108 protein-coding genes, 1 tRNA gene, 2 rRNA genes and 1 pseudogene (2 of these 112 running past the window's edge) are annotated in these 115,343 nt (G+C 43.5%); 54 read left to right on the forward strand and 58 right to left on the reverse strand.

The annotated features are described in order from the left end of the window. The 14 genes from BK026_RS14685 to rpmH form a co-directional block, all read right to left on the reverse strand. Positions 1–240 carry the 5' portion of an ATP synthase subunit I gene (locus BK026_RS14685; protein WP_083575175.1) on the reverse strand. 147 nt of this gene lie to the left of the window's left edge, so only the first 240 of its 387 coding nucleotides appear in the window; it begins with the start codon at positions 238–240; its stop codon lies beyond the left edge, outside the window. Between the two features lie 206 nt (positions 241–446). Then, on the reverse strand, positions 447–1,325 hold the full coding sequence (locus BK026_RS14690; protein ID WP_015000147.1) for a ParB/RepB/Spo0J family partition protein: 879 nt from the start codon (positions 1,323–1,325) through the stop codon (positions 447–449). A gap of 45 nt (positions 1,326–1,370) precedes the next feature. Then, positions 1,371–2,165: a ParA family protein gene (locus BK026_RS14695; protein ID WP_071816520.1), complete on the reverse strand. Its 795-nt coding sequence runs from the start codon at positions 2,163–2,165 to the stop codon at positions 1,371–1,373. 35 nt (positions 2,166–2,200) lie between these two features. Further along, on the reverse strand, positions 2,201–2,836 hold the full coding sequence (gene rsmG / locus BK026_RS14700; RefSeq protein WP_071816521.1) for a 16S rRNA (guanine(527)-N(7))-methyltransferase RsmG: 636 nt from the start codon (positions 2,834–2,836) through the stop codon (positions 2,201–2,203). Positions 2,837–3,169: 333 nt separating this feature from the next. Beyond that, on the reverse strand, positions 3,170–5,071 hold the full coding sequence (gene mnmG / locus BK026_RS14705; RefSeq protein WP_071816522.1) for a tRNA uridine-5-carboxymethylaminomethyl(34) synthesis enzyme MnmG: 1,902 nt from the start codon (positions 5,069–5,071) through the stop codon (positions 3,170–3,172). An 896-nt stretch (positions 5,072–5,967) separates the two neighbouring features. Then, the gene (locus BK026_RS14710; protein ID WP_071816523.1) at positions 5,968–6,795 is read right to left on the reverse strand and encodes an ATP-binding protein; all 828 of its coding nucleotides are present in this window, start codon (positions 6,793–6,795) and stop codon (positions 5,968–5,970) included. Positions 6,796–6,801: 6 nt separating this feature from the next. Beyond that, on the reverse strand, positions 6,802–7,470 hold the full coding sequence (locus tag BK026_RS14715; RefSeq protein WP_071816524.1) for a DnaT-like ssDNA-binding domain-containing protein: 669 nt from the start codon (positions 7,468–7,470) through the stop codon (positions 6,802–6,804). A 27-nt stretch (positions 7,471–7,497) separates the two neighbouring features. Then, positions 7,498–7,935 (reverse strand): FMN-binding protein MioC, encoded by a 438-nt coding sequence (gene mioC / locus BK026_RS14720; protein WP_071816525.1) that lies wholly within the window; start codon positions 7,933–7,935, stop codon positions 7,498–7,500. 97 nt (positions 7,936–8,032) lie between these two features. Continuing rightward, the gene (gene mnmE, locus BK026_RS14725) at positions 8,033–9,421 is read right to left on the reverse strand and encodes a tRNA uridine-5-carboxymethylaminomethyl(34) synthesis GTPase MnmE (protein ID WP_071816526.1); all 1,389 of its coding nucleotides are present in this window, start codon (positions 9,419–9,421) and stop codon (positions 8,033–8,035) included. A 2-nt stretch (positions 9,422–9,423) separates the two neighbouring features. Then, complete coding sequence (locus BK026_RS14730) at positions 9,424–9,906, reverse strand: YajQ family cyclic di-GMP-binding protein (protein ID WP_039228889.1); 483 nt, start codon at positions 9,904–9,906, stop codon at positions 9,424–9,426. Positions 9,907–9,970: 64 nt separating this feature from the next. Continuing rightward, entirely contained in the window at positions 9,971–11,629 is a 1,659-nt protein-coding gene (gene yidC, locus BK026_RS14735; RefSeq protein WP_071816527.1) for a membrane protein insertase YidC, read from the reverse strand. Between the two features lie 10 nt (positions 11,630–11,639). Then, positions 11,640–11,888 carry a membrane protein insertion efficiency factor YidD gene (gene yidD, locus BK026_RS14740; RefSeq protein WP_083575176.1) on the reverse strand — a complete coding sequence of 83 codons (249 nt, stop codon included), beginning with the start codon at positions 11,886–11,888 and terminating at the stop codon, positions 11,640–11,642. Beyond that, positions 11,873–12,232 carry a ribonuclease P protein component gene (gene rnpA, locus BK026_RS14745; RefSeq protein WP_071817692.1) on the reverse strand — a complete coding sequence of 120 codons (360 nt, stop codon included), beginning with the start codon at positions 12,230–12,232 and terminating at the stop codon, positions 11,873–11,875. Before rnpA ends, yidD begins: the two co-directional genes overlap by 16 nt. 15 nt (positions 12,233–12,247) lie before the next feature. Further along, the gene (gene rpmH, locus BK026_RS14750; RefSeq protein ID WP_014290886.1) at positions 12,248–12,382 is read right to left on the reverse strand and encodes a 50S ribosomal protein L34; all 135 of its coding nucleotides are present in this window, start codon (positions 12,380–12,382) and stop codon (positions 12,248–12,250) included. Positions 12,383–13,004: 622 nt separating this feature from the next. On the opposite strand from rpmH, the gene dnaA reads away from it, so the two are divergent. The 4 genes from dnaA to gyrB all read left to right on the forward strand — a co-directional run bounded on the left by dnaA (position 13,005) and on the right by gyrB (position 19,437). Further along, on the forward strand, positions 13,005–14,660 hold the full coding sequence (gene dnaA / locus BK026_RS14755; RefSeq protein ID WP_071816529.1) for a chromosomal replication initiator protein DnaA: 1,656 nt from the start codon (positions 13,005–13,007) through the stop codon (positions 14,658–14,660). Between the two features lie 32 nt (positions 14,661–14,692). Then, positions 14,693–15,793, forward strand: coding sequence for a DNA polymerase III subunit beta (gene dnaN / locus BK026_RS14760; RefSeq protein WP_071816530.1), 1,101 nt, complete (start codon positions 14,693–14,695; stop codon positions 15,791–15,793). Positions 15,794–15,919: 126 nt separating this feature from the next. Then, positions 15,920–17,008, forward strand: a complete 1,089-nt coding sequence (gene recF, locus BK026_RS14765) for a DNA replication/repair protein RecF (RefSeq protein WP_071816531.1) — start codon at positions 15,920–15,922, stop codon at positions 17,006–17,008. Between the two features lie 8 nt (positions 17,009–17,016). Continuing rightward, positions 17,017–19,437, forward strand: coding sequence for a DNA topoisomerase (ATP-hydrolyzing) subunit B (gyrB, locus tag BK026_RS14770; RefSeq protein WP_071816532.1), 2,421 nt, complete (start codon positions 17,017–17,019; stop codon positions 19,435–19,437). A gap of 174 nt (positions 19,438–19,611) precedes the next feature. Here gyrB and BK026_RS14775 read toward each other — a convergent pair whose 3' ends face one another. From BK026_RS14775 to glyQ, 3 genes are all read right to left on the reverse strand, one after another. Next, complete coding sequence (locus BK026_RS14775) at positions 19,612–20,055, reverse strand: hypothetical protein (RefSeq protein WP_071817693.1); 444 nt, start codon at positions 20,053–20,055, stop codon at positions 19,612–19,614. 84 nt (positions 20,056–20,139) lie between these two features. Then, entirely contained in the window at positions 20,140–22,218 is a 2,079-nt protein-coding gene (glyS, locus tag BK026_RS14780; protein WP_071816533.1) for a glycine--tRNA ligase subunit beta, read from the reverse strand. Positions 22,219–22,220: 2 nt separating this feature from the next. Further along, a complete protein-coding gene (glyQ, locus tag BK026_RS14785) occupies positions 22,221–23,126 on the reverse strand; it encodes a glycine--tRNA ligase subunit alpha (RefSeq protein ID WP_071816534.1) in 906 nt (301 codons plus the stop codon). Positions 23,127–23,272: 146 nt separating this feature from the next. Between glyQ and BK026_RS14790 the strand changes: the two genes are divergently transcribed. Continuing rightward, positions 23,273–23,881, forward strand: coding sequence for a DNA-3-methyladenine glycosylase I (locus tag BK026_RS14790; RefSeq protein ID WP_071816535.1), 609 nt, complete (start codon positions 23,273–23,275; stop codon positions 23,879–23,881). A gap of 107 nt (positions 23,882–23,988) precedes the next feature. Here BK026_RS14790 and BK026_RS14795 read toward each other — a convergent pair whose 3' ends face one another. The 4 genes from BK026_RS14795 to BK026_RS14810 all read right to left on the reverse strand — a co-directional run bounded on the left by BK026_RS14795 (position 23,989) and on the right by BK026_RS14810 (position 26,727). After that, positions 23,989–24,450 carry a DUF2489 domain-containing protein gene (locus tag BK026_RS14795; protein ID WP_071816536.1) on the reverse strand — a complete coding sequence of 154 codons (462 nt, stop codon included), beginning with the start codon at positions 24,448–24,450 and terminating at the stop codon, positions 23,989–23,991. 19 nt (positions 24,451–24,469) lie between these two features. Further along, positions 24,470–24,973, reverse strand: coding sequence for a Der GTPase-activating protein YihI (gene yihI, locus BK026_RS14800; RefSeq protein ID WP_071816537.1), 504 nt, complete (start codon positions 24,971–24,973; stop codon positions 24,470–24,472). A gap of 127 nt (positions 24,974–25,100) precedes the next feature. After that, the gene (locus tag BK026_RS14805; RefSeq protein WP_083575177.1) at positions 25,101–25,802 is read right to left on the reverse strand and encodes a class I SAM-dependent methyltransferase; all 702 of its coding nucleotides are present in this window, start codon (positions 25,800–25,802) and stop codon (positions 25,101–25,103) included. A 301-nt stretch (positions 25,803–26,103) separates the two neighbouring features. Then, a complete protein-coding gene (locus tag BK026_RS14810; protein WP_071816538.1) occupies positions 26,104–26,727 on the reverse strand; it encodes a cytochrome c in 624 nt (207 codons plus the stop codon). 174 nt (positions 26,728–26,901) lie between these two features. Here BK026_RS14810 and yihA point away from each other — a divergent pair, with 174 nt between their 5' ends. Beyond that, entirely contained in the window at positions 26,902–27,528 is a 627-nt protein-coding gene (gene yihA, locus BK026_RS14815) for a ribosome biogenesis GTP-binding protein YihA/YsxC (RefSeq protein ID WP_071816539.1), read from the forward strand. Between the two features lie 411 nt (positions 27,529–27,939). Here yihA and polA read toward each other — a convergent pair whose 3' ends face one another. Next, a complete protein-coding gene (polA, locus tag BK026_RS14820; RefSeq protein WP_071817695.1) occupies positions 27,940–30,732 on the reverse strand; it encodes a DNA polymerase I in 2,793 nt (930 codons plus the stop codon). 420 nt (positions 30,733–31,152) lie between these two features. On the opposite strand from polA, the gene elbB reads away from it, so the two are divergent. Next, the gene (elbB, locus tag BK026_RS14825; protein WP_071816540.1) at positions 31,153–31,806 is read left to right on the forward strand and encodes an isoprenoid biosynthesis glyoxalase ElbB; all 654 of its coding nucleotides are present in this window, start codon (positions 31,153–31,155) and stop codon (positions 31,804–31,806) included. A gap of 135 nt (positions 31,807–31,941) precedes the next feature. After that, positions 31,942–33,393, forward strand: a complete 1,452-nt coding sequence (locus tag BK026_RS14830) for a TrkH family potassium uptake protein (RefSeq protein ID WP_071816541.1) — start codon at positions 31,942–31,944, stop codon at positions 33,391–33,393. Between the two features lie 66 nt (positions 33,394–33,459). Here the strand turns inward: BK026_RS14830 and BK026_RS14835 are convergent, their stop codons facing one another. The 6 genes from BK026_RS14835 to def form a co-directional block, all read right to left on the reverse strand. Further along, positions 33,460–34,206: a complement resistance protein TraT gene (locus tag BK026_RS14835; protein WP_071816542.1), complete on the reverse strand. Its 747-nt coding sequence runs from the start codon at positions 34,204–34,206 to the stop codon at positions 33,460–33,462. 36 nt (positions 34,207–34,242) lie between these two features. Continuing rightward, the gene (locus BK026_RS19965; protein WP_071817696.1) at positions 34,243–34,470 is read right to left on the reverse strand and encodes a hypothetical protein; all 228 of its coding nucleotides are present in this window, start codon (positions 34,468–34,470) and stop codon (positions 34,243–34,245) included. 309 nt (positions 34,471–34,779) lie between these two features. Next, positions 34,780–36,159: a Trk system potassium transporter TrkA gene (trkA, locus tag BK026_RS14845; RefSeq protein WP_071816543.1), complete on the reverse strand. Its 1,380-nt coding sequence runs from the start codon at positions 36,157–36,159 to the stop codon at positions 34,780–34,782. Between the two features lie 41 nt (positions 36,160–36,200). Then, the gene (gene rsmB / locus BK026_RS14850; RefSeq protein WP_071816544.1) at positions 36,201–37,517 is read right to left on the reverse strand and encodes a 16S rRNA (cytosine(967)-C(5))-methyltransferase RsmB; all 1,317 of its coding nucleotides are present in this window, start codon (positions 37,515–37,517) and stop codon (positions 36,201–36,203) included. Further along, the gene (gene fmt, locus BK026_RS14855; protein ID WP_071816545.1) at positions 37,514–38,470 is read right to left on the reverse strand and encodes a methionyl-tRNA formyltransferase; all 957 of its coding nucleotides are present in this window, start codon (positions 38,468–38,470) and stop codon (positions 37,514–37,516) included. Before fmt ends, rsmB begins: the two co-directional genes overlap by 4 nt. Before the next feature lie 8 nt (positions 38,471–38,478). Then, positions 38,479–38,988 (reverse strand): peptide deformylase, encoded by a 510-nt coding sequence (def, locus tag BK026_RS14860; RefSeq protein WP_071816546.1) that lies wholly within the window; start codon positions 38,986–38,988, stop codon positions 38,479–38,481. Between the two features lie 205 nt (positions 38,989–39,193). Between def and BK026_RS14865 the strand changes: the two genes are divergently transcribed. The 7 genes from BK026_RS14865 to BK026_RS14895 all read left to right on the forward strand — a co-directional run bounded on the left by BK026_RS14865 (position 39,194) and on the right by BK026_RS14895 (position 45,009). Further along, positions 39,194–40,276, forward strand: a complete 1,083-nt coding sequence (locus BK026_RS14865) for a LysM peptidoglycan-binding domain-containing protein (protein WP_256253834.1) — start codon at positions 39,194–39,196, stop codon at positions 40,274–40,276. Positions 40,277–40,314: 38 nt separating this feature from the next. Continuing rightward, entirely contained in the window at positions 40,315–41,445 is a 1,131-nt protein-coding gene (dprA, locus tag BK026_RS14870) for a DNA-processing protein DprA (RefSeq protein ID WP_083575097.1), read from the forward strand. A gap of 1 nt (position 41,446) precedes the next feature. Continuing rightward, on the forward strand, positions 41,447–41,923 hold the full coding sequence (locus BK026_RS14875) for a DUF494 family protein (RefSeq protein ID WP_071816548.1): 477 nt from the start codon (positions 41,447–41,449) through the stop codon (positions 41,921–41,923). A 95-nt stretch (positions 41,924–42,018) separates the two neighbouring features. After that, complete coding sequence (locus BK026_RS14880) at positions 42,019–42,561, forward strand: type I DNA topoisomerase (RefSeq protein ID WP_071816549.1); 543 nt, start codon at positions 42,019–42,021, stop codon at positions 42,559–42,561. Between the two features lie 19 nt (positions 42,562–42,580). Then, positions 42,581–43,186 carry an L-threonylcarbamoyladenylate synthase gene (locus BK026_RS14885; RefSeq protein ID WP_071816550.1) on the forward strand — a complete coding sequence of 202 codons (606 nt, stop codon included), beginning with the start codon at positions 42,581–42,583 and terminating at the stop codon, positions 43,184–43,186. Continuing rightward, the gene (hemF, locus tag BK026_RS14890) at positions 43,183–44,115 is read left to right on the forward strand and encodes an oxygen-dependent coproporphyrinogen oxidase (RefSeq protein WP_071816551.1); all 933 of its coding nucleotides are present in this window, start codon (positions 43,183–43,185) and stop codon (positions 44,113–44,115) included. Before BK026_RS14885 ends, hemF begins: the two co-directional genes overlap by 4 nt. Positions 44,116–44,328: 213 nt before the next feature. Continuing rightward, complete coding sequence (locus BK026_RS14895; protein WP_071816552.1) at positions 44,329–45,009, forward strand: OmpW family protein; 681 nt, start codon at positions 44,329–44,331, stop codon at positions 45,007–45,009. A gap of 112 nt (positions 45,010–45,121) precedes the next feature. Here BK026_RS14895 and BK026_RS14900 read toward each other — a convergent pair whose 3' ends face one another. After that, complete coding sequence (locus BK026_RS14900; RefSeq protein ID WP_071816553.1) at positions 45,122–45,550, reverse strand: group II truncated hemoglobin; 429 nt, start codon at positions 45,548–45,550, stop codon at positions 45,122–45,124. Between BK026_RS14900 and aroE the strand changes: the two genes are divergently transcribed. Then, complete coding sequence (aroE, locus tag BK026_RS14905) at positions 45,549–46,373, forward strand: shikimate dehydrogenase (protein WP_071816554.1); 825 nt, start codon at positions 45,549–45,551, stop codon at positions 46,371–46,373. The two genes, BK026_RS14900 and aroE, sit on opposite strands and share 2 nt — an antisense overlap. 85 nt (positions 46,374–46,458) lie before the next feature. On the opposite strand, the gene BK026_RS14910 is transcribed toward aroE, so the two are convergent. Next, positions 46,459–46,992 carry a gamma carbonic anhydrase family protein gene (locus BK026_RS14910; protein ID WP_071816555.1) on the reverse strand — a complete coding sequence of 178 codons (534 nt, stop codon included), beginning with the start codon at positions 46,990–46,992 and terminating at the stop codon, positions 46,459–46,461. Between the two features lie 539 nt (positions 46,993–47,531). On the opposite strand from BK026_RS14910, the gene BK026_RS14920 reads away from it, so the two are divergent. From BK026_RS14920 to BK026_RS14935, 4 genes are all read left to right on the forward strand, one after another. Beyond that, positions 47,532–50,407 (forward strand): 23S ribosomal RNA (locus BK026_RS14920). 123 nt (positions 50,408–50,530) lie between these two features. After that, positions 50,531–50,646, forward strand: a 5S ribosomal RNA gene (gene rrf, locus BK026_RS14925). Positions 50,647–50,907: 261 nt separating this feature from the next. Then, entirely contained in the window at positions 50,908–51,438 is a 531-nt protein-coding gene (locus BK026_RS14930; protein ID WP_071816557.1) for a hypothetical protein, read from the forward strand. A 428-nt stretch (positions 51,439–51,866) separates the two neighbouring features. After that, positions 51,867–52,436: a PH domain-containing protein gene (locus BK026_RS14935; protein WP_071816558.1), complete on the forward strand. Its 570-nt coding sequence runs from the start codon at positions 51,867–51,869 to the stop codon at positions 52,434–52,436. Between the two features lie 56 nt (positions 52,437–52,492). Here BK026_RS14935 and BK026_RS14940 read toward each other — a convergent pair whose 3' ends face one another. The 8 genes from BK026_RS14940 to BK026_RS14975 all read right to left on the reverse strand — a co-directional run bounded on the left by BK026_RS14940 (position 52,493) and on the right by BK026_RS14975 (position 62,081). Next, complete coding sequence (locus BK026_RS14940) at positions 52,493–53,023, reverse strand: acyloxyacyl hydrolase (RefSeq protein ID WP_071816559.1); 531 nt, start codon at positions 53,021–53,023, stop codon at positions 52,493–52,495. Positions 53,024–53,157: 134 nt separating this feature from the next. Beyond that, positions 53,158–53,973, reverse strand: a complete 816-nt coding sequence (locus tag BK026_RS14945) for a transporter substrate-binding domain-containing protein (protein ID WP_256253835.1) — start codon at positions 53,971–53,973, stop codon at positions 53,158–53,160. Between the two features lie 97 nt (positions 53,974–54,070). Next, the gene (locus tag BK026_RS14950; protein ID WP_071816561.1) at positions 54,071–57,142 is read right to left on the reverse strand and encodes an error-prone DNA polymerase; all 3,072 of its coding nucleotides are present in this window, start codon (positions 57,140–57,142) and stop codon (positions 54,071–54,073) included. Continuing rightward, a complete protein-coding gene (locus tag BK026_RS14955) occupies positions 57,142–58,557 on the reverse strand; it encodes a DNA polymerase Y family protein (protein WP_071816562.1) in 1,416 nt (471 codons plus the stop codon). Before BK026_RS14955 ends, BK026_RS14950 begins: the two co-directional genes overlap by 1 nt. A gap of 2 nt (positions 58,558–58,559) precedes the next feature. Then, positions 58,560–59,258: a translesion DNA synthesis-associated protein ImuA gene (gene imuA / locus BK026_RS14960; RefSeq protein WP_071816563.1), complete on the reverse strand. Its 699-nt coding sequence runs from the start codon at positions 59,256–59,258 to the stop codon at positions 58,560–58,562. Between the two features lie 190 nt (positions 59,259–59,448). Continuing rightward, entirely contained in the window at positions 59,449–59,955 is a 507-nt protein-coding gene (locus BK026_RS14965) for a hypothetical protein (RefSeq protein WP_071816564.1), read from the reverse strand. After that, on the reverse strand, positions 59,952–61,709 hold the full coding sequence (locus BK026_RS14970) for a DUF885 family protein (protein WP_071816565.1): 1,758 nt from the start codon (positions 61,707–61,709) through the stop codon (positions 59,952–59,954). The genes BK026_RS14965 and BK026_RS14970 overlap by 4 nt, the downstream gene beginning before the upstream one ends. Before the next feature lie 36 nt (positions 61,710–61,745). Next, positions 61,746–62,081: a DUF1820 family protein gene (locus tag BK026_RS14975; protein ID WP_071816566.1), complete on the reverse strand. Its 336-nt coding sequence runs from the start codon at positions 62,079–62,081 to the stop codon at positions 61,746–61,748. 242 nt (positions 62,082–62,323) lie between these two features. On the opposite strand from BK026_RS14975, the gene BK026_RS14980 reads away from it, so the two are divergent. Continuing rightward, positions 62,324–63,961, forward strand: a complete 1,638-nt coding sequence (locus BK026_RS14980; protein WP_071816567.1) for a M28 family metallopeptidase — start codon at positions 62,324–62,326, stop codon at positions 63,959–63,961. A gap of 44 nt (positions 63,962–64,005) precedes the next feature. Here the strand turns inward: BK026_RS14980 and BK026_RS19860 are convergent, their stop codons facing one another. Beyond that, on the reverse strand, positions 64,006–64,845 hold the full coding sequence (locus BK026_RS19860; RefSeq protein WP_256253838.1) for an adenylyltransferase/cytidyltransferase family protein: 840 nt from the start codon (positions 64,843–64,845) through the stop codon (positions 64,006–64,008). 106 nt (positions 64,846–64,951) lie between these two features. On the opposite strand from BK026_RS19860, the gene BK026_RS14990 reads away from it, so the two are divergent. Further along, a complete protein-coding gene (locus BK026_RS14990; RefSeq protein ID WP_071816568.1) occupies positions 64,952–66,016 on the forward strand; it encodes a CDP-glycerol glycerophosphotransferase family protein in 1,065 nt (354 codons plus the stop codon). An 80-nt stretch (positions 66,017–66,096) separates the two neighbouring features. On the opposite strand, the gene slmA is transcribed toward BK026_RS14990, so the two are convergent. Together slmA and coaBC are read right to left on the reverse strand one after the other, a co-directional pair. Continuing rightward, positions 66,097–66,684, reverse strand: a complete 588-nt coding sequence (slmA, locus tag BK026_RS14995) for a nucleoid occlusion factor SlmA (RefSeq protein ID WP_071816569.1) — start codon at positions 66,682–66,684, stop codon at positions 66,097–66,099. Between the two features lie 108 nt (positions 66,685–66,792). Beyond that, positions 66,793–68,019: a bifunctional phosphopantothenoylcysteine decarboxylase/phosphopantothenate--cysteine ligase CoaBC gene (gene coaBC, locus BK026_RS15000; protein ID WP_071816570.1), complete on the reverse strand. Its 1,227-nt coding sequence runs from the start codon at positions 68,017–68,019 to the stop codon at positions 66,793–66,795. A 182-nt stretch (positions 68,020–68,201) separates the two neighbouring features. Here coaBC and radC point away from each other — a divergent pair, with 182 nt between their 5' ends. The 5 genes from radC (at position 68,202) to BK026_RS15025 (ending at position 72,994) form a co-directional block, all read left to right on the forward strand. Then, positions 68,202–68,879 carry a DNA repair protein RadC gene (gene radC / locus BK026_RS15005; RefSeq protein WP_071816571.1) on the forward strand — a complete coding sequence of 226 codons (678 nt, stop codon included), beginning with the start codon at positions 68,202–68,204 and terminating at the stop codon, positions 68,877–68,879. A gap of 94 nt (positions 68,880–68,973) precedes the next feature. Continuing rightward, positions 68,974–69,366, forward strand: coding sequence for a hypothetical protein (locus BK026_RS15010; protein ID WP_071816572.1), 393 nt, complete (start codon positions 68,974–68,976; stop codon positions 69,364–69,366). A 91-nt stretch (positions 69,367–69,457) separates the two neighbouring features. Continuing rightward, positions 69,458–70,144, forward strand: coding sequence for a YjbF family lipoprotein (locus tag BK026_RS15015; protein ID WP_071816573.1), 687 nt, complete (start codon positions 69,458–69,460; stop codon positions 70,142–70,144). Between the two features lies 1 nt (position 70,145). Next, positions 70,146–70,895: a capsule biosynthesis GfcC family protein gene (locus tag BK026_RS15020; RefSeq protein WP_071816574.1), complete on the forward strand. Its 750-nt coding sequence runs from the start codon at positions 70,146–70,148 to the stop codon at positions 70,893–70,895. Then, positions 70,892–72,994 carry a YjbH domain-containing protein gene (locus BK026_RS15025; RefSeq protein ID WP_071816575.1) on the forward strand — a complete coding sequence of 701 codons (2,103 nt, stop codon included), beginning with the start codon at positions 70,892–70,894 and terminating at the stop codon, positions 72,992–72,994. The genes BK026_RS15020 and BK026_RS15025 overlap by 4 nt, the downstream gene beginning before the upstream one ends. A gap of 121 nt (positions 72,995–73,115) precedes the next feature. On the opposite strand, the gene BK026_RS15030 is transcribed toward BK026_RS15025, so the two are convergent. Then, positions 73,116–74,141: a CDP-glycerol glycerophosphotransferase family protein gene (locus BK026_RS15030; RefSeq protein WP_071816576.1), complete on the reverse strand. Its 1,026-nt coding sequence runs from the start codon at positions 74,139–74,141 to the stop codon at positions 73,116–73,118. Next, positions 74,138–74,536 (reverse strand): adenylyltransferase/cytidyltransferase family protein, encoded by a 399-nt coding sequence (locus BK026_RS15035; RefSeq protein ID WP_071817699.1) that lies wholly within the window; start codon positions 74,534–74,536, stop codon positions 74,138–74,140. The genes BK026_RS15030 and BK026_RS15035 overlap by 4 nt, the downstream gene beginning before the upstream one ends. 519 nt (positions 74,537–75,055) lie before the next feature. On the opposite strand from BK026_RS15035, the gene rpmB reads away from it, so the two are divergent. From rpmB to mutM, 4 genes are all read left to right on the forward strand, one after another. Further along, on the forward strand, positions 75,056–75,292 hold the full coding sequence (rpmB, locus tag BK026_RS15040) for a 50S ribosomal protein L28 (protein ID WP_044055442.1): 237 nt from the start codon (positions 75,056–75,058) through the stop codon (positions 75,290–75,292). Between the two features lie 11 nt (positions 75,293–75,303). Further along, positions 75,304–75,459 (forward strand): 50S ribosomal protein L33, encoded by a 156-nt coding sequence (gene rpmG, locus BK026_RS15045; RefSeq protein WP_012516577.1) that lies wholly within the window; start codon positions 75,304–75,306, stop codon positions 75,457–75,459. A 222-nt stretch (positions 75,460–75,681) separates the two neighbouring features. Continuing rightward, entirely contained in the window at positions 75,682–76,167 is a 486-nt protein-coding gene (locus tag BK026_RS15050) for a hypothetical protein (RefSeq protein WP_071816577.1), read from the forward strand. Then, on the forward strand, positions 76,168–76,977 hold the full coding sequence (mutM, locus tag BK026_RS15055; protein ID WP_071816578.1) for a bifunctional DNA-formamidopyrimidine glycosylase/DNA-(apurinic or apyrimidinic site) lyase: 810 nt from the start codon (positions 76,168–76,170) through the stop codon (positions 76,975–76,977). Positions 76,978–77,008: 31 nt separating this feature from the next. Here the strand turns inward: mutM and coaD are convergent, their stop codons facing one another. Together coaD and BK026_RS15065 are read right to left on the reverse strand one after the other, a co-directional pair. Next, complete coding sequence (coaD, locus tag BK026_RS15060) at positions 77,009–77,497, reverse strand: pantetheine-phosphate adenylyltransferase (RefSeq protein WP_071816579.1); 489 nt, start codon at positions 77,495–77,497, stop codon at positions 77,009–77,011. Between the two features lie 76 nt (positions 77,498–77,573). Continuing rightward, the gene (locus BK026_RS15065) at positions 77,574–78,296 is read right to left on the reverse strand and encodes a 3-deoxy-D-manno-octulosonic acid kinase (protein ID WP_071816580.1); all 723 of its coding nucleotides are present in this window, start codon (positions 78,294–78,296) and stop codon (positions 77,574–77,576) included. 72 nt (positions 78,297–78,368) lie between these two features. On the opposite strand from BK026_RS15065, the gene BK026_RS15070 reads away from it, so the two are divergent. The 8 genes from BK026_RS15070 to glpG all read left to right on the forward strand — a co-directional run bounded on the left by BK026_RS15070 (position 78,369) and on the right by glpG (position 87,202). Next, positions 78,369–79,403, forward strand: a complete 1,035-nt coding sequence (locus BK026_RS15070; protein WP_256253839.1) for a glycosyltransferase family 9 protein — start codon at positions 78,369–78,371, stop codon at positions 79,401–79,403. 80 nt (positions 79,404–79,483) lie between these two features. Then, on the forward strand, positions 79,484–79,954 hold the full coding sequence (locus tag BK026_RS15075) for a hypothetical protein (RefSeq protein WP_071816582.1): 471 nt from the start codon (positions 79,484–79,486) through the stop codon (positions 79,952–79,954). Beyond that, positions 79,954–81,123 (forward strand): hypothetical protein, encoded by a 1,170-nt coding sequence (locus BK026_RS15080; RefSeq protein WP_071817700.1) that lies wholly within the window; start codon positions 79,954–79,956, stop codon positions 81,121–81,123. Before BK026_RS15075 ends, BK026_RS15080 begins: the two co-directional genes overlap by 1 nt. 9 nt (positions 81,124–81,132) lie before the next feature. After that, a complete protein-coding gene (locus tag BK026_RS15085; RefSeq protein WP_071816583.1) occupies positions 81,133–83,607 on the forward strand; it encodes an EAL domain-containing protein in 2,475 nt (824 codons plus the stop codon). Between the two features lie 184 nt (positions 83,608–83,791). Next, on the forward strand, positions 83,792–84,988 hold the full coding sequence (locus BK026_RS15090) for a glycine C-acetyltransferase (RefSeq protein ID WP_071816584.1): 1,197 nt from the start codon (positions 83,792–83,794) through the stop codon (positions 84,986–84,988). Beyond that, positions 84,985–86,010 (forward strand): L-threonine 3-dehydrogenase, encoded by a 1,026-nt coding sequence (gene tdh / locus BK026_RS15095; RefSeq protein WP_071816585.1) that lies wholly within the window; start codon positions 84,985–84,987, stop codon positions 86,008–86,010. Before BK026_RS15090 ends, tdh begins: the two co-directional genes overlap by 4 nt. Beyond that, positions 86,010–86,321: a thiosulfate sulfurtransferase GlpE gene (glpE, locus tag BK026_RS15100; RefSeq protein ID WP_071816586.1), complete on the forward strand. Its 312-nt coding sequence runs from the start codon at positions 86,010–86,012 to the stop codon at positions 86,319–86,321. The genes tdh and glpE overlap by 1 nt, the downstream gene beginning before the upstream one ends. Positions 86,322–86,323: 2 nt before the next feature. Continuing rightward, entirely contained in the window at positions 86,324–87,202 is an 879-nt protein-coding gene (gene glpG / locus BK026_RS15105) for a rhomboid family intramembrane serine protease GlpG (RefSeq protein WP_071816587.1), read from the forward strand. 12 nt (positions 87,203–87,214) lie between these two features. Here the strand turns inward: glpG and BK026_RS15110 are convergent, their stop codons facing one another. Beyond that, positions 87,215–87,631, reverse strand: coding sequence for a flagellar basal body-associated protein FliL (locus tag BK026_RS15110; RefSeq protein WP_071816588.1), 417 nt, complete (start codon positions 87,629–87,631; stop codon positions 87,215–87,217). A gap of 155 nt (positions 87,632–87,786) precedes the next feature. On the opposite strand from BK026_RS15110, the gene BK026_RS15115 reads away from it, so the two are divergent. The 4 genes from BK026_RS15115 to BK026_RS15130 all read left to right on the forward strand — a co-directional run bounded on the left by BK026_RS15115 (position 87,787) and on the right by BK026_RS15130 (position 90,123). Next, positions 87,787–88,341 carry a chorismate lyase gene (locus BK026_RS15115; RefSeq protein WP_083575179.1) on the forward strand — a complete coding sequence of 185 codons (555 nt, stop codon included), beginning with the start codon at positions 87,787–87,789 and terminating at the stop codon, positions 88,339–88,341. A gap of 75 nt (positions 88,342–88,416) precedes the next feature. Continuing rightward, complete coding sequence (gene ubiA, locus BK026_RS15120; RefSeq protein WP_071816590.1) at positions 88,417–89,277, forward strand: 4-hydroxybenzoate octaprenyltransferase; 861 nt, start codon at positions 88,417–88,419, stop codon at positions 89,275–89,277. Between the two features lie 164 nt (positions 89,278–89,441). Continuing rightward, positions 89,442–89,816, forward strand: a complete 375-nt coding sequence (locus tag BK026_RS15125; RefSeq protein WP_071816591.1) for a type II toxin-antitoxin system RelE/ParE family toxin — start codon at positions 89,442–89,444, stop codon at positions 89,814–89,816. 1 nt (position 89,817) lies between these two features. Next, complete coding sequence (locus BK026_RS15130; RefSeq protein WP_071816592.1) at positions 89,818–90,123, forward strand: DNA-binding transcriptional regulator; 306 nt, start codon at positions 89,818–89,820, stop codon at positions 90,121–90,123. 113 nt (positions 90,124–90,236) lie between these two features. On the opposite strand, the gene BK026_RS15135 is transcribed toward BK026_RS15130, so the two are convergent. Further along, positions 90,237–90,488 carry an accessory factor UbiK family protein gene (locus BK026_RS15135; protein WP_014975278.1) on the reverse strand — a complete coding sequence of 84 codons (252 nt, stop codon included), beginning with the start codon at positions 90,486–90,488 and terminating at the stop codon, positions 90,237–90,239. 112 nt (positions 90,489–90,600) lie between these two features. On the opposite strand from BK026_RS15135, the gene rep reads away from it, so the two are divergent. Next, the gene (rep, locus tag BK026_RS15140; RefSeq protein ID WP_071816593.1) at positions 90,601–92,616 is read left to right on the forward strand and encodes a DNA helicase Rep; all 2,016 of its coding nucleotides are present in this window, start codon (positions 90,601–90,603) and stop codon (positions 92,614–92,616) included. A gap of 53 nt (positions 92,617–92,669) precedes the next feature. Here the strand turns inward: rep and BK026_RS15145 are convergent. Then, a pseudogene (locus tag BK026_RS15145) lies at positions 92,670–95,208 on the reverse strand (putative bifunctional diguanylate cyclase/phosphodiesterase). A 101-nt stretch (positions 95,209–95,309) separates the two neighbouring features. Beyond that, on the reverse strand, positions 95,310–95,717 hold the full coding sequence (locus BK026_RS15150; protein ID WP_071816594.1) for a cytochrome c5 family protein: 408 nt from the start codon (positions 95,715–95,717) through the stop codon (positions 95,310–95,312). 255 nt (positions 95,718–95,972) lie between these two features. Between BK026_RS15150 and BK026_RS15155 the strand changes: the two genes are divergently transcribed. After that, positions 95,973–96,049: transfer RNA gene (locus BK026_RS15155), tRNA-Arg, on the forward strand. 79 nt (positions 96,050–96,128) lie between these two features. Here the strand turns inward: BK026_RS15155 and BK026_RS15160 are convergent. From BK026_RS15160 to BK026_RS15170, 3 genes are all read right to left on the reverse strand, one after another. Further along, positions 96,129–98,054, reverse strand: a complete 1,926-nt coding sequence (locus BK026_RS15160; RefSeq protein WP_071816595.1) for a DUF262 domain-containing protein — start codon at positions 98,052–98,054, stop codon at positions 96,129–96,131. Continuing rightward, positions 98,051–99,376, reverse strand: a complete 1,326-nt coding sequence (locus BK026_RS15165; RefSeq protein ID WP_071816596.1) for a DUF262 domain-containing protein — start codon at positions 99,374–99,376, stop codon at positions 98,051–98,053. The genes BK026_RS15160 and BK026_RS15165 overlap by 4 nt, the downstream gene beginning before the upstream one ends. Positions 99,377–99,520: 144 nt before the next feature. Then, a complete protein-coding gene (locus tag BK026_RS15170; RefSeq protein WP_071816597.1) occupies positions 99,521–99,811 on the reverse strand; it encodes a helix-turn-helix domain-containing protein in 291 nt (96 codons plus the stop codon). Between the two features lie 291 nt (positions 99,812–100,102). On the opposite strand from BK026_RS15170, the gene nhaC reads away from it, so the two are divergent. After that, complete coding sequence (gene nhaC, locus BK026_RS15175) at positions 100,103–101,509, forward strand: Na+/H+ antiporter NhaC (protein ID WP_071816598.1); 1,407 nt, start codon at positions 100,103–100,105, stop codon at positions 101,507–101,509. Next, positions 101,506–102,186, forward strand: coding sequence for a hypothetical protein (locus tag BK026_RS15180; protein WP_071816599.1), 681 nt, complete (start codon positions 101,506–101,508; stop codon positions 102,184–102,186). The genes nhaC and BK026_RS15180 overlap by 4 nt, the downstream gene beginning before the upstream one ends. A gap of 265 nt (positions 102,187–102,451) precedes the next feature. Here the strand turns inward: BK026_RS15180 and BK026_RS15185 are convergent, their stop codons facing one another. From BK026_RS15185 to BK026_RS15195, 3 genes are all read right to left on the reverse strand, one after another. Next, positions 102,452–102,871, reverse strand: coding sequence for a YeeE/YedE family protein (locus BK026_RS15185; protein WP_071816600.1), 420 nt, complete (start codon positions 102,869–102,871; stop codon positions 102,452–102,454). A gap of 20 nt (positions 102,872–102,891) precedes the next feature. Further along, positions 102,892–103,320: a YeeE/YedE family protein gene (locus BK026_RS15190; RefSeq protein WP_071816601.1), complete on the reverse strand. Its 429-nt coding sequence runs from the start codon at positions 103,318–103,320 to the stop codon at positions 102,892–102,894. A gap of 87 nt (positions 103,321–103,407) precedes the next feature. Next, positions 103,408–103,860 (reverse strand): Rrf2 family transcriptional regulator, encoded by a 453-nt coding sequence (locus BK026_RS15195; protein ID WP_071816602.1) that lies wholly within the window; start codon positions 103,858–103,860, stop codon positions 103,408–103,410. 130 nt (positions 103,861–103,990) lie between these two features. Between BK026_RS15195 and BK026_RS15200 the strand changes: the two genes are divergently transcribed. The 5 genes from BK026_RS15200 (at position 103,991) to BK026_RS15220 (ending at position 108,766) form a co-directional block, all read left to right on the forward strand. Further along, complete coding sequence (locus tag BK026_RS15200; RefSeq protein WP_071816603.1) at positions 103,991–104,791, forward strand: sulfite exporter TauE/SafE family protein; 801 nt, start codon at positions 103,991–103,993, stop codon at positions 104,789–104,791. 8 nt (positions 104,792–104,799) lie between these two features. After that, the gene (locus tag BK026_RS15205; protein ID WP_071816604.1) at positions 104,800–105,654 is read left to right on the forward strand and encodes an MBL fold metallo-hydrolase; all 855 of its coding nucleotides are present in this window, start codon (positions 104,800–104,802) and stop codon (positions 105,652–105,654) included. Positions 105,655–105,665: 11 nt separating this feature from the next. Continuing rightward, positions 105,666–106,094, forward strand: coding sequence for a TIGR01244 family sulfur transferase (locus BK026_RS15210; protein ID WP_083575098.1), 429 nt, complete (start codon positions 105,666–105,668; stop codon positions 106,092–106,094). A 110-nt stretch (positions 106,095–106,204) separates the two neighbouring features. After that, positions 106,205–107,962, forward strand: coding sequence for a BCCT family transporter (locus BK026_RS15215; RefSeq protein WP_071816605.1), 1,758 nt, complete (start codon positions 106,205–106,207; stop codon positions 107,960–107,962). A 174-nt stretch (positions 107,963–108,136) separates the two neighbouring features. Further along, positions 108,137–108,766, forward strand: a complete 630-nt coding sequence (locus tag BK026_RS15220) for a hypothetical protein (protein ID WP_071817701.1) — start codon at positions 108,137–108,139, stop codon at positions 108,764–108,766. A 67-nt stretch (positions 108,767–108,833) separates the two neighbouring features. Here the strand turns inward: BK026_RS15220 and BK026_RS15225 are convergent, their stop codons facing one another. Continuing rightward, positions 108,834–109,082 (reverse strand): DUF2960 family protein, encoded by a 249-nt coding sequence (locus tag BK026_RS15225; protein WP_071817702.1) that lies wholly within the window; start codon positions 109,080–109,082, stop codon positions 108,834–108,836. Between the two features lie 358 nt (positions 109,083–109,440). On the opposite strand from BK026_RS15225, the gene BK026_RS15230 reads away from it, so the two are divergent. Together BK026_RS15230 and BK026_RS19530 are read left to right on the forward strand one after the other, a co-directional pair. Further along, the gene (locus tag BK026_RS15230; protein WP_071816606.1) at positions 109,441–110,574 is read left to right on the forward strand and encodes a hypothetical protein; all 1,134 of its coding nucleotides are present in this window, start codon (positions 109,441–109,443) and stop codon (positions 110,572–110,574) included. A 267-nt stretch (positions 110,575–110,841) separates the two neighbouring features. Further along, complete coding sequence (locus BK026_RS19530) at positions 110,842–111,117, forward strand: hypothetical protein (protein WP_143142134.1); 276 nt, start codon at positions 110,842–110,844, stop codon at positions 111,115–111,117. A 128-nt stretch (positions 111,118–111,245) separates the two neighbouring features. On the opposite strand, the gene BK026_RS15240 is transcribed toward BK026_RS19530, so the two are convergent. Together BK026_RS15240 and BK026_RS15245 are read right to left on the reverse strand one after the other, a co-directional pair. Then, positions 111,246–112,124 (reverse strand): nuclease-related domain-containing protein, encoded by an 879-nt coding sequence (locus BK026_RS15240; protein ID WP_071816608.1) that lies wholly within the window; start codon positions 112,122–112,124, stop codon positions 111,246–111,248. 87 nt (positions 112,125–112,211) lie between these two features. Next, positions 112,212–115,343: the 3' portion of a DUF3427 domain-containing protein gene (locus tag BK026_RS15245; RefSeq protein ID WP_071816609.1), read on the reverse strand. Its footprint extends 162 nt past the window's final position; only the last 3,132 of its 3,294 coding nucleotides appear in the window; its start codon lies off the right edge, out of view — the gene reads right to left on this strand; its stop codon occupies positions 112,212–112,214.

The following is a 115,343-nucleotide window of genomic DNA, read 5'->3' on the forward strand; positions in this document are numbered from 1 at the left end:
ACCTTGGCTAAAGCTTCGTGCAACAAGCTCGTTTTTACTGGCACCTGCGTAACGAAACGCGAAAGCCGTAAAAACGCTATTGGGCAGAATACTGATTAGAGCACCTGCCGCTGCCGACATGGCAGAATGACTGCCCGCTGCAGCGAAAGCGATTACAGTAACGACTAGAGCAGTAATAACCTGAAAAAGTAGCCCTTTTTTAGCGAGGTCTACACCTCGTTTTGCTAGCCTATTCGTCACTTTTTCTCGCAGCTTGTTCACGTCTTACAAAAAGCGTCAGAAGTATACTGTTTTACCGATAATTTTCAACAGTACAACGCATTTTGAAAGTTATTATGAAAATATTCTATTGCTATAACCGGAAAGGAGAGTGTCCGATGTTTGCTACGGACGACGCATCAATTGCGGGTAGGCAAAGAAATTATCTCTATTATTATTATTTCAACCTATTGAATTTTAGAGATAATTCCGTCTAATTGTTCAAGGTCACTAAAGCTAATCGTCAGCTTGCCTTTACCTTTCGCATTATGGTCAATGCTCACAGGAGTACCCAAATTTTCTGAAAGTCGTGTCATAAGGTTTTGCACATCGGGATCAACTTTCTTCTCAGGCTTAGGTTTAGCTGGCTCCAAAAGCTTTTTAACAAGCTTTTCTGTATCACGCACGGTAAGACCTTTGCCCGATACTACTTGCGCAGTTTCCGACTGGGTTTCACCTTCTAGCGCTAACAGTGCTCTGGCATGGCCCATTTCAATGTCGCCATGCTCGACTAACAACTTCACATCGTCGTTCAAATTGTTCAGGCGAAGTAAATTTGTCACCGTGGTGCGTGATTTGCCCACCGCTTCCGCCACTTCTTGATGAGTAAGCGCGAACTCGTTCATTAAACGGTCGAGAGCTTGCGCCTCTTCCATAGCATTTAAATCTTCACGCTGGATATTTTCGATGAGCGCAATGGCCACTGCCGCTTCATCGGGCACGTTTTTAACCAAGCAAGGCACTTCATCTAGCTGTGCCAACTGTGAAGCACGCCAGCGACGTTCACCGGCAATGATTTCATAGCGATGCTCATCAACTTTTCTTACCACAATAGGCTGAATAATACCTTGTGCACGAATGGATGACGCTAATTCTTCTAATGCTTCAGGCGACATATCTTTACGAGGCTGATACTTGCCCGGCACTAAGTATTCAATAGGGAGTTTGCTTAACTCACCGTTGGTTGAATTTACCTCGGCGGCATCTTGTTCTTTTTGAGCAGATGATTGGCTGGTTGCGAGTAGCGCATCTAAACCGCGGCCAAGGCCTCTTTTACGTGCTGACATAGTGTCCTCTATGGCATGTGCTGATAGTCTTCAGCTTATTGTCGTTTAACTTGCTTTTGCCTGCGCAGGCGTTATTTTGTCCCTACGACGCAGTATTTCACCCGCCAGTGCCAAGTAGGCTTTAGCGCCTGTCGATGACTTATCATAGTACATCGCTGGCGTACCGAAGCTTGGCGCTTCAGCTAGACGAACATTGCGCGGAATAACCGTGCGATAAACCTGTTCACCAAAATGGCGCTTCAACTGTTCTGAAACGTCGTTAGCAAGGCGATTGCGCGGGTCGTACATAGTACGCAATACGCCTTCAATCTTCAATTCTGGATTCACTACGGATGCCAATTTTTGAATGGTATCCATAAGCGCTGTAAGACCTTCTAGCGCGTAGTATTCGCACTGCATAGGCACCATTACCGAATCAGCAGCTGCTAAGGCGTTGACGGTTAACTGGTTGAGTGAAGGCGGGCAGTCGATAAATACAAAATCGTAGTAATCCATAACGGGCTTCAGCGCGTTGCGAAGCCTTACTTCACGGGCAAACATTTCCATCAGCTTAATTTCTGCCGCGGTTACGTCACCGTTCGCCGCGATGAGGTCATACTTGCCACTTGTCGCTTTAACGATAACGTCGTTAATTGGCTTTTCTTCAATCAACAATTCAAATGCCGTGGACTCAACATCGTATTTATCGACGCCGCTTCCCATGGTCGCATTACCTTGTGGATCAAGATCAATCAGCAACACTTTGCGTTTAGTTGCTGCCATTGACGCTGCCACGTTAACTGCGGTGGTTGTCTTTCCAACACCACCTTTTTGATTCGCGATTGCGATTACCTTAGCCACGTTAGATCCTGTTCTCGTCTATTTCTATTTTTTGGCTATTTCTTTTTTAGCCAAACCAGATGTCGTTCGCCTACCAAATTTGGCACAGTGAGGTTTTCCGTTTTGCTCACATGAAAGTGATCACTCACTTCGTCTATCTCATCTTGTGGAAACTGACCTTTAAGCGCCAAAAACTGACCTTCTGAATCTACCAGATGCTGACACCAGTGCAACATATCTTTTAGCGATGCGAACGCTCGGCTTAACACAATATCGTATGGCGTATCGCCATTGTGCTCCTCAACGCGGCTTTGTACAGGGGTTACGTTAGTTAATCCAAGGGTATGCACACATTGGGTCATAAATCGTACACGCTTGCCTAAAGAGTCAAGCAGTGTAAAAGATTTATCCGGAAATGTGATAGCTAATGGCATACCAGGAAGGCCAGGGCCCGTACCAACATCAATGATATTGTCACCATCAAGAAAGGGCACAATGGCCAGCGAGTCTAGAATGTGTTTCACCATCATTTGTTTAGGGTCGCGCACAGAAGTCAGGTTATACGCCTTATTCCATTTGTCCATAAGCAGCACATAATCAACTAACTGCTGCTGTTGCTTATCAGTTAAGTCTAGTGAAAGGGCATCGAGTCCAGACACCAAAATGGTGTGCAATTCTTGCTGTATCGTCATCGAAAAATCTGTCTGTTCGCGTTAATGTTTTTGCTTTACACAATCCTCACCATAAACACACGCAGCAAATCGTTATTTGCCGCTCATTTACAGCCGTTTCTTAATGCAGTTCTTCATGCTAGATAAAAATGCGCTTGAAGAAAGCACCTGAATTAATCAACGCAGCAATTTACCAACGCTGCGCAACGAATGTAATTTGGTGTAATAGGACGGTGTGAAAAGCGCCGAGTTTTTCTAGTTTTCGCACAATTTAGGCAATTATGATTATCATAATACGCGAATAAATAAGAAAAACTAAGCGCTGCGCGTAATGTGTTGAGTTAAGCGCGTGTTTTACGCACTAATTTTCTCTTGCTTGCGCAACATGCCGTGTTTTTTAAGGTAAACCAGCAGTAATGAAATGGCCGCCGGGGTAATGCCCGAAATACGCGATGCTTTACCGATAGTTTCCGGTCTGGCTTCAGTTAACTTGGCTACAACCTCGTTCGACAAGCCAGAAATTTTGCTGAAATCCATATCAACCGGCAACAATGTGTTTTCGTGTCGCTGCGTTTTCGCGATCTCATCCATTTGTCGGGCAATGTAGCCAGCGTACTTAATTTGAATTTCCACTTGCTCCGCGGCGATCGGATCTTCAAGACCTGGGCCAACACTTTCAATTTCCATTAACTGGCTGTAGGTCATTTCAGGTCGGCGGATCAGCTCTTCAAGAGAATGTTCACGACTCACCGGATTTTTAAGCATGGTATTGAGTTCTGGCGTTGCCGCGTGATCAGGGTGGATCCACTGACCGCGTAAACGCTGTAGTTCACTTTCTACCGCTTCCATCTTGTCGTTAAACTTCGCCCAGCGCGCATCATCAACAAGACCAATCTCTCGGCCCATTGCAGTTAGACGGCTATCGGCATTGTCTTCGCGAAGCAGAAGTCTGTATTCAGCACGGCTAGTGAACATGCGGTACGGTTCTTTCGTACCCATGGTGGCTAAGTCGTCGATAAGCACGCCCATGTATGCCTGATCACGGCGTAAAATCATCGGGTCTTTTTCTTGAACTTGTAGCGCTGCGTTTGCGCCTGCTACTAACCCTTGCGCACCCGCTTCTTCATAGCCAGTGGTACCGTTAATTTGGCCAGCAAAGAACAAACCTCGAATAAACTTGGTTTCCAGCGTTTGTTTCAGATCGCGTGGATCAAAGAAATCATATTCAATCGCATAACCCGGGCGAACAATGTGCGCATTTTCAAAACCTTTGATCGAGCGGACAAGGTTCATCTGTACGTCAAATGGTAAACTGGTTGAAATACCATTTGGATAAACTTCAATGCTGTTTAAACCCTCTGGCTCAACAAAAATTTGGTGCGATGTCTTGTCTGCAAAACGGGTGATCTTATCTTCGATACTTGGGCAATAGCGCGGTCCAATACCTTCGATAACACCGGTAAACATAGGTGAGCGATCTAACCCACCGCGAATGATGTCGTGGGTTTTTTCGTTAGTGTGGGTGATATAACACGGGATCTGTGTCGGGTGCATACTTCTATCACCCATGAACGAGAATACCGGCGTAGGATTGTCACCAGGCTGAGGCTGCATTACAGAAAAATCTAACGATCGTGCATCAAGTCTTGCCGGTGTCCCGGTCTTTAAACGGTCAACACGAAACGGAAGGGCACGTAGTCTATCTGCAAGTGCGATAGACGGTGGATCGCCCGCACGACCGCCACGATAATTTTCAAGGCCAATGTGTATGGTGCCGCCAAGGAAAGTTCCTACTGTCAGAACTACTGACTTGGCTTTAAACTTTAAGCCCATTTGCGTAACAACGCCGCACACTTGATCGTTTTCAACAATCAGATCATCAACGCTTTGTTGAAACAAGGTTAGGTTTTCTTGATTTTCAACAATGTCGCGAATGGCATTTTTGTAAAGCGTACGGTCTGCTTGCGCACGCGTTGCACGCACCGCCGGGCCTTTAGAAGAGTTTAAAGTTCTAAACTGAATACCGCCTTTGTCGATAGCCAGTGCCATTGCACCACCTAACGCATCAATTTCTTTTACAAGGTGACCTTTACCGATCCCGCCAATTGCAGGGTTACACGACATTTGGCCTATCGTTTCAATATTGTGAGTAAGTAAAAGCGTATTTGCACCCATGCGCGCAGCTGCAAGTGCCGCTTCTGTTCCTGCATGTCCACCACCTACAACGATGACATCAAATGCTTCAGCATAAAACATGGTTAAACCTCACTATTAACTTACGATAAGCCGATTAAAAACTAATTTTTCTCACGCAGAGACTGCTGAAAAAAGGGCGCGTATTTTATCTGACTTATTGGATAAAGAAAATGATTAAATTTTCCTCAAAACCTGTTTTTGAAAAGGTGTGATCGGATTATAAGATCTAAAGATCTCTTTTAGATCTGTTTATTTTTACTTTTATTAGGATCATCAAGATCTGTGGGTAACCGATCAAAGCACATAAAGATCATCAAGTTACGCGATCAATAACATTGGGAAACCCCGATCCATAACCCTATCTCAAACTTGTGTATAAATGGCCTTTTTATCCACACCCCGAATCGTTTGAAAAGTTATTCTTTTTTCGATCAAAGCTTATGCACAGTGGTTTGTAGGATCCTATCCACAGGGGTGATCAAGATGTGATCCAACTGGGGATAAAATGTTTGCTATTTATGTATCGTGATCAAAAGATCGTGTAGTTACGTGCGTTATAGCGTGATCACATTGTGGAGGAGATCTTTTCCAAAAGCTGTGATTAGATCGTTTGATCGCAATTTTCAACACTATTAAAAAACTTCACTTTTTATGTGCAACAAAACTTTTTTTTTCAAATTCCCTCATTTTTTTAAACCGAGAAAATAGCGACTGAACAAAATACCGTCATTTTTGCCACTAAGAAGTGAGGCTGTAAAAAGAGTTTAAGGCGTAAATGAGAGTGTGCGTTGAGAGTATCAATGCATTGAACCAGTATCGTTTTAGCATAAAACGCGAGAGCAGCAAACGTATTAATCTACCGACTTGTAGTACAACGAGCGAGGATAGTGGGGATTAAGGAACGGAAACCTAGTAGAGAAAGAGCAATATAACAGGACAGAGGGAACCAGGTGCTATTAGCGCACCTGGTTGGGTTGATAGCGCGGCTGTGCAACAGAGCCCTGCATGTCTTCTTGTTCAATGGTTAAGCCTTCGCGGCGGCTTGGGCCTTGAAACCTAACCTTATAGGTGTCGTACTCTTTAATCGACTCAAAACAATAGGGACCAAGGGCATTTTCGAGTTCGGCTAAATTGTGATTGGTGATCAAAATACAGTTTTTCTTGTTTACTAAGCGTTGTCTTAGCAGGTTACCGAACCAGCTCTGGGCATTCTTCTTTAACACGCTTTCGTTTACACATACTTCATCGAGAATGAGTAGATCAACATCTAGCAATTCCTGATGGATCTCTCTGAAGCGCTGTCCAGCATTGTCTGAAGCGCCAAAATCAAACGAGAAATTGCGCATTTCAAGCAGTGTAGACAGTTGACGATAAAGCACTGAAATTTCGTATTGCTCTATAAGCTGATGGGCTATAGCACCGGCAATATGTGATTTACCGCGCCCGTAATCACCGTAAAACAGCATCATATGCGAGCCGCTTTGACGCCACGCAGGATCGTCATGGGCCGCAATGAAAGACTGAGCAATAGATACGGCTTCAATCACATCGTCACTGTCTTCAACTAAGTTGGCGAAGGTCCATTTAGGATTGAGATCAGAACGGCCATGAATGGCCTCTACACGGGCTTTTTTACTGCGCTGCTGTAGTTGTGATACTTCTTCGTTCGCTTTCGCCTCGTACTGCTTGCGCAGCGTTTTATAGTCGATGTACTCACCATTCGGATCGACGTCTTTGTTGAGCGCTCTCGCTAAATTAGCAATTTTGTCGGTTATACGATCCATAACGAATTAACTCTTCTTAGTTGCGGCATACTTTTCCACCAGCTTTCTCGCATTATCATCTGCTTCTATGCCGGCTGCAACTTTCACTTGTTGCGTTCCCACCACCTTTGTTGGGGCGTAGCCTGAAGCGAGACGCTTGCGCTTGATATTGTTGGCAAATTTTTGTGTCCATTGAAACTCACTAAACACTGAACTTGGCCGTCCCAACCAATAGGCAATGAATTCTCCTACCTCATTGTCATCAAACGTTTTATCGATAATACCAAGTAGCGAAGCCATTTCTTCAAACAATGCCTTATTGGGCGTCCAGTTAGGGGTCATGGCGCTATGACGGGCGTGCAGTTGTTCGAAGTCTGACTGTGGCTCGCTTAGAAGCGGAAGAAGTAGGGTTTTCCCGTTTATAGTGTGCTCAAGATCAAGTTCAAGAGGCAGAGCAACCAAACCTACTTGTTCAAGCTGCTTCACCAAGCTATTGATTTGACGACCGCGCTGATAAGGTTCGTCTTTGCTGTCGCCGTTTAGCAAGTTCAATAATTGTTTATAATCAATAGGCGCTGACGATGTTGTTGCTGAATTCGCACCTGTTCGAAGCCCAAGTAAATAAAGCACCCGGCAATCGTTAGATAGGGGAGATTGCAATGCCGCCAGTTCAGCTTGGGTAAGGTTGCTGTTCATCGCATTGGTTCCACGTGAAAGCACTGGTTAAGCATTGGCCAACTTTTCGTCAAACCATTCCACGGCTGCATCTTCAGGAATAGGGTGTTCAAGAACATCAATGTATAGCGCATCGGTAATTAACGTGCCACCTGCGTTTTTAATATGCTTTTCCATTTCTTTTGCGCCGAAGCAAAAGGTGTCGTAACTGGTGTCACCTAGCCCAATAACATAGGCCTTTACGGCGCTTAAATCTGCGCGCTCTAGCTGTTTTGCGAACGGCTGGATGTTGTCAGGTAATTCGCCTGCACCATGGGTAGACGTACACACTATCCACGTTGACTCTGTTTTTATCTCGTCTAGGTTAGGTTCAGCGTGAATAGTGTGGGTGTGCCCGCTCGCATCAAGTTTTTCCGCAATGGCATCTGCCACGTATTCTGCGGCGCCTAACATGGTGCCAACGATGATTTCAAAATGCTTGCTCATTATTGGGTTGCTTCTCTATTTACGATTGTCGTCTTAACGTAAGTGCGGCTTATTTGTTGCGTTATTCACCATCTTACTTGTAACTTTATTGGTTGCGCTATTTGCCGATACAGAACGATGAAAAAATCTTACCAAGTAGATCGTCTGACGTGAATTCACCGGTTATCTCACATAGTGCCTGATGCGCCAAGCGCAATTCTTCAGCGAGTAATTCACCTGCCATGGCGTCATGCAGCTGTTGTTCGCCGGTGCTTACATAACTGTAGGCTTGGTCGAGTGCGTCTATGTGTCTTCTGCGCGCGATAAATTGACCTTCCGTTGTAGTGTCAAAGCCCATGGTTTTTGCCAGATGTGCTTTTAGCGTGTCGACGCCACTACCTTCTTTGGCTGATAGATTAATGACTGAGATATCACCTTGCTCGGTGGCAACCGTGCTTTGTCCAATATCTAAGGTACTAAGGTCGGCCTTGTTACGAACTACGGTAACGGGGATGCCTTGTGGCAATCGGGCCATAAATTCTGGCCATATTTCATAAGGGTCGATAACAGCGGTTGCGGTAGAGTCCACAACAAATAACACGTGGTCAGCTTCATTGATAGCTTGCCACGCGCGCTCAATACCAATTTGTTCTACTTTATCTGGGCTTTCTCGAAGCCCTGCTGTGTCGATAATGTGCACCGGCATACCATCAATGTGTATATGCTCTTTAAGCACGTCTCGCGTGGTACCAGCGATATCAGTAACAATGGCGCTATCTCGTCCTGCTAGGGCGTTTAATAAGCTCGATTTACCGGCGTTAGGTCTCCCCGCAATCACCACCTGCATACCTTCGCGCAACAAGGTGCCTTGTTTAGCCTGTTCGCGTACTTTGGTTAAGCTTTGCATGATTGCGCTTAAGTCACCTGATACTTTCCCATCAGATAAGAAATCAATTTCTTCTTCAGGAAAATCGATGGCCGCTTCTACGTACATACGCAGGTGCACGATTTGGTCAGATAGCGTTTGAATTTGTGTAGAAAACTCACCCTGTAGCGAGCGCAACGCACTTTTGGCTGCCTGTTTAGAACTAGCGTCAATTAAGTCGGCAATCGCCTCTGCTTGAGCAAGGTCTAACTTATCATTTAAAAAGGCTTGTTCACTGAATTCACCAGGATTGGCAAGCCGAGCATGGCCTGTTGCAAGCACGGCATCAATCAGCATGTCCATGACAACTTGACCGCCATGGCCCTGCAGTTCAAGTACATCTTCACCGGTAAATGAGTTAGGCCCTTTAAAAAACAGTGCTATGCCCTGGTCTATTACGCTGTTGTTGGCATCAACAAACGGCGTATAGGTCGCAAGACGTGGTGTTAGTGCGCTTGGTACTAACGCCTCTGCGATGGCTTTAGCCTTAGGACCTGAAACACGTACAATACCTACGCCGCCACGACCGGGCGCAGTCGCTTGTGCGGTAATAGTGTCGGTAGAAAGGGTGAGTGATTCCATAATTAGTCGCGGAAGTTCTTAAATTGGAAAGGTTGGCCTAAGTTCGACTCTTTAACCAGCGAAATCACTTGCTGCAAATCATCACGCTTTTTACCTGTTACGCGAAGTTCTTCGCCTTGAATAGCCGTTTGCACTTTGATTTTGGCGTCTTTCACCAGCTTCACAATCTTCTTCGCCATCGGCTGCTCAATACCTTCTTTAAAGGTAATAGTTTGACGGTAAGTTTTACCGTGGGCATCGTAGGGTTTAACATCCATAGATGAAGTGTCGACGTTACGTTTAGACATCGCCGTTCGAAACATGCTTTCCATTTGCTGAAGTTGGAATTCAGCTTCAGCTTTCATGACCACGGTTTTATCTTTGTACTCAAAGCTCGCGTCAATACCGCGAAAGTCGAAACGCGTTGATAGCTCACGGCTTGCGTTTTCAGTGGCGTTGCGTACTTCTTCCATGTTGATTTCAGAAACAATATCAAATGATGGCACAGGTTATTCCTCTTAAGACAAAACAGCCCGCGTAGGCGGGCTGTATAATTCATTGATCAGCGTGTTATTTACTGCTGATGCCCCGCTTCTCCATTGAAGCATAAATCATTTTGGCTTGAACCAAGGTAATCACGTTACTTACTAGCCAGTATAGTACCAGACCTGCAGGGAACCACAGGAAGAATACACTCATTGCTACCGGCATCCATTGCATGATTTTCTGCTGCATTGGATCAGTAATGGTGGTTGGCTGAAGTTTTTGCAATAGGTACATACTAGCGCCAGTTAGAATTGGCAGCACAAAGTATGGGTCTTTTGTAGACAGGTCAGTGATCCAAAGCACAAAGTCTGCGTGGCGTAATTCAACACTTTCCATTAGCACCCAATAAAGCGCGAGGAAGATTGGCATTTGCAGAAGAAGAGGTAAGCAACCACCCATTGGGTTTACCTTCTCTTTGCGGTAAAGCTCCATCATAGCCTGAGACATTTTTTGCCTGTCATCGCCAAAACGGTCTTTTAGCTGCTGCATCTTAGGTGCTAAGTTGCGCATACGTGCCATTGACTCGTATTGCTTCTTAGTTAGCCAGTACATTGCGCCTTTCACTACAATAGTAATTAGGATAATTGCTACACCCCAGTTATTAACCAGGCTATGAAGGAATGTAAGAAGGGCGAACAGCGGCTGTGAAATCCAGAAAAGAATACCGTAATCAACGGTTAGGTCTAATCCGCGCGCAATCTTCGCTAGGCTTTCTTGATCTTTAGGACCCATATAAAGGGTAGACGCAAGGGTTTTGGTTTCACCAGGCGCTACGCTTTCAGACGGAGACAATACACCAATTACCGCATACTGATTTTTCAGGTTACGAGAATAAAGCGTGTTAGTTTGCTCTTGTGAAGGTACCCATGCTGATACAAAGTAATGTTCAAGCATGCCAACCCAACCCGCTTTTGTGGTTTCGCGAAGGTTGTCATCTTCAATCTCGTCAAACGAGTATTTCTGGTAGCGGTCATCTTCTGTTGAATATGCAGCACCACGGTACGTTGGCATAAACATGTTGCTGTCGTCTTCAAACTCCATCACTTGTTTAAGCTGTGCATACGGCTGAACCGTTGCTGCGCTGCCGGTACCATTTTCCACGCTATAGCTCACGTTTACGTCGTACTGGCCTTTTGTGAAAGTGAAAGTTTTAGTAATCGACAAGCCTTGGTTGTTTTTCCACGTAAGAGGAATAACAAGAGTGTCGCCAGTCATTTCATAAAATTCGCTTTGCGCATTATACACCGGGCGGCCACTGCTGCTGGCATCTGGACCTTGAGCGCCGATAAGGCCACTTTGCGCCACATAAAGACCGTTGCCAGAGCGAAGTAGGCTATACGGGATGTCAGAACCTTGTTCTACTGGAAACTTAAGTAAGTCTGCTGATACTACATCGCCGCCTAGCAAATCTATGCGTAAATCTAGCGTATCGGTTTTTACTTCAATAATGCGATTTGAGCTTTGCGCTGCTGCAATAGGTTGTGCAGCAGGAACGCTATCACTACTTGGTACATCTTCGCTGCCATTCTCACTAAATGACGGTACGCCTTGTGATGACTCTTGCGTTTGTTGTTGCTCAACAGGTACAACTGGCTGTGGCCCATAATCTTTTTGCCATGATTGCCAAAGCAAAAAGCTAACTAGCGCAAGGCCAATTATCAGAAAACTACGTTGCGATTCCATAGAGGTCTCTTTATTTTGAGTGTTTATCTTGTTGTTTTTCCGGCACTGGATCATATCCGCCGGCATGCAAAGGGTGGCATTTTAATATGCGTTTAATAGATAACCAACCGCCTTTTACTAATCCGTGCGTTTTTAATGCGTCTATAGCATACCAAGAACAAGAAGGATGGAAACGACATCGTTGCCCTAACATAGGGGAAATGAACCATTGATAAAATTTTATCATGGCCAAAGGCACTACAATTAAGAGTTGCCGCAACGCTTGTTTAATTTTTTCCATAGCTTGTCCAATGTAGTGAAAACTTCTTGGTTGCTAAGGTTGTCAGCGCCAGACTTGCCAATAACGATAATATCGACATTGGGTAAGTTGTGCTGTTTATGCCTAAAACTTTCTCTGACTAATCGCTTCAAACGATTTCTATCGTGAGCTTTACGGATACGTTTTTTCGCAAGCGTAATGCCTAAACGAGGAGTTGAAAGTGTATTTTTTCTGGCTAGAACGGTAAAAGAGGGAGATACAGCTGGAGTTGCGTTATCAAACACATAGGTAAAGTGGGAGGGAGTTAACAGACGTAACTCCCTAGAAAAATTATTCTCGCCCACTTTGGCGTCTTTCAATTAAGCTGAAAGACGAGCGCGGCCTTTTGCACGGCGAGCTGCTAGTACTTTACGACCATTTTTAGTCGCCATACGAGCACGAAAACCGTGAGAACGCTTGCGCTTTAGATTGCTCGGTTGAAATGTTCTTTTCATGACCAAAGTCTCACTTATATTTAGTTAAACATAGGCGTTTTTGGTAACACATTATGCTGTTGCCAGAACAATGTGGTGTTTTCACCAGAAAAGCCCATCGAAAAAGGACGCTGAATTCTAGAGATCTCGGGGCGTGCTGTCAATGCATATTCTCGTTTTTCGGATGAATAAGTGAACAATTTTTGCTTTTTCTTATCGATAGCTTAATCGATAACGTAGTCTTCGTACAAATCGTCTGTGAATAACGCGTAAAATTTGATTAGGTTATCCACAGTTTTATGTGTACAACGCAAGAAAAGGTTTAAATTGCAAGGTGATCTGACGGTTTTTTTATACGAAATTAGAACGTTTACTTCTTCCAATAGGAAGATTTGATCTAAGTATAAAGGTTAATTAATTCAAGGGTTTATGTTTTTGATCGAAAAGATCGATCGGGATCGGCATTTACATTATGTTGATAACGTAAGATAATCCACAGCGAATAAAATGAAAATTAAAATTTCTCGCGGCTACCTTACACTTCCAACGCTATTTTCCTCTAATGGCGCTTTCCAGTGCTTGTTTTTCTGTGCTTGGCTTTGATGTAGTGGTTTTTGCGAGTAACGGGAGCTAACAACGTACCATGTCCTTGTGGAACCAGTGTCTTGAAAGATTGCGTCAGGAATTACCAACGCAGCAGTTTAGTATGTGGATTAGACCGCTTGTTTGTGAAGAGCAGACAGGTGTCGTTGCGTTATATGCCCCTAATCGCTTTGTTTTAGATTGGGTAAGAGATAAATACCTCAATAATATCACTGCACTTTTAAAAGAATTTGCTGGTAATGATGCCCCTCAATTGCGTTTAGAAGTAATGAGTCGCCACAGCGTCAACCGTCCTCAAGTATCAGCGGGAAGTTCGTCGGTCTCAGTATCTAGTTCGGACAATAGCGGCGGATATAATAATAGTGCACCTTCAGCAAATGCGCCGCAGCAGAGGAATAGTGTGAATTTAGGTGCTTCGCAAACTTCTAATAGCACTGGACAAACACAACCACCTTCCTATCAGTCGCCATTGTCTCAAAGTAGTAATATGAGTAATCGCGATCAAGACAACTATCAAAGTCAGCATGGGCGAGCGGTGTCGTATAATCAGCATAGCGATCAGTACGATCATGCTCCACAAAACTACGATCGCAACAGGCTTAATTATAATGGTGATCAGGCACCGCGATCTTCGACGCCGCCAAAAGTAATACCGATCCCAGAAGCGATGAAGCATAAAAGCAATATTAATCCAACATATCAGTTTGATAATTTTGTTGAGGGTAAATCTAACCAACTAGCACGTGCTGCTGCAACTCAAGTTGCAAATAACCCAGGTGGTTCTTATAACCCGTTGTTTATTTATGGTGGAACAGGCTTAGGTAAAACTCACTTGTTGCATGCGGTGGGTAACGGGATTGTCGCTAACAATGGTGACGCTAAAATTGTATATATGCATTCAGAGCGTTTTGTTCAAGATATGGTTAAGGCATTACAAAATAATGCCATAGAAGATTTTAAGCGCTTCTATCGCAGTGTTGATGCGTTGCTTATCGATGATATTCAATTCTTTGCGAATAAAGAGCGTTCACAAGAGGAGTTCTTCCACACGTTTAATGCGCTTTTGGAAGGTAACCAACAAATCATTCTTACCTCTGATAGATACCCGAAAGAAATTGATGGGGTAGAGGACCGATTGAAATCGCGCTTTGGTTGGGGCTTAACCATAGCTATAGAACCGCCTGAGCTTGAAACTCGCGTTGCTATTTTAATGCGCAAGGCGGCAGAAAACCGGATTCATTTACCTAACGAAGTCGCGTTTTTCATTGCTAAGCGTTTGCGTTCAAATGTTCGTGAGTTAGAAGGTGCGCTTAACCGTGTAATTGCCAACGCAAATTTTACCGGGCGCCCAATCACCATCGATTTCGTTCGCGAAGCGCTTCGAGATTTGTTGGCGTTGCAAGAAAAGTTGGTAACGGTTGATAATATTCAGAAAACTGTTGCAGATTATTATAAGATAAAAGTAGCTGATATTTTGTCTAAGCGACGCAGTCGTAGTGTTGCACGTCCTCGTCAAGTGGCTATGGCCCTTGCAAAAGAGCTCACGAATCATAGCCTTCCAGAATTAGGGAACGCGTTTGGTGGGCGAGACCATACTACAGTTTTGCACGCATGTAGAAAAATAGAGCAGCTAAGAGAAGAAAGTCATGATATAAAAGAGGACTATAAGAACCTCATTAGGACTTTGTCTTCCTAACACTACGACCTTAGAGGCGAGATAGCACTGCGATGAAATTTACTATAAGCCGCGAACAATTTTTACAGCCCCTACAGTTGGTATCTGGTGCTGTAGAGCGCAGACACACACTGCCAATTCTTTCCAATGTTCTCATTAAAGTAAGTGAGGACGCACTTTGGCTTACTGGTACAGATTTAGAGGTAGAACTAATTTCTAGTGTGAAATTAGAGGGTGAATTCACGGAAGGTGAAATTACTGTTCCTGCTAAAAAACTGTTTGATATTATTCGCGGTATTTCTGAAGGAACAGATATTCATTTCTCGTTAGATGGCAGCAAGGCACTTATTCGTGCCGGTCGAGGCCGTTATACGCTTTCTACTTTATCTGCCAACGACTACCCAAATCTTGAAGATTGGGAAGGCGAAGTTGAATTTGAATTATCGTGCAGTGATCTAAAACGTCTTATCGATGCAACGAGCTTCTCAATGGCTCAACAAGACGTACGTTATTACTTAAATGGCATGTCGCTTGAAACAGAAGAGAATGTTATTCGTACTGTAGCGACTGACGGCCACCGCCTAGCGCTTTGCCGCTTAAATTACGAGACAGCATTGCCATCTCGACAGGTGATCATTCCACGTAAAGGCGTGTTAGAAATTTCTCGTCTTATTAGTGAAGACGACAAGTCTCTTAAAGTGCAAATTGGCGCAAACCATCTTCGTATTTTCTCAAACGACTTTATTTTTACTTCAAAGTTAGTTGATGGAAGATTCCCTGACTATCGCCGTGTGTTACCTCAAAATGGCGACAAGGAAATAATTGCGAGTAAAGCTGTGCTCAAAGAAGCGTTTTCACGTGCGGCTATTTTATCTAATGAAAAATTTAGAGGCGTACGATTAAACTTGTCTTCCGGTGAGCTTAAGATTACGGCTAACAACCCAGAGCAAGAAGAAGCGGAAGAAATCGTTGATGTTCAATACCAAGGCGACGATTTAGAAATAGGCTTTAACGTTGCCTATCTCATTGACGTGTTGAACGCGCTTGGATCTGATGGAGTTAAAGTGAGTTTGTCAGATTCAAACGCTAGTGCGCTTATCGAAGATGATGCCAATGATGCGGCGTTGTACGTAATCATGCCGATGCGACTGTAGTCACTACTACATTCTTTGTCTGCTACGTTTTCGTATAATATTCATTATTTTGTTATTTAATTTATCAATTCAAGAAGCGACGGGTGTTGACACTCTTCGCTTCTTTTCGTTCATCAGCGTGACCTTATGAAACTGGACCGCGTCCAGATTACACAGTTTCGTAATCTTACATCCGTATCACTTTCTCCTTCACCATCTTTAACCGTTATCAAAGGCGTGAATGGGAGTGGAAAATCTTCCTTAATTGAAGCACTTTATTACCTTGGTTTTGGCCGCTCTTTTAGAACAAACAAACATAGCTCGGTTATTCAAAATGAGAAGGATAGCTTCAGTGTCTTTGCATCATGCAAAACTGAAGAAGGGGACGAATTAAAGCTAGGCTTCCAACGAAGTCGAAACGAGACATTTACGTGCAGTATTAATGGCGAACATTCCAACAAGTTATCAGATTTGGTTAGTCTGGTTCCGCTTCAGCTTTTCACTCCGCAGAGTACAGACCTTATAATTGGTTCGCCTTCAGAGCGTCGACGTTTTTGTGATTGGGGGTTGTTTCACGTGGAACATCAGTTTCAATCGCTTGCTAACCAATATGGTAAGTTTTTAAAACATAGAAATGCCTTACTGAAACAGCAGGCAAATTTAAGTGCACCGCAAAACCAATACTGGGAATCTCAATTTGCTGAACTTGGAGAGTCTCTCACAGCTTCCCGACAAGAATACGTAGATAACCTTACTCCAATCTTCAAGCAATATGCGCAAGAATTTCTTCCTAACTTCGATGTGGAATTAAGTTACTATAAAGGGTGGGAAAAAGATGTCGGTTTATCAGAAAGCCTAGTTAAAAAACGTGAGTATGATGGTAAAATAGGACATACCTCTTCTGGGCCCCATAAAGCCGATTTACGGCTTAAAGTGAATGGTGTAAACGCCCAGGAGCTTTTATCGAGAGGGCAGCTTAGAATGGCTGTGGCAGCGCTTCAAATGTCACAAACTAAGCTATTTAATTCGGTAACGCAGCGCAAAAGTATTTTTTTACTTGATGACGTAGGTGCTGAATTAGATGCCGATAAAAGAGAACAATTTATTGATGGGTTGCTTAAAATGGATACGCAGGTTTTCGTTACTGCAATAGAGTCCACGCAACTCGCTTTTATACAAAAATACAACGAAAAGAAAATGTTTCACGTGGAACATGGAAGCGTGAAAGAGGAGTAAAAGCTAGTATGTCAGCAGAGAACAACTACGACTCGTCCAGTATTAAAGTACTTAAAGGATTAGATGCAGTAAGAAAGCGCCCTGGTATGTATATCGGTGATACTGATGATGGTACCGGATTGCACCACATGGTTTTTGAGGTGGTCGATAACTCTATCGATGAAGCACTTGCTGGACATTGTTCTGAGATTACTGTGCTCATTCACAGCGATGGCTCAGTATCTGTGTCTGACGATGGACGTGGTATACCAACTGAATTGCACCCAGAAGAGGGCGTATCTGCCGCTGAAGTTATCATGACGGTTCTTCATGCGGGCGGTAAATTCGACGATAACTCCTATAAAGTATCGGGTGGTTTGCACGGTGTAGGTGTATCAGTAGTAAACGCACTTTCAAGCCGACTAAAGCTTCGTATTCGTCGTGGTGGTAAAGCGCATGAACAAGAATATCATCATGGTGTTCCACAATCGCCGCTAGCGGTAACAGGCGATACCGACAAAACGGGAACTATGATCCGTTTCTGGCCAAGTTCAGATACCTTTACAGATACGCTTTATCACTACGACATTCTTGCCAAACGTCTTCGAGAGCTATCATTCCTAAACTCTGGTGTGTCCATCCGCTTGAAAGACGAACGCGATGGAAAAGAAGATCACTTCATGTACGAAGGTGGTATTCAAGCTTTTGTCGAATATTTGAATGAAAAGAAAACACCTGTTCACCAAAAAGTGTTTCATTTCAGCAGTGAACAAGAAGACGGTATTGCTGTAGAAGTCGCGATGCAATGGAACGATAGTTTCCAAGAGAACGTGTTCTGTTTCACCAACAACATTCCACAGCGCGATGGTGGTACACACTTGGCCGGCTTCCGTGGAGCGTTGACGCGTACATTAAATAACTACATGGAAAAAGAAGGTCTGAACAAAAAGGCTAAAACAAACGCCAGTGGTGACGATGCGCGTGAAGGTCTGACCGCAGTTATTTCCGTTAAAGTACCAGATCCAAAATTCAGCTCACAGACGAAAGATAAGCTGGTATCTTCCGAGGTTCGTCCAGCAGTTGAGTCGGCAATGAACGAAAAGCTAGCAGAGTTTTTATTAGAAAACCCTGCAGAAAGTAAAATCATTGCGAGTAAAATTATTGATGCTGCTCGTGCTCGTGAAGCTGCACGAAAGGCCCGTGAAATGACACGCCGTAAAGGTGCGCTCGATTTGGCTGGCCTACCAGGTAAGCTAGCTGACTGTCAGGAAAAAGATCCTGCACTTAGCGAACTATACATAGTGGAGGGTGACTCTGCGGGCGGTTCAGCTAAGCAGGGTCGTAACCGTAAAAACCAGGCTATTTTGCCGCTTAAAGGTAAAATCCTAAACGTTGAGAAAGCACGTTTCGACAAAATGCTTTCTTCTCAAGAAGTGGCGACGCTAATTACAGCACTAGGCTGTGGTATCGGTCGTGACGAGTATGACCCTGAAAAACTACGCTATCACAGCATAATCATCATGACCGATGCTGACGTAGATGGTTCTCACATTCGTACACTTCTACTCACATTTTTCTATCGTCAAATGCCTGAGATCATTGAGCGTGGATATGTATATATTGCACAGCCACCGCTATACAAAGTGAAGAAGGGTAAACAAGAACAGTATCTTAAAGATGACGATGCGCTAACTAACTACCTAACATCAATTGCCATTGACGGTGCGTCTTTGCACACCAGCGATGAAGATCCAGGTATTAGTGGTGTAGGCCTAGAAAACCTTGTTAAGCAGTACCAATCGGTAGAGAAGATGATTGCACGTATGAAACGTCTGATGCCTGCATCTATCCTTTACAGAATGCTTTACACGCCTACGCTAAACCTTGAAGATCTTAAAGATGAAGCTGCACTAGAGCACGTGGCAAAACACTTCGTAGAGCAGCTTACAGAGCGCGAAAACGACGGTGCTACATATCGTTATGAAATTCGCACTGATGCCGAACTTAGTGAGTATTACATTACAATTATCATGCGTATGCATGGTATCGACTATGAGTACATTATCGATCACGAATTCATTGAGTCGACTGAGTATCAGCGCCTTAAAGAGCTGAACCTGGCCATTAACGACATGATGGGTAAAGACGCCTATATTCAGCGCGGAGAACGCAAACAGCCAGTTGAGTCTTTTAAAGAAGCACTAGAGTGGCTAATGAATGAAGCAAAACGTGGTCAATACATTCAGCGCTATAAAGGGCTAGGTGAGATGAACCCTGAGCAACTCTGGGAAACTACCATGGACCCAGAAAGCCGCCGTATGCTTCAAGTTACCATTGAAGATGCTATTGGCTGTGACCAGTTGTTCACCACTTTGATGGGTGATCAAGTTGAGCCTCGTCGAGAGTTTATTGAAGCCAACGCGCTTAAAGTTGAAAACTTAGACGTGTAGAGTTTCTATCTATTTGAAAAAAGCGACCTATTGGTCGCTTTTTTTGTGCCTGAGGTAAGGCTAATTGTTGAAGTACACTAGAGAACTTTGTATTGCCATTTAATGTTTAGGCTTGGATATATCCAATGTAACAAACTAGGTGAATAGCGCTACTACACAGCACTAAACCCAAGTCTAAACCTTTGAAACCACAAGCGTGACTTCACCAGCGCTTGCTGCGGCCGCAGTGAATCGATAAGTCCCTGTAGTTGAGGGCGTAAATTGTAAGTTCTCTGAGCCCTGTTCACAGACTAAATAAACGGTTGAGCCGAGCATTACAGGTTGACCTTTGTATTTACCGCCACAGCTTTGCGAGGGCGTCCATTTTGCGTCCGATAGCCTAAAATCATAAGGTTGTCCATCGGCTATAAGCTCAACGTCCACTGTCCATCCTGAACTTGATGGTTTGAACTTGTAACTTGGGTCAGCTTCCCACCAGTTAAATACACCTCTGAGGAACATGTTTTCAAATTGAATGCTAGGCACGTCCGGTGCAATTTCTGGAATTTTAAAGCTTCCACTGCTTGAGCATGCCGATAGGGCTATACACAAAGAAGCAATAGTTAATAACTTTTTCACAGCGTCTCCATTAATAAAAAAGCCCAACATTTAGGCTGGGCTCTTTGTTTTTCACGGTATCAAACCGCATTAACTTTTACTAGCCTACGACTTCGCGAGAATAGATATATCTGCGGTAGTAAGGAAAAGTTGCCTTAAAAGCGAAAGTAAAGCAAGTCGGTTATTCTTAACCGCTTCGTCATCAGCCATTACCATTACGTTATCGAAGAAGTTATCGATTACGTTACGTAAGGTTGCAAGCGCGGTAAGAATACGCGTGTAGTCCTGTGAAGGGACGGCAACATCCACTTCTTTCTGAGCTGCTTTTAGCTCGATATAGAGCGCTTTTTCAGCTTCTTCAGTTAACAGTGACTCATCAATATTAACAGTGTCTGTTACTTCAACGTTCTGCTTAGCAAGGATGTTTGCAACACGCTTGTTAGCGGCAGCTAGCGCTTCGGCTTCTTCCAATGCTCTGAACTTATCTACCGCATGAACACGGGCTAAGTAATCTGCTGGTTTTGTAGGGCGACGAGCAGCAACGGCCTGAATAACGTCAATGGCAATAGCTTGATCTTGCAGGAGCGCAGTAAATCGACCCAATACAAAATCAACAACTTGAGATTGCGTTTCAGCATTCGTTAACTTATCGCTATACACATCGATAGCTTTTCTTACTAGCGTTTCAAGATCTAGCGGCAGTGACAGCTCAGTGACAATACGTAATACACCGATAGCTGCTCGACGAAGCGCAAATGGGTCTTTATCACCCTTAGGTAACTGGCCAATACCAAAAATACCTACAAGAGTATCGAGTTTGTCAGCTAGCGCAACCGACGCGCTAACGCCAGAACTAGGAAGTGCATCACCAGCAAAACGCGGCATGTATTGTTCATACAGTGCTTCTGCAACAGGTGCATCTTCACCGTCGTTAAGCGCATAGTATTTACCCATAACACCCTGAACGTCTGGGAACTCCATAACCATGTTCGACATTAAGTCAGTTTTAGCGAGAAGACCTGCTCGTGCAGCTTGGGTTTCATTTGCATCTATTTGCGACGCGATAAAGGCCGATAGGGCAGATATGCGCTCAGACTTTTCTTTTAGCGTACCTAGCTGTTTTTGGAACAGCACGGTTTCTAAACTTTCAAGGCGGCTTTCTAATGTCGACTTTTTATCGCTGTTAAAGAAGAACTCAGCGTCGGCAAGACGAGGGCGAATAACCTTTTCATTTCCAGAAATGACTTGAGAGGCATCGCGGCTTTCGATATTCGTTACAAATAAGAACGTGTTTGAAAGTGCACCGTCGCTATCTAGTAGCGGCACATATTTCTGGTCGTCTTTCATGGTATAGATAAGTGCTTCTTTTGGTACTGCTAAGAAAGCCTCATCAAACCCAGCTTGAAGTACAACCGGCCATTCTACTAGTGACGCGATTTCTTCAAGTAAATCTTCATTATAGTCAGGCTTAAGCGACAAGTTTTGCGCTGCGTCTTCAAGTTGTTGACGCACTTTATCCTTACGCGCCTCAAAATCTGCAAGCACATATTGTTGCTCCAGGGCAGAGGCGTAATTGTCAGCATGATCAAGTTCAAAGCGACCTTCGCCGTGGAATCGGTGACCTTGAACAACACGGCCGCTAGTAAGGCCCAATACTGAAACGTTAACCACTTCGCTTCCGTAAAGCACGCAAAGGGTGTGTACCGGGCGTATAAACTGAGTATTGTAATTACCCCAACGCATCGGCTTTGGAATAGGAAGCTTGCTTACCGCTTGGTTTATTAGGCCTTCTAGTAACTCTGCAACTGATTGACCCGGAACGTGGGCTTTATGCAGTAACCACTCTCCTTTGTCAGTTACAAGGCGCTCTGCGTCAGCAACGTCAATACCGTTACCGCGAGCCCAACCTTGTGCAGCTTTGGTAGGGTTACCGTCAGCATCAAATGCCGCTGATACTGCTGGGCCGCGCTTCTCTACTACCTTGTCAGCTTGACCTTCAGCTAGACCTGAAACATAAACGGCCAAGCGGCGAGGGGCGGCAAACCAGCTAACAGAGTCAAAGCTTAAATCAGCTTGCGTTAGTGCAGCTTCAAACTGTGTGGCGAAGGCTTCACCCAAAGACTTAAGCGCTTTTGGTGGGAGTTCTTCTGTACCTAATTCAACTAAACAATTTTCTGTACGCACGCTTATGCCTCCTTGTTACATAGCGGGAAGCCAAGTGCTTCACGTGCTTGGTAATAGCTTTCTGCACACGCTTTTGCAAGCGTACGAACGCGAAGAATATAGCGCTGGCGTTCTGTTACTGAAATAGCATGACGAGCATCAAGCAAGTTAAATGCGTGTGAGGCCTTCATAACCTGCTCATAGGCTGGGAGTGGAAGGTTGTTGTCGATAAGCTTTTTGCTTTCTGCTTCACATTCATCGAAGGTTCTAAATAAGGCTTCAACGTTGGCATGTTCGAAGTTATACGTCGATTGTTCCACTTCGTTTTGATGGAACACATCGCCATAGGTGACTTTACCCATAGGGCCGTCCGTCCAAACCAAATCGTAGATACTATCTACACCTTGGACGTACATGGCGAGCCGCTCTAAGCCGTAGGTAATTTCGCCAGTAACAGGCTTACATTCAAGGCCGCCAACCTGCTGGAAGTACGTAAACTGAGTTACTTCCATGCCGTTTAGCCATACTTCCCATCCTAGACCCCAAGCACCAAGCGTGGGTGATTCCCAGTTGTCTTCTACGAAGCGAATGTCGTGAACCAGCGGATCGAAACCTAACTCTTTCAACGAGCCCAAATACAACTCCTGAATATTATCAGGTGAAGGCTTCAGCATTACTTGAAACTGATAGTAATGTTGTAAGCGGTTTGGGTTCTCACCGTATCGACCATCGGTTGGTCTACGGCACGGTTGAACATAGGCGCTACTCATTGGCTCTGGACCCAAAGAACGTAGGAACGTCATAGGGTGAAAAGTACCTGCACCCACTTCCATATCCAGAGGCTGAATAATAACGCAGCCCTGACGCGCCCAATAATCTTGAAGCGCAAGGATCAACCCTTGAAAGGTCTTAATATCGTATTTCTGCATACATCCGCTGCTTATTAGTTATCTGACTTAAAATAAAGGTGGGATAGTATACAATTTGTGAGGCATAGTATGTAGGTGTAAAGGGTGAAAAAACGTCACGAATAAGGCCAATATGCCACTTCACAACAAGGATTTAATCTTAAGCCATGCCCAATCAAACAAAAATAGAAAAAAATACGCCTTTGCATCGCTGTGGTTGGGTGAGCAGCGACCCTATTTATTTAGCGTATCATGATAACGAATGGGGTGTACCCGAGCTAAATAGTCGCGCGTTGTTTGCTAAATTATGCCTCGATGGACAGCAAGCCGGTTTATCTTGGCTGACGATTTTGAAAAAACAGCAGAATTTTGAACAGGCATTCTACCAGTTCGACCCTGAGAAAATCTCGAAGATGGGCCCCGCTGATGTCGACAGGCTGATGCAGGACAGCGGCATAATCAGAAACAAGCTCAAAATAGAGTCGGTTATCAAAAATGCCAAGGGCTTTTTAGCTATTGAAGCCTCGCAGCCATTCAGTGAGTTTATTTGGCAATTTACAGATGGACGTACGGTCATTAATGCGTGGAAAGACTTCAGGCAAGCACCCACATCAACCGATGCGTCAAAGGCAATGTCAAAAGCACTTAAAAAGCACGGATTTAATTTTGTGGGTGAAACGATTTGCTATGCTTTTATGCAAGCTGTGGGTATGGTTAATGACCACGAAGTAGGGTGTCATTGCTACGAGCGTACCTGCGAGCTCGCGATAAAGTGACACAGTCATAACCGTGCTAAAAAAATGGCCGACTACATACTGTGCTCGACCATTTTCGATACTGATTGCGTCAGTTTTAATCTTTTAATCTGCGTAGCGCTGACTCGTTATTTAGAGGCGACGAGTGCCTCGCAATACGCCTTCAGCGGTGGTAATTCGTCCAACACCTTAGATTCGTATTCCGATTCAATCTGCTCGCGTGCGATGTCTTGTTTTCTTCGCTCATTTTTAGGTAGCTGTTGCCTTGCTTCCAAAATGGCAAAGCCGCTTACCTCGGTAAACAGTGTATAAACGTTGGGATATTGCGCTTTAAAATCAGGCGGAGTATTTATTGGAAGCGCGTTAAGTAAATTCACGATGCGAATTACACCTTCTGACAAATCACATTGCTGCTGCTCCATCGCCTTAGCTATTACTATAATACTGTCGGTTATCGTGGCAACGCGCGATTGCCTTGCCGCTTCTTGTCGCTCTTTTTGTTGTTTTAACATAAACAGCAGTTTGCCTGCGTAGAAACCTAGCGCAAGAATAATTAGTAGCGCGATGCCTGAAAGTACTGCCCACAGCATGACTCTTTCCCGTTTTTTACTAGTGCTTAAAGTCGTCGATATTAATAGCGTCTAAATCATTAAACGGATCCATATCGTCGTCTTCATCATCCTCTTCTACTATTCCTAGCAAGTCACATAGAATGCGGTGGCGTGCCATCTTCTCGTCGACATAAGCTTGTTGCTCACGGGTTAGCGGCTTATTGTCGTCAAGTTTGTCGAGTAAATCAGACAAGCGTTGGTCTGCCTCAAGTGCTGCTAGCTCTTGCGCAGGTGTTGCATACTTTTTCTTTTGAGCCGGGGTAGGCGTCACTGCTTTTACAAGCTGAATAGGCTTTTTACTGCCGTGGCGCGGATCTTTATTCTCAGCACTCTTTTTGCCCGTCACTTTTTTCTGTTCAACATTGTGGCGATTACCTGCGGGCTTACCTTTATGCTTTTTAGGGCGAGGCGAGTCTGATTTTCGGTTTTCGCTTGGTTTAAAGTCAGGATCTTTACGAACGCCGATTAGGCCGACTTTACGTGATTTCTTTGAACGTGCCATAATTTCCAAATAACAAAAAGAGTGAAAAAACAGCGCTATTATAGCGCGAATTAGCGTCTACGTATTGATCTTTGGGTATGCAGTGTAAAATCAATACGAGGACTGTGATGTTTTACGGTAATTTATTTCAGCGCTTTCTCAATAGAACGACATCGCTGGCAGGAAAAGTGACGCTGTAGCCATCTCGTTTTGCCAAATAGTGAAAGGTTTCTTCGCTGAAAAAGCTAACGTGAGTGACGTCGTTTTTATAGTGCCAATTTGCAAACCTGGCTTTATCTAGCACGCGCTTGGTCATGATGGCAAGAACGCCACCAGGCGATACAAGTTTGTTAAATAGCGCCCATTCCACATGAGGGGTGTGAAAGTGTTCTATTGCCTCTGTACATGTCACTACGTCATAGCGTTGCTCAAGTACCGATAGGTTGTGTGCATAGAAAGGATCGTAGATGTTCATCCTTACGCCTTCTTCTTCCAACATACTTGCTAGAACGGGCGCAGGGCCACAACCAAAGTCTATTCCTCTCAGTTCACGAAATTTCATGTTTTCTATAAAAGGTGTAAGTGGCGTTAAAACCTTTCTTAGAAATTTCCGATACCCTTCGTCTTCAAAGCTATTCTGGTGAAGGTCATATTCCTGCTTTTCCACTTCTTTAGATGGTAAAAATTCAGGTGAAACATAGACGAGTTCGCACTGGTTACATTGAAGGTATTCGCGTTTTTTATCTGAGTAATAGTGAGATGGCGCGTTAGTACTTTGGCATAAAGGACAAGACATAAGAAAGTGAACAATAATAAAGGGACTAAAAAAGAAAAAGGTGATGGTTTTCACCATCACCTTACATTGTATGAGTGTCAGATGACACCTCTCCCGTTATACACATCTATGTGTTGCTGGCTTCCCTAGCGTGTGCTCCCCTTATTTTTATTTTTTGCAGAGCTGTATTGTTGTTTTTGGCCTTCTTGGCGCTTTATTTGTTCATCCATGCTGTATTTTTATTATTATTCTTGTTAATTAGCCCGTAGGGTTTCATATGCTCCTACAAACTACGCCGTTAGATTACACGAATAATTTTAAAATACAACTTTTTTGGTAACAATTTTTTAACAACAATGGGTTAAAACGGTAATATTTAATGTAAACCAGCGATATAATTAGACAAAATTTCGATATCTTCGTCAGTTAATTTCATCGCAATGTCTCGCATCATGCCGTTCATATCGTTGTGACGTTGGCCTGAACGAAACGCCTTTAGCTGTGATGCTGTGTAAGTTGCGTGCTGACCGCTGATGTCTGGAAAGCCCGCTAACGCCATACCGTTACCTTTAGGTCCATGACATGCGATACATGCGGTAACACCACGTGACTCATCACCACCTTGGTAAAGTGCACGCCCTGCTTCAACGTATTGCTCCGCTGTTTCGCCAGCTTTTGGCTCTTGGCTAGAGAAATACGCGGCTAAGTCTTTCATGTCTTGCTCTGATAATGGCGCAGCCATGCCGTTCATTACGGCATTATTACGACCTTCTTCACCGCCAGTTTGTGATGCAAGCTTAAATTCCATAAGCTGTTTAACGATGTACTTCTCGTGTTGCCCAGCTAGCTTTGGGTTCATATCAATCATGCTGTTGCCATCAGGGCCATGACAGGCTGCGCATACAGCAGACTTTGCTTTTCCTGCCTCGGCGTCACCTTCTGCCATAGCAGTAGCGCTTAAACCTAAAGACATACATACCAACAAACACAATTTTTTCATAATAAATCTCTTAAATGGATCCAACGGCTCGCGTGATATACGTGATATCATGCGTATTTTACACATTTAACGCGTCAGAAAAACCTATTCCATGATAAAACTATGGTTTTTAGCTGGTTTATTCATTAAAAAACTGTAAACCGAAGGTTGTGACGCATGTGGAGGTAAGTCTAGATGTCGTATTACACCAAAGCAAAATTCTTTACGAGTGCACCTGACATTCGTCATTTGAAAAATGATACTGGAATTGAAGTTGCGTTTGCAGGCCGCTCTAACGCGGGTAAATCGAGTGCGCTCAACACATTAACGCGCCAAAAAAACTTGGCGAGAACCAGTAAAACACCAGGGCGTACTCAACTAATCAATGTATTTGAGCTAGAAGAAGACTTGCGCCTAGTTGATTTGCCAGGTTATGGATTTGCAAAAGTGCCTGTTGCTATGAAGAAAAAGTGGCAGGCGTCGCTTGGGGAATATCTTCAAAAGCGTAAATCACTTAAAGGTTTAGTGGTATTAATGGATATTCGTCATCCTTTTAAAGATTTGGACCAAGATCTTATTCACTGGGCAGTTGCTTCGAATATACCGGTGCTGGCACTTTTGACCAAGGCCGATAAGCTTAAAAGTGGTAAGCGTAAAGCGCAGCTATTAATGGCGCGTGAAGCCGCCATGGCATTTATGGGCGATGTGACCGTGCAAACCTTCTCGTCATTAAATAAGCACGGTTTACCGGAACTTGAGCGTATACTGGATACGTGGTTCGGCTTAGGCAAAAAAGAAGACACTGAAGACTCTGATAACTAAATTCAATAATCTAAATAGTGAATTTTAAGTCCACTAGCTTGATTTACTACATAGATGGAAGCGGGGTTTTAGAAAAAAGAACGCCCCGCGTAAAGCGAGGCGTAAACTGAGAGAAAACACATAAAAACCGTAGATATAGAGTAGTGATAAACAAAGAAGTTCAGAAAAAATGAATTTATTTTATAACTTGCTGATATTTATGGGGTATTTGTTTTTGGCAGATATAAAAAAACCCCGACAAAACTGTCGGGGTTAAAGCAAAGGTTTGAAAACAGCTTTCTCACCTCTGTACCCTACATGCATAATGGTACAATAAAGCACAGAAAAGGCAAGGATATTGTGTAATTAAATTACCAAATTTAATTGCTGTAACGCGACTTTTTACGTGTAAACTGTAATCTAATTACTAAATTAGTGAGCTTCATCCCAGTTTTCGCCAACACCGGCTTCAACAACTAGCGGAACATTAAGCGTCGCCGCGCTTTCCATCAAGGCAGTAATCGTAGATACGTAGTTATCAACCTTGTCTTCTTTAATTTCAAAAACCAATTCATCGTGTACCTGCATCATCATAGTTACATCATCAGACGCATTCTTTCGGATCCAGTCGTCAACTTTAATCATCGCCATCTTAATAATGTCCGCCGCTGTGCCTTGCATAGGCGCATTTATCGCTGCGCGCTCTGCGCCTTTTCTACGTGCACCATTACTGACTTTAATATCAGGCAAATAAAGTCTGCGACCAAATACGGTTTCTACATAACCTTTATCCTTGGCGCTCTCACGCGTTGAATCCATGTACTCAAGCACGCCCGGATAGCGTTCGAAGTAAAGATCCATATATTTTTGTGCTTCATTACGTGGAATATTAAGTTGTTTCGACAACCCAAAGGCACTCATACCGTAAATCAAACCGAAGTTAATCGCTTTTGCGCTACGGCGCTGTTCGGTTGTTACCTCATCAAGTGGCACACCAAAAACTTCCGCAGCGGTTGCTTTATGAATATCTTTACCATGCGCAAATGCATCAAGTAGGCCTTTATCGCCTGAAAGGTGCGCCATAATACGCAGTTCGATTTGTGAGTAGTCGGCTGCGACGAACTTATTTCCTTCTCTTGGTACAAATGCCTGACGTACGCGGCGACCTTCTTCATTACGAATAGGAATGTTCTGTAAGTTAGGATCGGTTGAAGATAAACGTCCCGTTGCGGTTACTGCTTGATGATAAGATGTATGCACCCGGCCCGTACGGTGATTGATCATCTTAGGAAGTTTGTCGGTGTAGGTGTTTTTAAGCTTGGTTAAGCCACGGTATTCCATGATCTTCTTAGGCAACGGATACTCAAGCGCGAGTTCTTGCAGTACATCTTCAGAGGTAGAGGGCGCCCCTTTAGGCGTTTTCTTTATGATAGGCAGCGACATCTTATCGAAAAGAACGTGCTGAAGCTGTTTTGTCGAACCTAAGTTAAATGGTTCGCCAGCTTCCTCATGTACTTCACTTTCAAGTTCGGCGATACGCGTGGCTAGATCTTGGCTTTGCTGACGCAGTCTTTGGCTGTCTATCAATACACCTTCCTGTTCCATACGAGAAAGTACACAGGCCAAGGGAACCTCAACATCTATCAATAAATTTTTTAGCTCAGGGATTTCTTTTAACTTAGTCCAAATGGCGTTGTGTAAGCGAAGCGTAATATCAGCATCTTCTGCGGCATAAGGCCCAGCTTCTTCAAGGCTAATTTGATTAAACGTTAGCTGTTTTGCGCCTTTACCTGCAATCTCTTCAAAATGAATAGTTTTATGACCAAGGTAGGCTAGGGCAAGTGAGTCCATATCATGGCGCTGCGCAGTACTGTTTAGTACATAGCTCTCAAGCATGGTGTCAAAGCCGATGCCGTTTAAGGTAATGTCATAGTTCGCTAATACATTTTTGTCGTATTTGATGTGCTGGCCTACTTTGACCACGGTGTCCGATTCTAAAATAGGTTTTAATGCGTTTAATACAAATTCTCGTGATAGCTGGGCGGGGGCATCTGGGTAATCGTGAGCAACAGGCACATAAGCAGCTTCACCTTCTTCTATACAAAATGAAACACCCACTAACTCTGCATCCATGTAGTTAAGGCTGGTTGTCTCGGTATCAAAAGCGATTAGCTCGGCTTTTTCAAGCTTTGCAACCCAAGCATTGAAGCGCTCTTCATCAAGTACGGTCTCGTATTTCGACTTATCTATCTCTACCGATTCACTTTGTTCGCTCTCGTCTGCACTATCGCTTTTTTCTTCGTCGGCGTTTGCATTGGCACTAGAGGTATCTCCGCCGGCTAAAAGTGCGCTTACTTCTGCGTGCCAGCGTTTGAACTCATATTCCGCAAACAAATCGCGAAGTTGTTCATTATCGGCTTGGCATGGCATCAGCGCTTCAACATCATAGTCGAGATCAAGATCGATACTGATAGTAGCTAAGGTATAAGAAAGTCGAGCTTGCTCTTCGTACTCTTGCATTTTCGCTGCCATCGACTTGCTGCCTCTAAACGACAGGTCGGCAATTTTATCTAGATTCTTATAGATGTCATCGATACCACCAATACCGTTTAACAAGGCTTGCGCACTTTTATCACCAACACCAGGTACGCCTGGAATGTTATCAACTTTATCGCCTTTGAGTGCAAGGAAGTCGATCACTAGCTCTGGTGGAATGCCAAATTTCGTATTAACACCTTCAACATCCATTAACTGGTTTGTCATGGTGTTAATTAAGGTGACATGTTCATTTACCAGCTGCGCCATGTCCTTATCACCCGTGCTGATAAGGGTATCGATACCTTTTTCTGTAGCGTGTTTCGCTAATGTACCGATCACGTCGTCTGCCTCTACACCCGATTCAACAATAACTGGTAAACCCATTGCTTTAATGATGGCATGTAGTGGTTCGATCTGGCTCCTAAGCTCCTCAGGCATAGGGGGCCGGTTCGCTTTGTACTCTTTATAGATGTCATCGCGAAAAGTCTTGCCTTTAGCATCAAAAATCACCGCCATATGCGTTGGGTTGTATTGTTTGATCAAGCTTTTAAGCATGTTCACAACACCATAAATAGCACCGGTGTCTTGGCCTTTTGAGTTGGTTAATGGTGGTAGACCGTGAAAGGCACGAAAAAGATATGACGATCCATCGACAAGAATAAATGGAGGCTTTTTAGAATCAGGCATAGATGGCGATTTTCCAATAGACAATATGAGCGCAAGGATGCCACAGCCACATCCAGATCGCTATATCATGACGAAAGATTAGCACGTATCAACGGTGCTACGCACATTGTGGATAACTTTGTGATCTAAATTTTAAGGCATAGCGATCTGAGCGATCAAATCAATGTGCTTGATCACTCTCTAGCGTAATAAAGACAAGGGAATGCTTGATAGGTGTGAAAACAGCATACCTGCTACGTATCATTCCTTATTTTGTGGATAACTTGGTGAAGTATTTTTTTAGTTTAACCAAGCTGGTCGAGTAATGTAGCATATCCATTTACAATGTATATACGTATTATTAAGAACTTTTTTTAAACGATTGTGCGTTTAATAGCCAAATAATGAATAAGTAGTAATCATAATGCCCAGGAGAAGATTATGAAGAAAGTTGCAGTTATTTTAAGCGGAAGCGGTGTGTTCGACGGCGCTGAATTACATGAGGCTGTTTTTACGCTGCTTGCCATTGAATTAGAGGGAGCAACTTATCAATGTTTTGCTCCTGATGTTAACCAGCTACATGTTATTAATCATCTTACTGGCGAGGTTGCTGAAGGGGAAGTTAGAAATGTGCTCGTTGAATCTGCTCGTATAGCGCGAGGCGAGATAAAGCCAGTAACAGAATGCAACGTTGATGATTTTGATTATTTGATTTTACCTGGCGGTTTTGGCGCAGCAAAAAATTTATGCACCTTTGCCGTAGATGGAGATAACTGCGCATTTAACCAAGATGTTTTAAGCGTATGTAGTGCCTTTGCAAAAGCTAAAAAACCGTCTGCTTACGCATGTATTGCGCCCGCTCTAGCGGCGAAAGTGTATGGTAACCAAACAAAGCTGACTGTTGGAAATGATACCGATACCGCAGCCGGATTAAATGCACTGGGTGCTTCGCATGTTAGTTGCGCAGTTGATGATGTGGTTGTTGATAATACTGCTAAGCTAGTAACAACGCCTGCCTATATGCTGGCGCAAAATATAACTCAAGCTCATTCGAGCATAAGTAAAATGGTAAAAACAGTCCTTGCTATGAAGTAATCTCTTAGGCAAGAAGTACTTACTTTGTTAATGGTTAAAAAATGTGGGGCTACAGTGGTTTCCCCACATTAGTTATAGCCCTATAATCAAATTTCTAATTGCTGCGCCACTATAAGAACAAAGGCTACGTCTATTATGCACTACCGCGCCATTATAAGAATACTAGGGTTATTAATAGCGTTATTCAGCGTAACCATGATCCCACCAGCCATTGTGTCATTGATTTACCAAGACGGAAGCGGTTTACCCTTTACGTTGGCCTTCTTTTTGTGTGTGTTAGGTGGAATGGCATTATGGTATCCGAACCGTCAGCAGAAAAATGATTTAAGGGCGCGAGAAGGCTTCCTAATTGTAGCGTTATTCTGGTCAGTACTGGCCAGTGTCGGTGCTATTCCCCTTATTCTGTTAGAACAGCCAAGTATGACAATAACAGATGCGTTTTTTGAGTCATTCTCAGGCTTGACAACTACAGGTGCCACAGTTATCGAAGGGATTGATTTCCTGCCTCATTCAGTACAGTTTTATCGGCAGCAACTTCAATGGCTTGGTGGTATGGGTATCATTGTTTTGGCCGTAGCGATACTGCCTATACTTGGTGTTGGTGGTATGCAGCTGTATCGCGCTGAAACACCTGGTCCGGTGAAAGATAACAAAATGACACCGCGGATTGCCGATACTGCAAAACATCTTTGGTATATCTATTTATCAATTACTATCGCTTGTGCAGTGGCATACTGGCTGTCAGGCATGAGTGTTTTCGACGCCATTTGCCATTCTTTTTCGACGGTCGCAATTGGCGGCTTCTCGAATCATGATGCTAGTTTAGGCTACTTTAATAGCCCAATGGTGAATGTAGTATGTACCGTGTTTCTACTTATAGCAGCGCTTAACTTTTCTTTACATTATGCTGCTGTGAGTTCCCGTTCGGTTAAAGGGTATTTTAAGGACCCCGAATTTAAAGCATTTTTTATTATTCAAGCGACTTTAATCGGCATTTGTTTCCTGGTACTTACGCTTTCTGGCTACTACACATCTGCAGAGCAAGCGTTAGACCAAGCAATGATACAAGCTGTTTCTATCAGTACTACAGCCGGTTTTGCAACGACAGATTTTTCCGTCTGGCCAACCTTTCTTCCGATTATGCTTATTTTTTCAAGCTTTATAGGTGGGTGTGCAAGTTCAACAGGCGGCGGACTTAAGGTAGTTAGGGTTTGCCTACTATTTTTACAAGGTAAGCGTGAAGTTGACCGACTTATCCATCCAAAAGCCGTTTACAGCGTAAAGTTTGGAGACAGAGCGATGCCCGATAGAGTGGTTGAGGCGGTTTGGGGTTTCTTTTCAGCTTACGCGGTAGTGTTTGTTATTATTATGATTGGACTTATTGCAACCGGCTTAGACAACTTAAGTGCGTTTACTGCGACAGCGGCAATGTTAAATAACCTTGGGCCTGGTTTAGGAAGCGTAGCGTCTAATTATGCTGATGTAACTGATGCAGGTAAATGGATTTTAGTTGTGGCAATGGTATTCGGTCGTCTTGAAGTATTTTCACTGCTGGTATTATTTTCACCTACTTTCTGGCGAAGTTAACTTTTAGAGTGGCGTTTAGGCAAGGCACAAAGTAGCCACTTTGCGTGGCTACTTATCGATAAAAAATTAGAAAAACGATGCCATAGCATAAGCCGTTTTATCAAACATTAAAGGCTGTGCTTCTTCCAGTTCCAAATTTGCTTTGTTAGCAGTGGTCACTACGCGTGTACGATACTCTTTTTGGTTGGATACTTCAGAAGAGGTTTGAGTTGAAGCGCCGTCGTCAGAGATTTTCGTGTTAATTTTTGAATCTTTACGAACAATAACACCTTTTTTAGCTCTTTCTTTAATTTGGATATCTGCGACTAAAAGGTAGGTCACATCTTTAACCATAGCATTTGCAGCGGTGGAAACTAGCCCACCAATTATGCCACCTGCTGCTGCTTGTCGGTAACCGCCACCACCAGCATAGGCCGCAGCAGATCCTATCGTTACTCCTTGAAAGCCAGAAGCGAGATAGTTTTCGGCCGCAGAAGGCGACGCTTTTTCAAGATTGCGAACGAAAACACTCATTGTGTATTGTGCATCATCAGGAGAATCAACAAATGTATAACCGTTACCGCTGCTAGATATTTGGCTATTCAGTGCTGTTCTAAATGCATTCCTGTCAAATTCCATTACCGCAGAGCGTACTTCTAAGTATATTTTGCGTTTCTCTGGCGGAACAGGGTCAACGAAAATTGATGTGCTTAGCTTTGTTTGTACGTCTAAATCCTTTTTAGCAATAGAGGTATGCACTGCAGCACAACCACTAAGAGCAAGCAAAGCAATAGATAAAAAGGCAGCTTTAATGTGATGAGCCCTTACGTTCATGATATTTCCTTATAAAAAAGATTGGGTTTATTGAAGTTAGTAATAACGTCCGTAATAGCGGTAGTAATATCTGCAGTTACGATACTCACGCCAGTTGTAGCGCAGTAAGTCACGGCACGTGTAGCCAGGTCGCCAATTAGTGCCTTGGTATTCTTGAGGTTTTTCTCCCTTCTCGAGCATACTTTTTATGTATGCATCCACCTCTTCCGGTTTTTCAGCTAGGAAGGGTTTCGACATCACTTCAGCATTAAGCTGCGCTTGCATTTTTGCGAGTTCATCTTCTTCTGAGGATTGAGATAAAGCGTGTGCTGAGAGTACACTGCAAACTATCGCTAAAAATAAACTCTTGAAATTAGATAGGCGCAGTTGTAGAGAATTTTTTGATGAAAAAAGTTGGGGCATAACCGTTAGTCCTTTAACGCATAAGATATGCTAAGTATGGACCAAAAATTGTTCTATTGGTAGCCGAAATATGAAATAAAATTCACTTATTTTTTACATTGAATTACGGCCTTTTCTTCTTCAAAAGCCCTTTATGATTAGAAGCAAGCACTTAAAAAGTTAACTGCCGGATTATCCGAAGAAAAACGCGCTGGGCTGGAATAGCTTTTCAACATCACCAATGTATTTTTTGTCTACTAAGAAAAGAATAACGTGGTCATTTGGTTCTATTTTTGTGTCACTGTGTGCAATGATAACCTGGTCGTCACGCACTACGGCACCAATGGTTGTGCCTGGGGGAAGCTTAATATCACCAATTTGTTTGCCAATAACCTTTGATGTGTTTTCATCGCCGTGTGCAATGGCTTCGATAGCCTCGGCTGCGCCACGTCGTAGTGAGTATACGTTGACAATGTCACCGCGGCGAACATGAGTTAAAAGCGCTGAAATTGTGGCTTGTTGCGGAGAAAATGCGATATCAATTTCACCACCTTGTACCAGGTCGACGTAAGCGCTGCGTTGGATAAGTACCATCGCCTTCTGAGCGCCCATGCGTTTAGCGAGCATGGCAGACATAATATTTGCTTCATCGTCGTTAGTAACAGCAATAAAGGCGTCAACTTGTTCGATATTTTCTTCGCTAAGCAACTCAGGATCAGACGCATCACCAATAAAAACTATGGTTTTGTCCAGGTTTGCAGATAGGTATTTCGCACGCTCAGGACTGTACTCTATCAATTTAACGTTATGATCATGTTCTAGCTTTTTTGCTAGGCCCGCACCAATTAAGCCGCCACCTGCGATCATAATTCGTTTATAGCTCGACTCTAGTTTTTGCAGCTCACTCATTACTGCACGGATGTGCTTGGTTGCGGCTATGAAAAAGACCTCATCGTCTGCCTCTATTACCGTAGTACCCAAGGGGCGAATAGGGCGACCACGACGATAAATTGCTGCAACTCTCGTCTCAACGTTCGGCATGTGGTCCTTTAATGCAGACAACGCATGGCCGACTAACAAGCCACCGTAATAAGCCTTTACTGCAACCAGGCTCGCTTTGCCTTCTGCAAATTCGACCACTTGCAGTGCGCCAGGGTAATCGATTAAACGTTTAATTGCCTTTGTAACCAGTTGCTCTGGCGCAATAATATGGTCTACAGGAATGTCTTGTTGCTTGTACAGCTGCTCTTGATAAATGATGTACTGCTCTGAACGGACTCTCGCTATCTTCGTTGGTGTCTTAAATAGGCTATAGGCAACCTGACAAGCTAGCATATTACTTTCATCGCTGTTAGTTACCGCTATCAACATGTCAGCATCTTCGGCACCGGCTTTTCGCAATACATCGGGGTGTGAGCCGACACCGGTGACCACTTGCAAGTCGAGACGATCTTGAAGTGCGCGCAGAATAGTTGGGTCAGAATCTATAACCGTGATTTCGTTATTTTCACCCACTAAATTCTCAGCGAGTGTACCGCCTACTTGGCCTGCGCCCAAAATGATGATTTTCATCGTTGTTATTTTGCCTTGCTAAGATGTTGATTCACATGCGCCTAATGAGACTTTATCAGCCTCGCATAATAGAAACCATCCATTTGTTCTTCGCCGGGGAGAATTTGGCGACCAGGTTTGTCGTTTGTTTCGGTTTTCGTTAGTGCGACTAATTTTGCATCTGCAGTATCCTGTAAAAACGACTTAATTTGTAAGCGATTTTCTTTTGGGAGAATGGAACAGGTAGCATAAAGCAAGGTTCCACCAGGCTTTAGCAAGCCCCATAATGCATCTAGTATTTGGCGTTGCAAACGCGCCAAGTTATCAATATCAGTCGATTTGCGAAGCCAGCGAATATCAGGGTGTCTGCGAATTACACCGGTGGCCGAACACGGCGCGTCGAGCAATATCTTGTCAAATAACTTGCCGTCCCACCAATCAGCGGGTGTCGCGGCGTCACCTTGTTTAATATCAACATTGTGTTTTAGCCGCGTCATGTTTTCTTTAACGCGTTCTAAACGGCTTGCATCTGCATCAAGTGCTAACAAGTAGCCAAGCGCTGGCGTTAGTTCTGCGATATGACCTGTTTTTCCTCCAGGTGCCGCACAACAATCTAAAACGCGTTCACCTTCTTTTACCTCAAGATAATGTGCAGCTAACTGAGCAGCGCCGTCTTGAACGGCGAAAAAGCCCTTTTCAAACCCCGGTAGCGCAGTAATGTCTTCACGCTTTTTCAAAATTACCGCTTCTTTGTGGGCTATACTGCGTTCATACTCGATATTTGCGTTGTCTAATAGTGAGCAGTAAGCGTCAAACGAAATTTGCGTCTGATTTACTCGCAACCAGATAGGCGCAATAGAGTTTGTCGCTTCTCTTACTGCGTCAGCGTCTAATTCGTAAGCATTTTCAATTGCTTTAAATAACCATTTGGGGAGCCCGCTTTTGATAATTTCGTTATCAATAGGTTTTTCTGCTAGCGATTCTCGCTGAAAGTTACGTAATACTGCATTGACTAAACCTTTAAGCGCTGCGCTATTAAGATAAGACGCTGCGGCTACGGTTTCACCTACAGCAGCGTGATGGCTTACTCTGGAAAATTGCAGTTGATAGAGGCCGAGTAAAATCAAATGTTCAATGATTTTTTTGTTGCCCTTTAAAGGACGGTCTAAAAGCGATCTTAACCAATGCTGCAAAAGAGGAAGTTTACGCATCACGCCAAGCGACATTTCTTGGATCCATGCATTGTCGCGCGCGTTGTGTCTGCGTTGAACCCGCTCTAAACATTCCCGAGACGATTTGCCGTGTTCCAGTATTTGAAAAATAACCCACGCGCAATCTGCACGCAGGTTTTTTTGTTTAGGTAAAGGAAAGGGTTTCACTGGTTTTCCGCTTGTGCTAAGCAGCGTCCAACTTCAAACCAAGTTTGGCGTGCATTAATTACATCGGCAGCGGGAAGCGCCTTTTTCCCAGGAATTTGAAGAGAGGTAATACAAAGAGCATCGTTGCCTGTTGCTATAGTAATGCCCTCTTTATTTGCACGTAAAATTGTGCCTGGGGAAGCTTGCTTGTCCATTTTAACAACAGACGCTGACCAAACCTTTACATTGTGTTCATCTACGTTCATCCATGCGACAGGCCAAGGATTAAACGCGCGTATATTTCGTTCTATTTGCAGAGCGTCTTCATGCCAATTAATTCTCGCTTCCTCTTTTGAAAGCTTCTTCGCATAACTTGCTTCGGCATCATCTTGTTTTTGCGGCGTGAAGCTATCAAAACGGTTTAAAACGTCCACTAGCGCAACGGGACCAAGTTGTGCCAGCTTTTCGTAGAGGGTGGCACTGGTGTCCGACGCTTCTATCGGCAACGTGGCAATATGAAGCATATCACCGGTGTCTAACCCTTCATCCATTTGCATGATGGTGACACCTGTATTTGTGTCACCCGCCCAAATTGCACGCTGTATAGGTGCTGCACCACGCCATTTAGGTAAAATTGAGCCGTGAACATTGATGCATCCAAGCTTAGGGGCATTCAGCACTGCTGCTGGTAAAAGAAGTCCGTAGGCGACGACAACCATAATATCGGCATCAAGATCAGTAATGACCTTCTGTGCTTCGTCGCTTTTGAGCGAACTAGGTTGGAAAACAGGGATGTTGTGTTGTAAAGCCAGCTGCTTTACCGGGCTGGCCGTTAGCTTCTTGCCTCTTCCTGCTGGTCTATCAGGTTGAGTATATGCAGCAATAATGTCGTGCTCACTGTCTAGCAGAGCCGAAAGGTGTTTCGCAGCAAAATCCGGTGTACCGGCAAAGATAATTTTCAATGGCGTTGTCACGGGTTTCCTTAAGCTTTAGCTGCTAAGCGCGCTTCTTTTTCAAGCTTTTTGCGAATGCGCTGACGTTTTAGTGGAGAAAGATAGTCGATAAAGAGCTTTCCTTTTAAGTGGTCAAGCTCGTGTTGAATACAAATCGCCAACAAGCCCTCAGCCTCCAACTCGAAAGCTTCTCCATGCTCATTAAGTGCTTCAACCGTTATAGACTCTGCCCGTTCAACTTTCGCATAGTTACCTGGGACAGAAAGGCATCCTTCTTCACTGATAGTAACGCCATCTTTGCGAACAATTTTAGGATTAATGAAAACGCGCGGCTCGTTTTGTTCTTCTGAAACGTCCATAACAACAACTTGTACATGGCGATTCACTTGCGTTGCCGCAAGGCCGATTCCGTTTTCGTCTTTCATTGTTTCAAACATATCTGAAACAAGTTGTTTAATTTCGTCGTTAACCTCTTCCACGGGTTTTGCTACCGTGCGAAGACGTTCATCTGGAAAACTTAATACGTCTAAAATTGCCATGACTCGCTTACTTCACCTTTTCACTGTATAAATTGATATACGAACAACTATGCAGCACACTTTACAAATTCATTTGAATAAATATTCTAACTCATATCGAGGCTTTCGTGCAGTTTTTTGCTAAAGCCTTTAATATTTTGCACTGGTACTGATATAGTGCTTCTGTCTGGAAAAACAACAATAATCAGCAGGGAATGTACTGAGGGTGGTAAATTTGAAAACGCGACTAAATAAAACTCGTCAAGTTATGGTGATGGCATTGGGCATGCTGTTAGCGCTGCCGGCGATTGCTCTTCAACTCAAGGAAGAAGCGCCCCAAACTTATACTGTTAAAAAGGGTGATACACTTTGGGAAATTTCAAATGTCTTTTTAAGTGAGCCTTGGCTTTGGCCTGAGTTGTGGCGAACGAACACCCAAATAGAAAATCCCCATCTCATTTATCCAGGTGATGTAATAACACTCACGATAGTTGACGGTAAGCCCGTTCTCTCTGTAAATCGTGATAAGCCAAGATTAACGCTGTCTCCTACCACGGGTAAGCGGGTAAAAGCGCAACCTATAGAGGTTTTAGAGTGGGAAACGATTTCGCCTTTCATAAAGCAACACACAATTGTTGATGAAAATGCCTTTGAACTGCTGCCGAGGCTTCTAGGGAATAAGGATGGAAACGTTCTTTTCACTGCGAATGATTTTGTTTTAGGCCAAAAGCAATCCAGTGCTGAAGATCAGTATAGAATAGTACGAAAACACGATATTGTGACAGACCTCAAGGGTAATGTTCTAGGTGTTTTGGCTTATCACGTTTCTACTGCTCAAGTCATCGAAGAGGATAGTGCTAATGACTCGGTACTTCTGTTTATTGGCGACGCGAATATGGAAGCAAGGCGCGGTGACAAGCTATTAAATGGAGGGTTTGAAGAACCTGAAAGCGTTGAACTTCAGCCTGCGAAAGAGATACGGGGAGCGGTAGTGAATGACCTGCACGACCATGATCTGCTAGGTAAGTACGACGTCGTTATCTTAGATTTAGGCCATTCAGATGTAAAACCAGGAACAGTAATGGGTATTTATGAGCAAGGCCCCGCTATCTTAAATGATGAGCGCCCTCGTTATGCGAATGAGCCCGGTGCGAAAACCGGTGGCGACTGGTTTGCAAATACCGTGAATCAACCTGCCTTGAAAATTGGTGAGTTAGTAGTGTTTAAGACTTTTAATGCGGCGAGCTATGGCTTAATTACAAAGGCTAACAAGGGTGTAAAGCGTGGCAACATCGTTGCGAACCCTTAAATTATAATTTCACATTGCCGCTTTACAAAGGAGCGGCAATGATTTCGCCTTATATCGATACAGAATCACTCTCATCTAGCAACTTAACGCAAAATGATCTCGCATGGTTAAGCTTTGCTTCTGCGTTTAATGTTCCAAGTAAGGCATGGTTAAACGCATTAACAACCTTAAATGTACCGCTTATTGAGCTAGTCTCTGAATTAAAACAGCTGCCCAAAGGAGACGAGTTAGTATCACGTATTTCGTATACGAGGGTTAACGACGCGCTTCAATGGCGCGATGTAACTCAACAACGACATATCATAACTTTCGATTCTCCCCTTTATCCCGATGCGCTTAAGCAATTGAGCAACCCACCATTAGTACTCTTTGTGAAGGGCGATCCAACCTTTTTGAATCGACCACAAATCGCGATAGTGGGAAGTCGGCGAGCAACACATTACGGTACTGCGTTAGCAGAGGAGTTTGCTCGCTGTTTGTCGGCAAAGGGGCTAACAATCACCAGTGGTTTAGCTACAGGGATTGATAGCGCGGCACATAAAGGGGGGATTGTTGGACAAGGAAAGACTGTAGCGGTGACAGGGACTGGGCCTGACGTTTGTTATCCAGCAAGAAATAAGGCGTTAGCGAATGATATTGTGTACAAGAAGGGGGCTATTGTAACTGAATTTTTTCCTTCAGTAGGCCCCAAAGCATGGCACTTCCCTCGAAGGAACCGAATAATTGCCGCACTGTCTTTGGGCACTTTAGTGGTCGAGGCAAAAATAAAAAGCGGAACCTTGATAACTGCTAATTTGGCCGCAGATCTAGGGAAAGAGGTATTTGCGGTTCCGGGGAATGTATCCCACGCCTATTCGGAAGGATGCCATTGGCTAATCCAACAGGGTGCTAAGTTAGTAACAAACATTAACGATATTCTTGATGAAATCACATTCGAACCGCTTGGGCGAGATGAGAATACGTTTATAGACAATCAAAAAAGTGAAGTGAATAACTTGGCAACCGATAAATTATTAGCTAGTGTGGATTATGACATCACCGCTATTGATGTTATAGCCCAGCGCAATGCCATTACTGTTCAAAAAGCGATGGCGTTATTACTAGAATACGAGTTGCGTGGTTTTGTAGCCGCTGTCCCTGGTGGTTACGTCAAATTGAGGGGAAAATAATATGTTCGATATCCTCATGTATCTGTTCGAAAACTTCATTCACAGTGAAACGGAGATTCGTGTTGACCAAGATGAGTTAACCGAAGAGTTAGTGCGTGCTGGTTTCCATCACGATGAAATATACAAAGCGCTAGCATGGTTAGAAAAGCTTGCAGCGCTGCAAGAAACGGATATAAAGCCTTATTTTTGCAAGGGTATTAGTACGAGCCTCAGTCGTATTTACACGCATGAAGAGCAAATGCGCCTTGATGTGGAGTGCCGAGGCTTTCTAATGTTTCTTGAACAAGTTAGCGTGCTTGATGCCTCCACCCGTGAAATGGTGATAGACCGTGTCATGGAAATTGATTCGAACGAGTTTTGTTTGGAGGATTTAAAGTGGGTGGTATTGATGGTGCTTTTCAATGTTCCCGGCAAAGAAAAGGCTTATGCGCAAATGGAAGACCTCTTGTTTGAAGAGCCCGACGGTGTTCTACATTAATGGTTGTGAATATTTGCAATGAAGCTAAACATGATTAAGACGTTTCACATGCACGCACTACTGGTTGTGTTTTCTTGTGAATCCGCCGGGTTGTGATGTCAAAAATCGACCATTCGCTTTTTTCGGCACAAGAGCATGCATTAGATGATAAATTTGGCAACTGCCCCGAATGTGGCAAGACATTGCGCGTTCGAGGCAGTAAATCTGGGCCCTTCATAGGTTGTTCAGGCTATCCCGAATGTGAATTCAGCAAACCTCTCCACGATAATCAAACGACCCTGTTAAAGACACTATCGGGTGTAGCTTGCCCAAAGTGCAGTGCTGATTTGGCCATTAAAAAAGGCCGTTATGGTATGTTTGTAGGGTGTACCAATTTTCCACAGTGTCATCATATTGAACCCATCAAGCAGCAGGAAGATACTGCTGTTGACTGTCCACAATGTAAAAAAGGGCATTTGTTATCCCGCACAAACAAGTATGGAAAGCAATTTTTTTCGTGTAACCATTATCCCAAATGCCGTTATGTGCTAAATTTCAAACCAGTTAACAAGCCTTGTCCGCAGTGCGGTTGGGGTGTTTTGATTAACAAAAAAGGGCTGCTGCAATGCCCTCAGCCAGCCTGCGGTTACAAAGAATAGCAATTCTAGAGATTTAAACATGTCTGATAATGTGAGTAGCGGTGTTAATACATTCAACCCTACGAGTGCAGGTACGCCTGACACTGATCCGGTTGTTGAAGCATTCCATAATGGAGAATTACTGGTATACCCAACTGAGGCTGTAATGGGGATTGGTTGTGATCCAGACAATGAAATTGCAGTGAATGCACTTCTACGCGTAAAACAAAGGCCTGTTGAAAAAGGCGTAATTCTTATTGCTGCTAATTACAGTCAATTGCTGCCCTATGTAAATGATAATGCGGTGAGACCTGATAGACGGACCGATATATTTTCAAGTTGGCCTGGTCCCAATACTTGGCTACTTCCAAAGTCGTCATCCGCACCTCAATGGATCACAGGTGAGCATAAAAAAATTGCGGTTAGGGTAACGAACCACCCAGTGGTGGTGGCGCTTTGCAATAAACTTGGCAAACCAATAGTGTCTACTAGTGCTAATCTCTCAGGGCAACCTCCGGCTACGACAATAGCGCAAGCAAAAGCGGTGTTTGGCAATTCGGTAGTCTACGTAGATGGAGAAGTTGGCGGCGCGGATAAGCCAAGCACAATAAGAGATGGAGATACTGCTGAGGTGATTCGAGCATGATGTCAACACAACTGTTAGAAGGTAAAAACGCTCAAGAAGTGATTGAAATCGTTAAGCAATACCTTTTAAACCTGCAAGATTCAATTTGTCAGACATTAGAACTCGCCGATGGAAAAGGTCAGTTTGCTGAAGATAGTTGGCAGCGCGAGGAAGGTGGCGGCGGACGCTCGAGAGTATTAAAAAATGGCGCGGTAATAGAACAGGGCGGTGTTAATTTTTCCCATGTATTCGGCAGTCAAATGCCCGCTTCAGCAACGGCTAATAGACCGGAACTGGCTGGTCGTAATTTTCAGGCGATGGGCGTATCCTTGGTTATTCACCCACACAATCCTTATATCCCTACTTCTCATGCAAACGTACGCTTTTTCATCGCTGAGAAGGAAGGAGAGGCGCCTATCTGGTGGTTTGGGGGAGGATTTGATTTAACGCCTTTCTACCCTTTCAAAGATGATGTAAAGCATTGGCATGATACAGCTAAGAAGTTATGCGCTCCTTTTGGGGATGAGGTTTATCCCAAATATAAGAAATGGTGCGACGACTATTTCTATTTGAAACACAGGAACGAAACTCGCGGTGTCGGAGGGTTATTTTTCGACGACTTAAATGAGTGGGGTTTCGACAAATCGTTTGAATTTATGCAAGCGGTTGGTGATGGTTACATAAATGCCTATGTGCCGATCATTGAAAAGCGTAAACAAATGCCTTTTGGCCCACGCGAACGCGATTTTCAACTCTATCGTCGTGGACGTTATGTTGAATTTAACTTGGTGTTTGATCGTGGAACCTTGTTTGGACTGCAGACAGGTGGGCGTACAGAGTCTATTTTGATGTCGATGCCACCTTTAGCTCGATGGGAATATTGTTACACCCCTGCGCCAGGCAGTGCAGAAGAAAAGCTAACGGATTGGCTAAAGCCCATTGATTGGTAATAATTCATTAAGTAGGTCGTCTTTTCCTTATTTTCCATCATTATTAACGACTAGAAACGCTGTGTGGCAACTTCACGCGGCGTTTTTTGATCTACATCAAGTTCGAATAGTATCTTCGTTTCAGTGAGTTATGAAGCTTGCGCTGGATCAATGTTTCTCTTAACCAAGAGCGTAAAGTAGCGCCATCTTAGTTAAATACAAAAGAGACACATCATGCGCAAACACTTCTTATCTGCATCTGCACTTTGTCTTACACTTGCTGCACTTTCTCCTTTAGCTAGCGCTCATCAACAGGGCGATTGGATTGTCCGCGGCGGTCTTACTACAGTTGCCCCCGATGAATCTACTTCCAATATCGTCGCTGGTGGCACAGACCTTGGTGTTGCCCTGAATATTGGTAACGATACTCAGCTAGGTTTAAACGTTGCGTACTTTGTTACTGATAATATTAATGTCGAATTGCTTGCTGCTACGCCCTTCAAGCACGACGTTACCTTTTCCGTAGCCGACCCTCTCAATACGGGGAACAAGCTTGGCGAGGTCACGCATCTTCCACCAACGCTAACCGTGAACTATTACTTTAACGACACAAGTTCTGCATTTCAGCCATACGTTGGCGCTGGTATTAATTACACTTTTATCTTTGATGAGGAATTTACAAGCGCTAATGAAACTGCTGGCTTAAGCGATTTGTCACTGGATAACTCATTTGGCTTATCAGCTCAACTTGGTATGGACTATCAAATAGATACCAAGTGGCACATAAATGCATCTATTCGGTTTATCGATATAGATACTGAAGCTAAATTTAATGTAGGTGATGCTACCGGTAAGGTTGACGACATTGAAATAGACCCTTGGGTATACACGCTATCAGTCGGCTACACATTCTAATTTTTTGCAAAGCAGTTTGCCGTAACTATTGCACTACTTGATGCGCCGAAAAGAGCGTAGACAGTAACAGGGGAGTTGCGCGTAGTAAGGTCACTCTTTACCACGCGCTTTTTTATTTTGAGTTGACCATATGTTCGGCAAGTTGGTCGAGCGCTTCTAATAATTGTTGTGCTAACGCAGTATCGTCAACCGTTTTAAACATTGCCTTGCGCATGCAGTACATCCATTGCGCTTTCAATTCGGGGGTTACGCTGAAAGGAAGATGACGTGCGCGTAAGCGTGGATGTCCAAATTTTTTTTGATAATCGTCAGGTCCGCCAAGCCAAAGGCTTAAATAAAGAAAGAACACGTAACGAATTCGTTGTAAAGGCAACGGATGAATTGCGAGTAGTTCCTTTGCTAGCGGATCAGTTTCCATAATGTCGTAAAACGTATTGGAAAGCGCTCTTACTTTCTCTTCTCCACCTATACGGTAATATGGTGTACTCTTTTTAGCATCATTGCTTTTCTGTTTTGTTTTAAATAAGTCTCGTATTCCCATGAAAAAATTCGCTGTATTTGGAAATCCTATAGCTCAGAGTTTATCACCAACTATCCATCAAATGTTTGCACATCAGGTAGGAGAAGAGATTTCTTATGAAAAAATCTTGGCGCATGAAGATGGTTTTGTCGAGGCCGCTTCTACATTTCTAGCTCAAGATACTGCAATAGGGTGCAATGTTACTATGCCGTTCAAATTAGACGCCTATAACTTTGCTCAGGTTGAAGACGCTGCTGCGAATGATGCGAAGGCCGTAAATACGCTAATGAAGACAGCGGATGGAAAGGTTAATGGTTTTAATACCGACGGTATTGGCTTAGTGAATGATTTACTTAATAACGGTGTAGCACTAAAAGACAAACACGTTTTACTGTTAGGTGCTGGTGGTGCGGCACGAGGTGTTGTTTCGCCGTTATTTGAGGCCGGTATCGCGAAACTGACTATTGCCAATAGAACGCTAAGCCGTGCAGAGCAGGTGGCCAGGGAAAGTCAGTACGATGAAATAGCGGTAATGACGCTTGAGGGCGTAGCGTCGATAACACCACACGTAATCATTAATTCTACTGCAGCCAGTTTAAACGGCGAACTTCCATGCAATATGAATGCGACGTCCTTGAGTGAGTGTGAAGCGGTGTATGACATGGTCTATAAAAACTCACCAACACCTTTTATGCAAGAAGCAACAAAATTTGGGGTAGCCCAAAGTCTAGATGGGCTAGGTATGTTAGTTGAACAAGCCGCAGCAGCATTTACCATTTGGACAGGCAAAAAACCAAATACTGCCAAGGTAGTAGAAAAAGTAAGGGAACTGGTAAAGCGCTAGTGGCACGGCGCTGTGTCGGGATAAGGCCCAGCAGCGCCACTTATTAAACACGCTTATAGACAAATGGTGTTTTAAATGCAGAGGATTAGGCGTCTTCTAAATATTCGTCTTTTAAGTTCACGTAGTTAACCGCCGACTGTTTCAGAAAGGCTAGTTCACTGTCTTTTAGAGGGCGCTTCTTTTGCATTGGATTGCCCACATAGAGGTATCCACTCTCAAGGCGCTTGTTGGGAGGGACTAATGTACCAGCACCGATGAACACATCATCTTCTACGACAACGCCGTCCATAATAATAGCACCCATACCTACTAGTATTCGACTGCCAAGCTTACAACCGTGTAGCATGCACTTATGACCTACCGTAACGTCTTCACCAATAATTAATGGAAAGCCTTCGGGGTTTTGTGCTGATTTGCGAGTAACGTGCAGCACGCTGCCGTCTTGTACATTACTGCGGGCACCTATTCTGATTTTGTTTACATCGCCCCTTGCCGCGACAAGTGGCCAAATGCTTGCGTCATCGCCTAATACTACGTCACCTGCAATGACAGCTGACGGGTCGACATAGCAGTTTTCACCAAGAGATGGGGTTATAGATTTATAGGTACGTAGGGTCAAAGTATTATTCCTTTTATATTGATACTTCAATAGTTCTACTATTTTAGGTATCGAATAATGAATGAGTAATAGTAATGACAATTACTTTATCACGCTAATTACGTTATTTAAGAATACGAGTGTACTTAATCTCTATATGTTTATTACAAGCTAAGGAGAGCATGATTAGGTGATAACAAATTGCGTAGATCATTAGAAGGCCCATAGTGAAGCGACAAAATAGTGTGTTTGATGAGCGAAGTGGGGCTTTATTGAGCAAACAAACGCAATATGACACTTTTTTTAAAATAAGTGTTGACGTGAGCGCTCATTTCCCTATTATTGAACAATACTTATGTTCTTTAACAATTTGGAAAGCTGATATTAATAGTAATCAATCAAAATTGAGTAACTGAGAAATCGAAAGATGACTTTTTACTCTACTTGACTGAATTGCTTGTTATCAATCGATGATTTGATAGCAAGGCAATTCTTCCGATTAGCTTGTCATTCATGCGACATAACTCAGGCAGAAGTCAAAAGGCTGTTTGGGGTTGTATGGTTAAGTGACGAAGCGTATACGGTGGATGCCTTGGCAGTTAGAGGCGATGAAGGACGTGTAAGTCTGCGAAAAGCTGTGGTGAGCCGACAAAATGCATTTGAGCCACAGATGTCCGAATGGGGAAACCCACCTATTTATAGGTATCGTTGCATGAATACATAGTGTAACGAGGCAAACGAGGGGAACTGAAACATCTAAGTACCCTTAGGAAAAGAAATCAACCGAGATTCCCCTAGTAGCGGCGAGCGAACGGGGAGCAGCCCTTAAGCTGTTTAGAATTTAGTGGAATCCTTTGGGAAGAGGAGCGATACAGGGTGATAGCCCCGTACACGACGGATTCTTTACAGTGAAATCGAGTAGGTCGGGACACGTGTTATCTTGACTGAATATGGGGGGACCATCCTCCAAGGCTAAATACTCCTAACTGACCGATAGTGAACCAGTACCGTGAGGGAAAGGCGAAAAGAACCCCTGTGAGGGGAGTGAAATAGAACCTGAAACCGTATACGTACAAGCAGTGGGAGCCCTTCGGGGTGACTGCGTACCTTTTGTATAATGGGTCAGCGACTTATATTTAGTAGCAAGGTTAAGTGAATAACGGAGCCGTAGCGAAAGCGAGTGTTAACTGCGCGTTTAGTTGCTAGGTATAGACCCGAAACCCGGTGATCTAGCCATGGGCAGGTTGAAGGTTGAGTAACATCAACTGGAGGACCGAACCCACTAACGTTGAAAAGTTAGGGGATGACCTGTGGCTGGGGGTGAAAGGCCAATCAAACCGGGAGATAGCTGGTTCTCCCCGAAATCTATTTAGGTAGAGCCTCGGACGAATTCCATTGGGGGTAGAGCACTGTTAAGGCTAGGGGGTCATCCCGACTTACCAACCCTTTGCAAACTCCGAATACCAATGAGAACTATCCGGGAGACACACGGCGGGTGCTAACGTCCGTCGTGGAGAGGGAAACAACCCAGACCGCCAGCTAAGGTCCCAAAATATTGCTAAGTGGGAAACGATGTGGGAAGGCATAGACAGCTAGGAGGTTGGCTTAGAAGCAGCCACCCTTTAAAGAAAGCGTAATAGCTCACTAGTCGAGTCGGCCTGCGCGGAAGATGTAACGGGGCTAAGCAATATACCGAAGCTGCGGCAGCATGTTTACATGCTGGGTAGGGGAGCGTTGTGTAAGTGGATGAAGGTGAGTTGTAAAGCTTGCTGGACATATCACAAGTGCGAATGCTGACATGAGTAACGATAATGGGAGTGAAAAACTCCCACGCCGGAAGACCAAGGTTTCCTGTCCCATGCTAATCAGGGCAGGGTAAGTCGGCCCCTAAGGCGAGGCAGAAATGCGTAGTCGATGGGAAACGGGTTAATATTCCCGTACTTATATAATCAGTGATGGAGGGACGGAGAAGGCTAGGCAAGCTTGGCGTTGGTTGTCCAAGTGAAAGTGCGTAGGCTGAGAACTTAGGTAAATCCGGGTTTTCAAGGCCGAGACACGAGACGAGCTCCCAAGGGAGTGAAGTTGTTGATGCCCTGCTTCCAGGAAAAGCTTCTAAACTTATGATTATATGAACCGTACCCCAAACCGACACAGGTGGTCAGGTAGAGAATACTAAGGCGCTTGAGAGAACTCGGGTGAAGGAACTCGGCAAAATTGTACCGTAACTTCGGGAGAAGGTACGCCTCTGTTTGTGAACACTTCGCGTGGTAAGCAAGTGGAGGCCGCAGTGACCAGGTGGCTGGGACTGTTTATTAAAAACACAGCACTCTGCAAACTCGTAAGAGGACGTATAGGGTGTGACACCTGCCCGGTGCCGGAAGGTTAATTGATGGGGTTAGTTTTCGGACGAAGCTCTTGATCGAAGCCCCGGTAAACGGCGGCCGTAACTATAACGGTCCTAAGGTAGCGAAATTCCTTGTCGGGTAAGTTCCGACCTGCACGAATGGTGTAACCATGGCCACGCTGTCTCCACCCGAGACTCAGTGAAATTGAAATCGCAGTGAAGATGCTGTGTACCCGCACCTAGACGGAAAGACCCCGTGAACCTTTACTACAGCTTGGCACTGAACATTGAACCTACATGTGTAGGATAGGTGGGAGGCTTTGAAGCACAGTCGCTAGATTGTGTGGAGCCGTCCTTGAAATACCACCCTTGTATGTTTGATGTTCTAACATTGGTCCCTAATCGGGATTGTGGACAGTGTCTGGTGGGTAGTTTGACTGGGGCGGTCTCCTCCCAAATAGTAACGGAGGAGCACGAAGGTTAGCTAATCACGGTCGGACATCGTGAGGTTAGTGCAATGGCATAAGCTAGCTTAACTGCGAGACAGACACGTCGAGCAGGTACGAAAGTAGGTCATAGTGATCCGGTGGTTCTGTATGGAAGGGCCATCGCTCAACGGATAAAAGGTACTCCGGGGATAACAGGCTGATACCGCCCAAGAGTTCATATCGACGGCGGTGTTTGGCACCTCGATGTCGGCTCATCACATCCTGGGGCTGAAGTCGGTCCCAAGGGTATGGCTGTTCGCCATTTAAAGTGGTACGCGAGCTGGGTTTAGAACGTCGTGAGACAGTTCGGTCCCTATCTGGTGTGGGCGTTGGATGATTGATGGGAGCTGCTCCTAGTACGAGAGGACCGGAGTGGACGAACCGCTGGTGTTCGGGTTGTCATGCCAATGGCATTGCCCGGTAGCTATGTTCGGAACGGATAACCGCTGAAAGCATCTAAGCGGGAAGCCGGCCCAAAGATGAGTCATCCCTGAACTTTAAGTTCTGGAAGGGTTGTTATAGACGATGACGTTGATAGGCAGGGTGTGGAAGCGTTGTAAGGCGTTAAGCTAACCTGTACTAATTGCCCGAGAGGCTTAACCATACAACGCCCAAGAAGCTTTGGACTTCTGAGTGTTGTAGACAAGCTAAAGTAAGCAAGTAAGAGTAAAAAGTAGTTACTCACGATTGAATTGATATCCAGTTTTCTAGATTGTTACCAGTTTTTCCTGGCAGCCATAGCGATACGGTACCACCTGACTCCATTCCGAACTCAGAAGTGAAACGTATTAGCGCCGATGGTAGTGTGGGGCTTCCCCATGTGAGAGTAGGACACTGCCAGGTCCTATTAAGAAGAACCCGCCTAACGGCGGGTTTTTTGCTTTCTGCAGCAGAAAAAGCTCGGGTTATCGTCTTTGTTTGCCCAAGATTTCAGAACCGTCCCAACGTACTTATATTGCCTAGCGTCGGTAAATCAAAAAATGTAGTCCTTCCCTTTAATTTGAAAAAAACACAGCATGGCTTTTGGCTAAGTTTTATAGAAAAAGCGACAGTTTGAAAAATAATCGGTATGGTATTAAAACACTAACAAGTTAGGAAGTTTGTATGCCAGCATTACCTTTCAATAATAATCCCGCTTATTTTCGGGGTAATTTTCAACTGGATCCTGCGATCGCTTTACTAAAGCAGCATGCAGAACTTGTATGTTTCTTTTTAATTGCTTTCTTCTTTATTGGTAATGCACTTATTGAAAATAGTGAAAAAAAACGTGTCTTGGCTAACCCTCAAAAAAACGACTTTTTCTATATCGACTATAGAGCTATTGACCCTTCATCGGATCCTCGATTTCGCTATGTACCGCTGAAATTACTGAACGTTGATAATGATACACTGACTTTTAAAGTAGGAAACATTGCTCACACAACTCCTGTTTCGCCGAGTCAACACGCGAAATTTGATAAAGCGCTATTACTGCGAAACTACTATCGTGTTAATAACCTTGTGCTTAATAAGGAAAAGCTAAATGAGTTGGTTGCTTCTGGTGCTATTTACGATGCTAGACGGCCTCGAAATATTTATATTAACGGTTGGATGGTTTTACACCTTAATGAGTTAGTACCCGATCACAGTGAATGATAACTTCGTGTTTGTAAGCAAAAAACTGAAGCAGCACTTTGCTTACGAGTGAGACAATATCAACCATGAAATGTCTATTGCTTTTGCTGTAAATACAACACGCATCCCATAGAGTACTCAGACGTCATGACACTAAGAGTGTTATTAGTCCTTCTTTGCGACTGTAGTGATAAGATCCTCTCTCATGGGGTTATCAGCTCATCGCTTGGCGACCATCGCGTGGCGACCAAAAAGCCTTCAGAGCTTAGAAGTGAAACGTTTTAGCGCGTTTAGAGCTTCGTTATTTACCAGCTGTTAAAGGGTTGTCACGTTGTATCAAAGCTGCAAGCGATGTAAGTTAAAGCCTATACTTGACCATGTTCTGAACATCGAGTAGTAATGAATATATAGACCAACACGTTGGTTTGCACCAATGGCTAAGGATCACCATGTCAGATAATATACTATTGCAAGCTACTTTTAATCCATCTGTTAAACTTTACTGGCTTGTATCGCTGTTATTATTCTCTGCGTTAACGTTTATTGGTATACCTCTTCTTATTATCACATTGCCCCTGTTTTTTATAATAAGTAATAAAGTTTTGGCAGCTATGGAAGCAGTAGTGACAGAACGTAAATTAGTGGTAAAGCGGGGGGTTTTTAACCGTGAAGAAAAATCTATACCTCTTGAAAAGATAACTGATGTAGCACTTGTTCAAGGCCCTTTAATGCGAGTTTTTGGTCTTTATAGGTTAAGTTTTGAAACTGCTGGCCAGTCATCAGCCGGTGCGCTTGTTTCGTTGCTTGGTATAAACGATGCGGAAAGTTTTAGAGAGACCATACTTGCTCAAAAAGATCGTCTTTTATTGGGCAATGCAGAAAGTGGCAAACTGAAAAGAGGTACGGTTGAAGATAATAGTAACGATTTTACTGCGCTTGTTGATAGCGTAAGGAGAATTGAGGTTTTACTCGATAAACTGGTCAATGCGAGCGAGGCTTCTTCTTCGAACAAGCGTTAATACATGAAGTGGTAATAGTTCGTGCGCCGGTGTCATTAACCGGCGCGCATAAATAATTAAAAGTGATACGCGTAAGAGAGATTTAAAAAGTCCAAACCGGGATTATCGTTGTTAAATCCACCGTTTGAAAAATGCATGTAGCGTAGTGCGACATGTTGTTTTTTGTCTAACTCGACAAACACGCCGATCCTATCTTCGAACTGATAATTTGAGCCTATATCTTTCCCGGCAACCTTTTGGTCACCTATATAACTTGCGCCTATACCGGCTTCAATATACACCGGATATTTGTCGTAAAGCGTTGAAATTTGCTTCATAAAAACGGGTGTTATAGATGCTGCATAGCTCGTACTATGCGTATCATCTTCACCATATTCCCATACTACAGCACTTACTTCCCAATATAGCCTGATATCGCCAAACCACTCAGTTGCTAACGTTTGCTCCAGAGGGCGGTACGCAAAACGCATTCCATCTATATCATCAAACCCATACATATAGTCGACACTTACTGTTTGCTTAGCGAAAACAGTTGTTGCACTCAATAAAACAACCATTGACAAAAAAAATTTATATACCTTTTTCATAACTGCTCCTTAAAGTTAGTTATTTAAAAGCAAAATCTTTTCCAGAAATTAAGTGTCTTAAAATCAATGGGTTGGGTTTTTTTTGAGGGGGATGAAAAATAAGAGGCGTGCTTTTTACGTATTTCTAGTAGAAATTACAAAGGGCTCCACACTGTTTGTGAGGTCAGTTGCTGTCTGCTCATTAGTGATTGAATTAGCAATGTGTTGTTAGTAATTCCATATTGTTGTTTAAGCAATGACACAGCTTCTGAATTGTCCTTTAAGAACGCATCAAGTTGTTCGATAACATTGTCGTAATGTAATGTTGAAAGGGAAAATTCAACGGAATTATGCGGCAATGTAAGGTCTGCAGTAAAGGGACCAAGTTGTGGTGAATCAAGCTCATAACGCCTTGCTACATTGTATTCTACATCCATTGCGTCAACAGTGTTTTGTTGAAGAAGTGATAGCCCTTCAAATATGGACTTTACGCCAATCACATTCAGTTGCCCGCTTTTAATTTGTGACTGCCATTTTGCGGGTGTGAAGCCTAAGGGTATAGCTAATTTTTGAATGCGCTGACTTTGTTCTTCTAAGCTTACACGTTTTACTAATGTAACAGCGAAACTATCAACGATAGAGCGTGAGTAGACCTTTGCTCTATCTTCAGCATTCCACCGTGGGTTATCGGGAAAAACGAAATCTACATTACCTTTTTTAAGCTCTATTTGAAGGCGTTCTACGGGCATGCTGAGATAAACAAATTCGTGCCCTGAATGTTTAGCAAAAGCTTCCAATACCGCCCAGCCTAAACCTTTTTCGTGTTCAGATGCAAAATTATAATAGGGATAATAGTCTATGTTTTGCGCGCCAACGATGTAGGTTTTTGCATGAGAAAATGGCGCGAATATAGCTGCTGCAAAGCTTAATATTAGAATGGCAATAAGTTTATTATTGTATTTAAACCGCACCACTATCGTCCCTTTACCTATATCTAGTGCAACTGCAACGTTAGAATTTCATGTTAACAGTAGTATACTATTTATACTGACACAGTTTTGATTTTGGTCAATGGAAATCTCTGGATGGAATAGACAACGCGCTTAACCAAGATGTCCTATCTATTAATTTTCCTGCGATAACGTGTATTACACCTTCTTTTGAACGCTCTAAGATGCCGTTGACTTGTAGCAGCCTAGCCTTCAAAAAGGCTTGCTGTTGTTCCCTTGCCGTAGATTGCCATACTACAACATTAATGTTGCCCATATCATCTTCTAGTGTAAGAAATGTTACGCCCGAAGCTGTACCTGGGGCTTGGCGGCCAGTTACTGCCCCTAATACCTTCACGACAGATTTGTTACTCTTTGTTGCTAGTGTGTTAGACCAAGTAATATCTTTTAGCTTGTGTTGACGTTTTAGTAAGGTGATAGGGTGGTAATTTACTGACAAGCCTGTTGCCGCGTAGTCCTCTAGCATGTTTTCAGCTTCGCTCGGTGTTGCGTTGAGTATATTTCCGCTAGTATCGCAATCAAATAGAGGGAGGGTTGCTTGGGTGTCCATTATCTTCCACCGTGTCTCATATCTATTTCCTGCGATATTGCGCAGTGCATTTGCGCTCGCTAAGGCCTCAAGCTCGTTACTCTTTATTCTAAGCATTTGTATTTGCCGTAAGTCTTGGTAGCCTTTTCCTCTTTGTTTTACCAGTATTATTGCTGCCTGTTCGCTAAGCCCTTTTATTAGTTTAAGCCCAAGCTGTATCTGCTTGGTATCCTCTTTTACAATCATGGTGTGCTCCACAGCGGAGCTGTTTACGCAGGGGGCATGCACTTGTATGCCGTGGCGTTTTGCGTCTTGCACTAATTGAGATGGTGAATAAAAGCCCATCGGCCAGCTGTTGAGTAAAGCAACATAAAACTCAACAGGAAAATAGAACTTTAGCCAGCAAGAGACATATGCCAATACAGCAAAAGATGCAGAGTGTGACTCAGGAAATCCGTAACCGGCAAAGCCTTTTATCTGCTCAAAAAGATTATGTGCAAAAGTCGCGTCATAGCCTTTTTCAGTCATGCCCTTAATGAGCTTATCTCGAAATTCAAATATTCGACCATCTTTTTTCCAGCTCGCCATTGCACGGCGCAGTTGGTCCGCTTCACCACCAGTGAAGCCAGCTGCAACCATTGCCAACTGAATAACCTGTTCTTGAAAAATAGGCACGCCCATTGTGCGAGATAACACTTTTTCAACTTCTTTTGAGGGATAACTGATAGTCTCACCACTGTGTCTACGAATTAGATAAGGGTGCACCATATCGCCTTGTATAGGCCCGGGGCGTACAATCGCGATCTGTACTACTAAATCGTAGTATTGGCGCGGCTTCAGTCGGGGTAACATCGACATTTGCGCACGCGATTCAATTTGAAATACACCTACTGTATCGGCTTCACAGATCATGTCGTATACCTGTTTGTCATCTCCTAGTTTAGTAATGAAAGGTATATCGATATCAATTGGATACTGTTTATTGATAAGGTCAAATGTGCGACGAATAGCACTCAACATACCCAGCGCAAGTACATCAACTTTTAATAGCCCTAACGTTTCTATGTCATCTTTATCCCATTGAATAATCGTGCGATCCTCCATTGACGCATTTTCAACAGGCACGAGTTCATATAGCGGACCAGCACTGATAACAAAGCCTCCGACATGTTGAGAAAGGTGGCGAGGGGTGCCTAGCAACGCATTAGTTAACGCAATAAGTTGCTGTACTTTACTGTTATTTGGATCCAAGCCTAATTTAACAAGCTGAGATTGCCACGGAATAACGTTATCTCGTCGGTTGATTTGTTTTATAACAAAGTCTAGCTGCGATTCCCTAAATCCAAGCGCTTTGCCGACATCTTTGAACGCAGACTTGAAACGATAGCAAATCACAGTAGCAGCAATTGCCGTTCGTTCCCTGCCGTATTTTTCATAGATATACTGAATAATTTCTTCACGACGCTGATGCTCAAAGTCTACATCTATATCAGGGGGCTCATTGCGCTCTTTTGATATAAAACGTTCAAAGAGCACATTAATTTGACGAGGATCTACAGCCGTAATTTCCAAGCAGTAACACACTACTGAGTTAGCTGCTGAGCCTCGACCTTGATATAGAATATGTTGCTGCTTAGCATATTGCACAATGTCATAAATGGTTAAAAAGAAATATTCATATCCCTGCTCTTTTATGAGAATCAGTTCTTTTTCTATAATGGCGCGAATATCCAATGAGAGTCCCTCAGGAAAGCGCTTTTTGATCCCCTCTTCCACACACTTTCTCAAATATGAGGTAGGGGTATAGCCTTCAGGAACAAGTTCTGCAGGGTACTGATAGCGAAGTTCGCTGAGTGAAAAAGTGAATATACTGGCAAGTTTATGTGTGTTGAAAATCCACTTTTCAGGGTAAAGCTTCTTTATTTTGTGTGGTGTACGCAAACTTCGTTCAGCATTGCTTAGTGCAAGCCTGCCTATCCTATCTACACTTGTGTGGTGTTTAGTCGCGTGTAAAACATGTTGTAATGCTAATCTGTCTGCGTGGTGCATAAGGGCACCAGTACACGCTATTAAAGGAAAGGGATATGTTTCTTGCAGGTAATTATAGTGGGAAAAGCGGTGATGGTCTTTGCCGTCAAGCAAACGTTGTGCTCCCACGTATACGTCAATATTTACGCAAGTTTGTAACCATTTAGCCCAGTAGTTATCTTGTGTTTTATCTAAGCTTGGTAGCCATATAAATTTACAGTACTTGATGGTACGCAGATCCCATTCAGCAAGTTTATATTCCCCTTTTTGTGAGCGACGTCTTGCATTAGTAATAATACGGCATAGTTCGCTATATGCTTTTTTATCTGGACAAAGTAGTACGAAAGACAGTGAAGCATCAAATACAAAATAACTGCCAATAATTAATTTCACAGGTAGGCGCTGGCGCGTTATTTCATCATACGCGCGCACAACCCCTGCAACCGAACATTCATCTGTAATAGCAATTGACTCGTAGCCCAAAAAAGAGGCGGTAGTAACAAGCTCAGCTGGTGATGATGCGCCACAAAGAAAACTGTAATGGCTTTGACAGAATAGTTCGCTGTACTGCATTAGCAAAAGATACCCTGAGTCCACCACTGGTTATCTTCATCCTTAAATATGAGCATGCGAACCCCTTGTTCATTTTGTGCAATAAAATAGTCACGTTGGTAAGGCGTACGATGCCACCATTCGCTGCTTAGTCTTACCGGTCCAAAAAAAACCTGAGAGGGAGCAGTGAGGGGCTGTGGTGATGAAAAAGTAAATGTCGGTGCAATGTCACTTCGGTATGCATGAGAGGGTTTAGACGGCGCATTTACCGTCATGTTCTCAAATTGGTGGCTGTCCACAGCTTTAGGTTGAAACGTGCTGTTGTCACCTAATTTGGCATTAAGTCGCCCAATAAGCTGCTTTTGAGCTATATCATTAAATCGGTTACTGAAAAAATCATTATTGTTGCCTTCTACGCTTTCAAATTTTTCACAGGACAGCGTGACTGCGGTAGCAGGTTCAACAAGCTCGATATTCTCTATTTTCAATGCCAATAGCGCGACCCAGCTTTTAACATCAGACTGTAAAATGGCAGATTGAATCGAGATATTCATCGCAGGCGCTTCTCTAAAATGAATTCCCACACAAATTTGCAAACTTTGTAAGTTTCGCGCCCTTAGATAATGTGAAAAATGTTCAAGCTGTTGCGTAATGTAAGGTATGAGGTGCTGAGTATTTTCAATGTCAAAAGGAAGTTGAGATGTCAGCACAAAATGAGAGGCAGGCCTGAACAAGGTGACGCGTGGATAAGTTTCACCCCGCAATGCGGTGAGATAGGTTATGGTGGCGTTGTCGAAGCGTCTTCCAAGTTCATGTACAGGCATTGCCAATAATTGGTGTACTTGCGTTATGCCTACACGAGAAAGCGATTCCACAACCTTGGACGATAATGCGGTATACGAAAGAGAGCATTGAGAAAGCGCTTTCTTGATTTTTTCGGGGTGTACTATATACCTATTGAGCTTTTGATATGCCAGTACCTTGGCGGCATCTATTGTCCATGCGGTGGCGAAATAATAATGTGTTTGAGACTGTGTGAGTTCATGGCGCAGCGTATTCCATAGCGCCCGATGGCCGCCGTAATAGTGTGTAAGGTTGTCCAGCCTCACAGCTAAACCATTATGGTTATCTAGCACCATATCTGATGCAAATGGATAGAGCCGTGTGGCCAACTGGGTAAGTAATGAGTGCTCATTATCGGCTTCGAATGGCAAAATATGCACTTCAGGACAAAACGCTGCGGCCTGCGCAAGTCCGTGACCAACCTCAATGCCAGCTTGTTGCGCGCTACTGTTTATTTGCACAATAGCATTACTTTTATTGCAATATACCACAGTAGGAGAAGCCTCTGTGTCCATCGTATTAATGTGCTCGAGCGATGTTCGAAGATGCGCATCCAGCGTTAGTTGGTAGCAATAAAAATACCCCCACAACATGGTTAGCTCACAACATGTTGTGCAGCCTGATCAGTGACTTTGTTCTGCTGCATGGCCCATTGAATAGCATGATTGTCAGGCGTCCAACTATGGGGGATAACAATGTTATGTACTGGCCAGCCATGCCGCTGTTTCTTTATGTTAACTGCAAGCTTTTGATCTGTGGGTTCTAATGTAATGTCTAGGGCAATAGGGAGAGATTGAATATTCTCTTGCAGTGAAACTTGAAGCGGGGTGTATAACAAGCACAGTGCGTCATTATGTGCTGCAGCTACCTGAAGTCGGCGTGCAGCTTTACCTGAAATAGCGCTATTCCAAAGCACAACGCAGTGACATGCTGTGCTCTTCAAGCATTGCTCTGCTGCCCATAATGCGTCGTCTTCGGTGTCTGTGTTTACAACTAATACCTGTTGTGTGTTGAATCCTAAATTTTCTAACCAAGGTGTTTGTAGCATGCCTGGCGGATTAATAAATATCACCATTTTATGTGTACGTTGGCTACACAGTACTTTCTTAAAAAGGGTCAGCTCTCCTACACCAGTAGACGATGAAACTCTTATTAACCCAGAAATAGCAATACCGCCATTCAAAGCGGTGTCTAAACTATCAATACCCAATAAAAATTTTGGATCTTTGGTATTTTTTTCGCTAGCCCGCCATATGTGCGGGTGCTTGTTGAGCGTTAATAGTGACTTTTTCATAAGACTCAAAATGAACTGTATTTTTATACAGTATTATAGTGCAGCGTTAACCCTTTTCAAGATAAAACATGAAAGAGAAAATCCGCATTTCGCTAACTTGCTGAAAAGCCTAAAAGGATAAAGATTAAATTTGTGAAGGGTGTAACTAAGCCGCCTAAATTATTCGGCGGCTTATGGAAAGCATGTTTTTTTAAGAAGGAGTATCTGTAGAGGACGGTGTTTTTGTGCCTGTTACCGTATTTGTAAGGTGCTGACAAAAAGCAATGAATCCATCGGCAGTATTTTTAGCCCAAACCATACGAATACTGCTTGGTAGATCTTTTACAACTTCTTTAATTTCTTCTAGGCTGATGTCTTCGTTAGACAGTACCTTATTTAATGATTCTTCTAGCGAATACCCCTTCTCACAACAGTGCATAACAATGCCGGAAAAGTTCTGCATCAATGGGAATAGTGCATCGTACTGAGCTTGGCTTATAAGCTTGCTTTTAAACGCACTTTCCATACGAGCACTGAAATTCTTTTCCAGCGCATCGGTAACGAGTACTAAATTCCTGTAGGCATAAGTGATTTTACTGTTAGTTTGCTTGTTAGTGTTGCGCAACAGCGCTAACTCTTTCTGTAAATTTTGAGCGCGCAGTACAAAATAAATTAAAAATAAAACGAGTAGCCCAATAACCCCAAATGCAACCATCATTTTTCTTTTGCCTTTTGTTCTTGTATGAATGCGTTTATGTGTTGTTCTAAGATGAATAAAGGAACGGAGCCGTTTTCCAAAACAGCGCGGTGAAACTTACGTACATCAAAGGCCTCGCCCAATTCTGCTTCGGCTTTTGCACGTAGCGCTTTAATTTTTATTTCTCCAATTTTGTATGATAACGCCTGTGCAGGCCATGAAATATAGCGGTCGATCTCTGTGTTAACGTTATGTTCAGAAAGGGCCGTGTTGTCCATCATATAAGCTACAGCTTGGTCTCTACTCCAGCCCATGGTATGCATACCCGTATCCACAACCAAGCGGCATGCGCGCCACATTTCATAGCTTAAACGCCCAAAATTATCATACGGGTCTTCATAAATTCCAGCCTCTATACCTAGGAACTCAGAATATAACCCCCAACCTTCACCAAAAGCAGAAATGTAGGTGTTACGACGTACCATAGGTAAATTTTCAAGCTCAGCGGCTAATGATATTTGTAAGTGATGGCCAGGTACTGCCTCATGGAGGGTTAATGCAGGTAATGCGTACAAAGGGCGTTTATCTAGTGCATAAGTATTTACCCAATAGTAGCCAGGCTGATCGTCTCGGCTTGGATGAATATAGCGTCCTGTTGTGTATTTTGGCGCAATCGTATCTGGAACGGGTGCCACGCCATAAGGTGTTCTAGGTAAGTACTCAAATAGCGAAGGCAGTTTAGCATCCATTTTTTTAGCAATAAATGAGGCTTCTTTTAGCAACTCTTCTGCGCTGGTGGCGTAAAATTGTGGGTCTGTACGCAGAAATTTGATGAAGTCATTGATATCGCCTTTAAATTCAAGCTCATCAATGACTTGCTGCATTTCTGCGCGAATACGCTTCACTTCTGATAAACCCAGCGTATGAATTTCATCTGGTGTCATATTGGTCGTTGTGTAGTGCTTCGCTCTGTTTGCGTAATAAGCTGTACCGTTAGGCCATTTATTTGCTGCAATATCGTTACGGGCGTTAGGCATATACTCTTCTACCATGAAGTCGTAAAAGCTTTGGTAGGCGGGCATTACCGTTTGGGTAATGGCATGAATACCTTGTTCCTTAAGTGTCGCTTTTTGACTGTCAGAGAAGTAGTCAGGAAAACGAGAGAACGGGCTAAAAAAACTACTATCTTCAGGCTGTTCGACAATGTATGCAGCTATAGACTCTTCAAAGCCCTCTAATACCACTTTAGGTTGTGTGTAGCCCTTTTTTAGCGCTTGTTTCATGTAGGCAATTTGCTGCTCAAAGTAGGGCTTTAAAGCGTGCAGTCGGGCAATGTATGCGTGATAGTCTTCCACTTTCTTAAAAGCAGATAGGTTAGGAAGCGAAGCCATTGCGCCATGAAAGCCATATTCTGAGTTAATTGGTACTAAATGCGCTTCGTACTCATATTCATCAATGTAGTTAGCTAAGCGGTACTGCTGCATCAATAACGCAATATACGCATCTTGTGAAATATTTTCCGGGTGATAATGCTTTAACGCATTTTGAAATGCTTTCCACTGCTCATTTTTTGTGGCAAGTGCTTTTGGAGAAATATCTGGTAAGACACCGGCCTGTCTATCATCGCCGTGACGAGAAGCTAGTAAAGGGGAAACGGAAAGCTCATATTGCCAAATGTCATCAAGAAGTTGATACAAGCTTTCGTCGTTGTAGGGCTTAGCAGATAGACTAGCGCTGCTAAACAATAATAAAGCTGCTAAAACGTAGCGATACATAAGGGTCTCCGGCAACCTTTACCGGAACCCCGGCGGTTACTCTTTCGTTGGTGTATATATTGGGCTTGGAAATGCCGTTACTTTATCAGATTTATTTTCCAATTTAGTAATTTTGGCAGAACCTTTTTTATTTACAGCGTCAATCCGTAAAATGTTGTGCATAGGAATGTAAGTTTTTGTTACCTCAGCAAATTCTGATTTTAAGCGTTCATGGCTAGGGTCCACCACAACGCTGGTATGCGTGTCCCAAACAAAATCGCCAATTTCAATAAAGCCAAACAAGGCCCCTTGAATTAACGTTTTTACATATAGCTCATACCGCTCCCCATTGCTGATAAACTGGACACGGTAAAGTGTATTGTCTTTTGACATGTGCTGCTTTTGAACCTTAAAAAATGAAAAGATATCGTTGTAGATACAGAATTTAAAATTCTACAACGCTCTTAAAATACGGGCAACGGTAGAAAACTTATGTTGAGCGCAAAGATCAAAAAGCGTGTTGTAATGTATAGTATTGTGCCGTGATAAAAAGAGATAGGGCAAACTTACGTGCCTTAGCACGTGAAGGTAAACTGCGGTACTATAAAGTCACAATGTAAAACGGTGAAATTAGAATGATAAGAAAACTACTCGTAGGTAGTGCGGTTGCAACAATGGCATTTGCTGCCACAGCGCACAACCACAACTCGACAGAAAATGAATTTAATCCTGATACTCAGCGGATCAAGTCTCATTTGTTTTTTTTGGCAGACGATCTGTTAGAAGGGCGTGATACAGGTTCCCGTGGGCATGAAATAGCATCGCTATACATCGCCACAGAGTTTGCGAAGTATGGTTTGAAGCCGGCTGGAACAGATGGTTACATGCAAAGCGTGCCATTTCGCAAAGCTAATTTAGTGCAAGAGTCACCCACGTTTACTTATACGTACAATGGCGAAACGCTAAGTTTTGATTATCCCAAAGAATATCTAGCGGGCCCAAGTTTGTTGAGCACAGAGTCTCACGTGAAAGGTGAACTCGTTTTTGTTGGTTATGGCATTGTAGCGGACGAATTGTCGCACAACGATTATAAAGGCCTTGATGTTGAAGGTAAGATCGTTGTTACGCTTGCAGGTAAGCCAAGTGACTTTCCATCAGAGGAAGGGGCTCACTTCGCGTCAGGCTATCAAAAGCAAAAATACGCTGTCGAGAACGGTGCTATTGGTATGATTACCATTACTACGCCGAAAAATGAAAAAGTACGCCCATATCAAAGTCGTCTGAACTATATTCATACGCCACGTATGGCTTGGCTGGACGAAGAAGGCCAACCTGCAAATAGCTTTCCTCAGCTAAAAGGCGGTGCGTACATGAGCGAGGGCGCAGCAAGAACATTGTTTGAAGGTGCAGAAAAAAGCCTAGACGATGTTTACGCTGTTCTTGAAGCTGACAAAGTGCCCACTGGCTTTGCACTGAAAGGCACCGTAGACATTAGCAAAAAGAGTACACATGACACCATAACCAGTCCTAATGTGGTAGGTGTATTAGAAGGTTCTGATCCCAAACTAAAAAATGAGTATGTGGTTTTTTCTGCTCATTCCGATCACATTGGTTTTGCCAAAACAGTTAAGAAAGACAATATCAATAACGGTGCAATGGACAATGCGTCTGGTACGTCAGTTATGTTGGAAACGGCTCGTTTGTTTAGCGAAATGGCTACCAAGCCTAAGCGTTCCATTTTATTCGTTTCTGTGACAGGTGAAGAAAAAGGATTGTTAGGTGCAGACTACTTTGCACGCAACCCAACAGTACCTTCAACAGCTATGGTCGCGAATGTTAATCTTGATATGCCTATTTTAACTTATGAATTCGCTGACGTGATTGCTTTTGGCGCAAACCACAGTGACCTTCAGAAGTCGGTAGAAAAAGCTGCTGCGAATGCGGATATAGCGCTGAGCCCAGACCCATGGCCCGAGCAGGCATTATTTACTCGCTCTGATCACTATGCATTCGTGAAACAAGGTGTGCCAGCGGTATTTGTGGTGCCAGGGCTAAAATCTAAAGATCCAAATGTAGATGGAAGCAAAGTGTTCGGGCAGTTTTTATCTACGCATTATCACAAGCCAAGTGACGATATCCATCAGCCGTTTAATTGGAAAGCTGCTGAAACATTTACCAAAGTAAATGCGCAAATTGGTTGGACACTAGCAAATCAGAAAGATAAGCCAATGTGGAATGACGGAGATTTCTTCGGCAACACGTTTGGCCAGTAATACAATGCGGGGCTAATACGTTGCGTTTTAGCCCCACTTTCCTGTCACAGTTTTCTTTTTAAAACCGTCGAACTTACGTTTGGCGTGTAGTCGAAATAAACCATTTCACAGGTAACGCTGGGATACTTTCCCTTCCAATCTGATCCAACAGAAATCGCATCAATATTATATTCATCTACCACTTTCTGCTTGTTTTTATCGATTTGCGGTATGACCTCATCAACGAATCGATTTGATTCAAGAATAGAAATCCGTTCTTCAAAAGGAATAAGTGGCGGCCTACCTTTAGACTTAACAATTAACTCGTCGGTGGACACTCCTACAATCAGGTAATCGCAGAGTGCTTTGGTTTTCTTCAAAATGTTTAAATGGCCCTGATGAAATATATCGAAGCACCCAGACGTATACATTCTTCTATATTTTTTGGTTGTTACTGTCGTATTTTCGCTAAGCAGTGCAAAGTCTGCCTTAAGCGTCGACGTTAGTTCAGCCGTATAAATATCGTCTAGCTCAATTGTTTCACTTAACACTGGCGGTTTCGGCCAATGTCGATCTTCAAACTGCTTTTCACAAAAGCTCACAGGGTGTTCGTAGCGAGGAATAACATGAAAATGCACGACAGGATCAACCATCATCAGCATCAAGTAGTTTATTTTGCTGAAGTTAAAGCGTTTTTTAAGTACACTTTCTATGTGAGAAACTACTTGTTTTTGCTCTTTTAACGCTTCTTCAGAAATATCAGCGTATTGAAACACATCTTCTTTACAGATGAGAATTAACGAGCCAAGCGTTACTTGTCCTGGTCGTAATAAAACGTGCCAGTAGTCGTATGATTTGATGAGGCTTTCTGGATATCCGAATTTCGATAAAGTAGCGTTTAGCATGATTCTCGCGGAGTAAATGAACAATCTCTTTATTGTAATACAAACATAATTCTACGGATAGGCGCAGACTTTTTCGTAAGTAACAACAGTAATCGATAAAAATATCATGAAAATAGCTTTTGACACCGTCAACGTATACTACTTACCTCAATTTATTCCTATAGCCGATGAGTTGGCTAAACGAGGGCATCAGGTGATGCTGGTATGTTATAGCAATAAAAACGATGCCAATAAGTTTGAACAAGTGTTGTCGTCTTTAGCTTATGAGTATGTATGGGTAAACGATGAAAAAGCTGCAAGGGACTTATACCTAAAAACAACGCCAGACTGGATATTTTTTGGCAACGCATTTTCTTATTTGGATGATATCCATAAACACAGTAAAACAGCGCAGCTTGGTCACGGCGTAGGGCCTAAACCCAGCTACTATCATAAGTCTTGTACGCCGATGACTGTTAGGTTTATTGAAGGGAAAGCGCGTTTAGCAAAAATTCAGGAGCTTTATCCGAACGATGTTTTCATACAAGTGGGCTTTTCAAAATTAGATCCACTATTTAACCAGACGGAAGCAGGGCTGGATTTTGCCAAGTTAGGTTTAGACAAAAATAAGCCAACGCTGTTATTTGCTCCCACTTTCAACCCTAGTTCATTAGAACGATTTCCCGATGATTGGCCAGCCCAATTCAGCGATTTCAATGTGCTCATTAAGCCTCACACTTTTACATATACTCGCGAGTCATACAAAAATCAGCGTAAAAAATTGCAGAAATGGGCGCAATTCGACAATGCATATGTTGCAACCGAAGTGGATATATCGCTACTTCCATTTATGCGTGACGCAGATATTCTAATAAGTGAAGCATCTAGTACGTTATTTGAGTTTGCAGCACTCTCTAAGCCTGTCATTGTGTGCAACTTCTTTAAATTGAAGTGGTCGTATCGTGGAATATTTAAGTATCGGTTTAAGAAGCGATTCGGCAAAGATAATGTCATTTATCAGAATATTGGCATACATATAAACCGCTTTTCTGAATTAAGAGAAGCCGTGACTAAACAGCTGAATGATGATTCACTGTTCGCAAAAGAGCGCAAAGAATACACAGAAAACCACGTAGGCCCCACAGATGGCAACAGCTCTGTGCGCATCGTGGACTATATTGAAAACAATTAGCGCGTTGCAAAGCGCTACTCTAAAGGCAGTAGCGCAATTAATTATATGTGAGCCAAGCGAGAGTGTGCCTAAGCAAATGTTTAAATAAACATTTGCTTGAACGCTGCCCATTGCTCGTTAAATTGCTCAGTAGGCTTACGCGTGAAGCCACTGCGGATAAAGCTATTTATTCGACCATCGGTATAGCTAATCAGCATATTTGCTATAACGGCTTCATCTGCCGACAGCGTTTTACCTTCTCGTAGCTTTCTCTCTCTTAATACTTGTTTAAGTTGCGTTTCTAAGCGCTCAAAAAGTTTGGCTATGCGTGCGCGTAAGCGGTCTTGCTCACCCATTAAAGCGTCACCATTTAATATACGAGTAATTCCCGGGTTCTTTTCAGCAAAGCCAAGAATGAGATGCAAAATGAGTTGGCAGCGCGTAAGTGAGTCTTTTTCTTCGTTCACAATTTTATTAATTCGAGTGAACAATGTCTCTTCAATAAATTCAATCAGTCCTTCGAACATACGCGCTTTACTAGGGAAGTGGCGGTATAGGGCTGCTTCTGATACCCCCACTTTTTCTGCTAGTTTAGCTGTTGTAATACGTTGGCCTGGGCTGGTTTCTAGCATTCCAGCGAGTGCTTGCAGAATTTGCGCTCTGCGATTGGTTTTTTTGACTGCAGGCATGACGAAAATGTTTCCTCTGCGTCCGAACAAAAGCGTTCGGGTTCCATATTAAAGGCGACGGGCGCCAAAGGTGTTTTATTTATTATTTTATCGGCACATTATTTGTGCCTAGTTGCTTTTATTCATCGCTAAAAACTGTTCTGCGATAATAGTCAGCAATTGCTCCGCTAGCTCGTTTTTAGTGGTAGCCGGTAGTTTCTTATCACCAGTACGCCAGATAACGTGCAGCGCATTTTTGTCACTATTAAAACCTAAACCAGCTGCAGTAATATTATTTGCAGCAATCATATCCAGGTTTTTCTTAGCTAATTTTGTGCGAGCGTACTCTTCAACGTTTTGACTTTCTGCAGCAAAACCTACACAGAAGGGTCTATCTTTTCGGCTCGAAACAGTAGCTAGAATATCAGGGTTTTTGGTAAAAGTAAGTGTTAACTCATTGTCAGATTTTTTAATCTTATTATCAGCAATATTTGTCGCCCTGTAGTCTGCAACAGCAGCTGTACTTACAAAAATATCCGTATTGGGTACCTCTGCTTGGCATGCATTTAACATATCTTCAGCAGTAGTAACGTCAATACGCTTACAATCGGGTGGTGTGGGTAAGTTCACTGGACCTGCTACTAGTGTAACGGTGGCACCTAAGCGTGCAGCTGCTTGTGCAATAGCAAAGCCCATTTTTCCAGAGCTGTGATTAGAAATGTAGCGCACAGGGTCGAGAGGTTCACGTGTTGGACCTGCTGTCACTAAAACATGTTTACCCTTTAAGTGACTTGGACTGTGTTCAGAAGTTAGCTGAAAGGCATCGCTCAGTAGTTGTGCAATATCTGCCGGTTCAACCATTCTGCCAGACCCTACATCCCCGCAGGCCTGTTCGCCACTAGCTGGGCCCAAAAAATGCGCATTACGCGTTTTCAGCGTTGCAACGTTGTGTTGTGTTGCTGGCGCCTTCCACATTTGCTGGTTCATAGCAGGAGCGATAAACACGTTTGCAGTAGTTGCCAAGTACAAAGTGCTAAGTAAATCATCGGCCATACCATGTGCGAGCTTCGCTAAGCTATTTGCTGTAGCAGGGGCTATAAGTAAAATATCTGCCCATTTTGCAAGTTCAATATGGCCCATTGCAGCTTCGGCTGCCGGGTCTAGCAAATGTTGATGAACCGGATTCCCTGAAACAGCTTGAAGTGACAACGGGCTGACAAACTCAGCAGCGGAACTGGTCAATACAACGCGAACGTTGGCGCCCAACGCAGTAAGTTTGCGAACCAAGTCAGGCGTCTTGTAAGCCGCTATACCACCTGTTATCCCAAGTAAAATATTTTTATTCGCTATCGACATCGTAAATAAAACTCAAATTAATTATCTGTAGCCTAACATGAAGGTAAAAAATCGGATAGCTGAACAAAAGTTGGTGGTTAAGTTAACGTGTTCCTCACCAAATAAACCCGACTTAAATACAGTCGTATGTTCTGAGCGTTTCGCTTATAAAATTAGCAGTGCGGATGCTAGGAATATACATAATGTCAATAAAGGTATGGCCAAGAGGTGAGCAGCCTAGGGAAAAGCTGTTACAACGTGGCGCAGAATCGCTTAGCGATGCTGAACTGCTCGCCATTGTGCTTGGCAAAGGAATTAAAGGTAAATCTGCCGTATCGCTCGCTCATGAAATCTTGCTAGAGTTCGGTAGCCTTCGAGGCGTTGTTACCGCCTCATTGCAGTCACTGTCGAGCGTCAGCGGCGTCGGTTCATGCAAATACGCTCAGCTACAAGCAGCCTTTGAAATTTACAAGCGCAATTTAGAAATAAAACTAAGGCGGCAAGATGTGTTCAATAATGTCGCTGACACTAAACGTTTCCTACAGGCCAGATTAAGAGACTGTGAGCGTGAGCAATTTGGTTTACTGATGCTGGATAGCCAACATCAATTAATTGCTTTTCGAACGCTTTTTAACGGCACCATCAACAGTGCTGCGGTCTACCCAAGAGAGCTGATCCGCCAGGTTATGATCGATAACGCCGCGGCGATCATTTTGGTCCATAATCATCCCTCAGGCGTAGCAGAACCCAGTCATGCAGACATTCAGCTTACCGGGCAGATCCAAACAGCTATGCAGTCGATCGACGTTCCTGTTTTGGATCATTTTGTCGTAGGAGACAAAGAAACCATTTCATTTGCCCAGCGAGGCTTGTTAACATGAAAAAAGTGCGTTGTTTATCGATTATATTCTAGTCAAATAGTCGAAAATGATTTAGCATTAGATATTAGTGGGTAATTTTTTTTAAAGGACTGATATGAAAAAGTCGATTATAGCATTATGTGCACTAGCGCTCACAGCTGGCGTAAACGCACAATCTAATGATGAAAAAACAGGCGGAATGCTTGTTGGTGGTGAAGGTTTCACAAACCTAGAGCTTATGGGTACCGGCGCAGCTGCTGCCTTAATCGGCGTTGCTATCGTCAATAATAACCGTTCATCTTCAGGTGGTACTGGTCCTGTTGATCCGGTGGATCCAGTAGATCCAGTAGATCCAGTTGAACCTACATGTGAAGGCGATGACGAATTAGTTGATGACGTATGTGTTGGTACAACAAACACAGTTACCGTTACTACATCTGGCACAGGCACAGCAACAACAACCATTACTGTACCTGTTACGTTTACTTACGCACCGACTGTTCAGTAAACATTAACGAATACGAAAAAGCCGCTTTTAATAGCGGCTTTTTTATTTTTTAGTAGTCATTATTTGTTTAAGTTTTTGTCGGCGAATTTTAATGAAATCACATTTTTTACTAGCCTTAATAGGTATAGTAACGCTTTTCATCTCTAGTTGTTCCACTACAACAGTTTCCTACTATAACTCACTTAAATTTGTATTTTCAGATAACTCTGTACGCTATACGATTGAACAGATCCAAAATAGCCAAGCAGATCTTATGCAAATAAGAGCGGGCGACCGTGACGCAGCGTCATTGGCACTTGCTTATATTGATGGCGACAAATATCGATGGGTATCGGGTGACAAAGTCATCTTTACCATGCATCACGGGGTGATAATTAGAACTGAAGGTCTTAATAACGACCTGCATTATACCGGAAACTTGCAGTTCAACCCGTTATCATCAGACAAGCAGCTAAGATTTGATTGGAAACGCCAAATTGATTTACACGGCGTTGGGTACGGAATACCCGTCAACTCTTCTTGGAGGATTGTTGGTGAGGAAACCTTGTCATATTCAGATATGTCACTACCCGTTATTAAAATTGTTGAAAATATAACGTTTTCAGATCTTACTCCGTTTATTGATACCGGCCTGGAATGGCAAAATACTTATCTACTCCATAGGAATACAAAGCAGCTGCTTGCGTCTACGCAAAAATTTAATCCTAAAGGGGACACGTACGAAATGCTTTATTTAAGTCGTATTGTGCGTCAGTTGAATAAGGAAGGTGCGCTGTAATATGAAGTACTTATTCTCTATTTTTCTTGTGGTTTTGTGCCTTTTTTCTTACAACGTGAGTGCGCAGGACGAAAAGGTAACCATTCTGCTAAACAAGCAAACATATCAGTTTGGCCAGCCGGTGCGGCTGTCTGACGTATTATCGATTGTTGCAGACAGCGGCGAATGGTATTGGCCCAGTTCGGCAGTTTATAATTTACAAGACACTACAGCGCAACAGAAAAAAGAAGGTGTTGTATCAGAGATAAAAGCGTTACTTGCTCACTATGATAGCGACTCAGACACTTATCGAGCACTTCAAAATTTGCTTAAGCAAGTCTCATCTTGGACAGTTTCAACCAGGGTAAGTATGCCAATTTCTTACAATCGGGCACGCTTGTTTTTTGAACACAATCCTATGTTTCAACCTGGAAAGTATTGGGTAAGGCTAAACAGCAGACCAAACGTGGTCCATTTTTCAGGTGCTGTGGTTAAACCGGGGGCTTACCAACATAGCAGCGATACATCGATGTACTCTGTTGTTCACGGTGTAGAGAAAATGAGCGATGCTGATAGAAGTTATGTCTTCATAATCGACCCTATGGGAAATATAGAAAAAAAAGGTGCGGCATATTGGAATGTGGATTTTTCACAGATCATGCCTGGTAGTCAGGTTTTTGTTCCGCTATTACCTGAATTATTTAGCAGCAAACTCGACGTTCTCAATGAGCATGTTGCCGAATTAGCAGTACACAGGGTTCTTCCTCAATGAGTGCACTATTTTTGACGAAAAAAACATCGCTTGCGTTGGTAATTGGTAGCGTTTTATCTTCCCATGCCTTTGCAGATACGACGTTGCGAGTAAAACCTTCGCAAATGGTTCAAGGTGGAAACGGATTAATCCAGACACCAACAGCGCGTATGCGTGAAGAAGGTGACATCGCGATTAACTATTCAGACAACGGAGAGTATCGCTTTTGGACCGTTAATCTACAGCTTTATGATTGGATGGAAGCGACCGCGCGTTATACCGATGTTAGAACGAGACTGTATAGCCAGGTAGAGTCTTTTAGCGGTGATCAAACACTTAAAGATAAAGGGCTCGACGTAAAATTTAGGTTGTGGAAAGAAAGTTACTATTTACCTGATATTAGCGTCGGCTTTCGAGATTTTGGTGGTACAGGCTTTTTCGAGAGTGAATACGTTAATGCCAGTAAATCAGTCGGGCCATTTGACTTTCATTTAGGTTTAGGCTGGGGCTATTTAGGCACACACGATGATATAAGCAACCCATTTTGCGAATTGAAAGAGAGCTTCTGTGAACGCCCAGGTGGCTTTTCTGGTCGAGGTGGTAAAGTTGACTATGACCAGTTCTTTAAAGGGACAGCAGCCTTCTTTGGCGGTATTGAATATCAAACCCCATGGGAGCCACTAACGCTGAAGCTTGAGTTAGAGGGTAACGATTATTCTCGAGACCGTGCCGGTAGGCTTGAGCAAGATTCTAGGTGGAATTTTGGCGCGGTTTATCGATATAACAATTTTAACTTTAGCCTCAACTATCAGCGCGGCAACACCATTGGCTTTGGCGTAACATATCGATTCAACATGCACACTGTTTCTCAAGTCAAAATAAGTGAGAAACCAAAAAGTTTAATGGGCAGAAATGCACCTGAAAACGTCGAAGATGTAAATAAATCACGACTATATAACGCATTTTATAAAAACAGCGGATTTACTCTGTTTGACGCCGAAATAAATGAGAAAGAAGCGGTTTTCTACGGCTCTCAGGTAGCGTATCGAGATGAAGATGAAGCAATTCAGAGGGTAGGCAGGCTAGCCGCTTCTGAGCTTCCTGACAGCGTAGAGACATACCACGTTGTTGAGACAGCCGGTGGCTTACCTATGGTCGATACTCAGATAGATGCTAAAGCATTTATTGCGGCCGCTAGATATGAATCTATCGATGCTGATATAAAAGACACATACGTAAGAACATCGCCGTCAGACGAGATTAAGGACGCTTATGATCCTGCTAATAGCTCAGGTCTATTTTACAGCGCTGATTTTTTCTGGACACAGTCATTCGGAAACCCTGAAGAGTTCTATCTTTATCAAACGGGGTTCGTGTTAAACAGCGGGTGGTCGTTTAACGAAAATTTTGCGTTGATAGGCAGTGCTCGGGTAACGCTGTTGGATAACTTTGATAAGTTTAATTACTTAGTTGACGGTGAAGACGTTACGCTTCCTCGGGTAAGAACTCGCGTGCGTGAATATGTTTCAGACAACGATATCTGGTTAGATACCGGTTTCTTACATTTCAAAGACGACGTATCAGACAATATTTTTGGGCAGGTATATGCTGGTTATTTAGAAACTATGTTTGCCGGTATCGGTGGTGAACTACTCTATCGTCCTGTGGACAGTAACATTGCTTACGGAATCGATTTAAATTACGTAAAACAACGTGACCCATACAGCCAACTTGCGTTAGAAGATTACAACACGTTAACTGGGCATGCCAGCGTATATTGGCAACCAGAATTCTTAGATGACACCTTGCTTACAGTTAGCGCTGGGCAATTTTTGGCAAAGGACAAAGGCGTAAACATAGATTTTGCTAAACGCTTTGACAGCGGTATTGTGGTGGGTGCCTATGCGGCATTTACCGACGTGTCATCTGCGGAGTATGGTGAAGGAAGCTTTACTAAAGGGTTTTACATTTCCATACCAACAGACCTGTTTATTGCTGAGCCGACTAAAGGGCGCGGAGTTTTCCCTTGGGTGCCTATCTCTAGGGACGGCGGACAAATGTTGCGTAGGCCAGCTCGTTTAATTGATGAAACGGAAGTTCGGGCGCCATTCTTCGACTAATAAGCCGAGAGTTTTTGCCTGTAAGACGTAAAAAAGGGAGCATGCTGCTCCCTTTTTAACATTTAGCTATGACTAACGCATGTTAGCGTTAGTGGTATGTTTTTGCAGTAAAGCTAGCGCACTAAATGCTCCAGTAGCCCAACTGCTTACGCAGCTTCAAATTTCTAAACCAGTTAATGGGTTTCGTATTTACCTGCTGACGTGGGAAATGTGCAATTTCTTCTAGTGTCGCCTGCAACACGCGCCTTGCGGATTTGCCGTCGTTATAAGGGTGCATTTCATTGCAGTAGGCGTTTATTTTGTCTTTTAAGTCAGCTTCCATCATTAGCGCCTGATTTACGCCAGCCTCTAACGCATTAACGTTATCTATATTTATCAACACATCTTCAGGCTGCGCATTTTTATACGTTACAACAGGCTTACGCATGAGCAGAAACTCAGTTATCGCCGATGATGTGTCCGAGATCATGACATCACCTTCTTGCAACAGTGGAGAAATACACGATCCCTCTACCACGGTTAACTTAGGGTGCTGCGCTTGCCGATACCGCATGACCGTTTCTTTGTCCATTTTGGGGTGAAACTTTATTTTCCATTGCCAATCGTGTTTCTGGCTAAGGGCGACGATACTGTCAAACAGTATAGGTGCAGACGTTAAGCTAGGTGAGAATGTGGGGGCATAAACAATAACCGGTGTATCACTTTTACTTGTTCCAGTATCAGGTTGACTGAACACATAGTCCAACTTGGGCCAGCCCGTTTCCCTTACGGTAAAGTGTGGATGCTGAACGCTGAGTTCTTTAAACTTTCTCGTAAAAAAAGGGCCTTGTGTGCAGTAAAGGTCGAAACAGCCGCGGATCCTAAAGTGTCCCTTCTTTTTCCACTCAAATCCGTGAAAAAGCTGTACTTTGAGTCCTGGCAAGAATGATGGAACAAGGTTGCCCGGTAGAAAGGTGGCATCTGGATTATATTTTATGGCGTCGCGAATAGAAGGTAATACCTCTTCACCCTCGCAAAACAGCGTCCTATTGACCTCGTTTCCCTGCACGAACCACTTTACTTCATGTCCATCCTCAAGCATAACTTTGGATAAAGGACGAAGAATTTCGAAAGAATAGTTTTGAGATAAATAAAGCAGAAATCTCATGTATGTACTTCCTTGATTATTTCAATAATCTCGGTTGTTGAAATAGAGGGGGTTCGCGGCAAATAAACGACGTCACAAATATCTTTGAATTCATCGAATTTACCTTCCCAATCATTCCCCATGACAAGAACATCGGCTTTATGTTGAAGGATGTATTCTCGCTTTAGTTCAAGCGATTCCTCTTTGAATACGTCATCAACAAAACGTAGCGAAGTCAGCAATTCGAGGCGACTTTGGTAGGGATAAACCGGACAGCGGCCTTTTTTATTTAAGTTTAACTCGTCAGAAGAGAGGCCCACTGTCAGATGATCGCCGTGTGATCTGGCACGATTTAAAATTCTAATGTGTCCAACATGTAACACATCAAAAGTGCCGAAAGTAATAATTCGTCGCAATGTAACACCTTTTATTATAAGTAAAGTTATGGGCAATTCGCGAACTGAACGTTTTGTCAGTATTATTTAATAATGACATTTGTCAGAGGATGTCATATACCATTTGCAGGTTTTACTGCACAGGCTATTGTGCTTTTTCTTTTTGCAGGCTATTTGCCAATCTATCTAAAGCGCATGCAAAACTGTCGTGACCTAGATATTTAAAGTCCAGATCGCATTCACGCTAAACAGCATTTTTGTTTGAGTATATCGCTGCTACATAAAAATGTAACAGAGTTTACAATTGAAACACTACGACAAAAGGCAAAATTTTTGGGACGAAATTGTGTGTAGAGCAAAAATTAACCTTTAAAAAGAGGTAAAAGTCACCTTTTTGTACTTTCTTATTGAAATGATCCTGCCTTTGCTGTATAAAATGCGCCCTCTAATTTATAGTAATACGTCATTTGACCCAACCACTAGTTTGAGCGCTTGGGATTGACTGACGAGACAGTTATCGTTGTTCTGGAGACAAATACAATGTCAAGAGTATGCCAAGTAACAGGTAAGCGTCCAACGGTTGGTAATAACCGTTCACACGCAAGAAATGCGACTCGTCGTCGCTTTTTGCCAAACCTTCAAACACACCGTTTTTGGGTTGAGAGCGAAAACCGTTTTGTAAAACTACGTTTGTCTGCTAAAGGCATGCGTATCATCGATAAAAAAGGTATTGATTCAGTACTAACTGATATCCGTGCCCGTGGTGAGAAAATCTAAGGAAGCCGACAATGCGTGATAAAATTAAACTAGTTTCTTCAGCAGGTACAGGTTTCTTCTACACTACTGATAAGAACAAGCGTAACATGCCTGGCAAAATGGAGATCAAAAAATATGATCCCGTTGTGCGTAAGCACGTTATGTTCAAAGAGGCCAAAATCAAGTAATTAGCTTGCTTTTGTCTCCACGAAAACCCGGCTTTTGCCGGGTTTTTTGCGTTAAAGGATAAGCTTCTGTACAGCCCTCAACGGTGCGTCTCTTGTGGGCAAGTTCTATCGCTCTGCTATTAATTAGCTAATCAAACGCTAAGCGTTTACTATATTGATCTCTGTCGCTTTATAGAAAGTGCAGCGCTTAACCAATATTGACAACAAAACGGTAATTAATTAGTGGCTAGACTATCTCAACGGGCAATGAATAACGTAGTTATAATCGCTATGTTGCTGATGATAGGGCTGTTTAACCTCGACAGCTTGGTGCCTAAAAAAACGGTCGTTCAGTCGCGTTCATTGCTGCCGCAAAATGCGTATGTTTTAAAAATTGAACAAGATCAATTTAGATTAGAGCGTACTGGACAGCAATGGCGGCAAAAAGGAGCAAATTCTGTTTTAACGGTAACGCCTCAACAGCAGCACCTAGAATGGCTTCAGGCAAGCTTAGTACCCGCTACTTCAGTGCCTGCCAATTTGCACTCTGAAGCGGCGCAAGGCCCCATTGAGCAGCCATATATAGTGGTGGTCTGGCTTGCAGGGAATTCAAACGGGCTTGTGTATGCTTTCTATCCTAACACGCAGCCTACCTTAGTGAAGTTTGACAATAATTGGTACGAGCTGTCAGATGCAACGCTCAATGTCTTACTGCCGTGGAACGAGTAAATGCCAGAACTACCAGAAGTTGAAGTAAGTCGCTTAGGCGTATCGCCTTTTTTACTGAATAATACGATTAAAAATGTTGTTGTACGTGAGCGCAGAATGCGCTGGCCTATTCCTGACGAAGTATCGTTGGTAGAAGGGGAAACCGTAACGTCTGTCACACGTCGAGCGAAGTATTTACTTATTCATACCCGTGCTGGCACTTTGGTGTTGCATCTAGGGATGTCTGGAAAATTACGGGTGATTGACGCTAATACGCCAGTGGTAAAGCATGACCATGTCGATATTGTACTCACTACAGGCAAATGTTTGCGTTTAAACGACCCTAGACGCTTTGGTGCGGTGCTATTTCAAGCTCCCAATACATCGCTGGCACTTTTAGATAACTTGGGCCCAGAGCCATTAACAGGCGATTTTGACCACAAACGTTTGTTCACGTTATCTCGAAATAGAAAAGGGCCGGTGAAAAACTTTATTATGGACAATGCCATTGTTGTGGGCGTAGGCAATATATACGCTAACGAAGCGCTGTTTCTGTCAGGAATCGATCCAAGGCGAGCCGCAGGTAACATTAGCGAAGCGCGCTATAAAAAACTGGCAGACAATATCAAGCATGTACTGGCGAAGGCAATCGAGCGGGGCGGAACTACTCTGAAAGACTTTGCACAAACCGACGGCAAACCGGGGTACTTTGCTCAGCACTTAAATGTTTATGGCCGCAAAGGAGAGCCCTGTGAAGTTTGTGGTAACGCAATTCAAAGCAAGGTGATTGGGCAGCGAAACACGTTTTTCTGTGTTCACTGCCAGCGTTGATAAAGGGGCGGTCGCTTATCTGATGTGCAAACTAGTCTTTTTGACTCAGTCTATCTTTAAGGGCTTGCTCAACAACAGGGTGACAAAAACCGCTAACGGCTCCTCTGTGTAGCGCCACCTCTTTTACCAGTGTAGAAGATATGAATGAGTTTTCTTCTGCAGGCGTGAGAAACACACTTTCCAGTTTAGGGTTAAGTCGACGGTTCATATTAGCCAGTTGAAACTCATATTCAAAGTCAGATACGGCGCGTAACCCGCGAATAAGAATGGTAGCATTTTGTTGATCGGCAAAATCAGCAAGCAACCCGGTGAAGCCGACTACTTCAACGTTTGGTAAGTCTGCAGTCACTTTCTTAATCATTGCCACTCGCTCTTCAAGGGTAAAAAGCGGCTTCTTACTGGGGTTAGAAGCAATAGCAACGATAACATGGGAAAACAATTGAGAGGCACGCTCAATGAGGTCAGCATGACCATTCGTAATAGGGTCGAATGTGCCAGGGTATAGTGCTCTTGTGTGCATAATGTCTTATCTTTTGTTGTATTGAGCGCCAGTGTTATGCGCTAATAAAATTACGCGTGTTTTACAATGTATCATACTACCGAACTTCGCTTCGATAGCCAGCAATACAGTGTTTCCACTCACTTTCGTCCCAGTAAAAAACGGGGTTTTTGTTTTTTTCTTTTTTAAGTGAACGCAATAACCGGTTTAGGTTACTCTGTTTCCAACTGTTGCCCTTTCGCTTGTGGCATCTGTCGAAATCAATAAGCCAAATGTGCCGGTTTCGGTCCATCATGATATTGCGAATATTCGCATCGTGATGATAAACCTGACAGTTGTGCATAGCCGCTAGTGCCTTACCCACATTATGCCAGTCGTCTTTTGAAAGCGCTTGGCGACAAAGCATGTGATGCAAGTCATTGCTGTCTGGAATATTTTGTGTAATTAAATCGCCACGATAAATAATGCCTTGACGATGTATGCGCGCAGCCACTGGTGTTGGAACTAGAAGGCCTTGTTCACGCATCATTTTAAGTAATCTAAATTCTTCAAAAGGTCTTGAGCGCGCCACGCCTAAAAACAGATATTGGTCACTGAGTAGCTTCCCAACTAAGCCGCCTCGCTTAAAGTGACGAAGTACCCAATGGTGTTGTTCGTGCTGTATAAAAATGGTCGTACCGCGGCCTTGCGCTTGACCTGTAATTTTGTTTTGAAACTGCCAAAACTCAGGGCTAAACGTATCTACGCTGGGTTCGCTGATCAACGCATCGTCAAAAATAAAATGATGACCTGCACCAATGTCTCGTCGTATTGTCGCCATGTTGCCCGCAAGTTATGGTAAATTTCACATTCTAATGATTTATTTTGGTTTTTCAGCAACGAGAGAGCTTCTGTGGGAAAAAAGATTTGTTTAATGCGTTTATCGGCCATTGGCGATGTATGCCATGCGGTGGCGATGGTAACTCGAATACAAACACATTGGCCTGATGCTGAAATAACCTGGGTCATCGGAAAAATTGAATATCAATTAGTGAAACTTATCCCTAATGTGCGCTTTATTATTTTTGATAAATCGCAGGGTAAAGCTGCGGTAGACGCCTTAAAAAGTGCTGTTAAAGGCGAAACATTCGATGCATTGCTTATGATGCAGGTTGCACTGCGGGCAAATCTGGCATCAAGGGTGATAAAAGCAAAACAACGTATCGGTTTTGATTGGCAACGCAGTAAAGAGTTGCACTGGTTGTTTGCCAATAAACGAATTAACCCCACCAAACATGCTCATGTGTTGGAAGGCTTTATGGATTTTGCCGACGCATTAGGTGTGCCTGTTTCACAAGAAATAACATGGAATATTCCCGTTGCAGACGAAGATTTAGCCTGGGCCGAGCAGCACGCCTCGCGTTTGGGCAACTTTGTTGTTATTTCACCAGCTGCCAGCAAAGCCGAGCGAAATTGGTTGCCAGAGCGATACGCAAGTATTGCTGACCATATCCATCAAATGGGAACCAACGTAATAATATGCGGCGGCCCGGGCGAGCTTGACCGCAAAACGGCAGATGCAATAAAAGCGTGCGTCTCTTTTGAAATTGAAGATTTTACTGGGAAAACATCGTTACACCAGTTACTGTCTTTATTGAAGCAAGCACAATTAGTTATTGCTCCTGACACGGGCCCGGCACATATGGCGACAACAGTAGGCACACCTGTAATAGGTTTGTATGCACATTCTAACCCAAGGCGAACCGGCCCTTATCATTCTCTAAGCAGCGTCGTTTCGGTTTATGATGAATGCATACAGGAGCAAAAAGGTAAGCCGTGGCATGAGTTGCCGTGGGGAATACGCGCTAAAGGGGCCAACCTAATGGAAAACATTTCTGTTGAGATGGTGCAGCATGAAGTGGCGTCACTTTTAGCACAATTACCTTAAATGTAAGGTAATTCTTTTAACTATTATCTACACTTATCAAAGCCAAGTGTACCTCTGCTTTAACAGGGAGTTGTTATTCAATGAAAAAGCCCGCGCTGCGTTGGCTGACTGCTATTCCTAAATCACACTTTTTGCCAACGGTATTACTTTTTGGGTTACTGCCGTTCTTGTTTGTGCAAAATGCGTTTGCCGCCAATCTACATGTAATGGTGAACGAGAGCGTGATGATAAGTGAGCTTAACAGAACGGATCTTCGTCAAATATTCACAGGGCATCGACAGTATTGGCAAGATGGCCGCAAAATTTCAGTTTTTGTTCTGCAAGACGACGACGTGCTTCACAAAGAGTTTTGTCGTGAAATATTGCATATGTTTCCCTACCAACTTTCACGGCTTTGGGATCAAATTACTTTCTCAGGTCAAGGGGTTACGCCTGTACGGGTATCTTCCTATCAAGCACTAATCGAGGCGCTGGAAAGTACGGAAGGGGCCATTGGATACGTTGAAAAAAACGACATTGTTAAGTTGAGACGTGTAGAGGTGAGCGAATGATGAAAAGGATGCTTTTAGTGGCTCTGTATGCACTTTGTAACGTGGTGAATGCATCGGATTTTTCTTGGCACGGATACGTTTCTCAAGGTGTGGCGCAATCATCGGGCAGTCAATTTATTACTGACGGTAATGAAATTACCGGAGAGCTTACAGAAGTAGGCATTAATGGCTATTACCAATTGACTGAAAATATCTCTGTTGCTGGGCAAGTTAACTATCTTGATGGCGGGAACCGGTTTGAGCAAGGAACACGTCTAGATTACCTATTTATCGATTGGTCGCTGCCTACATTGCCGGGAAATTGGAAGGGACAAGTTCACTTAGGTCGTTTTAAAAATCGTCATTGGCTCTACTCTGTCACGCGGGATGTCCCACAAACGCGCTACACTTCTGTACTGCCTCAATCTGTATACTTCGATGGATTTCGTGATGTCGCGCTTGGCAGTAATGGCCTACAGGCAAGTTTTTCACATTTTGGTAGAAAAAGTATTTGGGAAGTAAATTGGAGCTATGGTCGTTCAAATATTAACGAATCTCAACGAGAATTTCTGTTAGGTGAAGATGCTAAAGGCAAAATAAAACAAGATTACGTGCATCAAGCCTCGGTTTTTTGGCAACCAGCGACAATGAATTGGAAGCTTGGTTTTAGTTGGCTTGATTCTGATTTTGTATATCGTCCCGCTGAACAGGACAATAGGCTTAGTGGTGGAGCGAATATCGAAAGGTTGATGCTATCGGGGCAATACTATGCTGAGAACTGGGAATTGTCAGGTGAATTAGTACGCGAGATCCAAGACAGTTTTGGTCTCTTTGCTCCCGAGTTTACAGAGAAGCGAAGAGGTGAAGGGGGGTTCGTACAGGCGCGGTATATTTTCAACAATGAGCTCAGTGGTTTGGTGGGGTACGATACCTATATAAACAATGTTGCCGACCGAAACGGTAAGCAATTAGAGGCGCTGTCTGGCGGTACTATTCCTGCGTATTTTGGTTATCAAGATACAGTAACTATTGGCGTTCGTTGGGACATTGCGCCGAAATGGCGCTTGCAAGGCGAATACCATTGGGTAGAGGGGGCAACTCGAGTGGTAAGCCTACTCAATCGAAATATTGCGTCACATACTGACAAGCACTGGGAAATGTGGTCTGTTCAATTAATGTATTGGTTTTAGGCTATATTGATGAGAGTAAAAGTATCGTTCACCACAAAAACTATTGCGATTTTGCTCGCTATGGTGCTAACGGTTTCTATCATTATCTCGGCCGTTTTGATAAAAGAGTCGGAAGCGCGTGTGCTGCTTCAACAGCGGGAAAACCAAATTAGCCACCAACGACGGGTTCAACTGTTCGAAGAAATTCTTCACAGCCGAATGATCACGCTAATCGATATTATTAGTCATCAAGGTAGCGGAAACATTGTCGACTTAAAGCGGTTACAACAGTCGCTAGACAATCTAAAAGAATATTTGACGCTCAATTTTCAAGTAGATGAGCTGATGATAATTGATGAAAATGGGGTGTGGAACGATGCTGCCCATGTGATGTCACCACAAGTTGAAAAATTAGTTAACAGCACTCGTAATACATTTGAAAGCCGCTCGGTACTGTCTTGCGCCGATACGTGTACGCATTACATCTCTATTCCTGTTATGGCTTCGTCAGAAATTCCACCGGTAGTGGTGGTATCTACCTCAATGCGAGAATTACTCTATTTGTTTAGTAGAGCTACCGATGTGCATAACGTTGCTATTGTTCAAAGTACATTAGCCGTCGACGATACACCGAAACTATCCATTGCAAGCCAACTTTCAGCGGCAAATCGGCAATACTTAAAAGCATTGTTAGATGCCTTTCCTAACAAATGGCGCATTGATGATTTAGTCATAAAAGGGATGAACATTCCCCTTGAAGAAAAACAGCTACTGGTAAGTTTGTTACCTTTTGACCACGTGCTAGGCGATCAGGCCTTTTTGTTGATTGTTCAGGATGTATCTGCAATGGTCAAACAGAAAGAGCAATATCAAATCATTGTTATTTCTACCGCCGTTGCACTGTTTTTTATCTTTTCATCGTTGTTGTATTTATTTTTAAATCAATACAAATCCAGGCTTTTGGATATAAGTGAGCGCTTACCAATGTTGGCGCAGCATAAGTTTTCCGAGTTTTATGCGATAACGGCCAGGCAGCGTAAAGCACCGGTTTTTCGCCTTACCGACGAGCTTGATGTTGTTGAAGATGCGGCGAATAATTTGGCAAGGCAACTGGAAAATTTTGACGGGCAGATGGCAATCAATACCGCAAAATTAGAAAAAATGGCAATGTTTGATGTGCTCACAGGCTTGCCAAATAGAAACATGCTCACGTTTCAAATAGAGAAGCAGTTAGCCAGTTCAATGCGTGACGATCACCTAGTGGCACTGATGTTTATGGACCTTGATGACTTTAAAAAAGTCAACGACAGTCACGGGCATGATGTAGGCGACAAATTATTAAAAGCGGCCGCCATGCGAATATCAAGACCTATTCGGGAATCTGATATTGCATCTCGCTTTGGCGGTGACGAATTTGTAGTTTTACTTACAAATATTGAAGATAAGAGCCATGTAGATACGGTTGCCCGTAAAATTTTAAGTGAGTTTGTTGACCCAATTATCGTAGACGGTATTACGTTTTACGTGTCTATTAGCATTGGTATTGCTATTTCAAGCCATTCACGGGCTACGCCCGTTGAACTACTGCGACATGCTGATATTGCAATGTACGAAGCGAAAGCGAAGGAAGGTGCAGAATATCGTGTGTACGACGCAACAATGAATTTAAAAGTAATGCAAAAAGTGGAACTAGAGTCAGAAGCTAGGGAAGCGCTAAGAGACAACCAATTTAGCTTAGCGCTACAGCCACAGATAGCGCTGAAAACGGGAAAGCTTATCGGCTTTGAAGCGTTATTGCGGTGGAAGCACCCTATAAAAGGGCATATATCGCCCGCGAATTTTATTCCACTGCTTGAGAAAACATCTTTTATGCTTGAGCTTGATTATTGGGTAATCGCACGCTCAACCTACCTTCTTAGTGAACTTAGAAATAGCGGTTTCGGCGATGTGAAGATGGCGATTAATTTGTCTGCTGGGCAATTTTTAGATCCCTCTCTCCCTGAATTTTTAAACCAGCAGATTAAAAAAAATGGCGTAGCGCCAGCGCAGATATGTTTAGAGCTTACAGAGACGGTATTGGTATCAGATATTAAACGAGCAACAGAGATAATGCGTACTATTCGCGATATGGGCTGCATGATAGCTATTGATGACTTTGGTACTGGTTATTCCTCTTTGAGCTATTTAAAGTCAATGCCCGCTGATTTTATCAAAATAGATCGCTCCTTTGTTGCGAACATAGAAAGCAGCGCAGATGATAGAAATATTGTGCATTCAACAATTTCAATGGTGCGAAACATGGGTATGCAGGTGGTAGCAGAAGGAATAGAAACCCAAGCGCAATACGAGCTGCTTTGTCACTTTTCTTGCGACATTGGTCAGGGGTATTTATTGAGTAGACCCATTCCCGAAGCAGATATCTGGCACGTTTTGCAAGACAAGATGAGTAATGGTTACTGGCAAGACGCCGTAGCAAGTGCTTTCCAAAAAAATTTGTTTGAGTAATTAGTGCTTTTACTCTGCGATGCTAAAAAAACGTACTGCACAGGCCAGCGCCCTCGCAATACCGACTGTGCCGATAAATTTACAAATTTAGTCTTACAACCCGTTAAAACCAGCGCAATAAAGTGTACCCTTCAGCGGGCTTTCATTACACTAGCGGTTTTTATACCTTGACTCGGAGAATGGCATGTCTGCGGCATTTATTTCTCATTTGCAAACGCAAATTGAAGCTACTAAACAAGATGGCTTGTACAAAAAAGAGCGCGTGATCACATCACAACAACAGGCTGATATCGATGTCGCCAATGGCGACCACGTTATCAACTTTTGCGCAAACAATTATCTTGGGTTGGCGAACAATGAAAGCCTTATTGAAGCAGCGAAGCAAGGCTTAGACACTCACGGTTTCGGTGTGGCGTCGGTACGCTTTATTTGTGGAACGCAAGACATCCATAAACAACTCGAGTCATCAATAAGCGACTTCTTAGGCACGGAAGACACAATTTTGTATCCGTCATGCTTTGACGCCAACGGCGGTTTGTTTGAAACGTTGTTAGGCCCAGAAGACGCCATCATTTCCGATGCCCTTAATCATGCGAGTATCATTGACGGGGTACGTTTAAGTAAAGCGAAGCGTTATCGCTACGCTAATAACGACATGGTGGCATTGGAAGCGCAGTTAAAGCAAGCAGATGCTGACGGCGCACGCTTTAAAATTATTGCCACCGACGGTGTATTTTCAATGGACGGTGTAATTGCTGACCTGGCGTCAATCTGCGATCTGGCGGACAAATATAACGCCATGGTGATGGTTGACGATTGCCACGCTACAGGTTTTTTGGGTGAAAATGGTAAAGGTAGCCATGAATATTGCGGGGTTATGGGGCGAGTAGACATTATTACCGGTACATTGGGTAAAGCCCTAGGCGGTGCGTCAGGTGGTTACACGTCAGGTAAAAAAGAAGTTGTAGAATGGCTGCGCCAGCGTTCGCGTCCTTACCTTTTCTCAAACTCTGTTGCGCCACCTATTGTTTCAGCGTCTCTTAAAGTGTTTGAAATGATGAAAGAAGGCGACGAGTTACGCGCTAACTTATGGCGGAACGCCAATCATTTCCGCAAGCGTATGGAAGAGGCAGGCTTTACCCTTGCAGGTAAAGATCACGCAATTATTCCGGTGATGCTTGGCGACGCTCGTTTAGCCAGCGAAATGGCCGATAAGCTTTTAGAAAAAGGCATTTACGTTATCGGCTTCTCATACCCAGTTGTACCAAAGGGCCAAGCGCGTATTCGTACGCAAATGTCAGCAGGCCACAGCCTTGCGCACGTTGATAAAGCTATTGACGCATTTATTGAAGTGGGCCGTGAAATGGGAGTTATCTCATGAAATCGCTAGTTAAAGCGAAAGCAGAAAAAGGCATTTGGTTGCAAGACACGCCCAAGCCTGAAGTAGGTCACAATGACCTACTTATTAAAATTCGCAAAACCGCCATATGTGGCACTGATATGCATATCTACAACTGGGACGAGTGGTCGCAAAATACCATTCCAGTACCTATGGTAGTAGGCCACGAGTACGTGGGCGAAGTTGTGGGTATGGGACAAGAAGTAAAAGGCTTTCAGATTGGCGACCGCGTATCGGGTGAAGGGCATATTACCTGTGGCCACTGCCGTAATTGCCGTGCTGGACGTGTGCACTTATGCCGCAACACCGAAGGTGTGGGTGTAAACCGCCCTGGGGCCTTTGCAGAATACTTAGTTATTCCCGCATTCAATGCATTTAAAATTCCGGACAATATCAGCGACGACCTCGCGTCTATCTTTGACCCGTTTGGAAACGCCGTGCATACCGCGCTGAGTTTTGATCTGGTTGGTGAAGATGTGCTTATTACCGGGGCGGGGCCAATTGGAATTATGGCTGCGGCGGTGGCTAAGCACGTAGGTGCCCGTCATGTAGTGGTTACCGACATAAATCCTTATCGTTTAGAGCTTGCAAAGAAAATGGGGGCTACTCGCGCCGTTGACGTAAGCAAAGAAGATTTGAAAGACGTAATGAACGAACTTGGCATGACAGAAGGCTTTGACGTAGGGCTAGAAATGTCTGGCGTGCCGGTAGCCTTTAGAGACATGCTGAACAAAATGAACCATGGCGGTAAAATTGCCATGCTGGGTATTCCGCCGCAGGACGTGGCTATCGACTGGAACCAGGTTATCTTCAAAGGTTTAGTGATAAAAGGTATTTACGGTCGAGAAATGTTTGAAACTTGGTATAAAATGGCTAGCCTACTGCAAAGCGGTTTAGACCTTTCGCCCATTATCACACATACCTTTTCTATTGATGACTTTCAAAAAGGGTTTGATACCATGGGTTCAGGACAATCAGGTAAAGTTATTCTGGACTGGCAATAATGACAACATTTTCACACATTAGCGTAAACGACGTAGCAAACTTTGAAGGCGATGTCGCAATAGTAGACATTCGCGATCCGCAGTCGTTTGCTAATGGCCATATGCCCAACGCAGCGCCGCTAAACAATGATAATTTTGCGGCGTTTTTAGAACAAACACCCAAGTCGACACCCGTTGTGGTAGTGTGCTATCACGGTGTAAGCAGTCAACAGGCGGCGCAAGTAATAGCCCAGCAAGGCTTTGAGAGTGTTTACAGTATGGACGGCGGATTTGAAGCATGGCGTCAGGCAAACCCGGTAGTAACTGATTAACAATGGCGCATCCGCTTATTGCGTTTAATCAGCAAAACGCTGCATATTTGCTCGCAAACTATCTAACCAGTCAGCACATCCCTGCTGACGTGGTTATCAACAGTGAAGAGCGCAATACAAACAATGAGTTTATTGTTGTGCTTCAACATGCTGAACATGTTGATAACGCTAAGATCATCGCTGAAGATTTTTTGGCAAACCCAACTAACCCAAAATATCAGCAAGCCGCTTGGGACAGCGGCAAAAAAGTGAAGCTTTCTTCAACTAGCAGTACTTTTTCTTTTAACACCGTAATAAGCAATGCGATTAAAGCACCATTTACATCGGTTGTTTTTCTGCTTTGTGCGTTGGTTTACGGTTTATCTCTATTGGGCCTGTTTAGCCCAATAGCGCAGCAATTACTGATGCAGCCATTTTCTACGTTGGCGCAAAACCATGAGTGGTGGCGTTTGCTTGGCCCTGCCTTTATACACTTTTCAGTGCTTCACATTGTATTCAATTTACTGTGGTGGTGTATGCTGGGCGCCAAAATAGAACGCACATTAGGGGTGAGCATGCTATTGCTGGTGTTCATTGTGTCGGCAGTGGTTTCAAATGCAGCGCAAGCGCTGTTTAGTACACCGGTGCAAGGCGACCTATTTTTATTCGGTGGACTGTCGGGTGTAGTCTATGCAGTAATGGGCTTTGTTTGGTGGCTTGGTTGGTTGCGGCCTACCTGGGGCCTGTCGCTTCCTAACTCAATAGTGGGTTTTATGCTGGTGTGGCTGGTACTGGGTTATGCCGATATTCTATGGGTAAATATGGCTAATGCCGCGCACACAGCAGGCCTTGTGTGTGGGTGCATTCTAGCGGGTGTTGTAAACCTAGCGGCCAAGCGTTAGAAAGGCGTGCAATCAGCCGCCTTGGTATAAATACTTAGTAAATATCACATTTTTAATTACTTCGCCGCCAGTCTCTTGCTTCATGTGGTCTTGAAGTGCCTTTAAAATTGCCCGTCTGATATCTTCGCGGCCCGTTAGCGACTTTACCTTTTCTGCGGGTTGTTGCCCAAAAATTTCTATGGCAGTTGAGCGCAACAATGGCATGTGGTGCTCGGCAATTTCTAGTTGGCCAACGTCGTGTATCATTAACTCCATCTGTACTCTTACGTACCCCAGTTTTTTCGCGCTGTCGCTAATGTAGTTCGTCACAATTTCAGGTTCTAAGCCTAAATATGCGTAGTTTGCTTGCTCTTGCGCATGCAACGCGCTTGCGCTTCCAAAAACTAAGCAAGTTATTGCTAAGCAACGTAAAAATAAAGTCTTAAGCATGGAGTAAACCAAATCGTAAAAGTTATGACGTCTGTACCGTAGTGTAGCAAAACTTCTTTTAAACGCACTACTGCAAAAGTAGAACCACTGAAAATTGTTAGGTGATTGGCGAACCGTGTTATGATACTAACAGTTTAATAATGCGAGTTTTTCATGTGAGTTTTACTGCCACCTTTCCAGTGGGATTACCTGTAAATTGGCACGGGCCAGACGACATCTTGATAGATGATGCGCAGTTGAAAAATTGGCTACTCGATACCGGTTCGCTAACAGAAAGGGTGCAAGCGTCTTGTCAGCATTTTGCATTACAGCTGTTAGGCCAGCAGACACAAGTGCCTCATCCAAGTGAGCAATCACTATTATTCGCCAATGGTGACACTCGTTATCAGGCGCGAGAAATACTGTTGTGTGGTGACGGTACGCCATGGGTATTTGCACGCTCTATTATCCCTCAAGCGTTTGTTGATGCAGAACTTTCTGAGTTAGGTAATGAGCCGTTAGGAAAGCGTCTATTCAATGATGCCAGATTTAAACGCTCAGCGTTTCAATTATGCCAGTTGTCAGCTTCAGCGTTTGGCTATAACACATCGCATACTTTGTGGGGGCGACGCTCGTTGTTTACATTAGACAATTACAGCATGATAGTGGCTGAAGTGTTTCTGCCTGAAGCGCCGGCTTACTGTGCAATGAAAAACGCAAAAGCAAGCTGATAATAAATCGGGCTGTAATGTGCAAAGCGGTTGTAAATACGCAAAATTTCTTACTAATTCTATGTGAAATAAGCTATGAAGCATAATTGGAACGCATACGCGCGATTAATGCGCTTAGACAAACCGGTTGGCATATATTTATTATTATGGCCTACGCTGTGGGCGCTGCTTATGGCGGCGCAAGGTTTGCCGTCATTAGGCATTACTTTAATTTTCGTAGCGGGTGTAATTGTTATGCGTTCGGCTGGTTGTGTAATTAACGACTATGCTGACAGAAAAGTAGATGGTAGCGTAAAGCGCACCGCTCAGCGCCCTTTAGCAACTAAAGAAGTGTCGGCGAAACAAGCACTTCAGCTATTTGGTGTACTCATCGCCATCGCTTTTATACTGGTGCTTTTCCTCAACTGGCAAACTATTGCGCTGTCGGTAATTGCGCTACTGCTTGCTGCAAGCTATCCCTTCATGAAGCGCTATACCCACTTGCCGCAGGTGGTATTGGGTGCGGCATTTGGTTGGGCCATTCCCATGGCTTTTATGGCCGTACTAGAAACTGTACCAACGTACGCTTGGTGGTTGTTTATTGCTAACTTACTATGGACCGTAGCGTACGACACCATGTACGCCATGGTAGACCGCGACGACGATTTGCAAATAGGCGTTAAGTCTACCGCTATACTGTTCGGCAAAAACGACGTATTAATTGTGATGTTGTTGCAAGCCTTGGCGCTAACTATTCTGTGGTGCATAGGCTTAACCATCAACGCGACCTGGCCTTACTACATAGCGGTGCTATTTTCTGCTTTGCTATGTGTGCGCCAATATCAACTTATTAAACGCCGCCAGCGTGAAGGCTGTTTCACCGCGTTTATTGAAAACCACTACATTGGTTTAGCCATTACGCTTGGTACGGCGCTGCATTTTTATTTGGTAAGGTAAAACTTACCAACAGCACACTTCAACCTGTACCAATGTCCCCTTATAACTGAATTATAGCCAGTCTAAAGTATTTACTAGTTTTTATAGGCACGAGCTTTACTCACTAAATGTATTTAAAACTCGTGCACAAAGTATGCTACTAAGTGTTATACTTTAGGTGTCGAATGGAATCTATACGCATATATAAATTGAAGTGGTTCAAGAGGTGGGCGAGTAAGGAAGGTTTATCAGACAGCTTGCTAAAATTAGCAATTGCAGAGATGCAACAGGGATTAGTTGACGCCGATTTAGGTGCAAACGTATATAAAAAGCGAGTACCTCTTTTGGGGCAGGGCAAAAGTAGAAGTTTAAGAACCCTCATAGCTTTTCAAGTGGATAATAAAGCCTTTTTTATTTACGGTTTTTCCAAAAGCACCCGCTCTAACGTTAGTGTTAAAGAGTTGAAGTCTTTAAAACTCTTAGCTAAAGAGCTACTGAACTACAGCGAGGAAAAGCTTAAGAAAGCTATTGATTCAGGTAGTATTGAAGAGGTGAGATAACATGAAAGAAAGCATTTTAGATGTAGTACATAGTACTGCAAAAGACTTGAGCGAAGCCGGAGTAATGGATAAGCAGACTATGCATAAGTTTGATGCATTATGTTTACCCAAACTCAAGCAATATGATGGACAGCGGATAAAAGCAATCCGTGAAAAAGCAAGAGTAAGCCAAGCTGTTTTTGCTGCCTATTTAAATATCACGCCATCTACAATCAAGCAGTGGGAGCAGGGGAACAAAAAGCCTCGAGGTACTTCTTTAAAGCTTCTGAGTCTTGTTGAGCAGAAAGGTTTAGAGATCTTGATGTAACGTTTTCTTTGTTCTGTGCTTTTGCAAAGACAGAAGAGCATTTTTTAATTTATCGGTTTCAATAAAAAAACGCCATAAAGGCGCTTTTTGTGGTTTCTATAAGCTGTGAATAGCTACTTTTCTGCTAGCTTTGCTTCAAGCTCTGCAATGCGGCTTTCCATTGCGTCTAGCTTTTCGCGAGTACGAATAAGCACTTGGCTTTGAATATCGAACTCTTCACGAGTTACTAAATCTAGCTTAGACAGCTGCGACTGCAATACTGCCTTTACTCGACCTTCGGCTTCTTCAGCCATGTTTTTAACGCCAGGTGGTACGGCATCAGCAATTTGTTTCGCTAAATCTTCGAGTTTCTTCGGATCCAACATGGAATTCCCTTATAATGCGCAGCTCAAAATGTGAAAGCTATTCTATCGGTATCGACACGACATGCAATGAAAACTGTGTCGCGCCCAAAATGTACGTTGTTTTAGGTATTAAATGAAACTAAATGAAGCTCAAGAATCTGCCGTTACCTATGTGTCTGGCCCATGTTTGGTGCTGGCAGGGGCGGGCAGTGGTAAAACCCGTGTAATTACCAACAAAATTGCTCATTTAGTTAGAAACTGCGATATGCCAGCGCGCTATATTGCAGCGGTTACCTTCACCAACAAAGCCGCACGTGAAATGAAAGAACGTGTTGCGCAAACCTTGGGTAAGCCAGAAGCACGCGGGTTAAAAGTGTCAACCTTCCACACCATGGGCTTAACCATTATTAAAGCTCATGTAAAAGACTTAGGCCTAAAGCCGGGCTTCTCGTTATTTGACGATAAAGACTCATTCGCGTTGCTTAACGATTTGACGTCCGACACCCTCGATGGCGATAAAGATCAGCTTCAGCTTTTACAAAGCTGCATCTCGAACTGGAAAAACGATCTTATCTTGCCTGATGCTTTATTAAAATCAGCAACCAGCACGGGTGAGAGAGAGTTTGCAGAAGCCTACAAGCGTTACCAAGACAACCTTAAGGCATATAACGCGCTAGACTTCGACGACCTAATTTTATTACCTACATTACTTTTAAAAAGTAGCGAAGCAATAAGAGCCAAATGGCAGAGCAAAATTCGCTATTTGCTGGTGGATGAGTACCAAGATACCAATACCAGTCAGTACGAGTTGGTAAAGCTATTAGTAGGTGAGCGTGCGCGCTTTACTGTGGTGGGCGACGATGACCAGTCTATCTATTCATGGCGTGGCGCTAAGCCGCAGAATTTGCACCTGTTACAGCAAGACTTTCCGCGCTTAAACGTCATTAAGCTACAGCAAAATTACCGCTCGTCAGGCCGTATTCTGCATTGCGCGAATATTCTTATTCAGAACAATCCGCATTTGTTCGATAAAACCCTGTTCTCAGAGCTGCAGTACGGCGAGCCGCTAAAAGTGATAGAGGCGAAGAACGAAGAGCATGAAGGTGAGCGCGTGGTGGCAGAACTGCTGGCGCACAAGTTCATGAACCGCACCCAGTTTAAAGACTACGCCATTTTGTATCGCGGGAATCACCAAAGTCGTATTTTTGAAAAGCTGTTAATGAGTAACCGCATTCCGTACAAAATCAGCGGCGGTATGTCGTTCTTTGGTCGTGCTGAAGTGAAAGACATTATGGCGTATTTAAGGTTGTTGGTGAACCAAGACGACGATAACGCTTTGCTTCGCATTATTAACACGCCAGGGCGCGGTATAGGCCGCGCTACGCTGGAAAAACTGGGTAACTTTGCAAATAGCTTGGGCGTGTCTATGTTCGAAGCGGCGACGCACCCTAACTTAAATAGCGTGCTGCCCGACAAAGCCTTTCATTCGGTTTCTACCTTTGCCCGTTGGGTGGTTGAGTTGTCGGACAATGCAGAGCGTGGCAACACTGCCGATGCAGTGCGCACCATGATCCGCACCATGGGTTATGAAGAATGGCTGTATGAAACCAGCGCCAGCCCTAAAGCTGCTGAAATGGCCATGGCCAACGTAAGTACCTTGTTCGGTTGGGTTAACGATATGCTGGAAGGCAATGACCTAGACCAACCCATGACATTAACCGAAGTGGTGAACCGTCTGATATTGCGTGACATGATGGAGCGCGGCGAAGACGACGGGGAAGGGGACCAAGTACAGTTAATGACGCTGCATGCCTCAAAAGGTTTGGAATTTCCTATTGTATTCTTAGTGGGCATGGAAGAAGGCCTATTGCCACACCAAAGCAGCATTGACGAAGATAACGTAGAAGAAGAGCGCCGACTTGCTTACGTGGGTATTACGCGTGCTCAGCGAGAGCTTGTTTTCAGCCTTGCTAAAGAGCGCAGGCAGTTCGGTGAAGTCATTAATCCAGAGCCCAGCCGCTTTTTATTTGAATTGCCGGCTGATGACGTACAGTGGGAAAACCAAAAGCCAAAAGTAACCAAAGAAGAGCGTCAGCAAAAGGCGCAGGTTGGTATTGCTAACCTTAGGGGGATTTTGGGTAAAAAGTAAAAGCGATAGGCAGCGGCCGAGCCGCTATTTGGCGGTGGCTAACTCGTGCTTTGCTAGCTGGCCAGCTGCGCCATATCGAGCACTTTGGCGTGTTTTAAAATCTTGCCTTGCGCATAGCAACATTCTATTTCAGATAACGCGTCTAGTTGCGCCTGAGAATCTACGCCTTCGGCAATGACTTGAAACTTCAAATGTTCAGATATAAGCATGACCGATTGAATGAGCTTCAGGTTGCGCTGCGAACGAGGCAGTGACTTTACAAACCGATGGTCTATTTTTATAAAGTCGAAGGGGTAAGCAAACAAATAACTGAGCGAGGCAAGCCCGCTACCAAAGTTATCTAAAACCAAAGTAACACCTGCGCGCTTGAGTTTTTTAATAGCAGGTAAAATAAACTGTGAACGACGGTTAAGATCGTTTTCATCAAATTCAAAAACAAGCTGTTTAGGCTGAACGCCAGCGTCTTGTATCACTGAAATCATCTGATTGACCATTGATGCCTGTAGCAGATGATTAATCGACACATTTACCGCAATTTTACTGATGGGCTCGTCAGTTGATTGATAATGATTAATCAACTCGCACGCTTTGTGTAATTGAAAAAGGTCTAAATCAAGCGTTAAGCCGCTGTGTTCCGCAACTTGTCTGAACTGTTCTCTGGCAATTTTTCCAAAGGCAGGGTGAGACCATCGAATATACATTTCGCAATATAAAATACTGCTATTACGCACATCGACCACGGGCTGTAAAAAATAATCAAACGCCTCGTCTCTGAGTGCGTGCCTGAACTCGTTTTCTAATTCAAGCTCTTCAATTAGGCGATCGCGCATGCTTTTATCGAACATCACAAATCTGCCGCGGCCGAGCGTTTTCGCCTGATACATTGCCGCATCGGCGTCGCGCAACACTTCATCGGCACTTCGATAGTAGCTTTCTAGATGAGCAATCCCGACGCTTGCGCCAGAGTACATCTCGCGGCCGTCGAGTAAAAATGGCTCAGAAATCGATTCAATTATGCGGTTTGCGACTTCTTCAACATCACTTTCATCTTCAAAGTTATCGAGTAACACCACAAATTCATCACCGCCTAAACGGGCTAACAGGTCATGGCCTCGAATACAAAGTGCGATACGTCGAGAGACCTCTACAAGAAACTCGTCGCCGGCATGATGACCCAGCGTGTCGTTAATTACCTTAAACCGGTCTAGGTCGATAAACAAAACAGCAAACAGGTTTTCGCCATAGCGTTGTTTACTCGCTATGGCCAATTCAAGACGACTGGTAAACATACTTCGGTTAGGAAGGTCCGTGAGCGAGTCGTGATGCGCGTCGTGAATAAGCTTTAATTCTATTTCTTTACGCTCTTCAATCTGCTGTTTTAAAAACTTGTTGGCGCGATCGAGCTCTGCTGTGCGCTCTTTAACCCGCTCTTCAAGCTGTATGTTATAGCGCTGCATTGACTCGGTGTTGCGTTTACGCTCCATGGCCACTGCTATATGGTGCGATACAAAGCGCAGTAACTCTTGGTCGCGATTGGTGTATTTGGCATGCTTCCCATAAGTTTGCACAGCAATAACACCGGCTATCTCGCCATCAACAATTAGCGGTGAGCCAAGCCAAGAGTTGGCGCTATTTAGCATAGTTTGCGCCACTGAAACGTCTAAATCACCAGACTCAGCAAGCTCCAGCACCCGTGGTGGGTTAATAAGTTCTGCTTGCCCCGTGCGAAGCACGAATTCCGTAAGCCCAAGCCCTAGCGGTCGCGATTCGACGGTTTCTTGCTCCGTATCGCTAAAATAAGGAAACGAGAGGCTTTCCTGTTGCTTATCTAAAATGGCGATGTAGCAGTTGGGAGCGCTGATTAGGCGCGCCAAAATTTCATGAAGGCTAGAATAAAAAACATTCATGTCTCCTTCTAGATTTGCAGCCAGTTCAGATATTTCAAAAAGCGCATGTTGCAGCGACTCAACTTTTTGACGTTCTAGAATTTCTTCCTGTAAGTCATCATTGGTTTTGCGAAGCTGGCGGGTGCGTTCTCGAATAGTACGTTCAGTGAGTTCGCGATTCTTAACCCTATCAACGGTAGTAACGATATGTTGAGAAACAAACAGCAAAACCTCTAAGTCTTCCTGACTATAGTGAATGCCTTCGTCGTAAGTTTGCACCACCATGGCGCCAATTACTACCAAATTCATTCGCCAAACGTTCTTCATCGTCTCGCTTGTAAAACAAATGATTGCCGGTTTTTAAAATATAACCGGTCATGCCATCCATAAGTTTTTCGGCAGGAAGCTGTTTAACTGTCTTTTCATCGAATTCGTCCACAAAATAAGCGAAGTCGACTACGTGATTTTCGGGTTCGTAAAAGGCAACGAAGAAGTTGTCAGCATTCATGAACTCAGCAATGATTTCGTGAATGGCAGAATAGAGGCGGTTGAGCTGGCTTACAGAACTGGCAAGTTCAGAAATGTCAAAAAGCGCCTTCTGAACACGTTCAGCGCGCTTATATTTTTCAGTGAGTTGTTGAAGCTGCGGAATAAGTTCGCGCAGTTCCTCTTCTGTCAACTCAAGTTGCGTTGAATCTAATGACATTCCGTTCGCCAGTATAAAGAGCGTTTTCTCAACACATAACTTAACCGAATATGCTGGAAAACGCTACTTTTTCAAGCAACTAGTTACTTTTCTGAAGGTAATTAAATACCTTCAATCATGTACTCGATTGCTGCTTTTATTTCGTCGTCAGTACAATTACCGCATGTACCACGTGCAGGCATGGCGTTGATGCCGTTTAGCGCGTTTTGCCAAACACCGTCAAGACCACGCTCGTCCAATCGAGGCTGCCAATCTGCTGCGTTTTGCAGTTTAGGTGCACCAAGCACACCTGCTGAGTGACACGCTACACAAGCAGAGTTATAAACGTCTTCACCAGACTTTGCACCACCTGCCGCTGCGGCGCTGCCTTCGGCCGCTGCACCCGCTACGTGAACTTTACCTACTGGCTTAATACGTTCGGCAATTTCATCGTTACTCATTTCTTGTGCTTGTGCTGCAAAAACGGTTAGCGCAGTAGCAGCAACAGTTAACCAAGTCTTTAATTTCACATCTGTCTCCAGGCAATGATGAATTTGTTTAAAATATAACTGGCCAGATTATAACGGTAAATTGGTACTGGACAACTATTTGAGGCCAATTACCTATAAAAAGTAAGGATTTTTAATATCAAACAAAGGCCTATTAAATAGAATTTAATAAATCAGTTGAAGGTAGCCCGCGCCCTAAGTATTATTACGCCCCGTTTGCAGTATGCGCTTATTAGCGTATTGTCATGTATGCAAACGCAGCGTTGTTTATACAATCCGCCCTTAGCTCAGCTGGATAGAGCGCGGCCCTCCGGAGGCCGAGGTCAGAGGTTCGAATCCTCTAGGGCGGGCCATTTTCTCTTCTTTTCATCTGTACGTAGAGTTAGTACACCTAGAACAGCGACTTACTACATTAAAACTTGTTTAAGCGCATTATTGATTAAGCAAAATCTTTATCATCTCAGCTTCATGCTTAACGATGTTTTTGTGCCCTTGTTCCCCAGGCTCTGCACCCCATTCGTTATATTTCATCATAATCGCTTGTTTTAAGCTTTCAGCACGATTGTTCTGTTGATAAAACTTTGCCTTATCTAACGGTGAGTAATTGCTAAGCTTTGAGTTACTGCTCGGTGAGATCAAGCATAGGTTTCCAAAACGATCAACATCCTTCATTTTTTTCGCACCAAACGGATTGGTTTGGGGGAAATAATGCTCAACAGAGGTCCTAAAAGAGAACTGGAACTCGGAAAAATGCTTACCAAGGTCTTCACTTCTAATACCATCTACTGACTCACCAGCCGAAAGCCTACGCCAAATAAGATAGTCCAATCGGTTAAAAATAAAATTCTGTACTCCGGTTCCTTGGTGCAAAACGCCGGGTTGATCTTCGTTAAACGCCAAATTTTTTCCGTTGGTGATTTCGTTAAAATACCGGTCGCTTAACCTTTCAAGTTCAGCTAAATATACTGCACCATTAAGCGCGAAATTCTTTTGCTTTACCGTGTTTTTATTGATGATATCCAATGCGTCGTTGAGCCAGCGTTTATAGACTAAGGCGGGGTTCGATACATGAAACATGGATAATATCATGCGAATTTTTTCATTGTGCTCACTGCCAAAGGTATTTGTATACACAGGATTAAAGCTTTTGCCGCTTTTATTAGCGTTAAGCCTTGCCAAACTCCATTTACGCTTATCATCGCTTTGGTTAGGTTTAATTATGTAGCTATCAAATAGAATGCGGTACTTGAGTAATTCATAAACAAAGTCTTTAGCTTCGACCTTTAAGCCATTGTCCTTAGAAATAAACGCATCAATCAATCTCTTATCATCTAACGAAACGCCCTCACATGGCTTCATCAGTTTTAGAACATGAAGTAAAAAGTTTGAAAAATCGATTATCGTACCGAAGCGCTCTTCCTTTTCCCGCTCGTCGTCATTGCTGTTAATGGTTAGGGCTTTGTCGTCGATAATTTCCAGAAGCGTCATTGCATCTTGCTTTTGTACCCTGCTATTGTGCTTTTCTTTAATGGCATCAAAGCTTATTGGCATCGCTTGCCAATCATCGCCGAATATTGTTTTGCGTAAATCTGATTGAAAACCCATTTGGGTATAACGCTTCATATTCGAGCATGCGTCCCAGATTACAGAAAAGCAGTTTCTTTCTTCGTCATTACCGAGCGTAGCCATGAATTTCGCTTTTAAAACTTCATGCTTCTCCAGCTGTTCGCCACGGTTGTTCATGATCTCAAAGTAGTGATTGAGGTCGGTTTGTGGTGGAACAACAACTTTTAGTACGATGACGTTATCCAATAGATACTCAAAAAACAGCTGAGTTTTAGCTGCTACATCAAGCCCTTTCGTTTTGAAGTAACGCTGTACAATGTTGAAGGCTGCGTGGATGGTGGGTTCTTCAGACTCTCCATTAGTTATACCGTTATAAATATCATCTAGCGCTCGGGTTGATTTGGGGCGACTATCAAAGGACAGATTAAGATCTAATTCCTGTAATTTATCCACCCCCAGTACATTCCGATGTTTTAGATATGCCAATAAGATAGACAGCGTAGTATGTCTTTGCTGTCCATCGATGGTTTCGTACACTACTTTGGTCTGCTGGGCGATAGTTGTACGTTCGTAAACAACAAGACTACCTAAATAATACTTTGCTTGTTTTGCTGCAGTAGTTTCATCTACTTCAGTAATAAGCCCTGCTGCGTCACTAATATCTTGAATAAGCTGCTCAATCTCTGGTGCGCCCCAGGCATAGTTCCGCTGATAAATAGGGATGATGTATTGGGTGTTGCTATTAAAAAGTTCTCGTACAGATAGCTGCGTTACTTGATTATGTTTACTCAATGTGAACTTCCAAATGTCATTGCTTTAATAGATGCTTGCACGTCCATGGCATTCGTGAATTTAGGCTCTTGGATATAACGAGGCTGATAATTCAATACTTGTTGAGAATGAATTGCTTTACTGATGGCTCTTAATAGGCCACTACGAGCTTTAGCGTGATTGTCTACCGACTCTATACCGATACGCTGTAACTCAAGACGTAACGAATAGCTCCAGCAAAAACATATTTGTGCTACTTTTTCTAACTCCACATCACCAAACTTGTCGTAGTAGTACATAACCGAACATAGAAATAGATTTTTAACGTAAACATCCCCTTTGCGGAAACAACCAGGGTATTTGGTATGCTGATTTAGGAACGAATTAAGCAGCGCCTTTTCCCCAACAAATAGCTTTGAATGCATTGCTATGTAATGCTGGACATACTCAAAAAAGCGTTTGCCGTTGATTATCACTTGATCCACTTGAAACGGGTAATTTTTAGTTTGCCTGTCCCATTTACGCGCAATATCAGTATTGAAGCTTTCAACTGCATAGTTAAGGGCAAGTATTGCATCCGCATAAACGTACTGCGTCTTGTCTAAATTAATACCCTTGAATACATCAATATTGTGCCGACTAAACTGGATGCCATAGTCACCATCAATCCAGCGACGCATTCGGAACAAGAATTCGCCCATAATCGTGTGTAGATTCGCTGAATTATCGTCAGGATTTATACCTTTCTCCCATAAGCTAACGTGATGCAGCCGTTCGCTTTGTTCGCTAGAGTCCATCATTTCGCGCAGGTGGAAAGCTTTTAGTAGATCATGAGGAGCTAGTGCCTTACCACGCGCATTTTGTGAGTCGAAGAATTGGAATGCTTCACTTAAATCGTCCAATGTCACTTGAATAAGCTCACACTTATTAAGAACGAAATTCAGTAGTTCTTGTCTTTCAATTCCAGAAAGACTTCCAACCCGTTTAGCGATGATCTGCGCATTACATTTGAGGTTTTCAATACTAACGGATGACTCAAATTTGTGTTCGAGAAGAGGAGAGGAAATGAGTTTCCCTGATTCGTTTAAAATAGTACAAAGCAGCGACAAGGTCAGAAGACGCTGTTGGCCATCAACTATGTTGAGAACATCGTTGTCTTTATCTTGATGCAGCACCACCGTACCTAAACGGTAGCAAGGTTTAATGCGGTGATGAAATATGTCGTCAATCAACTGGTTGACATGTTTCGGCTGCCACTTATAAGCGCGTTGGTAATTGGGGATCGCAAGTTTTTGCGCCAGTAAATGTGAAATGGTTTGCGGAGTGCTCAACACAATTGCCATGACTAGACCACCTGCTCAAAATAATCATCCCTTTGCAGGTAGCGTTGTCTAAATCGAAATTTCCGCATATTCGTTTTCGGGTCTATTTTAACAACGTCACATAGTATTGGCTCATTTTCGAGCCCATCAATAGAGACATAAGTCCTAGAAGTCATTAGGTAATTCCTTTTCTGCGCGTGAGCTTTTCCTCAACGGGTTATCGCTTACAAACTCGTACTCTTTTTCGATGGCTTCAATAAGAGGATCAAGCACTTCGAGTTGTTTTAATATTGTAAGCAAGGTATCCGAATTTATGCCTTTTCCTCGCTCTAATCTACTAACAGTATTTTTACTGGTCCCGGCTCTAAGCGCTAACTCTTCTTGATCCATGGAAACAGCTCTCGCTTGCTTTACGAGGTTGCCAAGCAGTTTTTTCGTATATTCAACTTTACCCATAAAACACCAAATATAGCGATTTGCGACGTAATTCTTTGATTATGGCGCTTTACTATGACGTGTCAATTAAATAGCCATAAATGGTGTTTAGAGTGTTAAAGTGTCATTTATGGTGTTTTATGAGAATGGTTACCCTTCATTTTCCTCTGTTAGGCAGCACTAATTGACTGAAAGGGCCATTACTTTCTTAAGCACTAAGCGCATCCCAAACGTATGCAACGTTAAAGTTGATCCAACACATCGCAAAGTCGTTATACTAAAATTCAGTACTTCACTTTTAAGCGTACCCACGTGTCAGTAACATCGCCTCAGGTTTTACGTAGCCCCAGTTTTGCTCAGTCACTGCTTTGTTTTAGCGTTATTGTGGCACTAATAGCGGGTGGGTTGTTTGGCCTTGGTATTAGCCTGCACGCGCTTATATTTTTGTGTTTACTGTGGGCCGGTATTAACGCCTTTAGTTTGGGGTACTCGTATCTGCAAATTCGAGAGTTAATGACCAGTGCATTAACTCGGGCTATGCCGGCAATCTATATCTTTATCCTTATAGGTATGGTTATCGCCAGCTTTATGCAAAGCGGCACTATCTCAACGCTTATTTACTACGGATTAAGTTGGCTAAGCCCAAGCATATTTTTAGCGGTGGGGTTAATTTTGTGTGCGGTAATGTCGGTGGCTACAGGTACATCGTGGGGTACGGTAGGCACAATGGGTGTGGTGCTAATGGGTATTGGCACTGCCATGAACATTCCCCTACCTATTGTGGCGGCCATGGTAGTATGCGGCGCAACGTTTGGCGATAAAATGTCACCGGTTTCTGATACCACCAACCTTGCGGCCATGAGTGCAGGCACCAACCTTTATCGGCACATGTACGCCATGTTGCTCACTACGTTGCCTAGCTTTCTTGTCACCTTCATCATTTTCCTGGTAATAGGTGTTAGTTATGCAAGCCAGAATTTAAATGTTGAACAGATAATTGAAATTAAAGCCGCGCTTGCCAGCCACTATAACCTTGCACCCTACATAACACTGTTACCTCTAGTATTGCTTACAGTATTAAGCATTAAAAAAGTGCCGGCTGAAGTGACCATGTCGTGCAGTATTCTGCTTGCCGTTATCATCGCTATTTTCTACCAAGGCACCAACACTATTAGCGTGCTTAACGCGCTGTGGGAAAACACACCACAAAATACGGGCATCGAGAATTTAGATGCGCTTTTAGGTAGGGGCGGCATCAGCAGTATGAGTTGGACGTTGCTCCTCGCCTTAATGGCAATAGCATTAGGCGGCATATTGCACGGCGCTGGTTTTTTAGCGGTTTTGCTGGCAGGCGTTATTGAACGTGTAAAGCGCACGGCAACCTTAATTGCAGTAACTATAGCATCGGGGTTTTTAGGTAATGTGGCCATGGGCGAGGCTTACATTTCGATTATTTTAAATTGCCAACTGTTTAAACCAAAATATGAACAGCAGCACCTTGACCCTGCCGTGCTATCAAGGTCGGTAGAAGAGGGGGCAACCATGACCACGGGGCTTATTCCTTGGACAACCGCCGGTGCGTTTTATTCTGCAACACTTGGTGTTGAGGTTCTCGACTATGCGCCCTATGCGTTTTTTAACTATTTGAATGGCGTTATTGCGGTAGCCATGGCCGCATTAGGGGTAGGTTTGTTGAAAGGGAAGGGGGCTAAACGTTGAACCGGATCGGCTTACTAAAATGGCTTTTAATCTGCGTTTTATTAGTTAGCGGTATCGGTTTTTTCGCGTTTATTGAAAAGGCTGATACACAAAGTGATGCTCAAACATCGGCGCTTAATAAAAAGCGAGCGCGATTAATTTCACAAGCAGTATGTAGTTTGTTGAAGGAAAAAGATGAAACCCGTTCGGTAAACATGTTAGCGAATGTATTACGCAAAGCTTTTTCTTCTGAACCATCACAGTTAGCCTTGGAACAGCAAGTTAGTCAATGTGAGCTAGCGCTTGATGAAAGAGAGATGGCGCTGCTTACTACGCTATTTATGACGCTACCTTTAGATAAAGAAAGCGCGCTGTTATTGCACAACTTTGCCCTACAGAAAAATACAGCATTAGAGCTAACAGAAGCGTTGAAAGCTGACGCTGCTGGCACATTTAATGTTTACCATCTTGATGAGATAAAACAGCTTCTGGCTTTTTCTGTGACAACAGAAAAAAGGCGTATCTATGTTGCTGTGAACTTGTCTTATGATACCCATGAAATGCCCCTTCCATTGGGCTTTATGGCTTCAACAAAAGTTAAGCTTTGGAAAAGCGATGCGGGTGAATTAAGCGAGTTTGTGACGCAAGGCTCGTTAAGTATTGCTGCATTTTCAACAGCTCTCGTTATTCTTGAATAGCGACGGTTGAAGCGGCCTTTTAGAGTGGCGTAGTCACATAGCGCTATAACAAGGTAAATAGGGGAGTGAGCGTCACCGCAAGCAGCTTTTACATGCTATATCCACAAACGGATAAAGCAGGAATAACCCTTGGCAGGAGACAATGTAAGTCTCATCTCCTACCAAGAAAGGGGCATACAGCAACAGGCATTTGCAAACCAAAACAACGCTTTATGGTTAAGTGAACCAACAGTTTATGTACGAATTTAAAAGGCGCATTGACCTATTAAGCCGCCTTGGGCTTCAACCAATGCTGGGCCAGCATGCCAACAATCATGGCACTTACAAACAACAGCACATCAGTTTGAAGCGAGGCGATCGCCACTACTGCAGGGCCTGGGCAAAAACCGCTTATTCCCCAGCCAATGCCAAACGCAATAGCACCAAAAATGAGCTTCGCGTCGATAGTGTTACTGGTTGGTATATCAAACTTATCGGCAAACAAAGGCTTGTTGCGCTTACGCACCCAGTACATACCTGGCGCAGCCACTAAAATAGCGCCGCCCATAACAAATGCTAAGGTGGCATCCCAATTGGCGCTAAGGTCTAAAAAGTTCAGTACACGGGCTGGGTTGCTCATACCTGACACAATAAGGCCAAAGCCAAACAGAAGCCCGCAAACCAGCGAGGCAATAATTGATTTCATTGTATATTCTCCTCGATTACTTACAGGTGTCTGATGACGGTGGTGGTAACTACTGCGGCAGCCATAAACGTTAGTGTTGCCACAATAGAGCGAGGCGACAACCGAGAAAGACCAGCAACGCCATGGCCAGATGTACACCCCGAACCAAGGCGTGTACCAAAGCCCACCAGTAAGCCTGCTACTATCAACCAAGCCGAGCTCATTTGGGGTTGTATGTGTAATTCGCCAACAAACATTATGTAAAGCACGGCAGATAGAATAATGCCCCCTATAAAAGCCAGTCTCCAATAACGCTCTACGCCTTGCTGCGTCATGGCGCCGGCAGCAATACCTGAAATGCCTGCAATACGGCCTAACGTATAAAGCAAAAGTACCACTGATAAGCCGATAAGCAGCCCGCCTGCCAAACCGGCTAACGGTTCAAACGGTGTTGTAGTCCAGTTTTCCAATTTTCTCTCCTCAACCTTGTGAAAAGCGCTGTTTAAATTACGTTTTCACTAAGCAACAACATACAAACAAAGGCGCTTTAAGTACGCCTATTCCACTTCAATAAAATCGATAGCAAGGTGCATGGCCAATGCGCCTTCTCGGTCTTTCACCAAATCATGAAGGGTAAACTGGTCAAGCTCGCTTATAAATTTATCAGCAGCATTGTGCAAAATTGACTTCAATCGACATGCTGGCGAAATAACACACTTATTCGTTGGCGACGCAAAGCACTCTGCTAGTGCCACGTCTTCCACCGTTAACCGAAACACATCACCAAGATTTATTTCTTCTGCGTTCTTTGCCAATGTAATGCCACCTCCACGCCCCTTCATGGCTGTGATGTAGCCCGCATCAATAAGCAGCGACACTACTTTTTTTAAGTGATTGAACGACACAAAGTAGGCATCGGCTATCTCGCTTGTCTTCACAAGATGGTTTTTTCGCAGTGCCATATAAATCAAAGCGCGAAACGCTAGGTTAGTAAACGTATTGATTTTCATGGAATTTGTCATAAACGCGTAGTTCGATATTTTCAAATATTACAGCAGCACGAAAATTAAATATATATTTGAGATGTACATTAATATTCATTTTGTTCTATCATATAACAAAATGAAATAAGGTGTCGATATGATTTTTATTGGCTACATGACTGCCGTGCTAATGGGAATGGTGTTAGGTGTAATTGGCGCAGGGGGCTCTATCCTTACCGTGCCTATTCTGGTTTATCTAATGGGTGTTTCACCAAGCGTTGCGACTGGCTATTCGTTGCTTCTTGTGGGTACTACCGCGGCGTTCGGTGCAATAAAGTACTTTCGAGAAGGCTTAATTAACGTAAAAACATCGTTGCTGTTTGCCATCCCCTCTGTTGTGGCCGTTTTTCTGTCGCGGGCTTACTTAATGCCGGCTATTCCCGATACCCTTGCTTTTCAAACGCTAACTGTAGATAAGGAACTTGGCATTATGGTGCTGTTTGCCACGCTTATGTTGGCCTCGGCTGGCATGATGCTGAAAAAGGCTTACAGCAAATCGGCAACGGCACCTGAAGTTATTGAACGCAAACAACCCAACATTGGGCTGATAGTTATTGAAGGCGCCGTAGTTGGTGTAGTCACCGGCATTCTTGGCGCAGGTGGGGGCTTTCTTATTATACCGGCATTGGTGCTAATGCTAGGCATGCCAATGCAAAACGCGGTGGGTGCATCTTTATTTATCATCGCTTTAAAGTCTTTGCTTGGCTTCATCGGCGATTTACAAACAGGCATTCAACTAGAGATGCCTTTACTGCCACTTATGCTGTTGGCCACCTTTGTTGGCATGGCCATCTCCACAAAAATAGCGGGAAAGCTAGACGGTGTAGCGCTGCAGAAATGCTTTGCGTTTTTCACCCTGGTTATTGCTGTTTTCATCATTACCAAAGAGCTTCTGTAGGAACCCCCATGAATGTTGAAACATTTTATGATGATCAAACCTCTACGTTTACCTATGTGCTATTCGACCCCATCGCTAAAGAAAGTGCGGTAATCGACTCGGTTACTGATTTCGATATCTTTTCAGGTCGCACATCCACGCAAAGTGTCGATAAGGTTATCGACTTTATCAACCAAAATGGGCTTAAGAATAAGTGGATTTTAGAAACCCACGTGCATGCCGATCACATTACTGCGGCGCACCACTTAAAATCTAAAATTGGCGGCAAAATTGGTATTGGCTCAGGCATTAAAACCGTGCTAGATACCTGGCTTGATGTATTTGAAACGTCAAACGATACCCCTCGCGATGGTAGTCAATTCGACGTATTGTTTGAAGAAGGTGATACATTTAGCATCGGCGCATTTACAGTAAAAGTATGGCATACGCCGGGGCATACCCCTGCATGTGCCAGCTTCTTGGTTGACGGAAAAATATTTGTTGGCGACACCATGTTTGCCCCTCATTTAGGCACAGCGCGGTGCGACTTCCCAGGTGGTAGCGCCCAGCAGCTTTACCATACTATTCAGCGCTTTTTCACACTTCCTAACGATACAACGGTTTACCTTGGTCACGACTACCCTAAGCAGGGCGAGTTGCCAGTATCAACGGTGACTATTGAACAAGCGAAAGAGACCAACGCGCAGATACGCCCTGACGTAACCCTTCGAGAATATGTGCAAAAGCGCGAGGCGAGAGACGCCACGCTTGCCGTACCCAAATTATTATTACCCGCAATTCAGGCAAACCTGCGCAACGGGCAGTTTGGCGCGCCCTCTGAAGGTGGTAAGCAGTTCATTAAAATTCCTGTGAATGCGATATAAAGGAGCAAGCAATGCAATACGGCAACGTAACACAACGGCTATCTGTTAGCGCTCAAATTTCTGTGAATGATATAGAGAAAATTAAAGCCGCTGGATTTAAAGCCATTATTTGTAACCGCCCCGATAACGAGGGCGCAAACCAGCCAACTTTTGCAGAAATAGCAACAAAAGCTAGGTCGCTTGGCTTGCACTGTGTGTATCAGCCTGTGGTTAGCGGTAAAGTAACGCAACAAGACGCCACAACCTTTGAAGCACATTTACAAAATTTGGAAGGCCCAGTATTGGCCTTTTGTAAAACCGGCATGCGCGCTATTACGCTTTGGGCATTAGGCGCAGCCAAAACGCTTTCCTGTGAGGAAATACACAGCATTTCACAAAAAGCTGGCTACAACCTTAGCGAGCAAATAAGCGGGTTAACAAATACCGGCGGGCCACACTAAAACAATACACCCCTCTCATCACCTGGTTTTGATAAACTGTTTTATAAGATTGCCCGTTTAAAGCTTTATTGCACAATGGCATCTATAAAAAACAAAACAAAGGATCGTGTATGAGTAGTAATACCCGAAATTCGGCTTCATCGAAGGCTGCCACTAAACAGGAAGGTGCGTTTAGCGTTATTGATAAGCCAACGTTTTTTGGCTCTTTAATTCTTCTTTTGTCTGTCACTATTCCTCTTATTATTTGGCCCGACCAAGGCGCACAATGGGTGGCAGCCGCCAAAGATTTTGTTACCAGCAAACTGGGTGTGCTGTACCTGCTACTTGGCGTGGGCGCCGGTGGCTTTATGGTGTACATCATGTTTAGCGACATTGGCCAAATAAAACTGGGCGAGCCGGAAGAAAAGCCCGAGTTCTCACCGGTATCGTGGGCGGCCATGCTGTTTTGTGCAGGTATTGGGGCGTCTATTTTGTACTGGTCTATGATTGAGTGGGTGTACTACTACCAAGCCCCGCCGTTTCACATAGAAGGCGAAACCCCCGAAGCTGCCAAGTGGGCCGCGGCCTACGGTATTTTTCACTGGGGCCCGCTTGCTTGGGCTATTTACCTTATTCCTGCGGTACCTATTGCTTACTTCTACTACGTGCGTAATCACAGCGTACTTAAAATATCCGAAGCCCTAATGCCGGTAATTGGCGAGAAAATGGCCCACGGCTGGTTGGGTAAAATTATCGATGTAAGCTTTATTTTCGGCATGTTAGGCGGCGGCGCAACCACGCTTGGCTTGGCGGCACCTATGATAAACGAGGGGGTGCACGAGCTATTTGGTGTGCCTAAATCACTTACTACCCAAGTAATTGTACTCATCACTTGTACCGCAATATTTGGCTACAGCGCGTATGTTGGCCTTAAAAAAGGCATTAAGCTGCTGTCAGACATAAACTTTTGGCTGGCCGTAGGGCTGCTGCTGTTTATCTTTATTGTGGGCCCAACGTTGTTTATGGCGAACACAGGTTTAGATGCCCTGGGCCGAGTACTTAGCAACATTATAAAAATGGCCACATGGCTAGAACCCTTCGCCGAATTTAACGGTTTTGAAAACACTCACTTTCCACAAGACTGGACCATATTCTACTGGGCGTGGTGGTTGGTATTTGCACCAAGCGTTGGGCTTTTTATTGCACGTATATCAAGGGGGCGCACCATTCGTACTATGGTGGCGGGCTCTATGTTTTTCGGCACCATGGGCTGCTTTTTATTCTTCATGGTAATGGGAAATTACGGGTTGTATTTACAGCTTTCAGGCGAACTAGACGTAGTCACTATACTTAACCAACAAAGCCCAACCGCGGCCATTTTTGCCATGCTGCACACACTGCCAATGGACTACGTGGTTATCTTTGTATTCACCTTATTGGCGCTAATATTTACTGCCACTACCTTCGACTCTATTTCTTACATTTTGGCCGCGGTAGTACAAAAAGAAGTAGACGAAGAGCCACTGCGTTGGAACCGCTTATTCTGGGCCTTTGCGCTATCTTTCATGCCAATTGTGCTTATGTTTATAGGCGGGTTAGAAACACTTCAAACCGCATCAATAATAGGGGGCGTACCGCTATTAGCTGTGGCCTTAATGCTGTGTATTGCCATAGTAAGGGCGGCCAACTACGACATGCGCTATCAGCCAGACTATTCCGTAAAAGAAATCAACATCGAGGAATTCCCAGACGACGACCCATGGAGCGAAGAAGGCTCGTGGGAGCTGGATGAGGAAGATGAAGAGGTGCCAATAGCGGCAAAACCTAAATCGCGCGAACCCAAAGATCACATAGAAGGCGACCCGCACAGCAGGCCGTCGCGGTTGTAGTTTTTAGTGGCTAGGCCATAAATAGTGTTTCAGCCGTAAAGCAAAGCGCTGCCGATTGGTGGCGCTTTTTTCATTTTAAAGCCACATATTTCACTTTTACATAAGGTGCGCTGTGTTAACGTAACCAAGATTAACAGCACCCAAATAGCATTAACTATTCGAACAAGTAGCAGTATGTCAGTAAAGAATTATCAAAAATTCTATCAGCCCTTAAACGCAGTACATTCGGCTGACTTTAGCCGCTGTATTTACTGTGGCTGCGAGGCGGCCCGCCAAGACTTTATCCCACCCATAACATTCATTCACGATTGGCAAAGTGGGCATCTACAGGCCGACTTTATCTCTGTGCCTTCATGCAACGAATGCTTCGACCTGCTTAAAAATGAAAACAACGCCACGCTAGAGCCCAGAATAACGGTGTTAAAAAAGCGATTAGCCGAAAAATACAAAAAGGCAATTCGGGTTTATAACCACTGGAGCATGGAAGAAATTGAAGAAATGGACGCCGCATTTCAGGTAAGCCTTAAAGGCGGCATGCGATTAGGTAAAGAAACCCTTTCACGGCTTCAATTTGCTGGGTTCGACTATGAAGTAAACGGCAACATAACGCGGGTGGTAAAACCACAGCGTGAGGTGTTTAAAGTATTCGATGAAGAATTTAGCAGCTTTAGAGAAGCACTAGCCTTTGCCAGCGCTACCTACAAAATAAAGAAAAGTCGGCTAAGCCAGCTTTATTTCGATAATGATGAAAGCTTTGATAGGGCGATTGAGGCTTTTCATGGGTTGGTTGAGGGTAACCAATAAAATTTAACCGTTAACCCCTAAAAGCAAAGTATTTCAGAGTTCTAGTATGCGTTGTAGGGCGCAACCATCATTCCTGACCGTTTTTTAAAAAGTACAACTCAGAAAACCCCATTTTAGCAAATTCGGTATCTCTGAAGTTTCGTACGGTTTTTTTGTCTTTACTGATAGCGGCAAGCTGCTGTTCAGTTTGCAGGAACTGGGAAAGGTCTATTCCCTCAGCATCGGCCACGGCTTCATGCATATTTTGATGGCGGCTGTAAGAAAAATTTATCTCTTTTGCCACACCTTTAAACTTATAACGTACTTTATGGGCCATGTTCTGCTCAGGTTGGTCGATGTAATTTAAAAACTGTTTAACCGCTATTATAAACTCAATTAGCGCCAATGATTAGCGTATAAAAAACGCGGGTGGCAAAACCATAGCGCGACGTGTTTAAAGTATTCGATGAAGAGTTTAGCAGCTTTACAAGCGCTTGCTTTTGTTAGTGCTACCTACAAAATCAAAAAAGCAGGCTAAGCCAGCTTTATTTTGCCAATGGTGAAAGCTTTGATAAGGCTATTGAGGTTTTTCATAGGTTGGTTGGGTAGTCGATCTTAAAATTATGATTACTAGAGTGTTGATGTTGAGGTATGCTTGCGAATGTTGAATTAGGAACATTAGTTAAGAAAAATTGATGGTTGGAACAAAAGGATTTGGCTTCAAGCTTTTAGTGTTAAGCATAGTTATTGCGATAAATAGTCTTATCGTTTTATATCTTTTTAAAGATAGTCTTAATCTACCGGTGTGGCTCGACAGAATCCTAGTACATACAGCTTCTTTTTCTAATGCAATTATAGAAAATAAAGCGCACGTACAACCAACGATTAAGCTGAAGAACTCAGACCTAAAACTCTTACCCACCGAAGCAAAAGTAGAAAATGAAATGTCATTTTCGAAGACATCTGACATTGTACATTTTGACCATGCAAGTGCGCCTGAACAAAAGTGTTTTGATAAGCGGCCTCCACCAAAGCAAAAAACTCTTTACACTTGGATTGATAAAAAGAGCGTAAAGCATATTAGCGATAAACCTAAGAGCCTTGATCAACATACATCTGTAAAAGTAGTTGGGACAATAGATCCAGAAGCTATTTCGTTAAATTATCTTTCACACAATTTGAGCTTTGAAATAAAATCAGCTTTGCAAAGTCGAATAAAACAAGTAGCTCAAATGCTTGGCACAGTAACACCAAAAAATTTAATTGTGCCTGTTACTGCAAATATTAGAAGCTTTAAAGATCTCGCTGCTTATACAGAATACAGCAATAGGTCTTCCTCGCCTAATCAGTCAAATACAGGCTATTATTCGGCGCGCAATAACGAGTCTGTTGTTTTTGTTCGTACTGAAGAACAAGCGCTAAATACTCTTGTGCACGAAGTAACTCATACTATAAACCGCCATTGGTATGGGCGGATGGGTAAGTGGTTAAATGAGGGAATAGCTGAGTACGCAGAAAACATTGGTGATGTTAAGGCGAGCGGTTGGGTAGGGCACATTCGAAAGAATGGGCTTTTACCTCTTCATACACTCTTATCAAGTTCAAGAGAAGAATGGCAGATAGCTCCTCAAAGTCATTACGCGACAAGCTGGGCTTTTGTTGCATTTCTTATGGCGCAAGATCGTGATTTTCTGAGCAGGTTATTGTTACAGGAAGCCGAGAATGGATGTCACGAATTATCAATTGAAGATGTAGAACGGCTTTATGGTCAAAGTTTAGAACATTTGCAACGCGAATTTTTGTTATGGACAAAGCGTCGTAAGTTATAAGGCCAGCAATAGTGTTATTTCTGAGTTGGGCAAAAAGGTTTCGTAAATCGCTAAAGGGTTAAATGCATGGACGTGTTGGGGTTAATATTTGCAAGTTATATAGATGCTGTTTCGAATAATGTCTATAACAGGTTTACTGATATGTATGGTGTGGACGTTCAAGCCCAAACAGTCGAGTATAATAACTTCAGAATTTCTTATTCTTATCAACTTTGGAGAATTCAGCCAAAATCGGTATGTAGCACTTACGAGGGCGATCTGAACACTATGTCGAAGTGTACTATTTCAGCGAAGCAAATGTTTAATGAAATGTGTATGTACCTTCAGAACAAGCCTAGCAACGGTTGGAAGTACACTAAATTTAAAAATATGTACTGTTCGGCGGCAATTAACTACAAACCAGTTATCGCGAACGTAACCTTTGGCGCAAAATCTGAAGCACAAAAAGCAAAAGAAGCGTGCAGTTTAGCAACTCTACGAGTGATGCAGTCGGCTTCATCCGCAAATCTTTCTGCGAAAGAGGCGGCATGTGGGAAGCGTTGAACGTTCTTGTAAGGCTGAATTATAAAGCCCTGTGAGTGCCTTGTTCATTGCTTTTGGACTCCGGAGGCAAAGGTTGTGAGTTCTAATTTGAGCTGACTATCTCTGAAGGTAAAAAGATCAGCTAAAAATCAAAATAGATTTGATCCCCTCAGAGTGAGAGCTTCAAGTTGGTGGTTAATACGTTCAAGAGATGAGTTGTCCAGAACTACCTTTTTAGACAAGGCGTAATGTTTGGTTAAAGAATTATGGTTCATAATCGGAATGATAGGCTTTTGTTTATATTCTATGAACCAGCCAGGAATAACAACCACGGGGCTGGCCTCCACACTCATTCCAGTGCTTTGAGTTAACTGCTTACTTAGCCAATCTGCTTGTCGCTTCGCTTGCTCAACCGTCGACGTGTCTGTGTAATGAGGGAACTGAATTTTTTCGCCTTCTACGGTTAATTTGTGTGAACTCTTAGAGTTGTTTACGTTTGGTTTCCGCCTTCCTTTAGTTTCGATAGCTAATACACCTCCTGGAAACGTTAGCACATGGTCAATATTAAAATTAGGTGCCTGCACGTCGTGAAATACACGTACTCTACTATCTGTTATTTTCGACAAAGCAAATGATACTGCCCATTCGGCCTCTATTCCTAATCTAGTGATTCTAATTTTATTGAAGGCCTTTATTGCTTTAAATAGTGAATAAATAGCAGCTGCAAAAAAAACAGTGACGTATATTAACCAATTTTTCGACACGTCCACGAAACCTAGCAAGTCTGCAATGGTTGGCAGTGAAAAAGGAAGTTGGAAATATAAGGTTGATAGTAGTGAATATACCAGCATGTCTAATGTTGCATCTCTATGCTGCTGCAACAATGTAAAGGCTGGGATTCGTGCCGTACGAGCATAGTCAAAAGGTATACGTGATTTTTTATCTGTAATTTTGTTGTAGCAAACGGCGAAAAGTATCACTAAAGCGAAGGGGAAAAGCGATATCGCCATTACGAAAAGTATTTCCATGTACATTCCTTGTTTTAAAGTACTTTAAAATTTTAAGTTGAAATGATGATTCTGCGAACCTTTGCATTTACCTTGATTATTCACAACTTAATTCAATAACTCCCAGGTCACATTCATCGGTTTTTCACTTTCATGCTTAACGTATTTCACTTCACCATAGAACATAAAGGGTGAAGCCGTTTTCCCTCTCAATTTGCTCTCTCGAGCGAAAAGGTAAACGCGACTGCCCAATTTCTGGTGTTCAATTATTTCTCTGCCGCGCTTGTTACTCGGTGAAGTGCTATTTTGCGATTGCCAATGAAAGTGTTTATCGTCAATAAAATAATCATGGTACTGATGTTCGCTACCTTTACCTTGCTTGTTTAGCGTAACTAGCAAAATTTGAACATTCTGTTCTTTGAGTACGACATGCCCCGATTGCCAATTACCAGGATTAAACTCTTCGTTGAAAAGCTGTGGGATCTCTTCGCGCATTAGTTCTTGCCCTACAAAAAGTTCAAGCGGGTCCACTTTTCCTTTTAGCCGCGCGAAGGTCATCATTTCTTCAGTGGCTATGAGATCATCATAATCTGGATTAGCTGCTCTCAAAGTATAAGAGCCATCAGGATTTTTGAGTACTTTCCTCAGCAAGTATTGATTGTCGCCAGTTTCATCCTGCCTTTCGATGGCTACGGTTGTATTGCTAATACTACCAGCATTATTTGGTGTGATTTGCTCTAGGAGCAAGTAGTCACCATCATAAATAGGGTTCTTACCGCCGTTCATAGAATTACCAGATGCACGAGCGATGAAATGTCGCGAGTTGTCTATATTCCCATAGCCGTGTGGTGCATTTACAAGTTCAGACTCATCGGCATTACCCGTTTTGAAATGACCGCAAGCTATTTTTATATCGGGAAAAAATGGAAGCTGCACTTTCTCGGGAAACTGAACGATATTATTGGAAAAAGGGGTAGTTATAGCTAATCGCTTGTGGCTGTAGCTAGCGAGGCGCTGATTATTGATCTCAGCTGTCATAGCTAAAAACAAATGATATTGAATTGCTGTAATACTTTGTTTGAAATGAAATTGCTGCTCACTAATATCGAACCAAGCAATCTTCGATTCGGACTCTGCTGTACACCAAAATTTTACTGGGTTGCTACGCCAATGCGCTCGCCACTCTGATTTACTTAATGCGGCTAATTGTTGTTTACTTTCTGGTAAGTCAGAAATCCATTCTGGGTTATCTAAAAACCACTGTCGCGCCCACTCTGCCAAATCATCAACATTTACCTGTGAATGAAAAGCATTTTGCTCAATCAGCGTGGCAACTAACACCAACTTGTAGCACTTTGAAGTACGAGTAATGGCTAGGTCTTTAAACCACTGTAGGTGCTCTTCAAGCACTTCTAGTTCGTCAGCATTAAGGTCGCCCTTGCTATCAACAAATTCCCACCACGACCCTCTATTTCGTCTAAGTTTTTCTAAACTTGCGCCGGATTGATAGAACTCTGTGTATGTCGGTCTTCGACCTAACGTTTCTTTTAACTTATCGTATTGAATATCAAGCTCGTCTTCAGAAAGGCTTGTGAGAAAATCAATAAATTCCAAATCAAAGTTAACGTAACAACCGGCAGGAAGTAGTTTATTGGCGTTTCTTGCTAGGTCGACCATCTTTCTGCGGTTTTGTGGGCCATTCAAGACGCTAGCTAATAGCATTTCTGGGCGGTTTAAGAAGCTATGGTGATTACCCACAAAATCTAAAATGACAAGCCTTTCCTTTCCCTTGCTTTTACGAAGACCGCGCCCCATTTGCTGTAGAAAAAGTATTTTTGATTCTGTAGGCCTAAGCATCAATACGGTATCTATCTTCGGTAAATCGACACCTTCATTGAATAGATCTACCGAGAACAAAATTTTAATTTCCCCGCTATTAAGCTTGCTTAAGGCTTCGCTTCGCGTTAGTGATGAATCGGAATGGACGCTAGCTGCTGCTACACCGTGTTGATTAAAGTAATCTGCCATGTAATCGCTGTGTTTGCGCGATACGCAAAAAGCCAGTGATACATCTTGCGACTTTGCTTTCCACTCACTGAGAACATGTTTCGCCCGGCCTTTGGTCGCTAATTTATTAGATAGCTTTTCGGGATCGAACTTTCCATTTCGCCAAGGTAGGTGCTCGTAGTCTACTTCCTTGTCGAAAATTCCGAAGTAAGTAAAAGGGCACAATGCCTCTGCCTTTACACCATCAAACAAGTCCTGTTGGTAAATAAGGTTGTTGTCGCATAGCTTGAGGATATCGCTCCCGTCAGTTCTATTCGGCGTTGCGGTTAAACCTAACAAAAATGATGGCGTGAAATGCTTCAGTAAACGTTGATAACCACCCGCTGCGGCGTGATGAAATTCGTCTACAACAATATAATCGAAAGCAGTAACAGGAAACTTAGCTAGATGAGTGAGCTGTCCGATGGTTTGTATGGAGGCAAACAAAAAGTCGTACTCTTCATCTTTCTGTTTTCCGCTGTATCTGCCTACCTTTTTGTTCGGGTGTATTTTAAGAAAGCTAGCCTCAGCTTGAAGTAAGATTTCTTCTCGATGTGCTACAAAAAGTACTTTTTTAGCATTTATCTGGGCAGCATCAAAAGCTGCTAGGTAGGTCTTACCCATACCTGTTGCTAGAACCACTAAACCTTTCTGAATATCTCTTTCTCGCGCCTGATTAAGTGCTGCTAGTGCAGCCACCTGATGCTCTCTTGGCTCCGGAATTTCATGCTCTTTTTCATCTGGCAGTGATGCTGCAGATTGAAATGGTGTAACAACCCTTGCTGTGTTGTATCTAATTTCGTAGTCAGCTATTAAGTCGTAAGTTAATGGCTTAACTTGGGGCAATGTGAAAAGGTAGCGATACTGCTCTCGAATTTCTTCAATTCGGGCAATGGCTTCTTTGTCGTTATCATTAGGGTAATCAATTCGATAGTTCCACTCTATGCCATCTGTAAGCGCAGTTTTACTAATATTACTAGAGCCAACGAACGCTCTGGCAGATGTTAGTGTTTCACCGTTATTTTTGACAAAAATATAAGACTTTAAATGAAAGCTGGTAGCGTGCTTACTTTCAAAGAGTTGAACGTCGGCACCTCTTTCCTTTAGTAACATCAAACGCTTTAGGGCTTGTGGCTCCGTTATATTCATATAGTCTGAAGTCAGCAAGGATAATGTAACGTCACGCTCTTCAGA

Origin of the sequence: Alteromonas sp. V450 (assembly GCF_001885075.1) — a bacterium.
GTDB lineage: Bacteria > Pseudomonadota > Gammaproteobacteria > Enterobacterales > Alteromonadaceae > Alteromonas.

Excerpts from the sequence above, each read along its gene's own strand:
- BK026_RS15210 (WP_083575098.1), top strand. The coding sequence starts at position 105,666 with ATGCAATACGGCAACGTAACACAACGGCTATCTGTTAGCGCTCAAATT.
- dnaA (WP_071816529.1), top strand. The coding sequence starts at position 13,005 with ATGTCCTTGTGGAACCAGTGTCTTGAAAGATTGCGTCAGGAATTACCA.
- glpG (WP_071816587.1), top strand. The coding sequence starts at position 86,324 with ATGGCGCATCCGCTTATTGCGTTTAATCAGCAAAACGCTGCATATTTG.
- yihA (WP_071816539.1), top strand. The coding sequence starts at position 26,902 with ATGTCGTATTACACCAAAGCAAAATTCTTTACGAGTGCACCTGACATT.
- BK026_RS14885 (WP_071816550.1), top strand. The coding sequence starts at position 42,581 with ATGTCTGATAATGTGAGTAGCGGTGTTAATACATTCAACCCTACGAGT.
- yidC (WP_071816527.1), bottom strand. The coding sequence starts at position 11,629 with ATGGAATCGCAACGTAGTTTTCTGATAATTGGCCTTGCGCTAGTTAGC.
- trkA (WP_071816543.1), bottom strand. The coding sequence starts at position 36,159 with ATGAAAATCATCATTTTGGGCGCAGGCCAAGTAGGCGGTACACTCGCT.
- BK026_RS14830 (WP_071816541.1), top strand. The coding sequence starts at position 31,942 with ATGCACTACCGCGCCATTATAAGAATACTAGGGTTATTAATAGCGTTA.
- imuA (WP_071816563.1), bottom strand. The coding sequence starts at position 59,258 with ATGAAAAAGTCACTATTAACGCTCAACAAGCACCCGCACATATGGCGG.
- BK026_RS15130 (WP_071816592.1), top strand. The coding sequence starts at position 89,818 with ATGAAAGAAAGCATTTTAGATGTAGTACATAGTACTGCAAAAGACTTG.
- BK026_RS15090 (WP_071816584.1), top strand. The coding sequence starts at position 83,792 with ATGTCTGCGGCATTTATTTCTCATTTGCAAACGCAAATTGAAGCTACT.
- BK026_RS15170 (WP_071816597.1), bottom strand. The coding sequence starts at position 99,811 with ATGGGTAAAGTTGAATATACGAAAAAACTGCTTGGCAACCTCGTAAAG.
- BK026_RS15165 (WP_071816596.1), bottom strand. The coding sequence starts at position 99,376 with ATGGCAATTGTGTTGAGCACTCCGCAAACCATTTCACATTTACTGGCG.
- BK026_RS14940 (WP_071816559.1), bottom strand. The coding sequence starts at position 53,023 with ATGAAAAAGGTATATAAATTTTTTTTGTCAATGGTTGTTTTATTGAGT.
- coaD (WP_071816579.1), bottom strand. The coding sequence starts at position 77,497 with ATGCACACAAGAGCACTATACCCTGGCACATTCGACCCTATTACGAAT.
- BK026_RS19965 (WP_071817696.1), bottom strand. The coding sequence starts at position 34,470 with ATGCAAGCGCAGCTTAATGCTGAAGTGATGTCGAAACCCTTCCTAGCT.
- BK026_RS14935 (WP_071816558.1), top strand. The coding sequence starts at position 51,867 with ATGTCAGATAATATACTATTGCAAGCTACTTTTAATCCATCTGTTAAA.
- BK026_RS15085 (WP_071816583.1), top strand. The coding sequence starts at position 81,133 with ATGAGAGTAAAAGTATCGTTCACCACAAAAACTATTGCGATTTTGCTC.
- BK026_RS15185 (WP_071816600.1), bottom strand. The coding sequence starts at position 102,871 with ATGAAATCAATTATTGCCTCGCTGGTTTGCGGGCTTCTGTTTGGCTTT.
- rpmH (WP_014290886.1), bottom strand. The coding sequence starts at position 12,382 with ATGAAAAGAACATTTCAACCGAGCAATCTAAAGCGCAAGCGTTCTCAC.
- slmA (WP_071816569.1), bottom strand. The coding sequence starts at position 66,684 with ATGCCTGCAGTCAAAAAAACCAATCGCAGAGCGCAAATTCTGCAAGCA.
- BK026_RS15030 (WP_071816576.1), bottom strand. The coding sequence starts at position 74,141 with ATGAGATTTCTGCTTTATTTATCTCAAAACTATTCTTTCGAAATTCTT.
- BK026_RS14810 (WP_071816538.1), bottom strand. The coding sequence starts at position 26,727 with ATGAAAAAATTGTGTTTGTTGGTATGTATGTCTTTAGGTTTAAGCGCT.
- BK026_RS14790 (WP_071816535.1), top strand. The coding sequence starts at position 23,273 with ATGCCCAATCAAACAAAAATAGAAAAAAATACGCCTTTGCATCGCTGT.
- BK026_RS14900 (WP_071816553.1), bottom strand. The coding sequence starts at position 45,550 with ATGGGAATACGAGACTTATTTAAAACAAAACAGAAAAGCAATGATGCT.
- BK026_RS19530 (WP_143142134.1), top strand. The coding sequence starts at position 110,842 with ATGTCGAAGTGTACTATTTCAGCGAAGCAAATGTTTAATGAAATGTGT.
- mnmG (WP_071816522.1), bottom strand. The coding sequence starts at position 5,071 with ATGTTTTATGCTGAAGCATTTGATGTCATCGTTGTAGGTGGTGGACAT.
- BK026_RS14895 (WP_071816552.1), top strand. The coding sequence starts at position 44,329 with ATGCGCAAACACTTCTTATCTGCATCTGCACTTTGTCTTACACTTGCT.
- BK026_RS15240 (WP_071816608.1), bottom strand. The coding sequence starts at position 112,124 with ATGGAAATACTTTTCGTAATGGCGATATCGCTTTTCCCCTTCGCTTTA.
- polA (WP_071817695.1), bottom strand. The coding sequence starts at position 30,732 with ATGCCTGATTCTAAAAAGCCTCCATTTATTCTTGTCGATGGATCGTCA.
- yihI (WP_071816537.1), bottom strand. The coding sequence starts at position 24,973 with ATGGCACGTTCAAAGAAATCACGTAAAGTCGGCCTAATCGGCGTTCGT.
- aroE (WP_071816554.1), top strand. The coding sequence starts at position 45,549 with ATGAAAAAATTCGCTGTATTTGGAAATCCTATAGCTCAGAGTTTATCA.
- BK026_RS14970 (WP_071816565.1), bottom strand. The coding sequence starts at position 61,709 with ATGTATCGCTACGTTTTAGCAGCTTTATTATTGTTTAGCAGCGCTAGT.
- BK026_RS14835 (WP_071816542.1), bottom strand. The coding sequence starts at position 34,206 with ATGAACGTAAGGGCTCATCACATTAAAGCTGCCTTTTTATCTATTGCT.
- BK026_RS15195 (WP_071816602.1), bottom strand. The coding sequence starts at position 103,860 with ATGAAAATCAATACGTTTACTAACCTAGCGTTTCGCGCTTTGATTTAT.
- elbB (WP_071816540.1), top strand. The coding sequence starts at position 31,153 with ATGAAGAAAGTTGCAGTTATTTTAAGCGGAAGCGGTGTGTTCGACGGC.
- BK026_RS15225 (WP_071817702.1), bottom strand. The coding sequence starts at position 109,082 with ATGGCCCATAAAGTACGTTATAAGTTTAAAGGTGTGGCAAAAGAGATA.
- BK026_RS14930 (WP_071816557.1), top strand. The coding sequence starts at position 50,908 with ATGCCAGCATTACCTTTCAATAATAATCCCGCTTATTTTCGGGGTAAT.
- mnmE (WP_071816526.1), bottom strand. The coding sequence starts at position 9,421 with ATGGAATCACTCACCCTTTCTACCGACACTATTACCGCACAAGCGACT.
- BK026_RS14875 (WP_071816548.1), top strand. The coding sequence starts at position 41,447 with ATGTTCGATATCCTCATGTATCTGTTCGAAAACTTCATTCACAGTGAA.
- rpmB (WP_044055442.1), top strand. The coding sequence starts at position 75,056 with ATGTCAAGAGTATGCCAAGTAACAGGTAAGCGTCCAACGGTTGGTAAT.
- BK026_RS15135 (WP_014975278.1), bottom strand. The coding sequence starts at position 90,488 with ATGTTGGATCCGAAGAAACTCGAAGATTTAGCGAAACAAATTGCTGAT.
- BK026_RS19860 (WP_256253838.1), bottom strand. The coding sequence starts at position 64,845 with ATGCTAAACGCTACTTTATCGAAATTCGGATATCCAGAAAGCCTCATC.
- BK026_RS15205 (WP_071816604.1), top strand. The coding sequence starts at position 104,800 with ATGAATGTTGAAACATTTTATGATGATCAAACCTCTACGTTTACCTAT.
- radC (WP_071816571.1), top strand. The coding sequence starts at position 68,202 with ATGTCAATAAAGGTATGGCCAAGAGGTGAGCAGCCTAGGGAAAAGCTG.
- BK026_RS15010 (WP_071816572.1), top strand. The coding sequence starts at position 68,974 with ATGAAAAAGTCGATTATAGCATTATGTGCACTAGCGCTCACAGCTGGC.
- BK026_RS15065 (WP_071816580.1), bottom strand. The coding sequence starts at position 78,296 with ATGGCGACAATACGACGAGACATTGGTGCAGGTCATCATTTTATTTTT.
- def (WP_071816546.1), bottom strand. The coding sequence starts at position 38,988 with ATGGCAATTTTAGACGTATTAAGTTTTCCAGATGAACGTCTTCGCACG.
- BK026_RS15110 (WP_071816588.1), bottom strand. The coding sequence starts at position 87,631 with ATGCTTAAGACTTTATTTTTACGTTGCTTAGCAATAACTTGCTTAGTT.
- mutM (WP_071816578.1), top strand. The coding sequence starts at position 76,168 with ATGCCAGAACTACCAGAAGTTGAAGTAAGTCGCTTAGGCGTATCGCCT.
- BK026_RS14955 (WP_071816562.1), bottom strand. The coding sequence starts at position 58,557 with ATGTTGTGGGGGTATTTTTATTGCTACCAACTAACGCTGGATGCGCAT.
- BK026_RS14965 (WP_071816564.1), bottom strand. The coding sequence starts at position 59,955 with ATGATGGTTGCATTTGGGGTTATTGGGCTACTCGTTTTATTTTTAATT.
- coaBC (WP_071816570.1), bottom strand. The coding sequence starts at position 68,019 with ATGTCGATAGCGAATAAAAATATTTTACTTGGGATAACAGGTGGTATA.
- recF (WP_071816531.1), top strand. The coding sequence starts at position 15,920 with ATGAAACTGGACCGCGTCCAGATTACACAGTTTCGTAATCTTACATCC.
- BK026_RS15220 (WP_071817701.1), top strand. The coding sequence starts at position 108,137 with ATGTCAGTAAAGAATTATCAAAAATTCTATCAGCCCTTAAACGCAGTA.
- BK026_RS14690 (WP_015000147.1), bottom strand. The coding sequence starts at position 1,325 with ATGTCAGCACGTAAAAGAGGCCTTGGCCGCGGTTTAGATGCGCTACTC.
- BK026_RS14980 (WP_071816567.1), top strand. The coding sequence starts at position 62,324 with ATGATAAGAAAACTACTCGTAGGTAGTGCGGTTGCAACAATGGCATTT.
- glpE (WP_071816586.1), top strand. The coding sequence starts at position 86,010 with ATGACAACATTTTCACACATTAGCGTAAACGACGTAGCAAACTTTGAA.
- gyrB (WP_071816532.1), top strand. The coding sequence starts at position 17,017 with ATGTCAGCAGAGAACAACTACGACTCGTCCAGTATTAAAGTACTTAAA.
- BK026_RS15015 (WP_071816573.1), top strand. The coding sequence starts at position 69,458 with ATGAAATCACATTTTTTACTAGCCTTAATAGGTATAGTAACGCTTTTC.
- BK026_RS14715 (WP_071816524.1), bottom strand. The coding sequence starts at position 7,470 with ATGAACAGCAACCTTACCCAAGCTGAACTGGCGGCATTGCAATCTCCC.
- BK026_RS14990 (WP_071816568.1), top strand. The coding sequence starts at position 64,952 with ATGAAAATAGCTTTTGACACCGTCAACGTATACTACTTACCTCAATTT.
- dnaN (WP_071816530.1), top strand. The coding sequence starts at position 14,693 with ATGAAATTTACTATAAGCCGCGAACAATTTTTACAGCCCCTACAGTTG.
- BK026_RS14710 (WP_071816523.1), bottom strand. The coding sequence starts at position 6,795 with ATGGATCGTATAACCGACAAAATTGCTAATTTAGCGAGAGCGCTCAAC.
- BK026_RS15125 (WP_071816591.1), top strand. The coding sequence starts at position 89,442 with ATGGAATCTATACGCATATATAAATTGAAGTGGTTCAAGAGGTGGGCG.
- BK026_RS14880 (WP_071816549.1), top strand. The coding sequence starts at position 42,019 with ATGTCAAAAATCGACCATTCGCTTTTTTCGGCACAAGAGCATGCATTA.
- BK026_RS15215 (WP_071816605.1), top strand. The coding sequence starts at position 106,205 with ATGAGTAGTAATACCCGAAATTCGGCTTCATCGAAGGCTGCCACTAAA.
- rpmG (WP_012516577.1), top strand. The coding sequence starts at position 75,304 with ATGCGTGATAAAATTAAACTAGTTTCTTCAGCAGGTACAGGTTTCTTC.
- BK026_RS14975 (WP_071816566.1), bottom strand. The coding sequence starts at position 62,081 with ATGTCAAAAGACAATACACTTTACCGTGTCCAGTTTATCAGCAATGGG.
- mioC (WP_071816525.1), bottom strand. The coding sequence starts at position 7,935 with ATGAGCAAGCATTTTGAAATCATCGTTGGCACCATGTTAGGCGCCGCA.
- hemF (WP_071816551.1), top strand. The coding sequence starts at position 43,183 with ATGATGTCAACACAACTGTTAGAAGGTAAAAACGCTCAAGAAGTGATT.
- dprA (WP_083575097.1), top strand. The coding sequence starts at position 40,315 with ATGATTTCGCCTTATATCGATACAGAATCACTCTCATCTAGCAACTTA.
- BK026_RS14795 (WP_071816536.1), bottom strand. The coding sequence starts at position 24,450 with ATGCTGTGGGCAGTACTTTCAGGCATCGCGCTACTAATTATTCTTGCG.
- BK026_RS15020 (WP_071816574.1), top strand. The coding sequence starts at position 70,146 with ATGAAGTACTTATTCTCTATTTTTCTTGTGGTTTTGTGCCTTTTTTCT.
- BK026_RS15230 (WP_071816606.1), top strand. The coding sequence starts at position 109,441 with ATGGTTGGAACAAAAGGATTTGGCTTCAAGCTTTTAGTGTTAAGCATA.
- BK026_RS15075 (WP_071816582.1), top strand. The coding sequence starts at position 79,484 with ATGAAAAAGCCCGCGCTGCGTTGGCTGACTGCTATTCCTAAATCACAC.
- BK026_RS15080 (WP_071817700.1), top strand. The coding sequence starts at position 79,954 with ATGAAAAGGATGCTTTTAGTGGCTCTGTATGCACTTTGTAACGTGGTG.
- BK026_RS15025 (WP_071816575.1), top strand. The coding sequence starts at position 70,892 with ATGAGTGCACTATTTTTGACGAAAAAAACATCGCTTGCGTTGGTAATT.
- rsmG (WP_071816521.1), bottom strand. The coding sequence starts at position 2,836 with ATGACGATACAGCAAGAATTGCACACCATTTTGGTGTCTGGACTCGAT.
- ubiA (WP_071816590.1), top strand. The coding sequence starts at position 88,417 with ATGAAGCATAATTGGAACGCATACGCGCGATTAATGCGCTTAGACAAA.
- BK026_RS14950 (WP_071816561.1), bottom strand. The coding sequence starts at position 57,142 with ATGCAGTACAGCGAACTATTCTGTCAAAGCCATTACAGTTTTCTTTGT.
- tdh (WP_071816585.1), top strand. The coding sequence starts at position 84,985 with ATGAAATCGCTAGTTAAAGCGAAAGCAGAAAAAGGCATTTGGTTGCAA.
- BK026_RS15200 (WP_071816603.1), top strand. The coding sequence starts at position 103,991 with ATGATTTTTATTGGCTACATGACTGCCGTGCTAATGGGAATGGTGTTA.
- glyQ (WP_071816534.1), bottom strand. The coding sequence starts at position 23,126 with ATGCAGAAATACGATATTAAGACCTTTCAAGGGTTGATCCTTGCGCTT.
- rep (WP_071816593.1), top strand. The coding sequence starts at position 90,601 with ATGAAACTAAATGAAGCTCAAGAATCTGCCGTTACCTATGTGTCTGGC.